This window comes from Paraburkholderia dinghuensis, assembly GCF_003837865.1.
Lineage (GTDB): Bacteria > Pseudomonadota > Gammaproteobacteria > Burkholderiales > Burkholderiaceae > Paraburkholderia > Paraburkholderia dinghuensis.
The window spans coordinates 1-115,343 of the sequence record NZ_RQIS01000008.1; the positions used below are offsets into that span (position 1 = coordinate 1).

The following is a 115,343-nucleotide window of genomic DNA, read 5'->3' on the forward strand; positions in this document are numbered from 1 at the left end:
GAGCAACTCTGCCTCCTGACCTCCATAAAGTCAGCTCAGAGTACGCAATCGCTCCCTAAAGCTCCACGGTTTCCTGCGATGAACCAAACAAAAGCCCTCTGTCCTGCGGACAGAGGGCTTTTTTATGCGCGACGAATCGCTGTCAGTCGTTCATTGCGTCGGCGCTCGGCTCGGCCGCACCCGATTCGTCGACGACGTGCGAAGAAAGATTCAGGAGCCCATTGCTCTGCGCATACTGGAACAGCTCGGAATCGCGATCGAGCCCCAACTTGCGCATCGCGGTGTTCTTCTGTGTGCTGATCGTCTTGATGCTGCGGTTCAGTTTCTCCGAAATCTCCTTGATGGTCAGACCGGAAACGAACAGCCGCACCACCTCCAGTTCGCGTTTGGAAAGAATCACCTCGTCGTTCTTGCCGCCGTTGTTCAGGCGCAATGAGTCAAGGGCGACTTTGACCTGCGGACTCAGGTATTCGAGCTTGCGGCTCACATGCTGAATCGCGAGGCCGATGTGACTCAGGTCGTCCGATTTGTGTACAACGCCAATTGCACCCAGTTCGCGCAACCGCTTGAGCAGCGCGGGATTTTCGAGCATCGTCAGGACGACGATCGGGATGCCAGGAAAATTCCGACGCAGATAGCCGACAAGCGGCAAACCGTCGCCGTACTGCCCGCCCGGCATGGCGAGGTCAGTGACGAGCACGTCGCACGGAGTCGTTTGCAGCACCTTGACCAGTTCGGTGGACTGGCGCGCACGCGCGACGACCTGAATACCCGGAAACTTGAGAAGCGCGCTCTCCGCGCCAAACAAAATAACCGGATGATCGTCGGCAACCACGACCCTGATTTGCTGCTGCATTACCCCTCCGTGAAAGCTATCCGTCTCTCTTCCGATACATGTCACCCTCGCACATTGAGCACGTGAAAGCCTGGCACAACAAGTTGTCCAGATTGGCAACCAGGGGAGCACGCGATGATAGCGGATTTCCATCGACGCGCCATGATCAGTGAAACGAAGCGTTATTTCTAAATACCGCTATATTGAATCAACTCCGATCAGGAACACAATTCGAAATGTCCCGTCAGATGATTGTGTGCAGTGTATAACGCCAATGCATGCAGGAGACCTGATCAATGGTCCATGTCCAAACCAGCCAGCCGCGTTCAAGCTGCCTTCAGCTCGTCTTGCGTTGTGCGGCACTGACACTCGTCGCTCATGCAAACGACATCACTTACGCAGGCGAGATGTTTTCCCTTTCTAGCACGACATTCCACGACGGCGGGCGTGTCAACACAGCACAGGTCTTCAACGAGGCAGGTTGTGACGGAGGCAACCGCTCGCCGCAACTGACGTGGCGAAACGCGCCGGCAGGCACGCGCAGTTTCGCCGTCACGATGTTCGATCCCGACGCGCCCGGCCGCGGCTGGTGGCACTGGGCGGTCGCCGACATTCCGGCAGGCGTGACGACACTTCCCGAGAACGCGAGTGCATCGGGTGCGGTGAAGTCGGTCGGCGCCGTCGAGGCGCGCAACGACTTCAGTACCGACGGCTACGGTGGTCCATGTCCACCCGCCGGCAAGCCCCATCGCTACGTGGTCACGGTGTACGCGCTCCGCGTCGACAGGCTCGGACTCCCACCAGGCCGCCCAGCGGCGATGTTCGACCACGAAATAACGGGGTCAGCACTCGGCACCGCGCAAATCACGGTCACGTATGGACGCTGAACGGCCTCTTGCCTGCGGGCGTTCGCGATTGCATCACAAGCAGTCAGTCAGCCGCTGGGTCCAATGCGGGCCGGAGCGCGCGAGGGCGCCGCGGAATTCGCCAGGATCGGCGACGCCGCGCGTTGCGTCGCCTGCCTGCACGCTCGAAACAGCGCGCACACCGGGCACGCGACTCGGCCCTTCCGTCCCGTCCGGGAAAATCCCAATTTTTTCCGGCACGGCCCGCACGTTCAGGCTTATCCAGTTCTAAAATACCGTTCCGGCGCCGGACGGGTCAGCCCCGTTGCGTCAGCATCCCGTAATCCCCGCGTTCAGAGAGATTGAGATGAGCACGAAAGTTTTTGTCGACGGACAGGAAGGCACGACCGGCCTGAAGATTTTCGAATACCTGTCAGCGCGCGCCGACGTCGAGATCCTGCGTATCGACGAAGCAAAGCGCAAGGACGTCGCGGAACGCCGTCGCCTCATCAACGCCTCGGATGTCACGTTCCTCTGCCTGCCCGATGTCGCTTCGCGCGAATCGGCGTCGCTGGTCGAGAATGAGCGCACGGTGCTGATCGATGCAAGCACTGCGTTTCGCACGAGCCCCGACTGGGCCTACGGCCTGCCCGAACTCACCCGCGCGCAGCGTGAGCGCGTGCGCACTGCGAAGCGCATCGCCGTGCCGGGCTGCCACGCTTCGGCGTTCGTCCTCGCCATGCGCCCGCTCGTCGAGGCCGGGCTCGTCGCACCCGATTTCGCCGCGCATGCTTATTCGCTGACGGGCTACAGCGGCGGCGGCAAGAAGATGATTGCGGAGTACGAAGCAGGCGACAACGCGAAGCTGATGAGCCCGCGCCCCTACGCGCTCGGACTCACGCACAAGCACCTGCCGGAGATGGCCGCGCACGGCGGTCTTTCGTCCGCGCCGGTGTTTACGCCGATCGTCGGTCCGTTCTACAAGGGCCTCGCGGTCACGACCTATTTCTCGCCGAAGCAGCTCGCGCGCCGTGCGAAGCCACAGGACCTGCAGGCGCTCTTCGCCGAATACTATGCGGGCGAGCAGTTCGTGCGCGTGGCACCATTCAACGCCGACGAAAATCTCGACAACGGTGCCTTCGACGTCCAGGCGAACAACGACACGAACCGCGTCGACCTGTTCGTGTTCGGCAACGATGAGCAATTCGTGACGCTCGCTCGCCTCGACAATCTGGGCAAGGGCGCCTCGGGTGCGGCGATCCAGTGCATGAACCTCGCCATCGGCGCGCCGGAAGAAACCGGCCTGAAACGCTGATCGGCATTGCGTTTGGGGGCTCGCTCCCGGCAGTGCAAAGCAAAACCGGCTCTTGGGGTGCAGTTCACTCGGAGCCGGTTTTTTATGCGCGCTTTCAGGGTCGAAACACACGCACCGCGTACACGAAACGTACGGACGAAAAAAAGCCCGCCAAGTTGGCGGGCTGAATCCATATCAGAGGAGACATGGAGGAGACAGGAACAAGTATATCGACAAACGTGGTGCAATGCAACATGTAAAGTAGTACGGACCCGGATGTCGCTTTCTTGCAACAAATGTCCCGACGACGTCCTACCGGCCGCTCATTGAGAGAATGAACGTAAGCTGATCGAGCCCCACGGGGCGGACCAGATGGACATCGAAGCCCGCCGCCAGCGCCTCGTCGCGGCGACGGATCTCGCCCCAGCCCGTCAGCGCAATGAGCAGCGGCATATGCGCGCCGCACGCGTCGCGCAGGCGGTGCACGATCGTTGCGGGGTCGTCCTCCAGCAACGACAGCGCGACGATCGCCACGTCCGGTACAAAGCGCGCGGCCGCCAGCGCCGCGTCGTCCAGCGTTCGCGCCACGGCGATGGCGTAATCGAGGTCGGTGAGCAGCGTGCCGAGCCCCGTCAGTGATTGTTCGTCGTTATCGGCGATCAGGATGCGCGTATCCACCCGCCCTCTCCCGCGATTGTGGTTGTCATTCGACCCATGCCCTGTTCCGTTCGCTCCGGCGAGCTGCAAGGCCAGATTCCTCCCGCCTCACGACGCCACCCGGCGAGATGTTTGCCATTGTGCCGCTCCACGACAGCCCACATAGTGCGACACCGAGCACTCATATGAGGATTGCGATGCGGCCGAAGCATGGATCCCCTGTACGTTCGGCCAGACGATTCCAATCGTCTCACGTCTATGCATCGCCCGCTGTCTGCCCGGCGCGCCGTGCCGCAACCCGCCCGAGCACCGCGAAATCGCGCTCCCCGTCGCCGTGTGCAACCGCCTCGATCAGGCTGTCGCGCACGACGCTCGCCACGGGCATCGGCGCTGACACCTCGTCCGCCGCCGCGAGCGCGAGTCGCACGTCCTTGAGCCCAAGTCGTGCCTTGAAAAGCGCCGGTTCGTAGCGCCGTTCCGCGATCATCGCGCCGTAGCCCGAGTACACCGGCCCCGGGAACGGCCCGCCCGTCACGACGTCGAGAAAGTCGCGCATCCCGACACCATGGCCCGCGAGCAGCGCCGCCGCCTCACCGAGCGTCTCCACCGCCGACGCCAGCATGAAATTCGCGGCCAGCTTCATCACGTTCGCCTGTTGCGGAAGCGCGCCGATGCGCCAGGTTTTCTGCCCGACAGCGTCGAGAAGCGGCTGCACACGGTCGATAGCAACCGAAGCGCCCGCCGCGACGATCGTGAGTTTCGCGGCCCGCGCGGCGTCCGGGCGGCCAAGCACCGGTGCCGCCACATAGTGCAGGCCGCGTTCGGCATGCTCGCGCGTGAGTTGCGCCGCGAGCGCGACCGAGATCGTCGCCATGTTCACGTGAACGATGTCGCGCGGCGCCGCTTCGAGCAGGGCCGCGTCGACGACGTCACGCACCGCCGCATCATCGGCCAGCATCGACAGGACAGCGTCGCCCGCGAACGCGTCGGCGGGTGTGGCGACCACCTGTGCACCAGCCGCGACGAGCGGCTGCGCGCGTTCTGGCGTCCGGTTCCAGACCCGCACCCGATGTCCCGCCTTCAGCAGATTCGCGGCAATCGCGCTGCCCATATCGCCGAGGCCGATAAATCCGATATCCATCGCATGCTCCTTCGTGCATCGTGTTTCGTGTTGAGAACCGGCAGTAAATCACACGCGACGGTGGACTGCAGCGATCCGGCGCACCGGCGTCCCGTCAGTGCGATACTGGCCGCATGGTTACCGCCACTTTCCGCTTCTACGAGGAGCTGAACGACTTCCTTGCGCGGCCGCTGCGCCGTCGCGAATTCAGTTGCGCGTGCGCACGCAACGCCACCGCGAAGCACATGATCGAAGCGCTCGGCGTGCCGCACACCGAAGTCGAGCTGATCCTCGTGAACGGTGAATCGGTGGGCTTCGAACATCCGCTGGCCGACGGAGACCGCGTCGCCGTCTACCCCAAATTCGAGGCGCTCGATATCCGGTCGCTGCTGCGCGTGCGCGCAGCGCCGCTGCGCGAGTTGCGCTTCGTCGCAGACGCCCATCTGGGCGGCCTCGCGCAGTTACTGCGTCTCGCGGGCTTCGACACGCTCTACGACAACAACTACCCCGACGACGAAATCGAAGCGCTCGCCGCCGCTGAACATCGCATCGTGCTCACGCGCGATCGCGAACTGCTCAAACGCCGCACCATTACGCATGGCTGCTACGTGCGCGCACTCAAGCCACGCGCGCAGTTGCACGAGATCTTCGAACGGCTCGACCTGGCCGCGAGCGCGCGGCCCTTCCGGCTCTGCCTTTCGTGCAACGCGCCGCTGCGATCAATCGAACGCGGCGAGGTGCGCGCACGCGTCCCGGAGGGCGTGTTCGAGCGTCAGACCCGCTTCGTCACCTGCGACGTCTGCCGTCGCGTGTTCTGGGAGGGCTCGCACTGGCAGCGCATGCGCGCGCTGATGGACGTCGTCACGCAGGCCGCGCCGGCCGCGGAAACATGAAACGAAACCCACAGCAAAGTGCGAGCGCGATGGACGCGCCCGGTCGAATGCGTACAATGCGCGCCAATGCCTAACACCGGAGCCGACAGCATGGCCATGAAGAAATTCGACCTTGAGAAGAACAAGGCGCTGAAACTGATGCAATCGACGAACCAGTCGGGGCCCGAGCGCTTCGGCAAAGGCTCGGCGGCAGCGTCCCCAACGCTGGACCGCCGCGAGCGCCGCAAGCTCGATCAGGCGCAGGGGCTCGTACCGTTCGCATGCAAGCTCAACGCCGATCTGGTCGCTCAGTTGAAGTCGCGTGCCGAGAGCCACCCCGGCGGCCTGAACGGCCTCGTGACCGAGTTGATCGAAGCAGGCCTCGCGCGCGACGCGTCGTAACGCTCACGACGATAAAAAAAAGCCAGAGCATCCGCTCTGGCTTTTTCCTGGATCCGCGGCGCCCGACGTTGTGGCCACGCGCGGCGCGATCTCGCGCGACTTAGTTCGGCTGCCCCTTGTCAGCCGTGCCCGCCGCCGACGCGGCTTCCTCGACGGCAGCGCGCTTGCCGTGGTGCTTGAGTTGCTTGTGCTCCTTCTTGGCCTTCGCCGGAGCCGCAGCAGCCGGCGAGGCCGGTGCGGCTTCCGTCGCTTGAGCGAAGGCCTGAACCGAAATCAGTGCCACCGAGGCGGTGACGAGCGAGGCAATCATCTTCTTCATTCAATAATCCCCAAAACTGACAGATTGAGTCGGCGCGTGGTGCATCAAGACCGCGCGAAACCGCCCGCTCGCCGACTCCGGCGGGCGCTCACGCGAGAACAGTAAGTATTGCGTAGCGATCGGACGTTTGTCATCCGTAAAAGGGGACGGTGTATTTACCGGAAGACAATCTGCTTTCAATTCGGATACGATCGAGATCCGTGCGCACCACGCCAGCGCCCACGCGCTGACACCGTTGCCCAGAAAATGGTGCCGCGTCAGTCCTCGAAGAAAGAGAAATCAGCTTGAAATCCGCCTCCCGCCAACACCTGCGCGCCAATCTGCTCATGCTGGCCGCCGCCATGATCTGGGGCTCGGCCTTTGTCGCTCAACGACTGAGCCTCGATGCCATCGGTCCGTTCCTGTTCACCGGCCTGCGCTTCCTGCTCGGCGCTGCGGTCGTCTCCACGCTCGTGTTCGTGCGACGCCAGTCCGCGCGACGCACCCAGGGCGTCCCGCAACCGCCGCTCTTCAATGCCGCGCTCGTGCGCTCCGGCGCCCTGCTCGGCCTGCTGCTCGCTGTGGCGATTTCGCTGCAGCAGATCGGCCTCGGCTATACGAAGATCGCCAACGCGGGCTTCATCAGCTCGCTCTACGTGATCCTCGTGCCGCTGATCGGCGTGCTGCTGCGCCACCGCACCGGTCCCGGCACGTGGCTAGGCGCCGTGCTGGCTGTGATCGGACTCTATCTGCTGAGCATCAACGAGCATTTCTCGATCCTGTACGGCGACTGGTATCAGCTCGGCTGCGCGCTCGTGATCTCGGTCCAGGTGATGCTCGTGGGGCACTACGCGCCGCGCCATGATCCGCTCGTGCTATCTGTCATGCAGTTCGTCACGTGCGGAGTCGTCTGCCTCGCCATTGGCCTTGCGTGCGAGCCCGTGCAGCTTGCGAGCCTCCTGCGCGCCGCGCCCACGATCCTCTATGGCGGCGCACTTTCAGTGGGTGTCGGCTACACGATCCAGGTCGTCGCCCAGCGGGATGCGGCGCCCGCGCATGCCGCCGTTATCTTCAGCATGGAAGGTGTGTTCGCTGCGCTCGCGGGCTGGGCCGTGCTCGGCGAGACGCTCACGCCGCGCGCGCTCGTCGGCTGTGCGCTGATGCTGGCCGGCCTCCTCGCGTGCCAGCTGCTTCCCGCAGGGCTATTTCGCGCCGAACGCGAAACACACCCGCAACCGGCCGAACCGGCCTGACGACATATTTTTCGGTGGCCCCCCTTAATGGAACTGGCCACGAGGATCGGCGACCGCCGTGCACAGCGTTGTCCACACGCGCTTCTGGACAAGCTGGGGACGACCTGGCGAACGCGCTGTGGACCGTTTCTTGATAACTGGCTCACTTGCGTCGACGCGTCAAAAGTTATCCTCGAAGTCCGCTGTGGATTCAGGGTTTTCCCGCACGGCTATCCGTTTCGCAATGACCTGAACCGACAGGCATTTTCGGCGTTGTCCACAGCGAACGGTCGCCCTTGTTAACTGCTACTACATATATATAGATTGAACTTTAAATAGAGATAAGGCGGGACCGTTCAGCGATCGTGAAATGCACGATAAGCCCGAAATCAAGACAATCCGTGGCGCCCGGCGCGTCGGCGAGCATCGACGCAATCCGCCCGGCCGTGCAGGTCTACACGCTCGCCAGCACGAGCGCGCGCGACTTCAGATAGCCGACGATCTGCTTCGCGATGTTCATGTCCGGCGCAGACTAGGCGCCCGACATCAACAGGTCGACGGTAGAGGCGAGATTGCGTAAGCCGGCCGTCGCCAGATTGGCCTCCACCACACCGAAGCACTCGATTCGGCGCGGCACCGGATCGACGATGAAATTGCGTTTGTACCGCCCGAAGCGTTCGCGCGGCAGCAGCCGCTCCGGCGGAATCACCTCGAACGCGGTGCCGATGGCGATGAACAAATCGTCCGGCATCATCGCCGACTGAATGCGCCACAGCGTCTCGTATTCGGGCGCCGCCTCGTTGAAAAACACCACGCCGGGCTTCACGCCGTCCGCGTGGCCGCACGAAGGACATACCGTCTGCGGATCGAGTTTCCCGCCGCTCATCGGAAAACGGTGTTCGCAATCGGTGCACAGGAGGGTGACCATGTCGCCGTGCAGGTGCGTAACCTGACGCGCGCCCGCCTGCTCCAGCAAGTCGTCGATATTCTGCGTGACGAGATGCACGCGTTCCGTACCCCACGTATCCTGCCATTCGGCCAGCAACCGGTGCGCGTCGTTGGGGCGCGCGTCCCCGTACTCGGCAAGACGCTCGTTGTAGAAGCGGAACACCGCCGGCCGGTTACGGCGCCAGGTCAGGTAGTTGCATACCTCGTCGATGCTGTCGCGTGACCAGATGCCGTCGCCCGTGCGGAACGTCGAAATTCCGCTTTCCGCCGAGAGGCCTGCCCCCGAAAATACGTACATGCGGGGCATACGCCGTTGTTGCAGTTCGGCCAATTTCGTCTCCTTGTTGGATCGGCGACATTATGACGCTGCATTGCGCTTCGGGCAGCGAGACGGACAGCACTTTTGTCCTTGCTCATCGTCCCAGGGGCAATATCTATTGGGGTGCGAATCGATTTGCGATTCCTGATGCGACCGTCTCTTGCTTAACGAGATGACATCCCTCGCTTCGATGAAAAACTTGTGCCTTGCATCGGCGATGCGTGGAGGTGAGGCACGTCCGGCAGATCCGAAAAAAAAAGCCGGAGGCGCAAACCTCCGGCTTTGCCTACTGTGTTCAGCAACGGCGCGTCACGCCAGATCGAAGCGATCGAGGTTCATCACCTTGACCCACGCGGCCACGAAGTCGCTGACGAAGCGCTCCTTGCCGTCTGCACTGGCGTATACCTCGGCCAGCGCGCGCAGGACCGAGTTCGAACCGAACACGAGGTCCGCACGGGTGCCGGTCCACCTGGCCTCGCCCGTCTTGCGGTCGTGACCTTCGTAGATATCGCCGGCCGGTCTCCACTCCGTGCTCATGTCGAGCAGATTGACGAAGAAGTCGTTGGTCAGTGCGCCCGGCGTTTTCGTGAACACGCCATGCTTGCTGCCATCGGCATTGATGTTGATGGCGCGCAGGCCGCCAGTCAGCACGGTCATCTCCGGAGCGGTCAGTGTCAGCTGTTGAGCCTTATCGATCAGAAGGGCTTCGGCTGGAACCGGTTGCTGGCCCTTCTCGAAGTTGCGGAAGCCATCGGCGACCGGCTCGAGTACGGCCATCGCAATGGGGTCGGTCTGCTCGGCGGTGGCATCGACGCGGCCCGCCGCAAACGGCACCGTGACGGTGACGCCCGCTGCCCTGGCGGCCATCTCGATGCCGACACTGCCCGCCAGCACGATCACATCGGCGAGCGAGGCCTTGCCCGAAGCCTTCTGGATGGCTTCCAGCTTCGCCAGCGTACTGCGGACCGGCTGGTTGACTGCCCAGTCGTTCTGCGGCGCGAGGCGGATGCGCGCGCCGTTGGCGCCGCCGCGCTTGTCGGAACCGCGGAACGTCGAGGCCGACGCCCACGCTACCGCAACCAGCTCCGAAGCCGACAGGCCCGACGCGGCGATCTTCGCCTTCAGATCGGCGATATCGGCGTCGCCCGGCTTGTGCGTCGCCGCCGGCAGCGGATCCTGCCACAACAGATCTTCACGCGGCACTTCAGGGCCCATGTAGCGTGCTTTCGGGCCCATGTCGCGGTGGGTCAGCTTGTACCAGGCGCGCGCAAAGGCTTCGGCGAACGCCTGCGGATTGTTCAGGAAGCGGCGCGAGATCTTCTCGTAGGCCGGGTCGATGCGCAGCGACAAGTCGGTCGTGAGCATGGTCGGCCTGCGTTTGGGCGCGTCGGCCGTCGGCCCCGGGACGACTGCATCGGCGTCCTTGGCCACCCACTGGATTGCGCCGGCGGGGCTCTTCTCCTGCACCCATTCGTACTTGAACAGGTTTTCGAAGAAGTAGTTGCTCCATTGCGCGGGCGTTTGCGTCCACGTGACTTCGATGCCGCTGGTGATTGCGTCGATCCCCCTGCCCGAGCCGAACGTGCTGGCCCAGCCGAGACCCTGCGCTTCGAGCGGCGCGGCTTCGACAGCCTCTCCCACATTGCTTGCCGGGCCGGCGCCGTGCGTCTTGCCGAACGTGTGACCGCCGGCGATCAGCGCGACCGTTTCTTCGTCGTCCATCGCCATGCGCGCGAAGGTCTCGCGGATGTCGACCGCCGCCGAGACCGGATCGCCATTGCCGTCCGGACCTTCCGGATTCACGTAGATCAGGCCCATCTGCACCGCGGCGAGCGGGTTGTCGAGATCGCGCTCGCCCGAGTAGCGGCTGTGGGGATTGTTGGTCGGCGCGAGCCAGGTCGTCTCGGCGCCCCAGTAGACGTCCTGGTCCGGTTCCCACGTATCCTCGCGGCCGGCGCCGAAACCGAAGGTGCGGAACCCCATCGTTTCGAGCGCGACGTTGCCGCTCAGGATCATCAGGTCACCCCACGAAATCTTCTGGCCGTACTTCTGCTTGATCGGCCACAACAGGCGGCGCGCCTTGTCGAGACTGACGTTGTCAGGCCACGAGTTCAGCGGCGCGAAACGCTGCTGGCCCCGGCCGGCGCCGCCACGGCCGTCGCCCGTGCGGTAGGTGCCGGCAGCGTGCCAGGCCATGCGGATGAATAGCGGGCCGTAGTGACCGAAGTCGGCAGGCCACCAGTCCTGCGAGTCGGTCATGAGTGTGCGCAGGTCGGCCTTGAGGGCTTCGTAGTCGAGCTTCCTGAATTCTTCGCGGTAGTTGAACTTGCGCCCCAGCGGGTCCGATTTTTCGGAGTGCTGGTTGAGCAGGTCGACGCGCAGTTGATTCGGCCACCAATGCTGGTTGGTCGTACCGCTACCGGCGGCCTGGCTGGCAGGCGAAGCGTGGCCGGTAAAAGGGCATTTGGATTCGGCTGACATCGTTTCCTCACTTCGTGGATGGTCACGGTGCCGCGCCAGCTACATGCATCGCTTGCGGGCACGGGCAGTCAACAAAGAATAGCGGAACGCCGTCGTACGTATATTTGAAATGCGCTATGGCACCGATTGCCCCCCGTGCCTGTCAGGCGCTGGCCCAGAGAACGATTGATCCGGCCGCCAGCAGCAAGTTCAGGCAGCACATTCCCGGTAGCCACCGCATATCGGATCGTGCTGCGCGATGGAGCGCCCGCAAGGTCCGGATGGAAATCAGAAAGTAAGAGCACACGACAGAAAGCCCCTCCCGCGCTGTGGCGAAAGGGGCTTTCCTGATTGTGCGAAACAGCGTGTTGTCGTGAGGAGCGAAGCCGTTAAGCAGCTTTACGGTGGTAGTGCCGCAGCTTCTCCTCAAAGCGGCGCGGCTGGCTAAAACTGGACACCCGCTTCAGATAGCCGATGATGCGTGTTGCAAAGTCGACATTGCGACTGCCGCAGTTCTCGCACTCGTGGCGAGTCTTCTTGTCGATATGACCGCAATCGTTACAGATCGTGGTCTTCACGTTGACACACCAGTAGTTGCAGCCCGTACGCGCGGCGACGCCGAACAGCTTCAAATACCCCGCTTCGGTCAGTCGCTCATCCAGATTCAGGTGCAGCGCCGAACCGCCATCGAGGTACTGGATGACCTCCTTGCCATGCAGCTGGAACTTGTCGAGTGCGTTGGTCTCGAGATCCTCGACCACATAGAAGTACGAGTTGTAGCAGTCGCGGGTCACCTTGTAGCCCGCCGCCCGATCCCATTTCGCGTTCTTCGGACCCAGATTTTCAGCCGGAACGAACTCGGTATTGAAGCGGTGGCCAAACTCGGCATGCGCTGCCCGGTTCAGGTCGTAAATCACCTTGAGCTGCTTTTGCACGAAGCCGATGTATGCCTCATTGGGGCCAATTTCCAGCCCGAGGGACTCGGCAGCTTCCACCATGCCGTTGATGCCGATGGTCAGATACTGCTTGTCCATCGAAATGAACCCGGCGTCGTAGACGGGCAGCATGCCAGCCGCCTGATACTTCTCCATCAGCTTGCGATGAGCCAACTGATAGCGCTGGATCTTGCGAATTTCAGTCGCGAGGTCGCGCTTGTCCTGCACCAGCCGGTTCATGTTCAGCGTGATGACGTTCAGCGACCCGGTAGAGACACCACCGGCACCCAGTGTGTAGCTGAATTCCGTATCCGTGAATTCGTTGCGCAGCCGGCAGCAACTGGCCAGGCTATCCGCCGATTCGCTCATGTAGACGAAGAAGCTATTGCCCTCGCTCATCGAACGCGCGCAGTCTCGTGCAAACGTTTGATCCACCGGTTGACCGTCTTTCACCAGCATGGCGGCCGTAACGACCGGGAACGTAAGCACAGCTTTCGTGCGTTCCTGATTGAACCAGTCCATGAAGAACCGTTGCAGACCGCTGATGCTTTCCCATTGCGGCGCGCTCATATCCGGGAAAACAAACGTGCCGAACATGCTTTCGAAGTACGGCTGGTCGTACAGCGAGATGTTCCAGAACACACTCTGGTAACCGCGAGCGGCGGCCGGCTGGTTCAGCGCGTACACGACGTGCTGCAAGTGGTTTTCGACCCGCGAGCGATGCGTGTTCAGGTAATCGTCGCCATAGTCCTTGCGGCAGAAGTAGTCGAAGTAAAGGAGAAATTCGACGGTTGCGACTGCACCCGCAAACTGCGCGCTCACAGCGAACACGAAATTGATGAAGGTGCCGCAGAACGATTCGATGTGTTTCGGCGCCTTCGACTCACCACCCAGCTTGGTCAGACCATCGAGCAGCAGCGGATACATGCTCACGGACACGCAATAGGGCCGCAGCGATGTCTCGTCATGCACATATATTTCGTGATCCGTAATTTGCCTGATGTACTCTTCGGCCAGTTCATCGCCAAACATCGCCGAGATCTCCTGGCTTATCAGGCGCCGGTTGATCTGGATATTGAAATCCTTGTGCAACTCGGCTTCCAGCGTCGCGATGTTCTTGTCCTGCACGTTGGCGTTGGCGTCCAGTGCTGCGCCATCGGCGGCCGTAGCCGCTTCCGCATAGTGCCGCAGGAAATCCAGTTTTTGGTCCACCTGGGTGCCGGTCAGTTGTGTAAACATCGAAGCTCCTTAATCCCAAAACAAGGGGGTGAGGTCCGTGCCCGTCGGCACGTGTGTTAGTCGTTGATTCGTGGTTTTCTGGTTCAGACCGCCAAGCCTGGCAACATAAGGACCGGTCTTCAGATAATCGAGCATCTGCTCGAGCGCGGGTGCCAGCCGCTCTTCGCCGGTGTACAACGCAACCTTGTAGCCGAGACGTCTGGCCAGACCGAGGTACTCCGGCAACGCCGCCTCCCATTCGCCTCCCATGAACAGCACGCACGAAGCCAGGCCCTTATAGCGCTGGAGCCATGCGTCGAAAGTTTCCAGGCTCAACGCATCTCCGGCCGCAGCGTCCTGCAATACCTTGGAGTGGCACCCCGCGCATGCGAGCGGGCAGCCAGTCATGAAAAATCCCAGGCAGATTTCGTTGGGTATCTCCTGAAACAGTACGTCGATAGCGACTTGCCGCATTGGTACGACCTTTATCGAGATGACGAATCGTATACTAGATATAGTTGCCAAAAAGACAGATGGCACAACATATTGTGCAAATATGACATAAGTCAAATCCACGGGAGAGGCCATAATTTTTCTCGTTAGCCACCTGAACTGCAGTCGAACACCATGCGTCACGAGTAGGGATGCAGCGATCCAATCCGGGGGCGACGGATGCTCGTGGACGTCGTGGGCCTCAGTCGCGAGGTGACGAAGGACGGGGCGTGTGGGCGAAGATTGGCGCTACTGAGGTATTCCCGCGACTACTGAGGGTCAAGAGAATAGCGAGCAAATTCTGCGGTCACGCGATGGCTGATCAGTTACTTCGCATTACTGATAGTCACGAAAGAGGCTCGGGACACAAAAATGCGACGCGGCACAGTTCGGCAGTGTCTGACAAACGCCAGTGGCCGGCACGCCGGACTTACCCGGCCAGGCTACGCAGCATGTTTACAGCAGCGACCACGTTAGTGAGAGTCGGCATCGCGCGTTACCGGCCCGCGCTCAGTTCCCGCTGTCGTCGCACTCGCGCGTCTTCCTCAAGACGTGTCGCTTCAAGTTCCTGCAGCACTCCATCGAGATCCACAGGTCGTGCGTCGACTTCAATGCGACCGGTCAGTTCGGTGTCGACATGCAGCAGCCCTGCTTCAAAGAGCGCCCAGATCTCCGCGCCATAACTCGCGGTGAGTATTTGCGGTGCAAACCGTCCGAAGTACGCAGCCAGGTTGTCGACGTCCCGCTTGAGCATCGAGGCGGCTTCGTTGTTGCCTGCTGCGTCGACAGCCTGTGGCAGATCAATGATCACCGGCCCGTCCGCTGCCAGCAGGATGTTGTATTCCGACAGGTCCCCGTGGATTACGCCCGCGCAGAGCATGCGGACAACCTGGTTCAGAAGCAGCGCATGCAGTTCGAGGGCGCGGGCTTCGGTCAGATCGACGTCGTTGAGCCGTGGTGCGACGTCACCCGCCTCGTCGACCACCAGTTCCATCAGCAACACGCCGTCGGTGCAAATATAGGGTTGCGGCACGCGCACACCTGCGTTGGCGAGCCGGAACAGCGCGTCCACTTCAGCGTTTTGCCATGACGCTTCCTGCATCTGACGGCCGTAGCGCGTACCTTTTTCCATCGCCCGCGCCTGCCTGCTGTTCTTGACCTTGCGACCGTCCCGATACGACGTGGCTTGCCGAAAACTGCGCTGCTTCGCGTCCTTGTAGACCTTGGCGCAACGCGTCGATTCACCGCTGCGTACGACGAAGACTGTTGCCTCCTTGCCGCTCATCAACTGGCCGATGACTTCGTCAATCAGTCCTTCTTCGAAAAGCGGTGCAAGTCGTTTGGATATTTTCATATGATCGTCGGCCGCAGCTCATGGAACGTGCATTCCGCGCGCGTGGATGGTGAGTGGCCCGATGAGGTATGCGCGACCAACAAACCGATGAATCGAGAAGTTGGTGCTGCCGGCCGCAAGCTTGCTGCGTTGGAGGGGGATGGAGTCATGCCGGAGTATAAGGGTGGCCGAGGACGAGCCGCCGCAAATCTCCCGGCGACTGCGTAGATGCATTGCCCCACAGATCCAGACCGCTCCCTGCCTGGCACGACGGGCAGTACGCCCCGATCCGGCCAGCGGACCCCGTGGCACCGTAACGGCCGCGTCCAGGTGCGAATTCAACCGGCCGTCGTTCCTGCCTGAGAGCCGGCATCGCCACTTGCAGTCGAATTCCAGTGTTGCGGATCAGGTCTGCAGCGCAGGCAACGTCGTTTCATAATCGCTTCGGCGTCGTCAGCGCCGACGTACGATCCTTTTCCCTCAGGCGGCCGTATTTGTGCGCGGCGTTTATGCCGAGGCGCCGATAGTGGTGAACTCATGATGGTAAACTTGAACAAAGAGGGCGGCTACGTTGATCAGGCCCTCGGTTTCGTCCTCCCTATCCGGCATCAGCTTCTTCGCCTTCCACTAGTCGGCGATAGCGCGCCGCCCAACGGCGGCTTGCGCGGGCGAGGCCGTTCGATGCATTGAGCGTCTGCCGATTCGCTCAATCCGCTCGCGGGCTTGTTTGACGACGACGCCGGGGCGCAAGAGTCTTGCCCAGGCGAGCCTCGCTTCATGTGCTGATCCTGAAGTAGCTTGAGTTGCCCGACCGGGTCAGTTGGCAGCCCCGCGTACAGCTTTTCCCAATAATGGAAGGTCCGCATCCAAGATGCCCACGGGGCGAACAACGTCGCCATCGGCGTGCCGCTCTCCGCCTGTTTCAACATCGCCACGATTGCGTGGTGACCGCATCCCAGTACTCATGTTACGTCTAAGCGAAGTCAAACTCCCCCTCGACCATGCCGAAAGTGATCTCGAAGCCGCGATCCGCGCGCGCCTCACGGATCTCGGCGTGGCGGAAGACGGGCTCCTCCGTTACACGGTGTTCCGCCGTGCGCACGATGCACGCAAGCGCTCGGACATCAAGCTGACGTATATCGTCGATGTCGAAGTCAAGGACGAAGCGGCCGCGCTCAAGCGGCTCGCTGGCCACCCGCATTGCGGGGTGACGCCGGACATGGCCTACCGCTTTGTCGCGAAGGCCGCCGGGCACACGACTTCCCTGCGCCCGGTCGTAATCGGCATGGGACCGTGCGGCCTGTTCGCAGGACTTATCCTGGCGCAGATGGGATTCCGCCCTATCATCCTCGAACGTGGCAAAGCCGTGCGTGAGCGCACCAAGGACACGTTTGGACTTTGGCGCAAGAGCGTACTCAACCCTGAATCCAACGTACAGTTCGGCGAAGGCGGGGCCGGAACGTTTTCCGACGGCAAGCTTTACAGCCAGATCAAGGATCCGAACCACTATGGCCGCAAGGTGCTGGACGAATTCGTCAAGGCTGGCGCACCGGAGGACATTCTCTACCTGAGCCGGCCGCACATCGGCACTTTCCGCCTCGTCAGCATGGTGGAAAAAATGCGCGCCAACATTGAGGAACTGGGGGGCGAAGTGCGCTTCGAAACCCGGGTCGACGACATTGAAATCGATCAGGGCAAGGTGCGGTCGCTCAAACTCTCGAACGGCGAAACGCTGCGGTGCGACCACGTGGTGCTGGCCGTGGGCCACAGTGCGCGCGACACCTTCCAGATGCTGCACGATCGCGGTGTGTACATCGAAGCCAAGCCGTTTTCACTGGGTTTTCGCATCGAACATCCGCAGAGGCTGATCGATCGCGCGCGCTTCGGCAAGTTTGCGGGCCACAAGGAACTCGGCGCGGCCGACTACAAGGTGGTCCATCACTGCAGCAATGGACGGGCGGTCTATAGCTTTTGCATGTGCCCAGGCGGCACGGTGGTCGCGGCGACCTCGGAGCCTGGCCGCGTGGTTACCAATGGCATGAGCCAGTATTCGCGAGCCGAGCGCAACGCGAATGCGGGCATCGTCGTCGGCATCACGCCGGAAGACTTTCCCGGCGGTCCCCTGGCGGGCATCGCGTTCCAGCGCAAATGGGAAGAGCGCGCATTCGAACTCGGCGGCGGCGATTACCATGCGCCGGGTCAACTGGTCGGTGACTTCATCGCTGGCCGCCCGTCGACGTCGCTTGGCTCCGTGGTGCCGTCGTACAAGCCTGGCGTGCGCCCGACCGATCTCAGCACGGCGCTCCCCGACTACGTGATTGAAGCAATCCGTGAAGCGCTACCCCAGATCGACAAGAAGATCGCCGGCTTCGCGATGCATGATGCCGTGCTCACCGGCGTGGAGACGCGCACTTCGTCACCAATCCGGGTTCGACGCAGAGACGATTACCAGAGCATGAACGTCGAAGGTCTGTATCCGGCCGGCGAAGGCGCGGGGTATGCGGGCGGTATCTACTCGGCGGCCATCGATGGCATCGAAGTAGCGCAAGCGTTGGCGCTCAATCTGACGTCAGCGCACGCGTCCTGATATGCCGGGCAGGATCGGCGCGCGAAGGTCCGATAGCTGAGTGAAGCCGACTTTAGAATGGCCGTTGGCGCTCAAGGTCGCACGACCGCAGCTGGCCGATATCCTGCATTGGGGCGCGCTTGTCTGCACCTTTGCTGAAGTCCTTGGCGAGCGTCCGCGCTTCGCCTCCCATGCAACGCCCGCCGCCCGCCTGAGGGAATCTCAGACGATGACCTTCTGCTATGCGGCAGCCTGCTCGCGCATGCGACGGGCTTCGTCGCGCAGGAACTGCTGGTAATCGTCCAGATCGCCGTCGAAGGGCTCGACGCCGCCCTTGGTGACCAGCCAGAACTCATCACATACGGCGCGCAACAGGGCCCGGTCGTGACTGACCAGCATCACCGTGCCTTCAAATTCGTTGAGCGCCATGCCTAGCGCTTCGCGTGTGGCCAGGTCGAGGTGGTTGGTAGGCTCGTCGAGCAGCAGCAGATTGGGGCGCTGCCACACGATCATGCACAACACGAGCCGCGCCTTTTCGCCGCCGCTCATCGTGTTGACCGCCTGATGGACCATGTCGCCACTGAAGTTAAAGGTGCCGAGGAAGGTGCGAAGCGATTGTTCGGTGCCACTCTGGCCGGGCGCGCGCATGTGCGGCGGCGTGTCCCTGGCAAGGCGGATCATGTGTTGCATCGGCGTGTCGAGCGGACGCAGCACGTCGAGTTCCTGCTGTGCGAAGTAGCCGATGTTCAGCCCTTTGCCTTCGCTGATTTCGCCAGCAATCGGCGCCAGTGAGTGCGCCACCGTCTTCACCAGCGTGGACTTGCCCTGGCCGTTGGCCCCGAGGATGCCGATGCGCTGCCCGGCCAGCACGGATCGGTTGATGCCCCGCACGATGACCGTGGGCGGCGTGCCCGGCAGTGCGTCGGTCGGCGCCGGGTAGCCGAAGCTCGCGTCCAGCATCGACACCAGCGGGTTCGGGACGTTGAGCGGCTCCTTGAACTCGAAGGTGAACTCTGCGTCGGCAAGCACGGGGGCGATCTTCTCCATGCGTTCGAGCGCCTTGACCCGGCTCTGTGCCTGCTTCGCCTTCGAGGCCTTGGCCTTGAAACGGTCGATGAATTTCTGCAGGTGGGCGATCTTGTCCGCCTGCCTGGCCATCGCGGCCTGCTGCAACACGAGTTGCTCAGCGCGCATCTCTTCGAACTTGCTGTAGTTGCCGCCATAACGCACGAGCCTCGCGTTGTCGACGTGCACCGTCACCTGCGTCACCGCGTCGAGGAATTCGCGATCGTGGCTGATCACGACCAGGGTTCCTTGATAGCGCTTGAGCCAGGCTTCCAGCCAGACCAGCGCGTCGAGGTCGAGGTGATTGGTCGGCTCGTCGAGCAGCAGCAGGTCGGACGGGCACATGAGCGCGCGCGCCAGCTGCAGTCGCATGCGCCAGCCGCCGGAGAAACTGTTGACCGGCTGGCTAAGCTGCGCATCACTGAAGCCAAGGCCCAGAATCAGCGCTTGGGCACGTGCGGGGGCATCGTGCGCACCGGCGTCGTGCAGGTCCATGTAGGCGTGCGCCATGCGCATACCATCGTCACTGGCCTCAGCGGCGGCTACTTCGGCCTGCGCGGCCAGCAGCGCGGTGTCCCCCTCGACTACGAAGTCGGTCGCGCTCTGCTCGGTCTCGGGCATCTCCTGCGCGACCTGGCCCATCTTCCACGCAGCGGGAATCGAGAACTCGCCGCTATCTTCGTGCAGCGTGCCGTTGAGAAGGCCGAAGAAGGACGACTTGCCGGCGCCATTGCGGCCGACAAGACCAATCTTTTCGCCGGGGGTAAAGGTGATGGACGCGTTGTCGAGTACGACATTAACACCGCGGCGCAGCGTGAGGTTACGGACGGAAATCATAAGGAGCTACTTCGGAGAGGATTCGCATGATAGCCGACCGGACGTGCAGGGCTGTTTCTTTTCTGAGCCGCTTGCGCTTCGCGGCGCCCACCGGCGTACCGGCTGCGGGGCCAGCGAACATAGCGGTGAATGACGGCTCTTGGCCGGCTGTACGCGACCCTCTCCGGACCTTGGGCCCGGTGTCATTTGGACGGCTGTTTTGAGGCTTTAGCGGCCAACCACGCGCCTGAGTCCAGCGGGCGAATCATTGCCCATAATTGTTATTCGCGGACCGCTATCGTAGGTCGATCGCACTGTCTGGCGCGGAGCCGACGTCCGTAGTTGGTATGCGCTGTGCAAAGGCGACCAATTTCAGAAACACGCGCATCATGGGACATGTTCCGGGTCGCGCGCGGCCATCGGGTCGGCAGGGTGTGGCTGGGCGGATAGGAGGACACCATGCCTTTCACTCCCATGTTCAAGCTGTTCGCCAGCCTGGCGTACACGATCGCCCTGCTCGGAGCGGGATCGGCTGGTGCAGCGCAGCACCCGGCCCCGGCATCTGCGGCAAAGCCTGCACCGGTGCGCCGGCTCAGCGTACCCACCGCGCCCTGGCAAGGTGACTTCAACGCGATGCTCGAGCGGCGCCAGCTTCGCGTGCTGGTGCCCTACAGCCGCACGCTTTATTTCATTGACAAGGGGCACGAGCGCGGCCTGACCGCGGAACTCACGCGTGATTTCGAACGCTATATCAACAAGACCTACGCGAAGCGCCTTGGCAAGCGTCCGTTCACGGTGCTCCTGATTCCGACGACTCGCGACCGGCTGTTGCCTAACCTGAACGCCGGTCTGGGCGACATCGCCGCGGGCAATCTCACGGTTACCGACGAGCGGTTGAAACTGGTCGACTTCTTTACGCCGCCCGACCGCAAACCGGTGCGCGAACTGGTCGTGACGGGACCGCAGTCGCCCGCGCTCTCAACACTGGACGACATGGCCGGCAAGACAGTGCATGTGCGACGCTCGTCGAGCTACTATGAGAGCCTCGCTGCGCTCGACAGCCAACTGCGCGGGCGCGGCAAGCCTCCCTTAAAGATCGTGCTTTTGCCTGACGCGCTTGAAGATGAAGACGCGCTCGAAATGCTCAACGCGGGTCTGCTGCAGATTCTGGTGGTTGACGACTGGAAGGTCAACCTGTGGGCTCAGGTATTGCCGAACATAACGGTGCACGACAATCTCAGCGTGCGAACCGAGGGCTATACAGGCTGGGCAATGCGCAAGAATAGTCCGCAACTGCGGGACGCGATTGCGGAGTTCTTTCTCAAGCATGTAAAGAAGCAGGGCATCGAAGAGTATCGCCTCGAGATGTACATGCGGCATTTCAGGCAGATTCGCAACAACGATGAGGTTGAAGAGCTACGGCGCTTCGAGCAGACGGTCGCGATCTTCCAGACGTATGGCCGGGAATATGGCTTTGATCCCTTGATGCTCGCCGCGCAAGGCTTTCAGGAATCGCAGCTTAAGCAGAGCGCCCGAAGCCGCGCCGGGGCAGTCGGCATCATGCAGATCACGCCAGCTACTGGCAGGCAGATGAATGTGGGCAACATCCACGTGACGGAGTCCAACATCCACGCTGGGGCCAAATACATGGATCAGCTGATGACCCGCTATTTTCCGGACGCGCACTTCAGTGGGGATGACCGGTCGCTTTTCGCCTTCGCGAGTTACAACGCGGGTCCGTCAAAAATCGCCAGAATGCGCGACGAGGCGTTGCAACTCCGGCTCGATCCGGACAAGTGGTTCAACAATGTGGAGATCGTCGTCGCCGAGAAGATCGGCATGGAGACCCCCACCTACGTGCGCAACATCTATAAAAACTACGTATCGTATCGACTGATTACAGAGGCCCAGGCCGCACGCGCAAAGGCAGTCGGGACTGTACGCAGGTGACGTGTATTGGAATTTTCCAAGGGATGCCGCCGCACTGGTCTGCGAATAACCAGCCACACCGTAGCCACGCCGAGCCGTTGGTCAGAAGTGCGTCCCACGCACGAGTTTCAGGCGAAGCGTTCGGTCGCGACACGAATGGCTCCCTGGCGATGCGGAACCGCCGCCTGATCGTCCGGATAATGGTGACGACGAATGACCCTTCATGGCTGCGGATTCAACCCGTCGATGCAACAGCAACTCATCAACTCCGCATCCACAGCCGGTCCGGTTACCAACAGAGCCCCCAGACTCGACTTGAGTCTCATCGGGATAAGGCACATGAGGGATTCGTTTCACGCCGATTCTCCACATGAGCCGCAGTGCGCCGGTATCGGGGGAGAAGAAGCGTTCCGTGGCAGGTCAACTCCCGCGATTGCTCGCTAAGCTGGAACTCGCAAGCCCGAATTTCTGCTGAATACGGGTAGCACGGAAAAAGCGTTCTGCGCCCGGTCCAGTAAGGCTTTGAGAGAATTCTTACTCCCTCCGCGGAACGCTTCTACGAGAGGTCGCGGAACGTTTTCAACTGGTGCGAACAAAGAGACATCGCCACGCACCCCACCCTCACTCCACCGTCACCGACTTCGCAAGATTACGGGGCTTATCCACATCCGTACCACGCGCACAAGCTGTGTGATACGCGAGCAATTGCAGCGGCACGACGTGCAGGATCGGCGAAAGCAGCCCGTAGTGCTCAGGCATCCGAATGACGTGAATGCCGTCTTCACTCGTGATGTGCGTATCGGCATCCGCGAAAACATACAGTTCCCCGCCGCGCGCGCGCACTTCCTGCATGTTCGACTTCAGCTTCTCGAGCAGCGCGTCGTTCGGCGCAACCGTCACGACAGGCATCGCCTCAGTCACGAGCGCGAGCGGACCGTGCTTGAGCTCACCGGCCGGATAGGCCTCGGCGTGGATGTACGAGATTTCCTTGAGCTTGAGCGCGCCTTCCAGCGCGATCGGGTAGTGCAGCCCGCGGCCGAGGAAGAGCGCATTTTCCTTGCGCGCGAACTCGTCCGCCCACGCGATGATCTGCGGCTCCAGCGCGAGCACGCCGTTGAGCGCGGCGGGCAAGTGGCGTAGCAGTTTCAGGTATTGCGCCTCCTGTTCCGCACTCACATGACCGCGCAGCTTCCCGAGCGTGACGGCGAGAATGAAGAGGCCGACGAGTTGCGTCGTGAACGCCTTCGTCGATGCCACGCCGATCTCGCGGCCCGCGTGCGTGAGGAAGTTGAGTTCGGTGAGCCGGACCATGTGGCTCGTTGCAACGTTGCAGACCGCCAGCGTGTGCTCCATGCCAAGCGACTGCGCGTGCTTGAGGGCCGCGAGCGTATCGGCAGTTTCGCCCGACTGCGAGATCGTGACGACGAGCGCGCGAGGATTCGGCACCGACTCGCGATAACGGTATTCGCTGGCAATCTCGACTTCGGTGCGGATCTTCGCCACCGATTCGAGCCAGTACTTCGCCGTGACACCCGCGTAGTAGCTCGTGCCGCACGCGAGGATCAGGATGCTGTCGATGCCCTTGAACACTTCGCGCGCATTCGCACCGAACAGTTCGGGCTCGAACGTGTCGGTGGCGGGGATCGTGTTGCCGATCGCGCCCGGCTGCTCGAAGATTTCCTTTTGCATGTAGTGACGATACGGACCGAGTTCGACCGTACCGCCGTACGCCAGGACTTCACGCGCTTCACGCTGGACTTCGCTGCCGCCGCGCTCGGCGATGCGCACGCCTTCGAGCGTCAGTTCGCAGACGTCGCCCTCTTCCAGATAGACCACGTGGCTCGCACTACCCGCGATGGCAAGCGCATCCGATGCGAGAAAATTCTCGCCGCTGCCAAGGCCGACCACGAGCGGCGAGCCCGCACGCGCGCCCACGACGGTGTGCGGCTGATCCTTGTGCACGACACCGATCGCATAAGCGCCCGCGAGCTGCTGCACGGCCTCGCGCACGGCCGAGAACAGATCGCCCTTATAGAGGCTGTGAATCAGGTGCGCGATGACTTCCGTGTCGGTCTGCGAAACGAACTCGTAGCCCTTCGCGCGCAGAGCCTCGCGCAACGCCTCGTAGTTTTCGATGATGCCGTTGTGGACGATCGCGAGCGCATTGCGCGAGAAGATCGGATGCGCGTTGTTCACCGTCGGTGCGCCATGCGTGGCCCAGCGCGTGTGCGCGATGCCGGTGACGCCTTCGAAGTGCGACTCGCGCGCCTGCTCGTCGAGTTCAGCCACGCGGGACACGCTGCGCACGCGCGCGGGGCCTTCGCTTGTGACGACGGCGACGCCGCACGAATCGTAGCCGCGATATTCGAGGCGCCGCAGTCCTTCGATCAGGACGGGCACGATGTTACGTTGAGCTACTGCGCCGACGATGCCGCACATGAGTTTCTATCCTCTTCAGCAGGAAAATGAATGGCCGCACGGGGGCGGCCGTTTGCTGCGTTATTTCTTCTTCTTGACCGGCCGCGCGTAGCCGGCCTTCGAGACCTGCGATTTTTCGTTGAGCACGAGCATGTCGTCGGCGACGTCCTTCCACACGGTCGTACCCGCCGCGATCGTCACGCCGCGGCCCACGCGCACCGGCGCGACCAGTTGCGTATCCGAGCCGACGAACACGTTGTCCTCGATCACCGTACGGTGCTTGTTCGCGCCGTCGTAGTTACACGTGATGGTGCCCGCGCCGATGTTCACACCCGCGCCAATATCGGCGTCGCCGACGTAGCTCAGGTGATTCGCCTTCGACCCGTGACCGATGTTCGCGTTCTTGACCTCGACGAAGTTGCCGACGTGCACTTCGTCCGCGAGCTTCGCGCCCGGGCGCAGACGCGCATACGGTCCAAGCACGGCCTGCGCGCCGACGCTCGCGTCTTCGATGTGCGTGTAGGCGTCGATGCGCGTGCCCGCGCCGATCGCCGCATTCCGGATCACGCAGTTCGGACCGATGGTGACGTTGTCCGCGAGCGTCACGTCGCCCTCGAACACGCAGTTCACGTCGATGAACACATCGCGTCCGCACGTGAGCGTGCCACGGACGTCGATGCGCGCCGGGTCCGCGAGCGTCACGCCTGCGACGAGGAGCGAGTCGGCAACGTTGCGCTGATAGACGCGCTCGAGTTCGGCGAGTTGCTGCTTGCTGTTGACGCCGAGCGTTTCCGCTTCGTCGTCGGGCTGCGCCGTCACGATGGGATGGCCCGCGGCTTTCGCCTGCTCGACGACATCGGTGAGATAGAACTCGCCCTGCGCGTTGTCGTTCTTCAGCGCGGCGAGCCAGCCCGCCAGCGGCGCGGTGGGTGTCACGACGATGCCGGTATTGATCTCGGCGATCTCGCGCTCGGCAGCGCTTGCGTCTTTCTGCTCGACGATACGCACGACCTTGCCCGCCGCGTCGCGCACGATGCGGCCGTAGCCGGTGGGATCGTCGAGCGTGACGGTCAGGATGCCGTAGCCATTGCGCCCGGCAGCGTCGGTGAGGCGCCGAAGCGTCGACGCGCGCGTGAGCGGCACGTCGCCGTAGAGCACGAGCGTCGGCACGTTCGGATCGATAAGCGGCAGCGCCTGCGCGAGCGCGTGGCCGGTGCCGAGCTGCTGCTCCTGCACCGCGAACTGCACGTCGGGTGCGGCAACCGCTGCGCGCACGGCGTCCGCGCCATGGCCGATCACCACGACGAGCCGCGTGGGATCGAGCGTGCGGGCGGTATCGAGAACGTGCGAGAGAAGCGGCCGACCGGCCAGCGGATGGAGCACTTTCGGCAGCGCGGAATGCATGCGCTTGCCCATGCCCGCGGCAAGAATCACGATGTTCATTGCATCGGTGAACTGGGGAATTTGAAGGTGCCGATTTTAGCATGCAGACCCACCCTCAACCGGCTTCCCCACGCCCTTTAAGCCCTGTCCTACAAGGTTCCGGGCCATCTTGCCAGCCGGCGCCGGAATTCCGGCACCGGCCTTCAGCGCCCCTCAAAGATCATCAAATTTCGCGAACGAAATCGGCGTGCCTTCGGCGGACGGCGACAGCGTATCGGTCGAGCACGGATCCTCGTCGAAGGCGATGTCGCCCTGCGGGTCCGGCTCGCCCGTTGCGCGCAGGCCCTTGAAGCCGAACAGCGACGCATCCATCAGGTGCGACGGCACGACATTGCCGAGCGCGTTGAACATGTTCTCCACGCGGCCCGGGAAGCGCTTGTCCCACTCGCGGATCATCGCCTTCATCTCGGCGCGCTTGAGGTTCGGCTGGCTGCCGCAGAGGTTGCACGGAATGATCGGGAATTCGCGCAGTTCAGCGTACTTCTCCAGATCCGTCTCCTTCACATACGCAAGGGGTCGGATGACGACATTCTTGCCGTCGTCGGACTGGAGCTTCGGCGGCATGCCTTTCAACTTGCCGCCGTAGAACAGGTTCAGGAGCAGTGTCTGGAGGATGTCGTCGCGATGGTGGCCGAGCGCGATCTTCGTCGCGCCGAGTTCGCCGGCCACGCGGTAAAGGATGCCGCGGCGCAGACGCGAGCACAGCGAGCACGTGGTCTTGCCCTCGGGCACAACGCGCTTGACGATGCTGTACGTGTCCTGATTCTCGATATGGAACGGCACGCCGATTTTCGTCAGGTACTCGGGCAGCACGTGCTCGGGAAAGCCCGGCTGCTTCTGATCGAGGTTCACCGCGACGATATCGAAGTGGATCGGCGCGCGCTCGCGCAGGCGCAAGAGAACGTCGAGCAGCGCGTAGCTGTCCTTGCCGCCGGACAGGCAGACCATCACCTTGTCGCCGTCCTCGATCATGTTGTAGTCGCCGATCGCCTGACCGACCTGGCGCGCAAGCCGCTTGAACAGCTTGTTGTTCTCGTACGCTTCCTTCTGCTCGCGGCGCGTGAGCGCGCGGCGCCCGGACGACCCGGCTTCGTCGGTCACGTCCTGCTCGACGGGGAGGTTTTCGGGGGCGTTCATGAATCAGTCCTCTTTGATGCGAAAGACTTCGACGCCCACCGCGTCGCAGTCCGGATAAACGTCGGGCTTCTCGGTCGAGAGACGCACCGCGCGCACGAGCGGGTGCGCGAGCAGGGCCGTCGCGAGGTCGTCGCAGAGCGTTTCCTGCAGATGGATATGGCCCTGGCTGACGCGCGCCGCCACGGTCGCGCGCATGAAGTCGTAATCGACCACTTCGCGCAGTTTGTCCTCGTGCGGCGTCGTCTTGTCGAGCGGCACGTAAAGGTCGACGTTGATCACAACGCGCTGTTCGCCGCGTTTTTCGAAGTCATGCACGCCGATGTTGATGTTGACTTCGTAGTTGCGCAAAAAAAGCCGGCGGCAATCGGCGAGCCGGGGGTGCAGCAAGACGGCGGACATAGTGGTTCCAGTCGATATAAAAGGTGCCTTCGCGGCACGCACGCGGGACGCCTTGCGTCCGCGGGTCATACGGTATTCCATGGCTCGCGCGCGCCGCGGCGCTCATTCTGGCGCTCATACGCACACGCGCGCACCCAGGCGTTCTGACGCGCTATTCCGGCGTCGCCGTTCAGCCGCCCGTCAAAAACATCACATCGCGCGGCAGCGGCACAAGGTGCTGGCCACCGTCGACGACAAGCGTCGTCCCGGTCACGCCCGACGCCCCCGCCAGATACAGCGCAGCCTCCACGAGATCGGCGGGCCGCGACGCGCGGCCAAGCGGCGTCATCTTGTGCGCAGCCGCGAAGCCTTCCGGCGTCTGGTCGCCCGATTGCATCGTGAGACCCGGCGCGAGTCCGACCACACGCACCTTCGGCGCGAGCGCCTGGGCGAGCGAGACGGTCGCGTTCGCGAGCGCGGCCTTCGTCAGCGTGTACGAGACGTAGTCCGGATTCATGTTGTACAGCTTCTGGTCCAGCACGTTGATGACGCAGGTGCGCAACGACTCGTCGGTCACGGCGGCTTCGGGCGTCGCTTCGTACAGCGTGCGCGCCAGCACGATCGGCGCGCCCACGTTGATCGCCGTGAGGCGCAGCAGCGTCTCGTAGCTGAAGTCGCGCGCCGTGTCTTCCTCGAAACGCGACGCGTTGTTCAGCACGCACGCGGGCCGACCGAGCGCCGCCGTGCATGCGCTCATGAGCCGCGCGACGTCGGCTTCGCTCGCGAGGTCGGCGTGCAACGCCACCGCGCGCCGGCCGAGCGCTTCGATTCCCGTGACGACTTCGTCGGCCTCTTCACGCGAATCGCCGTAATGCACGGCCACGTCCCAGCCCCGCGCCGCAAAACCGAGCGACAACTCGCGCCCGATCCGGCGCGCACCACCCGTGACCAGCACCACGCGCACCGAAGCCGCGGACACCGAATCGGGGCCGGATGCATCCGAGGCGCCAGCGGAACCGGTGAAACCGGGAACTGGGCGGGTGCCGGGATTTGCGCTCATTTACAATGCCGGGATGAATCCGAAAGCTCACGAACCCGATAGTTTACCTGTTCCCGAGCCGATCGCGCTCGCGCAGTCTGACGCGCTCGCGGCGATGATCCGCGCCGAGATCGTAGCGGCAGGCGGCTGGCTGCCGTTCGAGCGTTATATGGAACGCGCGCTCTACGCGCCCGGACTCGGCTACTACACCGGCGGTGCGCGCAAGTTCGGCCTTCTCGCCGACGACGGTAGCGACTTCGTCACCGCGCCCGAAATGTCGCCGCTCTTCGCTTCGACGCTCGCCCGCGCCATCGCCGAAGCGCTCGCGGCCAGCGGCACGCGCGCACTGATGGAGTTCGGCGCGGGCACGGGCAAACTCGCTGCAGGCATCCTTCTTGCGCTCGACGCGCTCGGCGTGGAGATCGATTCGTACTGGATCGTCGATTTGTCGGGTGAATTGCGTGTGCGCCAGCGCGTGACGATCGAAGCGCTCGCGCCGCATCTCGCGAGCCGCGTGACGTGGCTCGACGCGCTGCCCACGCAGTTCGAGGGCGTGGTGATCGGCAACGAAGTGCTCGACGCGATGCCTGTGAGTCTCTTCGCGCGCAAGGACGCGGTGTGGCACGAGCGCGGCGTCGCTGTGAACGCGGACGGCGCATTCGTCTTCTCGGACCGTCCGGCGATGAGCGGTCGCGATGCGCACTGGCCCGACGGCGTGCTCGCAGGCATAGAAGGCAGCGAGGACTACGTGGCCGAAACGCACGACGCGGCGCTCGCGTTCACGCGCACCGTCTGCGCGATGCTCGTGCGCGGCGCGGCGTTTTTCATCGACTACGGTTTTCCGCGTCGCGAGTTCTATCACCCGCAGCGCGTGCAGGGCACGCTGATGTGCCACTACCGCCATCGCGCGCACGATGACCCGTTCCTCTACCCCGGCCTGCAGGACATCACAGCGCACGTCGAATTCACGGGCGTGGCGCAGGCAGGCGTCGAGGCGGGAGCGGACCTGCTCGGCTACACCTCGCAGGCGCGCTTCCTGATGAACGCGGGTATCACCGACGTGCTTTCGGAACTCGATCCACGCGACGCCGCGCGCTTTCTGCCTGCCGCGAATGCGGTGCAGAAGCTCGTATCGGAATCGGAGATGGGCGAACTCTTCAAGGTGATCGCGTTTTCGCGCGGCATCGAAGGAACGCTGACCGCGTTCGCGCGCGGCGACCGCAGCCACACACTCTGAACGCCATGATCCGCTGGTTCCTCACCACGTTCATCGCCGTCGCGATCCTCTCGGGCGCGCAGCCGTGGCTGCGCAAGCTCGGCATCGGCAGGCTGCCCGGCGATGTCACGTTGCGCCTCTTCGGCCGCGAATATCCGCTGCCGTTCATGTCGACGCTCGTGCTTTCGATGGTGCTTTCGCTGATCGTGCGTTCGCTTTGAGCGAAGTGCACGGCGCCGGATGAGACCGCGTGGCGGCCTGTTCCGGCGCACGCGAATTGAGCGCTCAGCGTGCCGCCAGCGCGTCCTCCACCGCCGTCACCCGCGCGCGGTGCACCGCTTCCTTGATCTTCTCGGCACCGCCGTCGCAATCACGCGCAATCGCGCCCGCATCGACGGCGCGAGCGGCCACCAGCGCCACGCGCAGCCGCTCGGCCTGCGGATGCGGCGCCGCTTCCCAGCCGAGACGCCCACGCAGATCAGCTTCGCAGGCCTGCAGCGCCTCGGCGAAACGTGCGGGCTTGCGCAGCGCGTCGCAGCGTTCGAGCATGCGCACGACCGCTGCCGCGCCCATCTCGGTCACGCGATGCATGTTGCTGTGCTCGCGCGCGACCAGCACGGCCAGATCGCGGCAGTCGTTGGGCACGCGCAAGCGTTCGCACAGCGGTTTGAGCAGATCGACACTCCGCCCTTCGTGGCCGATGTGGCGCGGCAGAACGTCCTCAGGCGTGTTCCCCTTGCCGAGATCGTGCGTGAGCGCGGCGAAGCGTACCGGCAGCGCGTAGCCTTGCGCGGCCGCGTGGTCGATCACCATCATCACGTGCACGCCGGTGTCTACTTCGGGGTGATAGTCCGCGCGCTGCGGCACGCCGAAGAGGCCATCCACTTCCGGCAGCACGCGCGCGAGTGCGCCGCATTCGCGTAGCACTGCGAACATACGCGACGGCTTGTCCTCCATGAGCCCGCGCGCCACCTCCTGCCATACGCGTTCGGGCACGAGCGCATCGGCTTCGCCCGCTTCGACCATGCGCCGCATCAGCGCCATTGTTTCGGGCGCAACGGTGAAGTCGGAAAAGCGGGCGGCGAAACGCGCCACGCGCAGGATGCGCACGGGGTCTTCAAGAAACGCGTCGCCGACGTGGCGAAATACGCGCGCTTCGAGATCGGCCGCGCCATCGAACGGATCGACGACCGTTGTGCTCATCACGTCGCCCGGCAGCACTTCGCGCGCCATCGCGTTGATCGTGAGATCGCGGCGCGCCAGGTCCTCCTCGAGCGTCACGTCGGGCGCGTAGAAAAACTGGAAGCCGTGATAGCCGGCGGCCGTCTTGCGCTCGGTACGCGCAAGCGCGTACTCCTCCTGCGTCTGCGGATGCAGGAACACCGGAAAGTCCTTGCCCACCGGACGATACCCCTGTGCCGCCATCTGCTCGGGCGTGGCGCCGACCACGACATAGTCGCGGTCGCGCACGGGCAGCCCGAGCATCTCATCGCGGATCGCTCCGCCTACAACGTAGATTTTCATTCGTCGAGTTCGTCGTCGGCCACGATATGCGTTTCGCGGCGCCCGGCCTCGATCCACGCGGCAACTGCCGGAAGCGCCGTAACGCGCTGCGCGTACGCGGCGGCTTGCGGCGAGAGCTTCGGTTGATAGCTGTTAAAGCGCATCACGACCGGCGCATACATCGCGTCGGCAATGGTGAATTCGCCAAACAGGAATGGCCCGCCGCTTGCGGCAAGGCACTCGCACCAGATCGCGTCGATGCGCGCGATGTCGGCAAGCACGTCCGGCGTCGAGCCGACACCGGGACGCGTGAGGCGGATGTTCATCGGCATCGCACTGCGCATCGCGACGAAACCCGAATGCATTTCGGCGCTGACGCTGCGCGCGCGGGCGCGTGCGTTCGCGTCGCGCGGCCAGAGCGCGTGCTGCGGGAAGCGCTCGGCGAGCGTCTCCGCGATGGCGAGCGAATCCCAAACGGCAAAGCCGTCATCGGCCACGAGACATGGCACCTTGCCCGATGCCGAGTACTGCAGGATCGCGGACTTCGTGGCGGGCTCGTCCAGTTCGATCAGCGCTTCGTCGAACGCAATGCCGAAATGCGTGAGCAGCAGCCACGCGCGCATCGACCACGACGAGTAATTCTTGTCACCAATAGCGAGTTTCATCACGTCCCAGAAGTTAAGCGTTGAGAAAGCGGTCAGCGCCCCGCGCTCGCGCGGAACTGGTTAAGCCGCGAGCGTTGCGACGCGTCGCCCAGATAGAGCGGCGCGATCGTTTCGATGCTGGCCGGCTCGATGTCGAGTTCCGGCGCGAGCGGCCCGGAGAGCACACTGTCGACCTTCATCGAATCGAGGTTGTCGCGCGTGAGCATCGGCTCGCCGGGCGTCATTTCGAACGAGAGGGCCTGAAGCCGCCCGAACGTGCTGGGCAGCCGCACGATACGCGCATGGCGGCCCAACACTTCGCCGCTATACGCGAGCAGTTGTTCGAGCGTATAGACGGTCGGTCCGCCGAGTTCGTAAGTGTGCCCGGTTGCGGCGTCGAGATCGAGCACATTGACGATCGCCTTTGACACGTCGCCCACATAGACGGGCTGGAATTTCGCGTCGGGCATCGCGAGCGGAATCACGGGAAAGAGTTTCTCAAGGAGCGCGAAACGATTGAGGAACGTATCGCCAGGGCCGAACACCACCGATGGCCGGAAAATCGTCGACGCAAGCGACGTCGAAGCATGCACGGCCTTCTCGCCATCGCCTTTCGAGCGCAGATACATGCTCGGCGCGCGCGGATCGGCACCGATTGCGCTGATGTGGATGAGTCGGTGCACGCCCTTGCCCTCGCAGGCGGCGACGATCTTCGTCGGCAGTTCGACGTGCAGCTTCGCGAAGCCGGGGCCGTAGGGATCGCCGCGCCCACCGTTGAGGGTCCCGACGAGATTGATGACTGCATCGGCGCTTTCAACAAAGCTCGCGAGCGCGACAGGATCGAACACGTCGGCTTCGACGATGTCGACGGGGAGCATCGTGAGATGGCGCGCGTTGTAACGTCGTCGTGTGGCGACGCGCACGTCCTTGCCTGCTTCGACGAGCGCGTTGACGAGATGGCTGCCGATGAACCCCGAACCGCCGACAACTGCGATGGCTTGATGTCGCATCTCCGACCTCCCTGGGTGGACAGGCGGCGCTCGCAGCCGGGAACCGGATTCACCCGGCTGCGGTGCGCGAAGGCTGGGTGCCGCGCGCGCCGTCGTAGCCGCCGGCGCCTGGGCAGGCGCGGCGGCCAGGCGCTCAGGGCGCGATATAACCGAGACGCGCCTTCAGCGATTGCGGGCGACCCTCGAACAGCGCCGCATAGTAGACCGTGTTCGACAACACATTTTTCACGTAATCGCGGGTTTCCGCGAACGGAATGGTTTCCGCGAAGATGGCGCCCTCGACGGGCTGCTGCAACGTCTGCCGCCACGCGCGCGGGCGGCCCGGCCCGGCGTTGTAGCCCGCGGTGGCGAGCACGGCCGATCCATCGAATTGATTGTAGATCATCGACAGATAGTTGGTGCCGAGCAGGATATTCGTGTTGAGGTCATCGAGTTGGGCGCGTGAGAGCGGGCCGATACCGATCTTCTTCGCAACCATCTGCGCCGTGGCGGGCATGATCTGCATGAGGCCGCTCGCGCCTACACCCGAGCGTGCGTTCAGGATGAAGCGCGACTCCTGGCGGATGAGGCCGTAGGCCCATTCGACGTCGAGGCCGTTCGACTGCGCGTCGCGCTCCACAACATCGCGGAACGGCGCGATAAAGCGCAGCGAAAAGTCGTGGTCGGTCTGCGTGCGATCCGCCGTGTTGACGGTGCGGTCGAGCAACTGAATGCGCTTCGCGTACTCAGCGACGGCGAGCAACTGCCGGTCCGTCATGCCACGCAGCGGCCAGTTCCACTCGCGATTGCCTTCGAGTCGCAGATTCAGCGCGTAGAAACGCTGCGCAAGCGGGAAGCCCGGTGTCTGCCCGGCCTTGACGATCTCGGCCTCGGTGACGGTGGTCTTCGGCGGGAGCGTGATCTTCTGGCCGAGTTCTTCGAGCGCCAGTTGCCCGTAGAAGTTATAGCGCGGCGAGATCTGCGTGAACTCCTGGTTCGCCTGCGCGGTGTCACCGCCTTGCTTGAGCGCGCGCGCGTGCCAGTAGATCCACGCGGGCTGCGCGCGCAGCGCGGCGGGCATCTGCTCGATCGACCAGCGCACCATGTTCCAGTCGCCACCGAGGAGCGCGGCGCGCGTGCGCCATTCATAGGCGGGGTTCGAGAGCGGCGCATTCGCCGAAAGACGGTACCAGTCGAGCGCGGCCGGCATGCGCTTTTGCGCAGCCTGATAGCCGATCGTGCCCCAGCCGGTCGCGCGCTCGGGCGACGACAGCGACGGCGCGACGGCAGCGAAGGTCGCGGCGGCCGACGCCGGATCGTTGCGCGCCATCACCGTGATGGCGAGGAGCGCGAGCTGATGCGATTGCGGATCGGACGTCACGCCGCTCGCGAGCGTGCGCGGCGGCGTGCTCGTGGCCTGCGCGAAGGCGGCCGCGTCGGGCTGCTGCACGAGCGCGCCGAGCAGCCGGTAGCCCGTGGTGGTCTGGTTCTGCTCGTAGGCGAGACGGATCTGCTGCCACACGTCGTCGCCCGTGAACTGGCCTTTCATCGCGAGCGCCGTTACGAGGTCGACGCAACCATCGCCGTAATACCGCGGTTCGGTGAGCAGTGCGCGCGCGTCGTTCGCGACGTTCTCGCCGCGCGACGCGCGCGACTGGAGCGCGTAGCACTTCACCTGCGTGTCGTCGTCGAGCACGAAGCGCTGATATTGCTGATCGAAGTTCGTCCAGTCGTGGCGCGCGCCGAGCACGAGGAGCCAGTCGTTGCGCAGACGGTCGCCGATCGCCTCGCCGTCGTGGCGTTGCAGAAATGAAAGCACGGGCGCGTCAGGCGCGTCGACGCGCGCGTGACCCTGCGCGTCGAACAACTGCGGCTTGAGCTGGAAATACTCCAGATACGACGGCGCCGGGTAGTCCGGAATCATGGCAGCCAGTTGCGCGGCGCGCGCCGGATCGTTGTTGCGCGCGGCTTCGCGAAGCTGGATGAAAGTTTGATCGTCGGGGGAAAGCTGGGCACCTGGGGCGGGTGCGGCGGGCCGCACGGCGGACGCCGTGCTACACGCGACGAGTGCCGCGGCGGCCAGCGCGAAGCCGACCGCGCGATATACTCGAAAAAGGCGATTGCACATCATTATTTCTGGAACTCAAGGTGGAGCCAAGGATAGCACGCAACCCCCGCGCTCAATCCAAAAAGGACTGGCGTGCGGGACTGTTAGCAACACGTCTGGAAGCCGCGTCAGATGTGGTACGAAGCGGTGCGCTCGAAGCTCGGCTCGCGACGCTGGTCGAAGGGCTCGATCCGCGTTCGATCGGATTTTACTGGCCCTTGCGCGGTGAATTCGATGCGCGTGGCTGGATCGAGTCCTGGCTTGCCGCAGACACGTCGCGGCGCGCCGCGCTGCCTGTAATCGCCGAACGTCATGCGCCGCTCGCCTTCCACCTCTGGACACCCGATGCGCCGATGCGCGAAGGGCACCATGGCATCCCCGAACCGGCGTCGCAGGAACGCGCGACGCCCGATCTGCTGCTCGTGCCCTGTGTGGGTTTCGATGCCGACTGCTACCGGCTCGGCTATGGCGGTGGCTATTACGACCGCACGCTCGCCGCCTGGCCCGGCGACGCGCTGCCCGTCACGGTGGGAATCGCCTACGAGGCGTGCCGGATCGACGATGGCGTCCTCGAACGCGAGGCGCACGATCTGCCGCTCGACGCCGTCGTTACCGACACAGCCACGCACCTCACCGCGCGCTTCCCGGTTCGCCACGAGACGCGCTGACGTCGAGCGTCGGGATGACACGCCGCGTCGAGCAGACGCAGGCACTCAGCGCGACGCCGCCACACACGCGGCCGCGCCGTAGAGCCGGGACGCGCTGCGAATCCGTTGCCCGGTGCCGCCGATCTGCGCGTTCGTGAAACCGCTTTCCTCCCACGTCGCGCTTCGCCGCTTTTTCCTTCCTCATACGCTCCGGGAACGAGTTTGTCAGCGCGTCGGTCGCGACGCGGGCGTCCCCGATGTTGAGCACGAAGCGGAGATTATGAGATAAGGGATAAAGGCCTCCCCGAATCGCAGCGCTACACCGCTCGAGCCCCGATAGCGCCCGGCGTCGTGCCTTTGGCGGCGCCATTTGCGCCCCTTTTGCGCGCGGCAAGGCACAACCCCGGTACGAACCGCCCCTCCAATCGCAATGCCACACCCTACTCCCCGCATTTTTCCGCTTGGTGACGAAGCGCTCGTCTGCGAAGCGCCCCCGCCCGCGACGCTCGACGTCCAGCGTCGCGTCTGGGCCGTCGCTGCGCTCGCGCGCGAGTGGACTACCGTGTGCGAAGTCGTGCCCGGCATGAACAATCTCACGATCACTTTCGATCCGCTCGCCACCGACGCCGCATCACTGGCAGCCGCGCTCGAGGCCGCCTGGCACGACGCCGACGCCGCACCACACGCGGGCCGCGACGTCGAAATCCCGGTGACCTACGGCGGCGAAGACGGCCCGGACCTCGACGTCGTCGCGCACCACACGGGACTCGCCGCGGCCGACGTCGCCGCGCGCCATGCCGCGGCCGTCTATACCGTGTTCTTCCTCGGCTTCCAGCCGGGGTTCGCCTATCTCGGGGGACTCGACGCCGCGCTCCGCACGCCGCGCCGTCGCGAGCCGCGCATCGCAGTGCCGGCCGGATCGGTCGGCATCGGCGGCGAACAGACTGGCATCTACCCTTCGCGGTCTCCGGGCGGGTGGCAACTGATCGGCCGCACCGCCCTCACGCTCTTTGACCCCGCGCGCAATCCGCCTACGCTGCTTCTGCCGGGCGACCGCGTGCGCCTCACCGTCGCGGAGCTGTGCATATGATCGAAGTCGTCCGTGCAGGCCCGCTTAGCACCGTGCAGGATCGCGGCCGGCCCGGCTACAGGCATCTCGGCATCGCCACGTGCGGCGCGCTCGATTCCCTCGCGCTCGACGTCGGTAACCGGCTCGTGGGCAACCGGCCCGACGCCGCCGGTATCGAAGTGACACTCGGCCCCGTCGTGCTGAGCTTCGCGCGCGCGACGCGCATCGCCATCACCGGCACCGACTACGGCGCGACGCTGAGCGGCCGCCCTGTGTGGTCGTGGTGGAGCCTGCCCGTCGAGGCGGGCGAAGAACTCGTGCTGAATGGTCCGAAGCGCGGCATGCGCGCCTATGTGTGCGTGGCGGGCGGCATCGACGTCTTGCCGATGCTCGGCTCGCGCAGCACCGATCTCGCGGGAGGCTTCGGCGGACTCGCGGGCCGCGCGCTCAAGGACGGCGACCGGCTCGCCACTGGCGCGAGCGCAGCGCCCGGACGCGAGCGCGCATCGCTCGCCCCGGATGCGCCGCCGTTCGGCGTGAAATCGCCCTCGCTATGCGACTTCGCGAACGTAGGTGAACCGCATCGGCGCGGACGTCACCCAGACGCTCTCGCATGGGCAATGCCCGTACGCGTGCTCCGCGGCCCCGAATACGACAGCTTCGCGCCCGACGCGCAGCGAGCGTTCTGGTCCGACGAATGGATCGTCACGCCGAACAGCAATCGGATGGGCTATCGCCTCTCGGGCACGGCGCTCGAGCGCGACAGCGGCGTGGACCTGCTCTCGCACGCGGTGCTGCCGGGCACGATCCAGGTGCCGCCCAACGGTCAGCCGATCGTGCTGATGCGCGATGCGCAGACCACCGGCGGCTACCCGAAGATCGGCTCTGTGATCCGTGGCGATCTGTGGCGGCTCGCCCAGATGCGCCTCAATGGCGGCGTGCGCTTCGTGGAAACGACGCCCGCGATTGCGCGTAGGGTGCTCGAAGAGGAGCAGGCGTATCTGCGACAGATCGATACCGCGATCGCCATGCACGACGAAGGCTACGCGAGCCGCCGCCCGGCGCGCATCGCACGCAGTGGCGCGCAACCGACCACTTGCAGAGAAACATCATGATGACCATCGATCTGAACGCCGATCTCGGCGAAGGCTGCGGCTCCGACGAGGCGCTGCTCGACCTCGTCAGTTCCGCGAACATCGCGTGCGGCTGGCACGCGGGCGGTGCCAGCGCGATGCACGAGTGCGTGCGCTGGGCCGTTGAGAAAGGCGTGTCGATCGGCGCGCATCCCAGCTTCAACGACCCCGAAAACTTCGGCCGCAAGGAGATGGCCCTCCCCGCCGCCGAGATCTACGCGGGCGTGCTGTATCAACTGGGCGCACTTTCCGCGATCGCGCAGGCCGAAGGCGGGCGCATCGCGCACGTGAAACCGCACGGCGCGCTCTACAACCAGGCGGCGCGCGACGCGCAGATCGCGGACGCGATCGTCTCCGCCGTGCATGACTTCGATCCCTCGGTGGCCGTGTTCGCGCTCGCGGGCAGCGTTCTCGTGACGGCAGCGCGTGAGAGCGGGCTCGTTGCTGTAGAAGAAGTTTTCGCTGACCGTGGCTATCGCGCGGACGGCTCGCTCGTGCCGCGCAGCGAGCCGGGCGCACTGATCGACGATGAAGAGGCTGTGCTCGCGCGCACGCTCGCGATGATTCGTGAGCAACGCGTGCAGGCCGTCGACGGGGCGTGGGTGCCGCTCAGCGCGCAAACGATCTGCCTGCATGGCGACGGGCCGCACACACTAGCGTTCGCGCGGCGCATTCGGGCGGCGCTCGATGAGGCGGGGATCGGGGTGCGGGCAGCGACGGTGGACGAAGGGTGAGCGTCGGGTGCGTCGCGTGGTGGCGTTGTGGAAGCACGAGGCGCTCGTCTATCGCCGGTAGCTGAGAATCTTTGACGGTCCGGACGCCGTGCGGATGCTGTCGAACGACGTTGCGACGATGTCGAACGGGTACGCAAGTCGCTGTCTTGCGTTCTCTAAGGTGCACCAAAGGCCGTAGGGAATTGCGCACGCCGATATTCGCTGGGCTACACACCCCGGAAGCGCGCTACACGGCGGACACAATCCGCATTTCCTGCATTCGCCCAACCGCTGTTATACGTCGTCGAGGGAAGATGGCGAACGTGCACCTGCCAAACCGCAGCAAAGCGTTTGCTGTTCAATCAACCACACGATAAAGCCACCTCCCCAGCTGATTTGCATTCAGCCCTTCTGATTTTCAGTTGACGAAGTTCGGATAGATAGGGCGGATATCCACGGCGACCCCGCCAGCACCACCCATTTTGGGAACAATCCCATCGTCCCCTCGGAAAGAACCCGGTACCCTCGACGACTTCGCCCAACCGCGCGTCGTGCGTCCTCCGCCCGCCGCCAGCCCCACACGATCTCCATGGTCTCGACCCCCACCACCCCCGCGACGCCAGCCGAACAGTTCGCCGCCGCACTCGACGCCCACCGCGCAGGACGTCTCGACGAAGCGCAAGCCATCTATCGCGACATCCTCGCGCTCGATCCAGCCCACACGGACGCGCTGCACTATTACGGCGTCGCGCGCCATCAACTCGGCGACCACGAAGGCGCGCTCGCGCTGATGGACAGCGCCCTGCAGCTCGCCAGCGACAACGCGATCCTGTGGAGCAATCGCGGCCTCGCCGTACGCGCGCTTGGCCGCACCAGCTACGCGATCCGCTGCCTGCGCGAGGCGCTGCGCCTCGAACCCGGCTTTGCCGACGCACACAACAATCTCGGCATCACCCTGCAGGAGACGGGCGCCGACGAAGAGGCACTCGACCACTACCGCATGGCGCTCACACTCGATCCCGCGTTCGTGAATGCGCGCGTGAACGCGGGCATCGCGCTGGTAAAGCTCGGCCGTCCCGACGAAGCGCTCGCGCACTACCGCGAAGCGCTCGCGCAGGCCCCCCACGACACTGACGTCCACTTCAACCTCGGAAACGCGTACCTCGCGCGCGGTGACTACGACGCAGCCATCGAGCGCCTTCGCGTCGTAGTCGGGCAGCGCCCTGCGCATGCGGATGCGTGGGCGAATCTCGGCACCGCGCTCGGCCGGGCGGGCGACTACCGCGGCGCGGAGGCATGCTACCGCGAGGCGGTGGCGCTCAAGCCAAACGCGGCGAACCTCGTGTCGCTTGGCGCGTCGCTCGGTGCGCAGGGACGCAACGACGAGGAAGCGCCGTACTATCGCCGCGCACTCGAACTCGACCCCGAGCAAGCCGACGCCCGCCAGAACCTCGTCTGGCTCATGCTCAAGCGCGGCGAGTACCGCGAGGGCTGGGCGGAGTATGCGAAACGCTGGCGCGCGTGCGACTACTCGTCGTTCGACATCGAGGGCCTGCACGAGTGGCGCGGCGAACCGCTCGATGGCAAGCGCGTACTGCTCATACACGAGCAGGGTTTCGGCGACCAGATCCAGTTCGTCCGCTATGCAACGATGCTGCACGCGCGAGGCGCAACCGTGGATGTGTGCAGTACGCCTCCAGTGCTACGGCTGGCGCAGAGTGTGCGCGGCGTGCGACGCGCGTGGACGGGCGAGCCCGAAGGCGACTACGACTTCTGGGTCTACATGATGAGCATGCCGTCGTGCGTAGGCACCGAGCTCGACACGATTCCCGCCGAGGTGCCTTACCTCTTCGCACGCCCCGCGGACATCGAAGCCTGGCGGCCGCGCGTGCAGGCCGCGATGTTCGACGGGTTATCGCGTGCGGCAGCATCCGTATCGCGCCACGCGACGGAAGCAGCGCGGAGGACATCGCCGACGCGCGCAGGCACGAAGCCGCGCAAGCCGGCCGGCCACCGCAATGTGGGCCTCGTCTGGGCGGGCAACCCCGGCTTCTACAATGACCACAACCGCTCGGTGGCGCTCGCGGACTTGCGCCCGGTCCTCGAAAGCGAGCGGATCACATGGTTCTCCCTGCAGAAGGGCGACGCGGCGCGCGCGCAGATCGCGTCCCTCGGCGGCGAAATCGTCATCCACGACTTCAGCACCGATCTGCACGACTTCGCAGATACCGCCGCGCTCATCATGAATCTCGATCTCGTGATTGCGGTCGATACGGCTGTCGCGCATCTGGCGGGCGCGCTCGGCAAGCCGGTGTGGATCCTCGTGCCCGTGAATGGCGAATGGCGCTGGCTGGAAAAGCGCGCGGACTCGCCGTGGTATCCCACGGCGCGGCTCTTCCGTCAGCACGCGCTCGGCGACTGGCGCGGCGCGATCGAATCACTACGCGACGCGCTCGGCGAAAAGCCAAAGCGAACGCCGAAAACCGCCGATGCGAAGAAGACATCGCGGACCAAAACGAAAGAGGAAAACGGCGCGCCGGACACCGCCGCCTAACCAGCCAGATAACGGGCGGCGAAAGCCGCCACCTCGAAACCGCCGTTCACGCCGGATCGACAGTGAAGCCACGCTGGCGCAGCAGCGCCAGTACGCCTTTCGGCCCGCCCAGGTGCAGCGCGCCGATCGCGACAAACAACGGCTTGTTGGGTGCGGCGATCTGCAACATACGCGCGACGAAGCGGCGGTTGCGCTCGTAGACGATGCGGTTATCGACCGAATCCGATACCCGCTTATCCCGCGCGAGTTTTTCCGAACGCGCGGTGTCCCACGCGGCGATCGCATCGGCATCGCCCACGCGCCACAGATGCTGCAGCGCCTTCACGTCCGCAACGTTCTGGGCCTCAGGCTGCGCGAGATCCTGCGCCAGCATTTCGCGCTGCTGAGCAAGCGTAAGGCTCGTGAATGCGCGCATCTGTTCGCCGAGTGTCTCCAGCCCGACGATGCGCCGCCCCTTCAGCCGCAGAAACACGTTCTGCAATTGCGCCTCGGTGCCGTATTCGGTCTGCAGGCCCGCGCTCAGCGAATCGTAGGTCTCGACGAGCAGCGAAGCGAGCCACGGCCGCATCCGGCGGATTTCGGCGAGCGCATCGGGATTGCCGCGCATGCGCGCCGCGAGCTTCTGCCACAGGGAATCCGACAACAGTTGCGGCAAGCATGGCCGCTCACACACTCCGTACTTCGAAACGTCGTCCTGCGAGACGAGCAGATCGTCGGGCGAGAGTTCGAGGGCGAGCGTCGGCGACGCGTTGAGCGCCGCGAGTATCGACTGTCGAAACGGCTGGTTCGGCGGATAGTCGGCGGGGTCGCCCACGTGCAGCGTGCCGAGCAGGTAGATCGTGGTCGTGCCGTGCGTGGCGACGTAGAACGGCATGCGTGCCGGTTGCATGCGCACAGGACCGCCTGCGGTCGTGCCCGAGGCATAGCTCGGCACGGCGGGTGGCGCGTGGAAGCCGGGCAGGCCTGCACCGGTTGACGGACCGCCCGGCACCGGGACCGCCGGCCGGGCGCCCGGCGTATTGGCAGCGGCTCCCGCCGCGAACGCGGCGGGTACGAAGGTACGCGATTGCGGCGACACGCCGCGGATGAAACGAAACGTCGGGAACGTCGAAAAGGTCGAAGCGATGGGCGGCGAGGCGTTGCCATCGGACGCAGGGCGCGCGCTCAGCGCGAGCCGCAGCGGCCGGTCGAGCGATGGACCGAGGGCGACCGCCAGCGCGAGCAACGCGCCCGCGGCCCCCCGCCCCACAACACGCAATTTCGAAACGGCGCGACGGCCGCCTTCACTCAGGCGGCGCGTAAAACGACGCGCCGCCGTCGCTTCAGGCATCCTGTTCCCCTACCTCCTCTGCACGATGGCAGGATACCTGACGCCCATCCACAACGCGCAATACCGGGACCTCTTTGCGGCACCGCTCGATGGCATACGGGCAGCGCTGATGGAACGTGCAGCCCGACGGCGGATTGAGCGGCGAAGGCAGTTCGCCTTCGAGCTTGATCTTCACGCGGCGGTCCGACTCGAAGATCGCGGGCGTCGCCGACAGGAGCGACCGCGTGTACGGGTGGCGCGGGCGCTCGATCACCGTCTTCTTGTCACCGAGTTCAGCGACGCCGCCTAGGTACATGACCATCACGTCGTCGGCGACGTGCTCGACCACCGCGAGGTTGTGCGAGATGAACACGTAGCTCGTGCGGAACTCGTCCTGCAGGTCCATGAAGAGGTTCAGGATCTGCGCCTGGATCGACACGTCGAGCGCGGAAACCGGCTCGTCGGCGACGATGATCTGCGGATCGAGGATCATCGCGCGCGCAATCGCCACGCGCTGGCGCTGCCCGCCCGAGAACATGTGCGGATAGCGTTTCGCGTGCTCGGGCCGCAGGCCGACGATGCGCATCATGTGCGCGATGCGGTCCGCGCGCTCGGTGGCCGAGAGTTGCGTGTTGATCGCGAGCGGCTCGCCGAGCGTCTGCTCCACCGTCTTGCGCGGATTGAGCGACGCGAACGGGTTCTGGAACACCATCTGCACGCGGCGGCGCAGTGCGGCGATCTTCTCCTTGTTCGCGTGCGCGACATCCTCGCCGTCGATGACGAGACGGCCCGCGGTGGGCGGCTCGATCATCGTGAGCTGGCGCGCGAGCGTGGACTTGCCGCAGCCCGATTCACCGACCACCGCCAGCGTGCGCCCGCGCGTGAGCGAGAACGACACACCGTTGAGCGCCTTCACGGTGCCCGTGCCGAACATGCCGCGTTTGACGGTGTAGTGCTTCTTCAGATCCTCGGCGACGAGGACGCGATCTTCGTCGTGGCCTGCACTTTGAGGCGCGTGTTGCGGGACAGCGTTCATTGCGCGCCTCCATGTGTCGGGTTGGCCGCGCGATTGTGTGCATCGTGCGCATCATGCGGATCGCGCATGTCGTGCAGATTGAGCGGCTTGATGCAGCGGACCTGCGTAACGACGTCGAAGCCCGGCACCTTGTCGAGCGCAGGACGCGCCTTCATGCAATCGTCCACCACATACTTGCAGCGCGGCGCGAAGAGACAGCCGCGCGGACGGTCGTCGCGTCCCGGCACCATGCCCGGCAGCGCGGCGAGCCGCACGGCGCCCCGGTTGTGCTCGGGGATGGCGGCAAGCAGCGCCTCGGTGTACGGGTGATGCGGCTTCGCGAAGATATCGGGCACACGGTTCGTCTCGATGATTTCGCCCGCGTACATGACGGCCACGCGTTGCGCGACCTCGGACACCACAGCGAGATCGTGCGAGATCAGCACGAGCGCCATGCCGCGCTCCTTCTGCAAGCGCACGAGCAGTTCCATGATCTGCGCCTGGATCGTGACGTCGAGCGCCGTGGTGGGCTCGTCGGCGATCAGGAGCTTCGGGTTGCACGCCACGGCCATCGCGATCATCACGCGCTGGTTCATGCCGCCCGACATCTGGTGCGGGAAGTTGCCGATGCGATTCTTTGCGTCGGGGATGCCCACCTGATCGAGCAGTTCGAGCGCGCGCTTTTCGAGTGCCGCGCCACGCAGGCCCTCGTGCAGCTTCAGCACTTCCTTGATCTGATAACCGACGGTGTAGCTCGGATTCAGACTCGTAAGCGCGTCCTGGAACACCATCGCGATTTCGTTGCCCACGATCTTGCGGCGCTGCCTGCCGCTCGCGTTGAGCAGGTCGCGGCCATCGAACGTGATCGAATCGGCGGTGACTTTCCCGGGCGCATCGATGAGGCCCATCAGCGCCATCATCGTCACGCTCTTGCCTGAGCCCGATTCGCCGACGATGCCGAGCACCTCGCCCGGCGCCACCGAGAGATTCACGCGGTCCACGGCGGGCAGGCCGCCGAAGTTCACCGCCAGATTGCGGATGGTCAGCAAGTCTTTTGTCTGATTGTTCATGTCAGGCCATCCTCTTCAGCTTGGGATCGAGCGCGTCGCGCAGCCCGTCGCCGAGCAGGTTGATCGCGAGCACCGAAATGAGGATGGACAGGCCCGGCATCGTGACGATCCACCAGGCGCTGTCGATGTAATCGCGCGCCGAGGCGAGCATCGCGCCCCACTCGGCGGCGGGCGGCTGCACGCCGAGGCCGAGGAAGCCGAGCGCGGCGGCATCGAGAATCGCCGACGAGAAACCGAGCGTCGCCTGCACGATGAGCGGCGCCGTGCAGTTGGGCAGCACCTGCGAGAACATCAGACGCAGCGTGCCCGCACCGGCCACGCGCGACGCTGTTACGTACTCCTTGTGCAATTCGCCGATCGCCGAGCCGCGTGTGAGACGCACGTAGCCCGGAAGCGCGACGATGGCGATCGCGAGCATCGTGTTGGTGAGACCGGGGCCGATGATCGCGACCACGGCCACCGCGAGCAAGAGCGAAGGCAGCGCGAGCAGCACGTCCATGAGACGCATGATCGGCGTGTCGGCCCATTTGTCGAAGAACGCGGCGACGAGGCCGAGCACGACGCCCGGAATCAGCGCGAGCACGACCGAGACGCAGCCGATCCACAGCGACAGCCGCGCGCCGTACATCAGGCGGGAGAGGATGTCGCGGCCGGCTTCGTCGGTGCCGAGAATGAATTGCCAGTTGCCGCCGTCGAGCCAGGCGGGCGGGATTTTCACGTTATCGCGATACTGTTCGATGGGGCTATGCGGCGCGATCAAAGGCGCGAAGATCGCGACGACGATCAGCACGAGCACGATGACGCCAGCCGTAACAGCGCCTTTGTTGCGCGAGAAGTTCGCCCAGAATTCGCGCAGCACGAGAGCGCGACCCGAGGGCGGCGTAACCGCCTGGGGCGCGGTGTTCTGAATGTCAGCCATCACGCCTCCGAATGTCGTGGGTTGTGTTGTGAAAAGCGTTTCATGACGTGCTTACCTCGTGTGACGGATGCGCGGATTCAGCACGCCGTACAGCAGATCGACGACCAGATTCACGACGATCACGAGGGTCGCGATCATGAGAATGCCGCCCTGCACGACCGGATAATCGCGGCGGCTGATCGCATCGATTAGCCATTTGCCGACGCCGGGCCACGAGAACAGCGTTTCGGTGAGCACTGCGCCCGCGAGCAGCGTGCCGACCTGCAGGCCGATCACAGTGACGACGGGAATCAGCGCGTTGCGCAGCGCGTGCACGACGATCACACGCAGCGGAGAGAGGCCCTTCGCGCGCGCGGTGCGGATATAGTCCTCGCGCAGCACTTCGAGCATCGACGAGCGCGTCATGCGCGCAATCACCGCGAGCGGAATCGTGCCGAGCACGATGGCGGGCAGGATCAGGTGGCTCACAGCGGACCTGAACGAGCCTTCATCGGTGCCGGGCAGAAGCGAATCGATCAGCATGAAGCCGGTGACGCGCGGAATGTCGTACTCGACGGCAAGGCGCCCCGACACGGGCGTCCAGCCGAGCTTCGACGAGAACACCATGATGAGGATGAGGCCCCACCAGAAGATCGGCATCGAGTAGCCGGTGAGCGCGGTGCCCATCACGCCGTGATCGACGACAGTGCCGCGCCTGAGCGCCGCGAACACGCCGGCGGGCAGCCCGATCGCGAGCGCGAAGATCAACGCGCAGATCGAGAGTTCTACGGTGGCGGGAAAGCGCGCGAGAAACTCGCCCATCACGCTGGTGTTGGTGATGATCGAGGTGCCGAGATTGCCACGCACAGCGTGGGCAACGTAGTGGAAATACTGTAACGGCAGCGGTTCGTCGAGACCGAGGCGATGCATCGCTTCGGCGTGCATCTGCGGATCGACGCCGCGCTCGCCCATCATCACTTCGATGGGGTCGCCGGGAATCAGGTGAATGAGCGCGAACGCAAGGACGGTGATGCCGATGAACGTCGGTATCACCATGCCGATGCGGCGCAATACAAAGCGGAACATGGTTTGTTCCCCGAAAGCATGAGAATGAAATGCAACCGGCGACGGGGGCTCGTGACCCCGGTCGCCGGACCTGATTCGACCAGTCTTCTAGAATACCGTCAAACTGAGCGAATGAACCGTACAGGTTACCCGATCAACATTACTGCATGCCAACGCCATCGAAGCGCGCGTAGCCGAGCGGTTCGATACGCATGTCGGTCACCTTCTTGCTGACCGGCTGATAGACGGTCGAGTGAGCGATCGGCGAGAACGGCAGTTGCTGCGCGAAGATCTGCTGCGCTTGCACATAGAACTTCGTGCGCTGCGCCTGATCGGACGTCGTACGGCCCTTCTGGATCAGATCGTCGAACGGCTTGTAGCACCACTTGCCGAAGTTGTTGCCGTTGACGGCCTCGCAGCCGAGCAGCGTGCCGAGCCAGTTGTCGGGGTCGCCGTTGTCGCCGGTCCAGCCGATCAGCATCGCGTCGTCTTCGCCCGCGTGCGCGCGCTTGATGTACTCGCCCCACTCATACGTCGTGATCTTCGCCTTCACGCCGATCTTCGCCCAGTCGGCCTGGATCATCTCGGCCATCAGACGCGCGTTCGGGTTGTACGGACGCTGCACGGGCATCGCCCAGAGCGTGATCTCGAAGCCGTTGGCCTGACCCGCCTTCGCGAGCAGCGCCTTCGCCTTTTCCGGATCGTACGCGTTCCCCTTCAGCGTCTTGTCGAAGGACCATTGCGTCGGCGGCATCGGGTTCGTCGCGAGCTGGCCCGCGCCCTGGTACACCGAGTCGATGATCGCCTTCTTGTTGATCGCCATGTCGAGTGCGTGGCGCACATCGACGTTATCGAGCGGCTTGTGCGTGACGTTATACGACAGGTAGCCGAGGTTGAAGCCCGGCTGCGACGGCATCGCGATGTTCGGCTCGGCCTTCAGCGGGGCGATGTCCGCGGGACGCGGATAGCTCATCACCTGGCACTCGTCGCGCTTGATCTTCTGCACGCGCACGCTTGCGTCCGGCGTGATCGAGAAGATCAGCTTCGAGATCTTCACGACGCCCGGCTTCCAGTAGTCGGGGTTGCCGTCGAAGCGGATCGTCGCGTCCTTCGTGTAGCTCCTGAAGATGAACGGACCTGTGCCGGCCGGGAACTGGTTGATGTCGGCGGCCTTGCCGGCTTTCAGCAGTTGATCCGCGTATTCAGCCGAGAGGATCGACGCGAATTCCATCGCCATGTTCTGGATGAACGGCGCGTTCGGCTCGTTCAGAGTGAACTTGACCGTATACGGATCGACCTTCTCGACCTTGGCGATCAGCTTGTCGAGACCCATGTCGGTGAAATACGGGAACGACACCGGGTAGGCCTTGCGGAACGGCTGGTTCGGATCCAGCATGCGCTGGAACGAGAAAACGACGTCGTCGGCGTTGAATTCGCGCGTCGGCTTGAAGTACGCCGTGGTCTGGAACTTCACGCCATGACGCAGATGGAACGTGTAGGTCTTGCCGTCGGCGGAAACGTCCCACGACTGCGCGAGGCCCGGTTCCACCTTCGTGCCGCCGCGCTCGAATTCGACGAGGCGGTTGTAGACGGTGAACGTGTTGGCGGTGAAGTCGGTGCCGGTCGTGTACTGCGACGGGTCGAAACCGGCGGGGCTGCCTTCCGAGCAATAGACGAGCGTCTTGTTCGGGATGCTGCTGGCCGCGTTTGCGAGTGAGGCGCCAACGAGCGTTGTCGCGGCGATTGCGGCGAGCGAGGTCAGCCGTGCTGCACGCAACATTTTGTTTTCTTTCATGTTCTCTCCAGTTCGGTGCCGGCCGGAGCCAGCGTAGCGCGATCTTACAGAGCCGGGGGCGCCGTCACAAGCAAACGGCGGGCGGCTGTCGCTCGTGGAAAACGCCTGGTTGACAGGTCCCAGGCGAGCACCTTGGTCCGCCCGCGGCCGGGTTGCCACGGCCGCCTGATGCAATCCGGACCTACCTCCGAGTCCGGGCGCGGCACAAACTTAACGCGCCAAAACCTTTCGTGCAGCCCGGCGGGCCGGCCCGCGAGTCGATTTGGAACCGCCGCGGCTCAACGCCGCAGGCCCATCCGGAACGCACCGAGGCTCGCGATGTGGCCGTTGTGGATACAGGAGGACGACGCATCGGGCGCGATATTGCTCTGCCGATACGTTTGAAGATAGTCGAGGCGCGGCTGGAATCCAGCGAAACGCGCACGCGATGAGAGGTGAAAGCCGGGCGCGGTTGGCTGGATTCCAGCCGCGCCCGGAAAGCGTGCGTCAGAAGCCCAGACGCTCGCAGATCGCCTTGGTCGCCGCACCGCCGTTGAGCGTGTAGAAGTGCAGCCCGGGCACGCCCGCATCGACGAGGCGGCGGCACAGGTCCGTCACCACGTCGAGGCCGAACGCGCGGATCGCCTCGCGGTCGTCGCCGAAGCTCTCGAGGCGCTTCGCGATCCAGCGCGGCACTTCCGCACCGCACATGTCGGAAAAGCGCATCAGCTGCGAGTAGTTCGTGATCGGCATGATGCCGGGCACGATCGGCACGTCCACGCCGAGCTTGCGGACGTCGTCGACGAAGCGGAAGTACGCGTCCGCGTTGAAGAAGTACTGCGTGATGGCCGAGTTGGCGCCGGCCTTTACCTTCTGCGCGAACGCCTCAAGGTCGTGACGCGGCGAGCGCGCCTGCGGATGGTACTCGGGATAGGCCGCCACTTCGATGTGGAACGCATCGCCGGTTTCCTTGCGGATGAACGCGACCAGCTCCGACGCATAGCGCAGCTCGCCCACGGCGCCCATGCCGGACGGCAGGTCGCCGCGCAGCGCGACGATGTGGCGGATGCCGTGCGACCGGTACTGCCCGAGGATGTCGCGCAGGCTCTCTTTCGACGAGCCGATGCACGAGAGGTGCGGCGCCGCTTCGATGCCTTCCTTCGCGATGTCGACGACAGTATCGAGCGTGCCCTGCTGCGTCGAGCCGCCCGCGCCGAACGTGACCGAGACGAACTTCGGCTTGAGCGTCGCGAGCTGGGCGCGGGTGGCGCGCAGCTTGTCGACGCCGTCCTGCGTCTTCGGCGGGAAAAATTCGAATGAAAGTTCGATGGGTTTCATGTTGGGATGGTCCCGGCGTCGCGCATCAAACGATGTTGCGGTGGCCGAAGATCAAGGCAGACAGGAGCCACGACACAATGCTGTACAGGATCGAGCCGAAGAACGCCGACCAGAAACCCGACACCTCGAAGCCCTTCAGCAGCGACGCCGCGAGCCAGAAGCACAGCGCATTCACGACGAGGATGAAGAGGCCGAGCGTGACGATCGTGACGGGCAGCGTGAGCAGGATCAGCAGCGGACGCAGCACGGCGTTGATGAGCCCGAGCACGATGGCGACGATCAAGGCCGTGCCGAAGCTACGGATGTGAATCGACGGAACGAGCCAGGTGATGATCAGGAGGGCAAGCGCGTTGATCAGCCAGGTCAGCAGCACGGTCATGGTAGCTCCTTTTTCTTGATGGAATGCCGCGTCCGGGTGGTTCGAAAAGACCTCCGGACGCGGTGCACAGCTTGCTCAAACACGGGCCTGTGGCAAGCGCGGCGGCCCGGCGATATGCCCCGAATACCGCGCCGCGCGCCCAGTGCTTAGTAGCGGTAGTGATTCGGCTTGAACGGACCGTTCTTCTCGACGCCGATGTACGAAGCCTGCGCGTCGGACAGCACGGTCAGGTTCGCGCCGATGCGAGCCAGATGCAGGCGCGCAACCTTCTCGTCGAGATGCTTCGGCAGCACGTACACCTTGTTCTCGTACTTCGCGCCTTGTGTGAACAGTTCGATCTGCGCGAGCGTCTGGTTCGTGAACGAATTCGACATCACGAACGACGGGTGGCCCGTCGCGCAGCCGAGGTTCACGAGGCGGCCTTCCGCCAGCAGGATCACGCGCTTGCCGTCCGGGAAGATGATGTGATCGACCTGCGGCTTGATGTTGTCCCACTGGTACTGGCGGGTCGAAGCAACGTCGATTTCCGAATCGAAGTGACCGATGTTGCAGACGATCGCGTTGTGGCGCATCGCCTTCATGTGGTCGTGGCCGATCACGTGGTAGTTGCCGGTTGCCGTCACGAAGATGTCGGCCTTGTCGGCGGCGTATTCCATCGTCACGACGCGGTAGCCTTCCATCGCGGCCTGCAGTGCGCAGATCGGATCGATTTCGGTGACCCACACCGTAGCTCCAAGGCCGCGCAGCGACTGCGCGCAGCCCTTGCCCACATCGCCGTAACCGGCGACGACGGCGATCTTGCCCGCGATCATCACGTCGGTGGCGCGCTTGATGCCGTCGACGAGCGACTCGCGGCAGCCATACAGGTTGTCGAACTTCGACTTCGTGACCGAGTCGTTCACGTTGATCGCCGGGAACGGCAGACGGCCATCCTTCTCCATCTGGTACAGGCGGTGCACGCCGGTCGTCGTTTCTTCGGTCACGCCCTTGATGTGCGAGAGGCGCTTCGAGTACCACGTCGGGTCGATGTCGAGGTGAGCCGCGATCGACTTGTACAGCGCGACTTCTTCTTCGTTCGTCGGCTTGGCGATGACCGAGCGGTCCTTTTCAGCCTTCGAGCCGAGGATCAGCAGGAGCGTGGCGTCGCCGCCGTCGTCGAGGATCATGTTGGCGAACTCGCCGTTCGGCCATTCGAAGATACGGTGCGAGAACTCCCAGTATTCGTCGAGCGATTCGCCCTTGAACGCGAACACCGGCGTGCCGCCCTGCGCGATGGCGGCGGCGGCGTGGTCTTGCGTCGAGAAGATGTTGCAGGAGGCCCAGCGGACATCGGCGCCGAGCGCCTTCAGGGTCTCGATCAGCACGCCCGTCTGGATGGTCATGTGCAGCGAACCGGCAACGCGTGCGCCCTTGAGCGGCTGCTGCGCCTTGTACTCGTCGCGGATCTGCACGAGACCGGGCATTTCGGTTTCGGCGATGTCGAGTTCCTTGCGGCCCCAGCCGGCAAGCGCCATATCGGCGACGACGAAATCCTTGGCTTGATCTTGCGGAATTGCGGCGTTCATCACGCCCTCCTTTCTAAAAGTAGCTAGAAATTAAAGACGTGAGCGCCGTTTTCGATGCGGTTGAGTCCGTGTGGATCAACCGTATTGAGCGGCTCCGAGCCTGGCGGGCTGTGTTCGCATTGTGCGATGCCCGTCGCAACGCTCCTCGGAGACGAGGCGTGATTGTAGCAAATCGTGATGGCGGCGGCGGGAGAAGCACCGCGCGCCGTAACGCCCCGCACATCGATGAAGATCGAGCGGGTTTGATCGCGTTTGTTCAAGCGCGCGAGGCGTCAGGCGCTCATCAGGCAATCAGCCTGCGTCGTCGCTGATGGCCGGAATCACGATCTCCGTGACGGGCTCATACGCGGATTCACCCGCGGATTGGCGCCCGGCCTGGTCGAGAGCCTCGCCCACGTTGAGGCCGCGTAGTTGCTTCACGACGCCAATCGCCTGATCGAGAAACTGGCGCGAGAACTGGATGACCGCCGCGTTGTCGCCCGGATCGGGCGTGTCGAGCCCCGTCTGGATACGGAAAAAGCGTTCGGCGTGAATGCCGGTGTGATAGTGCATGCGCACACGCTTTGCATCGTCGAGCCGGTGCTGGCCGAACGTTTCGTGTAGCGCCCACGCGAGCGCGCCGTCCTCGCCGCCGTACTGGCGGAAGAAGTCGTCCATCGGAAATCCGCCCAGTGCGAGAAACGCGCAACGGCGGATCACAAGCGAGCTCGGCACCGTATTGCTGAGCGCACGGGCTTTCGTGGCGAAGTCGGGATGCGCGAGCACCGACTCGGGAAAGCCGTAGAAGTCGACGTCGAGCCGGACCACGGCATCGCGCGGCGACTTTTCGAGCCAGGCACTGGCGGCCGTGAGTGCGCCGGGGAGGTATTCGTCGTCGGCGTCGAGGAAGGCGAGCACCGGCGCGGTGGCATGCAGCGCGCCCCAGTTGCGCGCACTCGCCTGACCGCTGTTCGACGCCATCTGCAACAGATGCACGCGTGCGTCGAGGCGGGCGTAACGGAACACGATTTCGGCCGTTTTGTCGGTCGAGCCGTCATCGACGACGAGGATCTGCGCCGCCTCGCGTTGCGCGATCGCACTGTCGAGGGCACGCGAGAGCGTCGGCGCGCTGTTGTAACAGGGGATGATGATCGAAATGGGCAGCATGGGCAGCTCGTGATCAAGCCGCGACGCAGGCGGCAACGTTGTCCATCATAGCCCGGCAGGCACCGTGTGCATGCCAGAATTGACGCGGCACGCAGCCGCTGGCCGGACCGCCCCACCGGAGAATCCCAGCGACTGTCGGCGTGCGCCCCGCACGGCGTTCAGAAGACACCGCCTGGGCAAGCAGCGGCGCGTCGGAGTTACATCGGCAGGAAGCCCAGCGCCGGAGCGAGCAACACCATCACCACGCCCGCGATCATCATCGTGAGACTCGCAACGACGCCTTCCTCGCGGCCCAGTTCGCGCGCCTTCGCGGTGCCCACGCCGTGCGCCGCGGCGCCGAACAGCGCACCCCGCGCGAGCCGCGTGCGCAGCGGCACGAACGCGAGCACTAGCTCGCCGAAGAGCATCCCGCACACGCCAGTTGCGATCACGAAGAGTGCGGTGAGGTCGCGCGGCGCGTGGATCTTGTCGGAGACGGCGAGTGCGAACGGCGTCGAGACCGAGCGCGTCATCAGGCTGCGCTGCAGGTCCGGGGAGAGATGCAGAAGCTTCGCGAGCGCAAGCGACCCGCCCACCGCGACGACGATACCCACCGTCACGCCGACCGTCAGCGAGATCCAGTGACGCTTGAGCAGATCGCGATACTCGTAGATCGGAACCGCGAACGCGACGGTCGCCGGTCCGAGCAGCCACATGAGCCAGCGCGTGTCCTCGAAGTAGACCGGATACGGAATGTGCAGCAGCAGCACGATCGCGCCGAGCACGGCCGGAACGGCGACGAGCGGCGTGAGCCACGGCGAACGCAGGCGCGCGTAAAGCGCCTTCGATGCGAAATAGAGCGCGACGGTGAGGATGAAGCAGCCCGCGGCGATCAACCGGGAGGCATCGTCGGCGAACAGGTGTTCAACGATCGTGTTCATGACGGAATCATCCTGAAAGTGGGTCGATCAAACGGGGCTTGTGCGGCCAGTCAGGCACGCACGTGGTGGCGTGCGTACTGCACGCGGCGCAGGGCGAGGCGGCGTTCGAGGCGCGCGGCCTGCTCGACCGCGAACGCCACCGAGACCATCACCATCAGCGTGCCGCCGACCACGACTAGCGCGAGGCGCCAGCCATCGGCGCGAAAGAGGCCTCCGTACTGCACAGCCGCCACGGCGGCCGGGATGAAGAACAGCAGCATGTCCGAAAGCAGCCAGTCAGCGCCGGCCTTGACCCAGCGCGGCGCAACGCCGCCGCTAAACAGCAGCGCGAGCAGCGCCGCGAGCCCGACCACGCCGCCCGGCACAGGCAGATGCATCGCACGCGCGAGCGCATCGGCAACGAACCAGAGCCCGGCCAGCAGCGCCGCCTGCACCACGATCCGGCCGGTGCGCGTCACGTAGCCCGCCAGTTGCGAGGCCTTTGTCGTAAAGAGGTGGGCGATCATGGCAAACCCTAAGTGACATTTGAATGAAAGCCAGTATAAGTTGCGCCTCAGCATAAATATAATGACTTAAACTCATCCACTTCATTCCATTTTGGAATCTGGAGTCATAACCGTGGAACTGCGCGCGCTTCGCTATTTCATCGAGGTAGTGCGGCAGCAGAGCTTCACCGCCGCCGCCGACAAGATGCACGTCACGCAACCGACCATCAGCAAGATGGTGAAGTCGCTCGAAGACGAAGTCGGTACCCAGCTGATCGTGCGCGACGCTCGCCAGATGGTGCTCACCGACGCAGGCCGCGTGGTCTGGCAGCGCGGCCAGGACGTGCTCGCCGCGCAGGCGCAATTGCAGGCCGAACTCGACGACCTCGCGACGCTCGGCCGCGGCGAACTGACGATCGGCGTTCCGCCGATGGGCGGCTCGCTCTTCACGCCGGCCATCGCGACGTTCCGCCAGCGCTACCCGAAGATCGAGCTGAAGCTCTTCGAGCAGGGATCGCGCGCAATCGAGGCCGCGCTGATTTCGGGCGAGCTGGAGCTGGGCGGCGTGCTGCAGCCCGTCGATCCGGCGACGATCGACGTGTTGCCGATCTCGCACGAACTGCTGTGGCTCGTCGCGCCGAAGGGCTCACGGTGGGACGGCGAAACGAGCGTGCCGCTGGTCGACCTCGCCGCCGAGCCGTTCGTGTTTTACGGCGAGAGCCTGGCGCTGAACGACGTCGTCTCGTATGCGTGCCGCACTGCCGGCTTCGTGCCGCAGATCGTGGGACGCAGCGCGCATTGGGATGTGATGGCCGCGCTGGTGCTCGCGGGTGTCGGCATCGCGTTGCTGCCCGCGCCGTACTGCCGAAGGCTCGACGCCGCGCGCTTCACGTGCATGCCGGTCAGCGAACCGGCGATCAAGTGGGATATGGCGATCGGATGGAAGCGCAACGGCTACCTGTCGCACGCGGCGCGCGCGTGGCTCGAAGTGGCGAAGGAGGAATTCGGGAAGCCGTCGTCGTTTCTCGATGACTTCGTGCGGCCGCCGGGCCTGGCCGGGTGAGATCGCGCGATGCGGCATCCGCCCCGACTACCGGGGCGGATGCCGTCGCGCTTCAGACTGTGACTTCCGCGGCGGCCGGCTCGCCCAAGCGACGCGTTTGCGCGATGAAGTCGGCGGCACGCTCGCCGATCATCACCGTCGGCGCGTTCGTATTGCCGCCGATCAGCGTCGGCATCACCGAAGCATCGGCGATGCGCAATCCGCTCACGCCGCGCACGCGCAATTGCGTGTCGACCACCGATCGGGCGTCGCCGCCCATGCGGCAGGTCGAGACCGGGTGGTAGATCGTGTCGGCGTGCGCGGCGATCGTCGCGCGCAGTTCGGTCTCGGTTTGCCCCGCATGCGTGTAGAGTTCGCGCCCGCGTAATTCGGCGAGCGGCGACGCGTCGAGAATGCGACGCGCCAGACGCGCGCCCAGCGCGAGCAGATCCATATCGTGCGCATCCGAAAGAAAGCGAGGATCGATCAGGGGCGCGACGCGCGCGTCAGCGCTCGCGAGCATCACCGTGCCGCGGCTCGCCGGGCGCAACACGCAGACGTGAAGTGCGTAACCATGGCCCCAGTGCATGCGGCGGTTGTGATCGTCGACGAGGCCGGCGCAGAAGTGCAGTTGGAGGTCGGGCCGGTCCAGATCGGGACGGCTCTTGATGAAGCCGCCCGCCTCGGCCGCGTTGCTCGTGAACATCCCGGTCCGCGAGCCGAAGTAGCGCGCGAGACCCGGAATCATCTTCGCGAAACCGCGCAGCGAATAGCCGATGGCCTCGGTCGACTTCACACGCAAGTTGTACGTGAAGTCGATATGGTCGGTCAGATTGCGGCCCACCTCCGGCGCATCGTGAAGAACGGGCACGCCGTGCGCGCGCAGCTGATCGGCGGGACCGATGCCCGAGCACATCAACAGTTGGGGTGTATTGAACGCGCCCGCGGCGAGAATCACTTCGCCGCGCGCGACGAGCGTTTCCACTTTGCCGCCGCGCACCACCTGGACGCCGCTCGCGCGCGCGCCATCGAAGGTCACACGCAGCACCGTCGCGTCGGCGATCAAATGCAGATTCGGCCGCTCGTGGCCGTACAGATACGCACGCGCAACCGTCCAGCGCTCGCCGCCGCGCTGCGTCACCTGGTAGAAGCCGACGCCTTCCTGATCGGGTCCGTTGAAGTCGTCGTTGGCCCGGAAACCCGCTTCGACCGCCGCGCGCACGAAGCGCCCGGCCACGGGATTGGGGTCGCGCAGGTCCGAGACGGAAAGCGGCCCGCCCGCGCCGTGCCAGGCGTTCGCGCCGCGCGCGTTGTCCTCGGCGCGCAGGAAATACGGCAGCACGTCCTGCCACGCCCAGCCCGTGCAACCCAATTGCGCCCATTCGTCGTAATCGAGCGGATGGCCGCGCGTGTAAATCATCGCGTTCATGGCGCTCGATCCGCCGAAACCGCGTCCGCGCGGCTGGTAGCCGTACCGGCTCACCAGCCCCGGCTGCGGCTCGGTCTCGTACCCGTAGTTGTACTTCGTGCGCAGCGGCACGAGCGCGGCGATGCCGAGCGGCATGTTGACGAGCAGGCTGCGCTCCGTGTGCGGCCCGGCCTCGATGAGCGCGATCGTCGCGTCGGGACAGTTCGAAGCGAGCCGCCCGGCGAGCGAAGCGCCGCCCGACCCGCCACCGACGATGATGTAGTCGTATTCCATCCGTCTCCTCCGTCGTCATCGGCGTTCCACCTGGGTCGCGCCAGGCGCACGCTCGTTCGATAATGCGTTTTCGCGAATTGTAGGGAGCGAACGGAGCGGACAGCGACTCTTATCTCAGAGCGATCCCTCTAATCGGCAAATGCAGCACGCGCCTATGATGAAAAACGGTGCGGCCATCGACGTCAACCGGCTGCGACATGCACGTTGCTGTAGGGCATCCGGGGGCGACGAAAACCTGGTCCGGCGCAGGCGTACTCACGATGCCCGCTTGCGGCGACCCCGCACCCGCGAACGTCACACGAAGCCGCGCCGATGCGCGTCCAAGGTCCAAAGAGATCCAAAGGAGACAGGCAGATGGAAGCTGCGCATCGCCCCGGCACGACCCACGAGGTGACCAATCAGGCGCCGCCGCTTGCGGACTACAACCTGTTCACCACCGACACCGCGCTTTCTGAAGCGCTCGAACGCGCGCGCGCCGGCTGGCATCGCGACGCGCTCGAACGCGACGGCGCGCAGCTAGGCACGGCCGAGGCGATCGCGCTAGCCGAACTCGCCAACCGCCACGAACCGGAACTCTTCACGCACAACCCGCGCGGCGAGCGCATCGACGCGCTCGAATTCCATCCGGCGTGGCACGGTCTGCTCGCGCAGCTGCGCGCCGCGGGACTGCAAGCCCTGCCGTTCTCGAACCCACAGCCCGGCGCGATGGCCGCGCGCTGCGCGAGCTACTTCCTGCACGCGCAGCTCGAATCGGGGTCGCTGTGTCCGATCACGATGACCTTCGCGAGCATCCCCGTGCTGCGGCGCGAGCCCGCGCTCTTCGAAACGCTGCGCGAGCGGCTTTACGCTCGCGAGCACGATCCGCGCGACCTGCCGTTGCCGCAAAAGACGTCGATGATGATCGGCATGGGCATGACGGAGAAGCAAGGCGGCTCCGATGTGCGCAGCAACCTGACCGAAGCGTATCCCCTGGGCGCTGCGACCGGACGCGGCGCGCCGTACCGGCTGACCGGGCACAAGTGGTTCTTCTCCGCGCCGCAGTGCGACGCGCATCTGGTCCTCGCGCGCACCGACGGCCGCGACACCCTTTCGTGCTTCTTCGTGCCGCGCTTCGCACCCGACGGCACGAAGAACACCGTGAACGTGCAACGACTGAAGAGCAAAGTCGGCAACCGCTCGAACGCGAGCAGCGAAGTCGAATTTTTCGACGCCTACGGTGTGATGATCGGCGACGAAGGGCGCGGCGTGCCGACCATCATCGAAATGGCGAACTACACGCGGCTCGACTGCGTGATCGGCAGCGCGGCGCTCATGCGCGCGGCGCTAGTCCAGGCGATCCATCATGCGCGCCACCGCAGAGCGTTCGGGCGCCCGCTAGTCGAGCAACCGCTCATGCAGAACGTGCTCGCGGATCTCGCGCTCGAATCCGAAGCCGCGACGGTGCTGTTCATGCACCTCGCGCGCGCGTTCGAGGAAAGCGCCGATGCGTCCGGTGCGAATGCTCACGAAGCGCCCGAAGCGCGCGCGTGGCGCCGCATCGTCACGCCCGCCGCGAAATTCTGGATCTGCAAGCGCGCGCTCGCGTTCACGGGCGAAGCGATGGAGGTCTGGGGCGGCAACGGCTACGTCGAAGAAAGCCCGATGGCGCGTTCTTATCGCGAGGCCCCGGTCAACTCGATCTGGGAAGGTTCGGGCAATGTGATGTGCCTCGACGTGCTGCGCGCGCTGGAGCGCGAAGCCGATGCCGCGCAGGCCCTCTTTCTCGCGTGGCGGCGCGAAGCGCAGGACCATCCGGTGCTCACGGCGGCGCTCGATCGTCTATCGGCGCTGCTGAACGGCGCGCCCGGCACGCGCGAAGCGAACGCGCGCCGCATCGCCCAGCAGATCGTGCTGATCGCGCAGGCGATGCTGCTGCGCGCGGGCCCGCAGGAAGTCGCCGATGCGTTCATCGCCACGCGGCTCGACGAACACGACGCCGACTGCGGTCGCGTGTTCGGCACGCTGCCCGCGCGCTTTAACCACGCGGCGCTCATCGCGCGCGCGTTCCCGGCGATCTGAGGCACGGCGCTTGCGCGCCCGTCATGCCCGTCATAATCGAACAAAAACTCAACCCCGAGGACCCACCGACCATGAAGCAGGACCTGCCCGAAGCCGTCACGCGCGACTCACTCGACGCCCTGCTCGCTGCGCAGCGCGACGCTTTCCTGCGAGAGCCGTTCCCCACGTGGGAGACGCGTGCGCGTCATCTGAAGGCATTGCGCGCGATGCTGCTCGACAACCGCGACGCCTTAGCCGAAGCGATGAACGCCGACTTCGGCCAGCGCTCGAAAGCCGAGGTCATGCTCGCCGAATTCGTCGTACTGAAGCAGGAAATCGATGGCGCGCTCAAGCACGGTACGCGCTGGATGAAACCGCAGCGTCGCAGCGTCGGCAAATGGCTGATGCCGGGGCGCGCGAAAGTGGTGCCGCAGCCGCTCGGCGTGGCGGGCATCGTCGTGCCGTGGAACTATCCGCTGTATCTCGGCGCGGGGCCGCTCGTCTGCGCGCTCGCCGCCGGCAACCGCGCGATGATCAAGATGTCGGAGCTGACGCCGCGCACGTCGGCGCTCTTCGAAACGCTGATCAGCAAGGCCTTTGAGCGAGACCACGTCGCTGTGGTCAACGGCGACGCCTCGGTGGGCGCCGCGTTCACGGCGCTGCCGTTCGACCACCTGCTCTTCACGGGCTCGACGCGCATCGGCCACGAGGTCATGCGCGCGGCGGCGGCCAATCTCACGCCCGTAACGCTGGAACTGGGCGGCAAGTCACCGGCGCTGATCGGCGAAAACGCCCGCTTCGACTACGCCGTCGACAGCCTCCTGCTCGGCAAGACGCTCAACGCGGGGCAGACCTGTATCGCGCCCGATTACGTGCTGCTGCCGCGCGGTACGGAGGCGAAGTTCATCGAGCGCGCACGCACGCGTTTTTCGCAGCTCTATCCCGACTTCACGAGCAACGGCGACTACACGTCGATCATCACCGACCGCCATTTCGACCGGCTCGCGCGGCTCGCTGACGAAGCGCAGGAAGCGGGCGCGCAACTGCACCCGCTGGGCGTTCACGACGCGGCGACGCGGCGCTTCGCGCCCGTCATCGTGACGAATGCCCCGGCGGATGGCACGCTGATGCAGGAGGAAATCTTCGGGCCGCTGTTGCCGCTCGTACCCTACGACACGCTCGACGAAGCCCTGCGCTACGTAAATTCGCGTGCGCGCCCGCTCGCGCTCTACCTCTACGCCGACGACGCCCGCACGGTCGAACGCGTGACGCACGAGACGGTGGCGGGCGGCATGTCGGTGAACGAGACGCTGATGCACATCGCCGCCGAGGGCCTGCCGTTCGGCGGCGTCGGCGCAAGCGGCATGGGCGCGTATCACGGCCACGACGGCTTCGTGACCTTCTCGAAGATGAAGCCTGTTTTCACGCAGGCGCGATTCAACGGGCGTGGCTTGATCGCGCCGCCCTACGGCCGGTTGTTCGACTTCCTGATCAATCTGATGATGAAGTTCTGAACGGCGGCGGCGGGAGCGCCCTGACGGGCGACGCGAGGCGCTGAACGGCGGCGCCCGGGGAGACGTCAGCGCCCGGCTTGGCCTCCGCCGGTTGCGCGGCATCGGCAGTATCGGCGGCTTCGAGCCGATGCAGCCACGCGAGCAGTTCCGCCACGGCCTGATACAACTGCGGCGGAATCTTCGAATCGAGATCCACCTGCATCAGGAGCCTCACCATCTCCGGCGACTGGTGCACGTAGAGGCCCGCTTCCTTCGCGCGCTGGATGATCGTGTCCGCGACAATGCCGTAGCCCTTCGCGACAACGCGCGGCGCGCCGTCGGTGGCCGATGGCGTGTCGTAGGCGAGTGCGGCGGCGGTCTTGCGGTGCTGGCGGCTCATCGGGGGTCCCAGTCGAGATCGTCGGTGACCGGCGCGGTGGCGCTCGCGGGCGACTCTGTCTTGCTGGCTTGCGCCTCCTGTGCGGCGGCGCGTGCATAGGCGTTTGCGGCTTTCGCGGCGTCGGCTGGGCCGGCAGCACCACCGCCGACCTCGCGGATCGAGAGTCCCGTGAGGGCAAGGCCGAGCGCTTCGAGGCGGCTTCGCAGCGCCTCGCTGCCCGCGGTGAGCCGCGCCGCGCTATTCGTATTCGCCTGAACGCGCACGGCGAGCGCCGTGCCTGCGAGCGTCAGTTCGGCATCGACGGTGCCGAGCGACGGCAGCGCGAGCGTGAGTCGCGTGCGCCATGGCGCGTCGGCGGGATCGGCGCCGAACGCGCCGCGACGTGGATCGCGTGACTCGACGTGATCCTGCTGAATGCTCCAGTCGAGCCGCACGCCATGCCACGCCTCACCGGTCCAGCGGAATTCACCGGTGGCGAGCAAATCGAGTTGTTGCCGCACGAGCGGAATGACGGCGGCGTGCACGGCCGCGCCCGTCGCCTGCGGGTCCCGCGAGGCGGGCAGCAGTAGCGCCTCGGCGAGTTCGCCGTTCGTGTGCATGAGCGCCGCGTTCGACGCGAGCGTGCCCGCGCCGTTCGGCGTACTCGCGAGGCGTCCCGGCAGCGCGGTCGTGCCGCCCGCCTGCGGCTCGCGCGAACCCGGCGTGAGCGTTTCGGCCCAGAGCACGTCGTCCGCTTCGTCCGAGGTGCGGCTCCAGTCGAGCGGAAGTTGCGCGCTGTTCTGGACGAGCCGGTTCTGCGGCTCGTCCGCGAGCCCTGCAAGCGTGCGCTGGCCGACCAGCCACTGCGCCAGATGCGATTCGTAGAAAAGGCCGCTGTCCGACACGGTCTGCGCAAGCGCCGTCGCGAGCGCGGCAACCGGGCCGGATTGTGAGGCTTGTGTGGCTTGTGCAGCCTGTGTGGTCTGTGCGGCCTGGCCCGCGTTGGCGGTTTGCGCGGCTGAACTTGTGGATGCAGCGGCAGCGTCGCCCTGCGCGCCAGCTGCCGCGGTGTTTGCACCGCCTGCCGCGCCGGCACCTGTGAGATCGGCGGTGATGTCCGCCTGCGTCTGAGCCAGCGCGGCGGCGTCGCCGGCCAGCAGTGCTTCAACCACCGCAGCGGCGCCGGGCATGCCGGGCAGCGGCTGCGAGAACACGTCAGATTGCGTTGCGGCCGCCGGATCGCTCCAGACCGGCGCATTGCCGACCACGGCCGGCGTGGCGTCCCCGCCAGAACGAATGATTGCGTCGAGCGCGAGCGCCACGGCGGAGAGCACCGTTTCCGTCGACGCCTGCTGCGGTGTGACGGTGGTCAGCGCTTCGGGCAGCGCGTCCGTGCCCGTGACGAGCGCGGACACGCCCGCTTCAGCGGTGCCCGCACTGCCTCGCGAGCCAACCGGGTCCAGCGAGCTGAGGCGGTTCGCGAGCAGCGCAGCGGTTCCCGCGTCGATTCCGTTCATGCACCACTCCCCGAAGCCGGCGGGGCGTCGAGAGCCGCCCTCGTATCAATATCGATGGTGCGCGGCGCGCCTAGCGCGCGCCGTACAGCTCCTGCAAGACCCGCGCGGGCCGCGCCGTGCCGACAAACAGCGCCGAGAGCCGCGCCATGCACGGGCTCGCCAGATCGCGGATCGCCGCGTCGTCGGCGAGGATCTGGCGGATCAATTCGAATTTGCGTGCGCGTTCGTCGGCGGTGAGTCGCACGCCGATGTCCGCGGCCTTGAGCGCATCGACGAGGAGTCGGTATTCCCCCTCGAGATCGATCAGATCGTTCCAATGCGCATCACGCGCGGCCGAGAGCATGCGCTCCGACACGGCCGCGATCGCTTCATAGTGTGCAAAGTAGTCTGCTTTCGGACTCATCTCGTCATTGGGCCGCCCCCCGGCCCACCCTGAGCTCTGGTCAGCCGGTCCGCCTCCTCGGCGATCCCTGACCAGGCTTCTTCGAGCGTTGCAAGCAGACGGTCGACCTCGACCAGCTTGGCCTCGCTCTGTTCCATATTCGCTTCCAGCAGCCGGCGCGTGATGTAACCGTACAGCGCGTTCAGGCGTTGCGCGATTTCCCCGCCCACCTCGAGATTCAACGACAGCTGGAGCCCGCTTTCGACAATATTGATCGCCTTGCCGATCGCTTCACAGCGCGGCGCGACATTGCCCATCTGCAGGTGCATGCGAGCCTGCGCCACCGCCTTGCGCGCGCCTTCGTACAGCATCGCGATGAGCTTGTGCGGACTCGCGGCCATGACCCCCGTGGCGACTCCCACGCGGGCATACGCGTTGGCTCCGGATTGTGCTGGGGAAAACATGGGTGCTTCTCCTCGATACGTGCGGCTTCAAATACAGTCCATCCGGCACGCTGCGCACTGAGGGCGCCGCGCCGGCCATAGCCGGGTTATCGGAATGATGCGGGAGAAGCTTTAGGCGCAGGTGCTAACCGGGTATGTCGGCTGAGCCTGCAATCAAACCTGGATCTGCATGAGATCCTGGTACGCGGCAACCAGCTTGTTGCGCACCTGCAGGCCGAACTGGAAGCCGACGTTGGCCTTCTGCATGTCGACCATGACGTCGTTCAGCGACACATTGTTCGCGCCCAGTTCGAAGGCCTGCGATTCGCCCACGGCTTTCTGCTGGTCATCGCTGATCTTGTCGATCGATGCCTTCAGCGCCGACGCGAATCCGCCTGCCGTCGCTGCGCCCGAGGCGGTCTCGGCCGCGCTCGTGCCGCCGGCCGCCTGCGTCGCCATCAATTGCATCTGCGCGAGTGCGGACGTGAGCGGAGATACTGGCACAGTCATGATTGCTCCACGATAAAAAGGTGACGCGGAGGCCGGCGCGAAGCCTGTGTGCGCCGCCCCACCGCACGCGGCGCGCTGACAGAGCGCCGAGTCTGGTGGGAAGCATAGCAGCGGGGCATCGCCGGGAGCGCCGAAACTAGGGGGGAAACCCGGCTCTATTCGCGCAATAGGCTTGCGCGCCGCCACGCATAATCCTTAGACGTGAAAGTGTCTGCTGCCTCGCGCGCCGCGCCGGGCCGGAACCGTTCCGAAGGCGCATGGGCGCGAGGGCGGGGATGGCTACCCGCCGCGTGAGCGGCGCCGGCGCCAGGACACTTAAGGCTTCCCGGAGAAACCCGACGCATGGATTCGTCAGCCAACTCTTTGATCAACCCCGACGCCCGCGTGGGCCTCGCCACCGGCGGCGCCGCTGCAGGCGCCGCGGGCGCAGCCCAGCCGGGTGCCGCGGATGACCTCGGCGGCGGCGGCTTCGCGCAGCGCTTTAGCTCGCTGTCGTCACTGCGCAGCGTGCGCGGCAACCCGCGCGCGCCGCTGATCGTCGCGGTCGCCGTGCTGGTGGCCGTGGTGGCCGCGCTCGTGCTGTGGTCCCGCGCGCCCGACTATAAGGTGCTGTATAGCAACCTGTCGGACCGTGACGGCGGCGCGATCGTTACCGCCCTGCAGGCCGCAAACGTTCCCTACAAGCTCTCCGACAACGGCGGCGCGATTCTCGTGCCGTCCGACCAGGTCAACGAGATGCGCCTCCGGCTTGCCTCGCAGGGCCTGCCGAAGAACGGCTCGGTCGGCTTCGAGCTGATGGACAACCAGAAGTTCGGCATCAGCCAGTTCGCCGAGCAGGTGAACTATCAGCGCGCGCTGGAAGGCGAACTCGAGCAAACGATTGAATCGGTCGCGAGCGTCAAGTCGGCGCGCGTGCATCTGGCGATTCCGAAGCCCTCCGTTTTCGTGCGCGAACACGAGGCGCCCACTGCGTCGGTGCTCGTGAATCTCTACCCGGGCCGCATGCTCGACGAAGGCCAGGTTGTCGCGATTACGCACATGGTCGCCTCGGCCGTGCCCAATCTGCCCGCGCACAACGTCACCGTGGCCGACCAGGACGGCAACCTGCTCACGCAGAACGCGTCGAGCGCCGGTCTCGACGCCACCCAGCTCAAGTACGTGCGTCAGATCGAACACGACACGCAGTCGCGCATCGACGCGATCCTCGCGCCGCTCTTCGGTTCCGGCAACGCGCGATCGCAGGTGAGCGCCGACGTCGACTTCTCGAAGGTCGAACAGACCTCGGAAGCCTACGGTCCGAACGGCAATCCGTCGAACGCCGCCGTCCGCAGCCAGCAGCAGAGCATCGCGCAGGAATTGACGCAAGGCGGCGCCTCGGGCGTGCCGGGCGCGCTCTCGAACCAGCCGCCGCAGCCCGCCTCGGCACCGGTCAACGCACCCGTTGCCGCGAATGGCCAGAGCACGACGACGCCGATCTCCGATCACCGCGACACCACGACCAACTACGAAGTCGACAAGACCGTGCGCCACTACCAGCAGGCGCCGGGCGACATCAAGCGCCTGTCGGTGGCAGTGATCGTCAACTATCAGCCGAAGGTCGACGCGAAGGGCCACTCGACGATGCAGCCGATCGACGCGCAGAAACTCGCGCAGATCGAACAGCTCGTGAAGGACGCGATGGGCTACGACGTGAAGCGCGGCGACTCGGTGAACGTCGTGAACGCCGCCTTCCAGGGCGACATCGATCCGAACGCCAACCTGCCGTGGTGGCGCCAGCCCGACATCGTCGCGCTCGCCAAGCAGATCGCGATCTGGCTCGGCATCGCCGCGGTCGCCGCAGCTCTGTACTTCCTGATGGTGAAGCCGGCGCTACGCCGCGCCTTCCCGCCACCGGAGCCGGCCGCGCCCTTGCTGGCGGGCATCGACGACAGCGAGCCGCTCCTGCTGGACGGCATCCCTGCAGTCACCGAGCTGACCGAAGAGGAAGCCAACGAAGCCGCGCTGCAATCCTTCGAAGTCAATAAACACAAATTCGACCGGAACCTGGACTACGCGCGCACGATCGCACGCCAGGAGCCGAAGATTGTCGCAACAATCGTCAAGAGCTGGGTGAACGATGAGCGCTGAAGGGGCCGTCAAGAGTGCAATCCTGCTGATGTCGCTCGGTGAGGAGGAGGCCGCAGAGGTCTTCAAGTTCCTCGGACCGCGCGAAGTGCAGAAGATCGGCGCCGCCATGGCGTCGCTGAAGAACGTCAAACGCGAAGACATCGAAGAGGTGTTGCAGGAGTTCCTGAAGGAGGCCGAGCAGCATACGGCGCTTTCGCTCGACTCCAACGATTACATCCGCAACGTGCTGAACAAGGCGCTCGGCGAGGAAAAGGCCGGTGCGATCATCGACCGCATTCTCCAGGGCGGCGATACGAGCGGCATCGAAGGGCTCAAGTGGATGGACTCGAGCTCGGTGGCGGAGCTCATCAAGAACGAGCACCCGCAGATCATCGCGACGATCCTCGTGCACCTCGACCGCGATCAGGCTGCCGAAATCCTGGCGTGCTTCGTCGAGCGCCTTCGCAACGACGTGCTGCTGCGTATCGCGACGCTCGACGGCATCCAGCCCGCGGCGCTGCGCGAACTCGACGACGTGCTGTCGGCGTTGCTCTCGGGCAGCGACAACCTCAAGCGCAGCCCGATGGGCGGTGTCCGCACGGCGGCCGAAATTCTCAACTTCGTTCCGAGCCAGTTCGAGGAAGGCGTGCTCGAGAACGTGCGCCAGTACGACGCCGAACTCGCGCAGAAGATCATCGACCAGATGTTCGTGTTCGAGAACCTGCTCGACCTCGAAGATCGCGCGATCCAGCTGCTGCTCAAGGAAATCGAGTCGGAGTCGCTCATCATTTCGCTCAAGGGCGCACCGCCCGCGCTGCGCCAGAAGTTCCTCTCGAACATGTCGCAGCGCGCGGCCGAACTGCTCGCCGAAGACCTCGACGCGCGCGGTCCGGTGCGCGTCTCGGAAGTCGAGTCGCAGCAGCGGCGCATCCTGCAGGTCGTGCGTACGCTGGCCGAGAGCGGCCAGATCGTGATCGGCGGCAAGGCGGAAGACGCGTATGTCTAACCAGCAGTCGACCCGGCGCCCGACCTCAGCGTACCAACGCTGGGAGATGGCGTCGTTCGACCCGCCGCCTCCCGCGCCGCCGCCGCCGACACCCGACGAGCGGGCCGCGCTGGCTGCCGAACTGCAGCGGCTGCGCGAAGACGCGCACACGCAGGGTCACGCACAGGGACACGCGCTCGGCCACGTCGCGGGTCAGGCGCTCGGCTACCAGGCCGGCTACGAGCAAGGTCACAAGCAGGGTTTCGAACAGGGTCTCGTCGATGCGCACGCGCAGGCGAAGCAGCTCGCGGCCATCGCGCAGCGTTTCGGCGACGCGCTGACGACCGTGGAGGCCGGCGTGGCCGAGACGCTTGTCGAGCTCGCACTCGATATCGCGCATCAGGTCGTGCGCCAGCACGTCCAGCACGACCCGAACGCACTCATCGCCGCGGCGCGCGAAGTGCTGGCTGGCGAGCCCGCGCTCGTCGGCTCGCCGCAGCTCGTGGTGAGCCCGGCCGATCTGCCGGTGGTCGAAGCCTATCTCCAGGCTGAACTGGAAGCGCGCGGCTGGACCGTGCGCACCGATCCGGCAATCGAGCGCGGCGGTTGCCGCGCGCAGGCCGCGACGGGCGAGGTGGACGCGACCGTGGCCACGCGCTGGGAACGCGTGGCGGCGGCGCTCGGCAGGATACGGAAATGGTGAGTCCCGGCGCGCACTCCGCCGCCCAGGGCAGTTCTGGGCTCGTGTGGGATGACGAACCCGTGGAGGCGGTGGCTTCAGGCGTGCAGTCGCTGGAGCGTGAAGTTGTGGTCGCGTCGAGCGGGGATGCTTTCGACGATGAAGTGGTGATCGCTTCCATTGCGGGCGCTTCCGACGATGAAACGCAGGTTGCTTCGGCCGCAGAAGCTTCCGACGATGAAGCGGTGATCGCTTCAGTCGCGGACGCTTTCGACGATGAAGCCCGGGTCGCTTCGACCGCAGAAGCTTTCGACGATGAAGCGGTGATCGCTTCAACCGACGAAGCTTCCGACGATGAAGCGCTGATCGCTTCAACCGCGGACGCTTCCGACGATGAAGCCCAGGTCGCGTCGACCGACGAAACTTCCGACGATGAAGCGCTAATCGCTTCAACTACGGACGCTTCCGACGCTGAACCGCCGATCGCATCGACCGCGCAGTTACCCAAGCACGAAGCGCTAGCCACCCTGGCCGAGCAGTTCTCCGAATACGAAGCACAAGTCGCCTCGGCCGAACATGAAGCACCGCCCGCTTCTGCCGAACAGCCAGCCGCGCAAGACGACGCCGACACCACGTCCGCCAGCGCCAGCGAAGCCTCACCCTTCCCGCCCTACACCCCACCGTCACACTACGATCCGGCGAACCCCCACCTGCAAAGCTGGAACACGTTCCTGCAAGGCGTGCGCGAACAAAACGAACTCGCGCTGCCGCTGCGCAAGTGCGGCCGTCTCACGCGGGCGGCGGGTCTCGTGCTCGAAGCGGTGGGCCTGCGTCTTTCGGTGGGCGCCGAAGTGATGATCGAGTTGCCGCCGGGCAGCCACCTGCCGATGGCCGAAGCCGAGGTCGTGGGCTTCGGCGGCGACAAGATGTTCCTGATGCCGACGACCGAAGTCGCCGGCCTGTTGCCCGGCGCGCGCGTGTGGCCGCTCGAATCGGCGCCGATCGCCGATCCGATGGCCGGTGCGAAGCGCCTGCCCGTGGGCTGGGGCATGCTCGGCCGCGTGGTCGACGCCTCGGGCAAGCCGCTCGACGGTCGCGGCGCACTCGCGACCGATCTCGACGCGCCCCTCACCGCGGCCTCGGTCAACCCGCTGCATCGCGAGCCGATCAGCCATGTGCTCGACGTCGGCGTGCGCGCGATCAACTCGCTGCTCACGGTCGGACGCGGCCAGCGCATGGGCCTCTTCGCGGGCTCGGGCGTCGGCAAGTCGGTGCTGCTCGGCACGATGGCGCGCGCGACGAGCGCCGAAGTCATCGTGATCGGCCTGATCGGCGAGCGGGGCCGCGAAGTGAAGGAGTTCATCGAGCAGATCCTGGGCGTTGACGGCCTCGCACGCTCGGTCGTGGTGGCCGCGCCCGCCGACGTCTCGCCGGTGTTGCGCATGCAGGGCGCCGCCTACGCGACGACGCTCGCCGAATATTTCCGCGACCAGGGCAAGCACGTCCTCCTGCTGATGGACTCGCTCACGCGTTACGCGATGGCACAGCGCGAGATCGCGCTCGCGATCGGCGAACCGCCCGCGACGAAGGGTTATCCGCCGTCGGTGTTCGCGAAGCTGCCCGCACTCGTCGAGCGCACCGGCAACGGCCCCGAAGGCGGCGGCTCGATCACGGCGTTCTACACCGTGCTCACCGAAGGCGACGACCAGCAGGACCCGATCGCCGACTCGGCACGCGCGATTCTCGACGGTCACATCGTGCTGTCACGCGCGCTGGCCGAAGCGGGCCACTATCCGGCCATCGATATCGAAGCCTCGATCAGCCGCGCGATGACGGCGCTGATCGACGACCGTCACCTGAATCTCACGCGACAGCTCAAGCAAATGCTCTCGCGCTACCAGCGCAACCGCGACCTCATCAACGTCGGGGCCTATGTGAGCGGACGCGATGCGCTGCTCGACCGCGCGATCACGCTGTATCCGCGCATCGAGACGTTCCTGCAGCAAGGTTTTCGCGAGACCGCGAACTACAAGGCAAGCCTCGACGCACTCGGTGTTCTGATTGGCCAGCCTGCACAAGGTAATGGCCAAGGAGCCAGGAAATGACGCATCCCTCCCCGCTGCAAACCCTGATCGGACTCGCGCAGGACGACGTCGACGCCGCCGCACAGCGACTCGGGCGCGTGCAGCGCGAGCGCAACGACGTCGAAACGCAGCTGGACGCGCTCATCACGTATCGCGATGAGTACCACACGCGCTTCACCGACTCGGCACGCCAGGGCATGGCCGCCGGCAGCGTGCGTAACTTCCAGGCGTTCATCGACACGCTGGATTCGGCGATTGAACAGCAGCGGCGCCTGCTCGAACAGGCTACCGCGCGCGTCGAAGCCGCGAAGCCCGAGTGGCAGCGCTGCAAGCAGAAACTCGGCTCGTTTGAAGTGCTGCAATCGCGTCAGGACGAAGTGGCCGCTCGCAAAGAGGCGCGCCGCGAACAACGCGACGCCGACGAGCACGCCGCGCGCATCCTGCGCATGCGCGCACCGCAGCACCTATAAGACCAATAACCGCACCGTATTCGGGACTGACAGCATGTCGTTACTTTCCTCACTCAGTTCGTTGCTCGACGCCATCGGGGACACCTCGTCCGGCGCATCGACGCCAGCGACATCCACGAGCCAGGACAACACGTCCGGCGTGAGCTTTGCGCAGACGCTGCAGCAGAACATCAACGCGCAGTCGCCCTCGGCCCAGCCCGCGCAGACGAGCCAGCAAACGCAGACGTCGCAATCGGCTCAATCGTCTCAATCGTCTCAATCGGCGGCGTCCGCGCAGTCGAGCGCCTCGGCTCACACCAGCGCCAACGCAGCCGCAGGCACACACGCAAACGCGACCCAGCATACGGCCAGCACGTCGAGCGGAACGACGCAGTCGTCGGGATCGGCGTCCGGCTCGCAAGGCGCGCAGCACGCATCGAACGGCGTCCGCCATCAGAACAGCGCGTCGAACGCCGATCAGACCCAGACCGACGCCGCGGGCGTGCAGGCCGCTGCCGCGGCCCTTCAGGCACAGGTTCAGGCGCAGATGCAGGCCCAGAGCCAGGCCGCAACGACCACGACCGACGCGACCTCCAGCGCCCAGACAAGCGCCGACGCCGCGCTGGCGAGCCTCGCAGCGACTGCCTCCGCCGCAGCGACGAGTGCGACTGCGACGGCCGGTTCGTCCGGCCAGAACGCAACGGATGGCAGCACATCGAGCGACCCGAAGTCAGCAGCCGAGGCGCTGCAGGCGGCGCTTGCCGCGGCACGCGGGGGTGCGTCCGCGTTGCCCGCACAGGTGGCGTCCACGGGCCAGGTGGGGACCACGTCCAACGCCGCGACGGCACGTGCCGCTTCCGAGTCGGGCAAGGTGAGCAGCTTCGCCGCGCACTTCGCCACCCACACCACGGGCAAGGGCGCAGCCGACGCCAGCGACAAGACGGCGACGTCGAGCATCACCGCAAACAACGGCACAACCACGAACACGGGCGACAGCGCCGCGGCCGCAGCCGCCGCGCAACAGGCGTCGGCGCAGACGGCCGCGGGCACCGCAAGCCAGAACAACGTGGACGCACTCGCGGCGACGCAAGCCGCATCCGCGGCAGCCGCACAGGCTCAGGCGGTGGCGCAGGCGCCGGCCGCAGCAGCATCGGCGGGGGCAAACGCAACGGCGATTTCGCAGCAGATCGGCACGCCCGACTGGGAAGACGCGCTGAGCCAGAAGGTCGTGTTCCTCTCGAACGCGCATCAGTCGACGGCCGAACTCACGCTGAACCCGAAAGACCTCGGCCCGCTCCAGGTCGTGCTCCAGGTCGCCGAGAACCACGCGCACGCCCTCTTCGTCTCGCAGCACCAGCAGGTGCGTGAGGCCGTCGAGGCGGCGCTGCCGAAGCTGCGCGAAGCGATGGAGCAGAACGGCATCGGCCTCGGCAGCGCCAGCGTGAGCGACGGCTTCGCGCGGCAGATGAACCAGCAAACGCAGCAGGAAGCGCGCAACAGCGGTTCGCGCACGACGAGCGGCAACACGGATAGCGATGCGGCGGACGATACCGCCATCGTCGCCACCACCGCTGGCGCAACCCAACGCAGCGTCGGTCTGATCGACACGTTTGCCTGAGCGGCAAACCGCACGACACACGACGCAGACGACGCAAACGGCGCACAAATACGGCGCACGAAACACGATGCACGAAGCGGCCCGCCACGCGCCCCGCTTCGTGTATCGACGCCGCCGCGCAGCCTCGCGCACGCCCACGCGCCCCGGAACGAAAGGCCGGAGCGCTGCGCGCGCCAGCGAAGCCGCACGACGCCTTACCGAAAGCTTTCCCTTGCTGCGCAACAAAAGCACGAGATAGCCGGAAATCCCCCTTCTATTCCTCACATCGCTGCAAGGCAAAAGCCAGAACAATGCAAGCTACCGGCATTAACGGCCCCTATGCACGCACAGCAGGCTAACAACCGACATGGCGACCACGACTGCAAACCAGCAACCCAATAGCGACAAATCCGGCCAGACGAAGCGGCTCCTTGTAATCGTCGCGATCGCAATCCTGGCCGCGGGCGCTGCCGCCGGCGGCATGTGGTTCTTCATGCAAGGCCGCACGGCCAGCGCGCCGGCCGCCCCCGGTGCTGCCGCTGCGATGGCCGCGCCATCGCCCGTGCCCGTCTATTTCGCGCTCGAGCCGATGACGGTGAACCTGCAGGCCGACGACGGCGAAACGCACTACCTGCGTATCGGCCTCACGCTGAAGCTCCCGAACCAGGCAACGCAGGACATGCTGCAGGAACACACGCCAGAGATCCGCAGCCGCGTGCTGCTCGCGCTTTCGAACAAGCATCCGGCCGATCTGTCCACGCTCGACGGCAAGCGCGCGCTCGCCACGGAGCTCGAAGTGCTGATTGGCCAGCCAACCGAACCGCGCGGCGTGCCCTTGCGCGTCGACGACGTGCTGTTCACCGAATTCGTCGTGCAGTGAGCGTCAACCCGATGACCCAACGCGCCTGTAAGCCACGCACGCCGCGACACTCGCGCGTGTGCCGCGTCCACTTCGGGGAGAGCCACGCATCATGAGCATGGGCCACAGCGAGTTCATGTCCCAGGAGGAGGTCGATGCCCTCCTCAAGGGCGTGACCGGTGAAGTCGACAGCGACTCGAACCAGGCCGACAGCAAGGGCGTCAGGCCCTACAACATCGCGACGCAGGAACGTATCGTTCGCGGCCGGATGCCCGGCCTCGAAATCATCAACGAGCGTTTCGCGCGCCTGATGCGCGTCGGCATTTTCAATTTCATGCGCCGCACCGCCGAGATTTCGGTGGGTCCGGTGCGCGTGCAGAAGTACAGCGAGTTCACCCGCAACCTGCCGATCCCGACGAACCTGAACCTCGTTCAGGTCAAGCCGCTGCGCGGCACGTCGCTGTTCGTGTTCGACCCGAACCTCGTGTTCTTCGTGGTCGACAACCTGTTCGGCGGCGACGGGCGCTTCCATACGCGCGTCGAAGGGCGTGACTTCACGCAGACCGAGCAGCGCATCATCGGGAAGCTGCTCAATCTCGTGTTCGAGCACTACACGACCGCATGGAAAAGCGTGCGGCCGCTGAATTTCGAATACGTGCGCTCCGAAATGCACACGCAATTCGCAAACGTTGCCACGCCTAACGAGATTGTGATCGTCACGCAGTTCTCGATCGAGTTCGGTCCGACGGGCGGCACGCTGCATATCTGCATGCCGTACTCGATGATCGAGCCGATGCGCGACGTGCTCGCCTCGCCGATCCAGGGCGACGTGCTCGACGTGGACCGCCGCTGGGTGCGCGTGCTCTCGCAGCAGGTGCAGGCCGCCGAGGTCGAACTCGTCGCCGATCTCGCGCAGGTCCCGGTCACGTTCGAGAAGATCCTGGACATGAGAAAGGGCGACGTGCTGCCGCTCAACATTCCCGAGCACATCGTCGCCAAGGTGGACGGCGTGCCGGTGATGGAATGCGGCTACGGAATTTTCAATGGTCAATACGCGTTGCGGGTCCAGCAGATGATCAGCGCAGCCGACACGATGAAGGAAAGTGGAGATGAGTGACGTGAACGGTACGCCCGGCGACGAGCCGGTGCTGGAGCCAGGCGCCGAAGCCGCCGCGCAGGCCGCCGAGGCTGCACAGCCCGGTGAGGAAGAGTCGCTCGACGACTGGGCAGCTGCGCTCGCCGAGCAGAACGGCAACGAATTGACGGCGGAGCCGGCCGCGACTGCGGGCGTGTTCCAGCCGCTCTCGAAGGTGACGCCGACCACCACGCGCAACGACATCGACCTGATCCTGGACATTCCTGTCCAGATGACCGTCGAACTCGGCCGCACCAAGATCGCGATCCGCAACCTGCTGCAGCTCGCACAGGGCTCGGTGGTGGAACTCGACGGCATGGCGGGCGAGCCGATGGACGTGCTCGTGAACGGCTGCCTCATCGCCCAGGGCGAAGTCGTGGTGGTCAACGACAAGTTCGGTATCCGCCTCACCGACATCATTACGCCAGCCGAGCGGATCCGGAAGCTCAACCGATGAATGTGCAGGATGGTCGCGGCGCGGCTCGCAGGGTTGCGCCGGTGATGGAACCGGCGAAGGCATTCGCGTCGTCGGCTGCGATCGTTTCGCTTTTCGCGACCCTCGCGATCTTCGCCGCGACGCCGCTCGCCGCTCGCGCAGCCGATCTCAACGCGATCAATCAGGCCGCTCTCGCGGCTTCCGGCGCGTCCGCCCCGGGCGCGACTGCGCTTGGCGCGGGCAGTGCCGTTCCGGCGCTCGGTTTCGGCGCCGTCATGCAAACCGTGTTCGGTCTCGCGATCGTGATCGGGCTGGTGTTCGGCTGCGCGTGGCTCGCGCGCCGGCTCGGCCTGCAAGGCGGGCCGCGCAACGCGCTCGTGAAGACGATCGGCGGCGCGTCGCTCGGCGGCAAGGAGCGCGTGGCCGTGGTCGAGATCGGCGATACCTGGCTCGTGCTCGGCGCGGCGCCCGGCAACGTGCGGCTCTTGCACACCATGCCCGCCGGCACCGTCCCCGATACGGCCCAGACCAGCGGCACCCCCGGCCCCGCCCTGCAGGGCAGCTTCGGACGACGCTTCCGTGACGCGCTGAAAGACGAAGCCGGTAAACGTTTCAGGCGTCACGCCGGCGGAGCGCAGTAAATGCAGAGCAGTTCCCGCAGTTCCACCTCAGCAGGGCGCGCCCGAATCCCGTCACTGGCGAAATCGGCCCTGCCCCTCGCCCTGACCTTCGGCGCCGCCGCGTTCGCGCTCGCGGTGCCGCATCTGGCGCACGCGCAGTCCGCGGGCCTGCCCGCCTTCACAGCAAGCCCCGGCGCGGGTGGCAGCACGACCTACACGCTGAGCGTGCAGACGATGCTGCTGCTCACGATGCTGTCGTTCTTGCCGGCGATGGTGCTGATGATGACGAGCTTCACGCGCATCATCATCGTGTTGTCGCTGCTGCGCCAGGCGATCGGCGCGACGACTTCGCCGCCGAACCAGGTGCTCGTCGGTCTTGCGCTCTTTCTCACGCTGTTCGTGATGTCGCCCACGCTCGACAAGGCGTACAACGACGGCTACAAGCCCTTCGCCGCCGGCACGCTGCCGATGGAGGACGCGGTCTCGCGCGGCGTCGCGCCGTTCAAGACTTTCATGCTGCGCCAGACGCGCGAATCGGATCTCGCGCTCTTTGCGCGCATTTCGCACGCCGCGCCGATGCAAGGTCCCGAGGACGTGCCGCTCACGCTGCTCGTGCCGTCGTTCATCACGAGCGAGCTGAAAACCGGCTTCCAGATCGGCTTCACAATCTTCATTCCGTTCGTCATCATCGACATGGTCGTGGCGAGCGTGCTGATGTCGATGGGTATGATGATGGTGTCGCCCATGACGATCTCATTGCCGTTCAAGCTGATGCTGTTCGTGCTCGTCGACGGCTGGCAACTCTTGCTCGGCTCGCTCGCGCAGAGCTTTGTCTAAGGAGAGACGCCTGTGACGCCCGAATCGGTCATGACGCTCGCCCACGAGGCGATGGTCGTCGCGCTCTTGCTCGCGGCACCGCTTCTGCTCGTGTCGCTTACCGTCGGTCTCGCGGTCAGCCTCTTCCAGGCGGCCACGCAGATCAACGAATCCACGCTCTCGTTCATCCCGAAGCTCATTGCGATCGCCGTTACGCTCGTGATCGCGGGCCCGTGGATGCTCACGACGCTGCTCGACTACATGCACCGCATGTTCACGAGCATTCCGCAGATCGCGGGCTAGGCGGCGCGCGCCGCCGCCCGCGTCCGCGTTCCCCACTGCGATGTTCACGGTCACCTACGCCCAGCTGAACGGCTGGCTCACCGCATTTCTGTGGCCGTTCACGCGCATTCTCGCGCTCATCGCGGCCGCGCCCATCCTCGGCCACCGCTCGCTGCCGACGCGCGTGAAGATCGGCCTCGCTGGGTTCACCACGCTGATCGTCGCGCCCACGCTCGGCGCCATGCCGCAGGCCACGGTGTTTTCGGCCGAGGGCGTCTGGATCCTCGCGAACCAGTTTCTGATCGGCATTGCGCTCGGTTTCGTCATGCAGCTGGTGTTCGCGATCGTGAGCACCGCGGGCGAACTCATGGGGCTCGGCATGGGCCTCGGCTTCGCCACCTTCTTCGATACGATGGCCGCAAGCAACCAGTCGGCAATCTCGAGCGTGCTCAACATGTTCGCGATGCTCGCGTTCCTCGTCTTCGACGGGCATCTGCAGATGATTGCGGCGCTCGTCGCGACGTTCCAGTCGGTGCCCATTTCCGCCAATGTGCTCGCGGCGCCGGGCTGGCGCATGCTGGCCGAGTGGGGATCGGTGATCTTCTCCTCGGGCATGCTGCTCGCGCTGCCGGTGGTCGTCGCGCTGCTCATCACCAACCTCTCGCTCGGCATCCTGAATCGCGCGGCACCGCAGATCGGTATTTTCCAGGTCGGCTTCGCGGTCACGGTGCTCGCCGGTCTGCTGCTCTCGATGCTGATGGTGCCGAACATGATTCCGTTTTTCGCGCGGCTGTTCGATAGCGGGATCGAGGAAATGGGCCGCGTGGCGGAAGCGCTGCGGCCACCGGGCTAAGCCGGGTCGAGCGCGGGGAAGGGAAACAAGGCGGGAAGTGTGCGCGGGAATCTGAAACTGAAACGCCCGCGCACAGCAGACAGCGCAGCGCGCATGCCGCGCGCCGCGCCCCTGAAGAGATCAGGGATTGAAGTACTGGAACAGCGACAGCGACTGGGTCTGCGCAAACACCTTCTGCGAGGCCGAAAGCGAACTCTGAACCTGCGTGTACTGGCTGATCGCCTTCGTCAGGTCGACGCTCGTGAGGGTCTGGAGGTTCGTCGTCACCTGCAGCGCGTTCGTCGACGTCACGGTCTGCACCGCCTGCAGTTCCTGCTCGCGTCCACCCACCGACGCATGGATCGTGACCACGTTGTCCAGCGAGTTGCTCATCTGGGCGAGTCCCGTCGACAGCGCGTTCTGCATCGTCGCCGTGGCCGTGGCGTTGTCCTGCGCCGGGTTGTTCAGCGCCGCGATCATGCTGTCGAGCGTGGCGAACACGTCGGTGTTCCCCGAGTTCGTCGCCGGCGTCACCGTGAACGAATCGCCTGCTGCCGGCGCGTCCGAGATCGCCACGTTCATACCGGTGCCGAGCGAAATATTCGCGCCGTCGGTATAGACAGTGCTCACAGGCGCGACAGGCGGGTTCGCCGAAGTATCCGTGACGGTTGCGTACATGGAGCCGCCGGCCTGCGACGCGCTGAACGAATCACCGGCGTTGGGCGTGCCCGAGATCGACGTGCTCAAACCGGAACCGAGCGCAATCGCCGCGCCGCTGGTATAGGGGGCGGTCACCGCCGCCACGGACGGGTCCGAAGTGTCCGTGACCGTGTAGTTCAGGACGCCAGCGACATTCGAGAACGAAATCGTGTAGTTGTCGTTGTTCGTGGACGCCGTCGTGTTCGTCACCGATACCGCGCCCAGCGCGCCGCTACCGGTGTTCGCCGGACTGGCGGGACCCGCCGTGAACGAAATCGAGTAGCTGTCGTTGTTCGTGGCCGCCGACTGGTTCGTGATCGTGACGCCGCCGATCGTGCCATTGCCGGTGTTGGCCGGATTGCCGGCCGGCACGGGCTGCGAGCCGAGCGACTGCACGCTCATGAACACCGACGCGCCCGTGTCGCTGACCGGAATATTGCGCGTGCCCGTCACCTGGACCGTGCGCTGGCCCGCGTCGCCGTTGTACGTGACGCCGCCGCCGGGGTTGTTCGTGAACACCTGAGTGGTGTTCTGGAAGCCCGAGAAAATCGAATTGCCCTGGCCGTCGGTCGTGTTGGCGAGCGACATCAGTTCGTTGCGGTAGCCCGACAGCTCCTTGGAGAGGGCTGCGCGGTCGGTGTCGTTCAGCGTCCCGCCCATCGCTTGCTGAATCAGCGAGTTGATGCTCTGCATCGTCGTCGTGACGCTCGTGAGCGTGGTGTCCTCGGTCTGGAGCGACGAGAGCGCCGAGGTCTGGTTCGACGAGTACTGCGTGAGCGTCGCGCTCGTGGCCGACAGCGTGACGGCCTGCGCCGCCCCAAGAGGATCGTCGGCGGGGTTCGAGATCGCCACGCCCGACGAGACTTGCTGTTCGAGCTGGAGCATCTGGGACTGCTGGTTCTCCATCGTCGCGACGCTGGAGGAATAAAGCTCGGAAGTTGCGATACGCATGGGTCAGCGCCTCACTGAAAAATGCCGATCAGGGTCTGGAACAGCGAGGCCGCGGTCTGGATCACCTTGCTGTTGGCCTGATAAAGCTGCTGGTACTGCATCAGTTTCGCCGCTTCTTCGTCCAGGTTCACGCCCTGGACCGATTGCTGCTGCGACGTGAGCTGCGTGACGAGCGACTGCTGCGACGTGCTCGACGCCTGAAGCAGCGTCGCCGTGTTGCCGATCGAGTTCACGTAGTTCGCGTAGGCGCTGGTCAGCGTGGTCGTGCCGTTGAGCACCGTGCTCGACGTGAGGTTCGAGATCGCGAGCGCATTGCGGCCGTCCTGCGAGCCGCTGGTGTTCGCCGCGATCGTGAACGTGTCGTTGTTCGCCGGCGCGCCGCTCATCGTGAAGCTGACGTTGGTCAGGCCGGTGGTGGTCGGACCGGTAACGCTGATCGTCGCGCCGGTGCTCGAATCGTAGTTCACGCTGGTGACCGCCGGCGGACCGGCCGACATCGTCGTCTGGACCGGTAGCTGGCCCGGCACGGTGACCGTGACGATGGCGTTGGCCGGGAAGCCCGAGAGCGTGCCGACGGTGCCCGTAGCAGGCGCGGTATAGGTGAGCGTGAGCGGCGTGGCCGGGACCGCATAGCCGGACGTGACCGTGCCCTGCGTGACGGTGGCCGTGCCCGCGTTCGACGTGCTGGCCGACACGAGCACCGGCGACGCCGCTGCGATGTCCGCCGGGTTGGTCGTTGCGACGGAGAAGCCGTTGAGCGCGCCCATCGTCGGTTCGATCGAGTACGTGTCGCCGCTGTTCATCGCGCCCGACGTCGCCGTGATCGAGAGACCGCCCGCCACGAACGGCGTGCCCGCGCTCGGCGCAGTCGTCGTCGTGCCGACGACCGTGCTCGTCGTTACGTCGGTCAGCGTGTACGTGCCGCCGTTATACGAGAGCGCGTAGTTGTCCGTGGTCGGCGTCGTCGGGTTGGTCAGCGTCACCGACAACGCCGCGTTGCCGGTGTTGTTCGCGTAGCCCGTGACGAGCGCCGAATTCACGTTGAAGAGCGCGGTGCCGGCCGCGCCCGCGAGGTTGATGCCCAGTGCGTTCTGGCCGTTGACCTGTGCCGCGAAGCTCGTCGCGATCGCACCGAGCTGCGCTTCGGCCGGATCGAGCGTCTGCGTCAGGAACGAGGTGAGACCGCCCAGCGTACCGCCCTGAATCGCGCCCGAGCCGAGTTGCTGGGGCGCTGCCGTCGTGCCGGGGAGGCCGGCCCACTCGACGGTCAGGTCGGCCGGATTGGTGTTCGACGGCGCGGTCGTGAGGTTGTAGCTCTGGGTGCTGACCACGAGCGGCTGGCCGTTGCCGAGGAACAGGCTGTAGCCGCCACTGTTCTGCACGACCTGCACACCGACCAGTTTCGAGAGGTTCGCCACCGTCTGGTCGCGCTGGTCCTCCAGTTGGAGCGGCTGTTGGCCCGACGAACTTGCGGCCGTGATCTGCGCGTTCAGTTGCGCGATCTGCTTCGAGTAGCTGTTGATCTGCGTGACCGCTTCGGTGATCTGCGTGTTCACGCTCGTACGCATTGAATCGTACTGCTGGCCGGCGGAATTGAGCTGGTCGGCGAGCGTTTGTGCATCGGAGAGCGCGGTCTGGCGCGTGGCGGTGTCGGCCGGCGCATTCGCGACATTCTGCAGTCCCGAGAAGAACCCCGAGATCGACGTGGCGATACCCGACGTCGGGCTGCCGACGAGATTCGCGAGCTGCTGCGCGAGGGTTTGCGAAGCGGTCAGCGAGCTGTTCGTGGACGTCGCGTTATTGAGCTGCGTCGTCAGATACTGGCTGTAGGCACGCTGGATCGTCGTCGTGCTGACGCCGTTGCCCAGATAGCCCGAGCCCATGTTTTGCCCGTTCGTCTCGGCGTAAACGGGCGATTCGACGGTATAACCCGCAGTCGTCGAGTTGCTGATGTTCTCGCTCGACGTTGCGATGCCGAGATTGGCTGCCTGCAAACCGCTCAAACCGATCGAGAAAATATTCGTGGTCATGCGTGATCCTCGTAAACGTCCCTCCGCCCATGGCGGCCGCGTGGGTGCACTCCCCCGTATAACGGCAGAACGTCGCGAAAATTGAGTATCTGGTTAAGTGGAAAACGTTTGGCGGGGAGGGTGTCGCGCTGCGCCGCACGCGCGGGGCAGTGCGAAGCAGGATGAGGCAGGGCGCGACACATCGCCCCGCCCTGCTGCACGGCGCAGGCGCGCGCGAGCGCCTGGTGGTGTCAGGCGCGCGCCAGCGCTTGGCGGTGTTATGCGCGCGCCAGCGCGCGACGCTTCATTTCGACCTGCGTGATATAGCGCTGCAGGCTGTTTTCGGTCGAGCCGGGCAACGACACGAAACGCATGCCGAGGTGATAGCGGCGCTCGCCGTTGGGCAGATCGATGAAGCGCACCGCGGCCAGCGCGAGATCGACGCGCAGCTTGCCGTAAGTGCGCAGATCGACTTCGACGTCCTCCAGCACCGCACCTGCGGGGAGCGCGCCCGCACGCGGGTCGGTCGTGCGCAAGCCGAGGCCGCCGAGCGAAACGTCGTGCACGTCGAACGCGAACGGCGAGCCGTCGGGCAGCGTACCGCGGCAGCGGCACGGATCGACCACGGGCGTGTCGACGCGAAAATACTCGCGGCGCTGCACGTAATAGAGCACATCGGGGAACGACGCGACAAACGCGGGGCGCCCTTCGAAGTCGGTGCGACGCGGGGTGCTCGTGCTGAACTCCACGCGCACGCCGTCCGGCGACGCAAGGAAGTGGCACTCCGGGCTTTCGAGCACGCGCTCGTTCTGCTCGGGGAGCGCGCCCCAGTCGAACACGAACGTATGCTCGCGCGTATTCACGGCGAGGATGCGGGTGACGAGCTGTCCGCTGCGGTGCTGGAGCGTCAGGAAGTCGCCGCGGTTGACGAGGTTGCGCAATTGCACACCCACCTCGAGCGGATTGCGTCGAGCGAATTCGGGGGTATCTTCCCCGTCTTCCGCCTGCTCCTGTTGATTCGTCTGAACGGTATTCATCGGCCTGCCGGTATTTCGTGGACGTGCCGGCGCGCGTGAGACGGACATAACGCGCGCCGTCCGGGCGGCACACGCCGCCCCTAGTACTTATCCATCTCGTCTGCATTAGCGGCAGACCAGCGGGAAAGTTTAGGGGCGCGCCGTAAAAATATTCCGGGCGAGCACCGCCCGCCGCTGTTCTGCGGGCGATGACACGGATGTTGTGGATGTAGCGGATGTGGCGGTTCAGTCGCGAACGGCCGTGTTGCGCGTGCCGTTCTCAGGTCATGCGCTGCATGATCGTCATGAGCTTCTTCGCGTAGTGCGGATCGGTGGCATAGCCCGCCCGCTGCATGCCCTGCGCGAATCCTTCGGCGCTGTGCGAGCCGTTGATGACCATCGCGTAACGCGGGTTGCTCTTGAGCAGGTTCGCGTAGTCGGTCATCGCGTCCTCATACGAATCGTAGGCGCGGAACTTCTCCACGACGTGACGCGGCTCGCCGTTCACGTATTCGGTCGTGACCGTCGAGACGGTCTTGCCCTTCCAGTCCTTCGATGCCTTGATGCCGAAGACGTTGTGGCTGGACGAACCGTCCGCCTTGCGGATCTCGCGCTTGCCCCAACCCGATTCGAGCGCGGCCTGACCGATGATGAAGCGCGCCGGGATGCCCGTGCTCGCGCTCGTCTGTTGCGCGGAGTTCGCGAGTTTGTCGACGAACGCCTGTGCATCGGCGTCACCGTTGTCGCGCAGTGCAGGCATGAGCGCGCCGTTCGCGCCATAGCCCTTGCCGTTCGTCAGCGTGCCGTTCGCGGATGCATTGCCATAGGCGCGGCTGAGCGCGCTCAGCATCGCCTGGTTGCCGGCGTTGCCGCTCGCGCCCGAGCCCGCAAGGCCCGACAGCGCGTTGGCGATGCCGCCCGTGCCCTGGGCGCCCGGGGTACCATCGGCGCCTTGTGCTGCCTCGCCGCCCATGCTGCGCATGAGCTGCTTGAGCATCGCGTTCGCGAGGCCGATGCCCTTGTTCGACATCTGCTGCGAAAGCTGCTGGTCGAGCATCGACTGGAACTGGTCGCCGTCGTGCGAGTCGAGCGGGCCATCGTTGGGCGTCGCGTCGCGCATGCTCTTGAGCATCATCTGCGTGAACACCGCGTCGAACTGCTTGGCCGCCATCTTCACGCCCTGCTGCGGCGATGCATTTGCAGCAGCACGCATCGCGTCGAAGCCCTGGACGTCGAGCGCGAAGCGGTTTGTGATGTCGAGGCTGTTGCCGATCTTCGAGTTGTCCATCGGGTTGCTCATCGTACAGTCCTTAGATGATTTCGAGGTCGGCGCGCAATGCGCCCGCCGCCTTCATCGCCTGCAGGATCGACATGAGATCCGCCGGCGTCGCGCCGAGCGCGTTGAGCGCCTTCACGACTTCGGCGAGATTGGCGCCCGCCGTCACGAGTTTCAGCGATCCGTTGTCCTGCTTCATCTGGATCTGCGACTGGCGCGCCGCCACAGTGGTGCCGTTCGAGAACGCGCCAGGCTGGCTCACTACCGTCTGCGTGTTCACGACGACGGAGAGGTTGCCGTGCGCGACCGCGCAGCTCTGCAACGTCACCATCTGGTTCATCACGATCGAGCCCGTGCGCGCGTTGAGGATCACCTTCGCCGCCGCCTGGGCCGGGCGCACATCGAGGTTCTGGATCTGCGCGATGAAGCCGACCTGCGCCCCCGGATCGGCCGGCCCGTGGACCTGGATCGTGCGGCCGTCGAGCGGTGTGGCCGTGCCAGGACCGAACATGTTGTTGACCGCCGCCACGATGCGCTGCGTCGTGTCGTAGTCCATATCGTTGACTTCCATCTGCAGCATGCCGCTTTGCTGCGCGACCGTCGTCGGCACTGAGCGCTCGATGATCGCGCCGCCCGAGATGCGTCCCGCGGCGAGCTGGTTCACCTGCACGCGGCTGCCGTTGGCCGACGCGCCCGCGCCGCCCACCGCCACGTTGCCCTGCGCGAGCGCATACACCTGGCCGTCCGCGCCCTTGAGCGGCGTGAGCAGCAGCGTGCCGCCGCGAATGCTCTTGGCGTTCGCGAGCGACGACACGGTGATGTCGATCGCCTCGCCGGGACGTGCGAACGGCGGCAGCGTCGCCGTGACCATCACGGCGGCGACGTTCTTGAGCTGCATGTTCGTGAGCGGCGACGTGGTGCTGTTCGCGCTCGACGTGTTGTTGATCGAGATGCCGAGGTTCGCGAGCATGTTCGCGAGCGTCTGCGTCGTGAACGGCGCCTGGGTGGTCTGGTCGCCGGTGCCGTCGAGGCCCACGACGAGGCCGTAGCCGATGAGCGGGTTGTCGCGCACGCCCTGGAACGCGACGAGGTCCTTCACGCGTTCGGCGTGCGCCGGGTTGGCGAACGTGAGCAGCGCCGCGCCCGCGAACAGGCAGCCGAGCACCACACCGAGCGCGGCGAGCGCATCTTTCACGCGCGTGCGGCGCGCCTGTTTAAAGCGGATCTTCACCATGGCGCGATGTTCAGGAAAAAGCGTTGCAGCCAGCCCATGGTCTCGGCCTCGTTGATGACGCCCTTGGCCGAGTATTCGATACGCGCATCGGCGACATCGGTGGACAGCACGGAGTTGTCTCCGGCAACGGTGTTCGGATTGACGACGCCCGAGAAACGCACGTACTCGTTACCCTGGTTGATGAGCATCTGCTTCTCGCCCGACACGAGAAGATTGCCGTTGGGCAGCACGTTCGTCACGGTCACGGTGATCACGCCGTTGAACGTGTTCGAGGCGTTGGCGCCGCCCGTGGCGTCAAACTGGTTCGCGCCGTTCGCGGTCAGATTCATGCGCGAGAACAGGCCCGGCGCGAAACTCGCGACCGGCACGGCAAAACTTGTGCTGCCGCCGCGCTTGGTGTTCGCACCGGAGGACTTCTGCGCGTTGATGTTTTCCGCGATCACGATCGTCAGGATGTCGCCGGTATTGCGCGGACGCTGATCTTCGAAGAGAGGACGTCCCGCATAGCCGGGATTGAAGATCGAGCCAGGCGAGGAGTTGACGGGCGGTGGCGGCGGCACGGCCGTCATCGGCTGCTGCGTGATCGGCTTGTGTTCGGGGAAATACGCGCAGCCGCCAAGCGCGAGCAGGCCGGCGAGCGCCGTCGTGGCCACAAGGGCCGCCGCGCGCGTGCGATGTTTGATTCGTCCGGCCATGCTGGTCACCGCCTCAATTCCGTGCCTGATTTAAACCTGCATCTGCGTGAGCGTCTGCAACATCTGATCCGACGTATTGACGGCCTTGCTGTTGATTTCGTACGCGCGCTGGGTCTGGATCATGTTGACGAGCTCCTGCACCACGTTCACGTTCGACGCTTCGATGTAGCCCTGGTTGAGCGTGCCCGAGCCGTTCAGGCCCGGCGTCGTGATCGTGGGCGCACCCGACGAAGCCGTTTCCGACACCAGGTTCTCACCGTTCGACTGCAGGCCGGCCGGGTTGATGAACATCGCGAGCTGCAGCGAACCGATCGTCGTGGTGGCGCTCGATCCGGCCGTCGTGACCGTGACCACGCCGTCGCTGCCGACGGTCAGCGAGGTGGCGTTCGCGGGCACCGTGATCTGCGGGATCACCGGATAACCGCTCGCCGTCACAAGCTGGCCCTGCGCGTTGGTCTGGAACGAGCCGTCACGCGTGTACTGGGTCGTGCCGTCCGGCATCTGAACCTGGAAGAAGCCCGCGCCGTTGATGGCGAGGTCCTTCGAGTTGCCGGTCTGCTGCAGGTTGCCCTGCGTGTACAGGCGTTCGGTCGCGATCTGCTGCACGCCGGTGCCGATCTGGCTGCCCGAAGGCAGTTCGGTTTGCTGCGTGGAGTTCGCGCCCGGCTGACGCAGCGTCTGGTACATCAGGTCCTCGAACACGGCGCGCGAGCCCTTGAAGCCGGTGGTGCTCACGTTCGCGAGGTTGTTCGAGATCACGTCCATCTGCGCCTGCTGCGCGTTCATGCCGGTAGCGGCGATGTAGAGCGATCGGTTCATGCTGTTTCTCTCCCCGTTGGCCCGGCGCGTGGCGCGAGCCTTCTATGCTTAGGTGAACTGGAGCAGCTGGTTGGCTGTCTGGTCGTTCTGGTCGGCGGTCTGCAGGAGCTTCGTCTGCATCTGGAACTGGCGCGCGTTCGTGATCATCGAGACCATCGCCGCCACCGGATTCACGTTGCTGCCTTCGATCGCTTCCGTGGCGATCTGCACGGTCGGGTCCGCATCGGCGGGGTTGCCGTCGGCGGTGCGGAACAGGCCGTCGTCGCTGCGCGTCAGCGTGCCCGCGGGCGGATTGACGAACTTGATCTGGTCGATCATCGCGATCGCGACGGGCTGGCTGCCCGGCGCGATGGCCGACACCGTGCCGTCCGAGCCGATCGTCACCGCCGAGCCCGGCGGAACCGCGATCGGACCGCCGGTGCCGATCACCTGGAGGTTGTTCGCGGTGACGAGCTGACCGTTCTCGTCGACGTGCAGATTGCCCGCGCGCGTGTACGCCTCGTTGCCGTCGGCGCCCTGCACGGCGATGAAGCCCTGGCCCTGAATGGCGATGTCGAGCGGGTTACCGGTCTTCGAGATCGCGCCGGGCGTCATGTCCGAACCGGGCGTCGCCGACAGCACAAACGTGCGCGTCGTGTGATCGTCGACCGTCGAGCCGTCGCCAAACGCCATCGGGACGTCGCGGAAGTTGGCAAGCTGTGCGCGAAAGCCCGTGGTCGAAACGTTCGCGAGATTGTTCGCGACGACGGCCTGCTGTTCGAGCGACTGAGTCGCGCCCGACATTGCGGTGTAGATCAAACGGTCCATGATTCGCCCGGAGTCTCAAGTGCCTGTTAGTTGGCTTACATCTGGAGCAGCGACTGGTCGACGGTCTGCTGCGTCTTGATCGTCTGCGCGTTCGCCTGGTAGTTGCGCTGCGCGGTGATCAGATCGACGAGCTGGTTCGTGAGGTCGACGTTCGACTGCTCCAGCGCGCCGCCCTGCAGCGTGCCGTGGTTCGTGCTGCCCGGCGTCGAGACCTGCGCGACGCCCGACTGGATCGTCTGCTCGAACTGGTTGCCGCCGAGGTTCACGAGACCGTTCGGATTGTTGAACGTCGCGAGCACGATCTGGCCGAGCGCCATGGTCTGGCCGTTCGAGTAGTTGCCGGTGATCGTGCCGTCCGTGCCGATCGAGAAGTTCGAGAGCGTGCCGCTCGCGTAACCGTCCTGCGCGAGGTTGTTCACGCCGCTCGCGCCGCCGTACTGGGTCGTGCCCGTGAAGTTGATGTTGACGAATGTTGGGCCTGCGCCGTCGGTCGGGGTCAGCGCGAGATTGAAACTGCCGGTACCCGGCCCCGCCGCGGGGGCGCCATTGAGGACAGCCGCGGCTTGAGCCGCTGCGTTCGGGTTCGTGGCCGAAATCTGGCCTGACGAGTTGAACTGGATCTGTCCAAGGTCTGTCGTCGTGCCGTTCGCCGTGGCGTACGCTTCGGTCGTCCCGACGGCATTCTGCACGAAGTACATATTGACCTGCTCCGTCCCGCCGAGCGAGTCGTAGGCCGTGATCGAGGTCGAGTAGTTGTAGCTGGTCGGATCGGCCGGATTGAACACCGGGTTGGTCGGCGCCGTGGCCTGCGCATTCAGGTTCACCTGCGCAGTGATGCTCGACGTCTGCTGCGGCGCGATGTTGGTGGTCGGCACCTTCAGCGCCACCGTCTGCGCCGTGTTGACGATACCGTTCGCGCCCGCCGCGTAACCCATCAGCTCGTTGCCGGCGGCATCGACGATGTAGCCGTTCTTGTCGAGGTTGAACACGCCGTTGCGCGTGTACGTGATGGTGCCGTTGTTCGACATCTGGTAGAAGCCGTTGCCGTTGATCGCCACGTCGAGCGCCTGGCCCGTCGTGTTGATCGTCCCCTGCGAGAAGTTCTGCTGAACTTCCGACAACGACGCGCCCAGGCCGATCTGCATGTTGACCGCAGTCGCGACCGAGTTCGCGTAAACGTCCGCGAACTGCGCCGTGCTCGACTTGAAGCCCACGGTGTTCGCATTCGCGATGTTATTACCGACCACGTCGAGGTCGTTCGACGCTGCGGCGAGGCCGCTCAAACCTTGCTGGTAGCCCATGTCTATCTACTCCGCGAAATGTCTATGTCTTGATCAGAGGATGCCGGCCACGCTCGAAAGCGGGACGGTGCTGCCGTTCGCAAGCGAGAGGCCCGCGGTGCCGTTCGACTGCTGCATCACGGCCTGCACCTTGCTCGCGACGAGCGCCGTGCCCGTGCCGGCCGCGCCGTTGACCGTGGCCGAAACGCTGAGCGAATAGGTGCCGTCGGGAAGCGTATTGCCCGAAGAATCGACGGGGTTCCAGGTGACCGGCACGGTGCCCGCCGACTGCGGCCCGAGGTCGATCGAACCGACGATCTTGCCCGACGAGTTGGTGATCTGTACCTTCACGTCCGAGGCCGCCGTGGCCATCTGGACGCCGAGTTGCGGCGCCGAGCCGCTCGACACTGCCACGCTGTTGCCCGGGGCGAGCACGGTCGAGCCGATCAGGAGCGCGGCCTGCGCGTTCTGGCCTGCGGAGAGCTGCGTCGAAAGCGACGTCAGCGACGTGTTGAGCTGGCTGATGCCCGACACCGTGTTGATCTGCGCCAGCTGCGAGGTCATCTGCGAGCTGTCCATCGGATTGGTCGGATCCTGGTTCTGCAACTGCGCGACGAGCAGCTGCAGGAACGTGGTCTGCAGGTTGGCCGCGCTCGTGCTGCTCGTGCTGCTCGACGAACTGGACGAAGCGGAGTTCGTACCGTTCATCGTGTCGAGCAACTGCTGCGACATGGTGGCGGTGCTGCCGCCGATGGTGGTGTTCGTAGTCAACGCGTTCTCCTCGGATGCGTTTCTTGTGCCGCTGCGTCGTGTGGCCTGGCGTAACGTTTGCCTGGTCGCGCGGCCTTAAAGGCGTTCAGATACCCGCTCAGGTGCCGATCGTCAGTGTCTTGAGCATCAGCGTCTTGGCGGTGTTCAGCGTCTCGACGTTGGCCTGGTACGAGCGCGACGCCGAGATCATGTTCACCATCTCCTGCACCGGATCGACGTTGGGCATCGTCACGTAGCCATCGGAGTTCGCTGCCGGGTTAGTCGGGTCGTAGGTCATCTTCATCGGCGTCGGATCGTCGACGATGCCCGTCACCTTCACGCCGCCCACCTGCTGACCCGAGCGCGTGTGTGCGCCGCCGAGCGGGTCAACCGCGAACACGACCTGCTTGGCCTTGTACGGCTGGCCGTCCGGCCCCGTGGTCGAATCGGCGTTGGCGAGATTGGACGCCGTCACGTTCAGACGCTGCGACTCGGCCGTCATGGCGGAGCCGGCAACGCCGAAAATGTTCATCAGGTTTGGCATGGTTTCATTGACCTCACGGAATGCGAACTCGTCTTTCTGCCTGCTGCTTGCTGCTGCCTGCTAACTGCCCTGCTAGCTCGTATCGTGGCGCGGGCCTTAGCTCGAACCCGACGTGATCGCCGAGAGCATCGTCTTGATCTGTTGCGAAAGCACCGTCATGCCCGACTCGAAGTGCAGCGAGTTGTCGGCGAACTGCACGCGCTCGGTGTCGAGATCGACCGTGTTGCCGTCGAGCGCGGGCTGCGTCGGGTTGCGATACATCAGCGGGCTCTGGTACTGCTGGGTCGGGCCGCCCGTCGGCGTCAGCCTCGCGTTGCCCATCATGTGGCCGGATTCCGTGGCCGCCATCGTCATTCCGCTCGTCACGCCCGCCGGGGCCGACATCGCGAGCGGCACGCCGTTGCTGCCGCCCATCGACGCCGTTCCGCCCGTGCCTGAACTGCCACCCGTGCCGCCTGCGGCTGCCATGCCGATCGTCGCGGACGAGCCGGTCACGCCGGAGACGCCCGCTGCGGTCGTCGCTCCGGCATGCCGGAGCGCGCCAGCCAGCGACGACGCGAAGTCCACGTCGCGCGCCTGATAGCCGGGCGTATCGGCGTTCGCGATGTTCGCGGATATCAGCGCCTGGCGAGTGGCGCGCACGTCGAGCGCTTCGCGGCCGAACGCGAATTCGGCGTCGAGTTTGTCCAGCATCGTGCGTTCTCCGTTACACGAAATGAGGTGCCCAGGGTGCGCAAAACATGCGCAGACCTTTTCGCATGGAGGGGAATATTAGGGGCGGCTGACAAGTTCCAATCGAACGAATAGCCGGGAAAGCGCCCCTCTATTCGTCGTTACCGACCGGGGTTCGCCGCCTAGAATCCGATACGTGTCAATGCATTAGATGGAGAACGACGATGCCGCAGACTGCCTCTTCCCGCACGCCGGATAACGGCGCGGGCCGGCGCTCGCGCGGCGTTTTGTCCCGTCTCGCCGCCGCGCCCGTGAGCGGCAATGCGGTTGCCTCGCGCGGTACGCGCTTCGCGGTGTGGCTCGGCGGCCCCTTGCTCGCGTTGTGCTGCGGCCTTGCAGGCAGCGGCGCGCTCGCGCAGACGCCCGGCGGCCAGATCTATATTGCAGGCCCGAGCGGCCAGAACGGCGCCGAGGCGGCGCAGATGAGCTCGATGCTCGATGCCCGAGGTCACAGCGCAGCAACTGCGCCTGCCGTTGCGGGCGCGACGCCGCTTGCACCGACACCCGCGCCCAGCGACGATGCGCAAAGCGGCATGATCACCATTCCCGGCCCGGGCGAACGTACGGCCGGCTCATCGCAGGCCAGCGCGCCCAACATCGTCACGATTCCCGCACCCGGCACCCCGGCGACGCCCGCCGCCCTCGCACGCAACGGCGCGCCCGCGCTGCCGCGCGTGAGTGTGGGCACGGGCGCGAACCGCGTCGTGCCGGTTGTCGCTGGCTCGTCGCCTGCGGCCACGCCCAACACTGCCGCCGATAACGCCGCGCTCAGCGCCGCCAATGCGCGCGCAAATGTCATCCAGCGCTACGCCGCCGCAGCAGCAGCAAACGCGAAGGCAAACACAGCGCAGAACAGCGCTGGCGCGCAAGTGCCGCAGGGCCAGCAAGACGGCGAGTCGGTCCATGCGGCCGCGCTCGCGTTCCTGCAGCAGCAGTCGGCCGGCCTGCCTGGCCACGTCACGGTCACCGTCTCGCCGGCATTCCCGCGCGGCCTCGCCGCCTGCACCCAGCTCGAAACGTTCATGCCGCCCGGCGCGCAGACGTGGGGTCGCACGACCGTGGGCGTGCGCTGTGTCGGCGCGAAGCCGTGGACGCTCTACGTCGCCGCGCGCGTCGCCGTGGACATCACCTACTACACCGCCGCGCGCCAGATCGAACCCGGCCAGATGCTCTCCGCCGCCGATCTCGTGCCGCGCCAGGGCGATCTCGCGACCCTGCCGCGCACGGTCATCACCGATACGTCGCAAGCCGCCGGCGCGCTCGCGCTGCTGCGCATCTCGGCGGGCCTGCCGCTGCGCACCGACATGCTGCGCAGCGCGTCGTCCGTGGTTTCGGGACAGACCGTCAAGGTGATCGCCGAGGGCACCAACTTCACGATCTCCGCGGAAGGCAGCGCGCTCAACACCGCCGCACCGGGACAGCAAGTGCGCGTGCGCACGGAAGGGGGGCAGATCATCACGGGCGTCGTAAAGGATGCGGGGACGGTGCAGGTCCAGATATGAATGTGGGACTGTGCACGTAACGGCATGTAACGTTTGGACTTTCGCGCTAAAGTTCGGGCCGGCACTTGCCGATATCACGATCAAATCGATCAGGAAGCCCCATCGTGAAAGTTGACTCCACCAGCCGCAATGGCGCGCGCTCGCTTCAAGCCGACGTGACGCGCACACAGCAAGGCGATTCCGCCGGCGCCACGAGTGCCGGTGGCACGACTTCGGCCGCGACCACCGCTTCGAGCAGCACCGGCAGCGACGCCAACGTGAGCCTGTCTTCGCTCTCGTCGACGCTGCGCTCGCTCGCGGCCAGCGGCTCTGCCGACATCGACGTGGCCCACGTCGAGTCGATCAAGGACGCGATCCGCAACGGTACGCTGCAAATCGACACCGGCAAGATCGCGGACGGCGTGCTGGAAACCGCGCGCAACCTGCTCAAACCGTCGTCGGGGAACTGAAGGCGCACCCGCCACTGACTTTTTTCGTTGAACCATGAAAGACACCTTGCTAGCCACGCTGATCGATGAGCACGCTGCGGTTGAGGCGTTCGCCTCGCTGCTCGCCGTCGAACAGAAGGCGCTCACGAGCCTGGACGGCATGAACACCCTGCCGCAGATCGTCGAGCAGAAGACGGTGCTCACGCAGCGTCTCGCGGGGCTCGAAAAAGCACGCGATGCCCAGTTGGCCGGGCTTGGTCTGCCGGCTGGACGCAAGGGGATTGAGATGGCTTGCGAAAACGACCAGCGACTCGCGGGGCAGTGGGAACTGCTCAAGGGTTCGACTGAGCGTGCACGACGCGCGAATATTACGGTCGGGATGATGATTCGCACGCGCATGGACCATAACCGGCGGTCGCTGTCGATTTTGCGTGGCGATACTGGGAATAGCGGGCCGTCACTCTATGGGCCGGATGGGCGGTTGCCTGCGTTCGGGCTATAAAGCCGCGCTGTGCGAATAAAAAAAGCCGAAGCGTTTTGCGCTTCGGCTTTTTTTGTTTTTCGCGGATTTCCGGGGAGACCGTTTGCGGTCGGGCTGTAGTCGGCGAGAAGCAGTCATTTCCGGCCCAATGCGCCACGCTTGCGAGTTCGTCCTTTGGAGCGATCGTCCAGTCGGAAGGATTGCGCATGTATATTGGCGGAGCTCTATCACCTGCTCGGAATACTGTGATGCCTGACCCAGAATACGACGAAATAATGGTGCATTATTTAGCGGACATCGAAAAACAGTCCCGGAAACGGCTGGCCGAAGCATCTGATTTGATTGCGAAGTTCACGGCTCTGGCCGCATCCAAGGGCGTGAGCCTCAACGCCGAGTCATTTGAGTATGTCCAGACCACCGGCATCGTTGCCAAGGCGAAGGGCATCGCAAGAACGCTACTGGGACCAGTAAGGACGGAGCGTGACGGACTGCTGCCATTCGACGAGATCGCGCGCCGATTTCCTCCCAGCTCCCAATACGAAGGATGCTTTGCCGGACCCGACTTTATCTTGATGGCCGACCCCTGCTACCGGCGCGGAATGCACGCAGTCAACAACTGGGCCCCGAGGTTTATAGACCTGTTCTGGCAGTTCGACAGCCCTGGCATAGAGAAATACATTGCCCTCGACGAAGACCGGGTCCGGATCGACGTCGACGGGCTGGGCTACTTCGAGGCTGACACCTGGTACGGCGCTCCCTTTGACGAGGACATCCGAAATATCAAACCCGGAACCGTCAAGCTACGGCCACCCCTTGATCTCGAATCCCGGCATGTCTCTTTCTTCTTCGCCAACGCTTACTGTCTAGACATCAAGTGGAGTGAGTCGGATGGCATCAAGTCATTTCAGGCCCTGGAAATGAAGACGGAGGACATTCGGATCGAGATAGAGGGGCAGTACTACTTCCCCGCCCGCTACCTGCACGCCGAGTTCGATCTCGCTGCCAACTGTTTTAGGCACTTCGACGGCGCGATCCAGCTTTTCACGGAAGAAGAGTATTTCCATAGACGGGATTCCGACTTCAACATGACGATGAAGACCGCTGCGCACATCAAGGCTAGATCGCGCAAAGTCTTCAAGATCAACGGCCCACTGAAAACGGAAAACTGGGTTGAGTTCTGCTGTCACTTCTATACAGCCAATCCACTGACTTTCGAGTACTTCAGCGGTAAATATCCGAAGCACGTCACTGAGATCCTCGAAAGGATCAGGGGCCGCGCATCGTAACTCGCCGACAAGGCCTGATCTTTCTGCTGAGTGAGTTTGCGGCGAAGGCCCGTAACGGTTCGAACAGAGCCCTTCCCTGAAAATCTGCGAAGAACCGTTTTTCAGGCCTCGCTCAGCCGCGCAACAGTCTCAACGCGGAGCCATCACCGCACATCAACACCCACTCAATTCTGATTCTCCGCACCAGCCCAAGCCATCTCCCGCAACCGCGTCCTCAGCCTTGCAACAGCCTGGCTATGCAACTGACACACACGCGACTCACTCACCTCCATCACCGCACCAATCTCCCGCAAATTCATCCCGCGCTCGTAATAGAGCGACATCAGCAGCTTCTCGCGCTCGGGCAGACGGTCAATCGATTCAACCAGCGCACCGCGCAGACTATCGTCAAGCAGCGCCGAAAGCGGGTCCGTGTGATCGACGCAGTAACGGTCGAGAAACGGCTCGTCCTCTGCAGAACGATCGAAGTCTTCGTAGTAGATGAGCTGGCTGCCGTGCAGGTCCTGCAGCATCGACTGGTACTCATCGAGCGGCATGTTCAGGTGAACGGCGACCTCCGTTTCGCTAGCAGCGCGCCCGAGCCGCTGCTCGACCTGATGCACGGCCATCTCCACTTCGCGCGACGTGCGGCGCAGGCTGCGCGGCAGCCAGTCGTTGCTGCGCAGCTCGTCGAGCATCGCCCCGCGAATGCGCTGGCTCGCGTAGGTCTCGAATTGCGCGCCCTGGTCTTCCTTGTAGCGGTTGGCCGCGTCGAGCAGGCCGATCATGCCGGCCTGGATCAAATCGTCGAGGTCGACGCTGGCAGGCATCTTGGCGACGAGCTGCAGTCCCAGACGCCGCACTAGCGGCGCGTATCTCGCCAGCACGTCGGCCTGCGAGATTTTTCCTTGAGCGTTGTACATCATGCTCTCCTGCTTCTCGTGTCCCCTGTGACCCCGATGCGCCGCTTCACGCGTGCTGTGTCGAGGACCGCTGTACGGGTAAGTCAGCCCGCCAGCCCGTATGGGCGGGCGCGCTTGCGGATTGGTCGCCTGTAACGGAGGAAACAAATGCGTCAGCGCGGTCCGCGTCGGTGTCGCCGGACAGGCGTGACGCGCCCGGCAAACGCGACGACAGCGCCGGGCGCATCGGCCAGTGCGGCAGATCCGCGGCGAGGCGACGGAAGTCGCGTGCGGAGAGCGCCGACGGAAACGCATCGACGACGCAGCGCCCCAGCTTCTGCGCGCGCGCCATGTGCGTTTCGGCCGCGATGCAGCCGGCCGATTCCAGCGAAACGTTCAGATAGCGGCTCGCCACACCGACGAGGTTCTCGAGCGTAGTCTCGGCATCGGCGACGCTCGCCACGTGGTTCGCGAGCACACGGAACTGCCCGATCGCATGCGCGAAATGCAGACGCTTCAGGCACGCATACGTGTCGGTGATCGACTGCGCGGCGACGCGCATCACGACCAGCACGTCGTGTGCGTGCACGGCGAGCGATGACAGGGCGCCGTCGGCGTCGAGCTGAGTGTCGATCAACACGACGTCGGCGGGCCCCGCCAGCAGTTTCTGCAATTGCTCATCCGAGTACTGCGCGCGGGTTTCGGCGGAAACGACCAGCACGCCGAAACCGAGTGCGTGCTGCCCCGCCGCGTCGGCAAGCTCCATCTCCCCGCGCATGAGGGCCGCGAAGTTGGCGGCGCCGCGCACCGTCCCGAGCGTCGCGCACACCGACTGCGCGCCCGGACACTCGTCGATCACGAGCACGTCCTTGCCCTGTGCCGTGAGCGCGGCGGCGAGATTGACGACGGTGGTGGTGCGGCCTGGCGACCCTGGGCCACCCGTCACGGCGACCACGCGCGAGCCTTCCCGCGCGAGCAGCCGTCGCAATCCTTCGGCCTGGTCGATGACGAATTTATCCAAACCGGACCTCGGGGGCCTGCGACCCTGTGCGAGTCGACAGCGCCGAGAGCAGAGCCGGAATGTCGTCCTCGTGCGGCACGAACGGCGAGTCTTCGCGCGGCACGCAGAACGCGCTTCGAACCAGGAAGCGGCGCTGGGCCACGTAAAGGTTCTCGGGCACTTTCTGGCCCGTCGAGACGTAGTAGACCGGCAGCTTGTAGCGCAGCACGGTGTCGAGCGCGCCGCCAAGGTTCGTCGCCTCATCGAGCTTGGTGAGGACGCAACCGGCGAGCGGCGCCTTGTCGGGTGCGCTCTGGTAGGCCTGCACGACTTCGTTGAGCGTGTCGCCGTGGTTCGTCGCCGAGAGCACGAGCAGACGCTGCACGGGACGGCCCGCGCCGCACAGCATCGCAATCTGGTCGGTCACGGCGCGATCGCGCTGGCTCATGCCGATCGTGTCGATCAGCACGATGTGCTTGTTCTTGAGTTCGTTGAGCGCGAGTTGCAGGTCCGCGCCGTCGCGCACCGCGTGCACCGAAACGCCGAGGATCTTGCCGAAGATGCGCAGTTGCTCGTGGCCGCCGATACGGTAGCTGTCGGTGGTGAGGAGCGCCACGCGGCTCGCGCCGAAACGCATCACGCAGCGCGCGGCGAGCTTCGCGGTGGTGGTCGTCTTGCCGACGCCCGTCGGCCCCATCAGCGCGAACACGCCGCCGCGCTCCATGAGGGCCTCTTCGTCATCGAGGACCGGCAGGTTCGATTCGAGCACCGAATGGATCCACTCCATGCCGGCCTCTTCGGTTTCGACTGCGGGCAGGCGGTTGATCACCATCTTCACGAGCTGCGCCGAGAAACCGGCCGCGAACATCTGCTTCGTGAGCGAACCCTGGATCGGGCTGCGTCGCTGACGATCGCCCCACACGAGGCCCGCGAACTGCTCTTCCATCATCCCGCGTATCGACGCGAGTTCGCTCATCACCGTTTCGTTGACCACCTGCTCCACGCGAGCGCGGATCGCTTCGCTCATGGTCTGCGGCGTGTCACTCGATGCGGCCGCGTCGGCGGAAAGACCAAGACGCTGCGCGGCACGGCGGGCGGCCACATCAGCGGCTTCGCGCGCCCAGTCGGGTGTCATGGCTTCGACGTCGGGCGACAGCACGGGATCGGCGGGCTTGCCGAAACCCCTCGCCATGGCCGCCGACGGCGTGAGGCCCGCCACGCGCGCGGCTTCCTGCTCACCGACGATGCGGCGAGCGTGATCGATCAGCCAGGGATTCGATTCGGCCATCGTGCGCGGCTGCGCTGCGGCGGACGGTTCGGTGTACGACGACCGCGCCGCCTGTTCGAGCAGCGCAGCGGCTTCGTATGGCGACATCGGATTCGGCACGTCACGCGACGACAGCGGCGCAAGTGGTGCCAGCGGCGGCTTCATCATCGACGGCTGTGCTGCGCCGGTCATCGCGCCATTCGTGGCGTTGCCGGCCGAAGTCGACGCGCTGCGCGGCGCAGCCGGAGGGGTCGAAGCGAGGGAAACCGAGACATCGGCGTCATCGTTATCGCCGCTATCGTCGGTATGGCTGGCGATTCCCGGTGCATCCGCATAGGCGGACGGAGCGCCCGGCGTGCCGCCCACTTCCGGGCTCGCGCCGAACACCGACGAAAACAGATCCGGCATGCCGCTCGCGTAGGGGTTTGCTGCGGAGCCAGCACCGGCCGCCTTCGGGCGTGCGCGCGTCTTCGCGTCCGCGGGAAGACCTGCGGACGCGGCGGCGTCGGCGGGTGCGATCGCAGCGAGGTCGCGGTCAGCGAGCGCAACGATTTCGACGCTGCCGTCATCCAGCGTGCGATTCGACAGCACGACGGCGTCCGCGCCCAATGCTTCGCGTACAAGGCGCAGCGCGTCGCGGCTGTTGCCGCCGATGAATTTCCGAATGTTCAAGCTGACCCTCCCGATGAGGTAAGCGGCATGCGCGCCGCCGTCTTCGTGCTGCTGGCCGTGCGATCCGGGCGGTGCGCCAACGTTGTCGCGGCACCGCGCTGGGTTTTTCCGATGCTTGAATTATTTCGAACGCGAGGGTGTCACGATCGGTGGATCAGGGAGGGGAAATGCGGGCTATTCGCCCAATGGCGGACACATGCGGGTGCGGTCGGCAACCGGCCGCGCCGATAGTGCGCGACGGCGCTGACGGTGCGCGAAGCCTGGCAGTGTGCTCTGCCATGCCTCGATGTCGCGCGAGTCTCTCAGTCAACGGCAAAGCTCGCCGACAAGTGAGCAAGGAGGGTTGCGTCGCCATAAGGATGGCAGGGCGAGGCAACTCATCGATAACAAGAACTGCTCGGATAACTGGAGAACGGCGTTGGTCGGCAAAAGCAGATCTATTTTCCCGACTCAGTTCGACGTCCATTCTCCTTCGGCGCCAATACGAAATAGTTAATCGTAAATTGACGCGCCGTGAATGGCGTCACTGCCAGCTGATTGTAATCGGTCACTACGATCCGGCGTCCGCGCTGCACCGCATCCTCCAGGTCCTGGCTGAATATCAAATCCACTTTTCCAGCTTGCGTGAGGCTCCGGACATGATCAATGACGTCCCTGGCTGGAGGATGCAGATTTTCCAGTAGTTTTTTCGACGCCAGAACGCGTTCGTAAAACGCTTTTGATGAAGTCTTGATGTCCAGGTCAATCGTCCAGTAAATTGCCGCCTTGTCTTCAGTTTCCGGATTGCTCCCCAGTCGATCCACGAAAACTGCCTCCCGATCAGTCCAGATTGGCTCAATCGCGAAACTATCGTTTGGAAATATCTCCGAAAATCTCTGAACGAACCATTTTTCCTGCTCGAATCGAGCTTGCAGAATATCACCCCGCTCTTTTTCCCACTCGTCGCCGTTTTGAGTGGCTCTTATTTTTCTGAAAAACAACGGGAATGAAATTTTGAATTCGTGGTCATATCGCGTATCGGGAAGGCCTTTTATGAATATTTCCCCATCTTTTTCCCTGTCGATCATCAAGTCAACCTGTTTCGTGTCCAGACCTTCTGCCCACCTGGATTCGACCGGCAAGAAATGACTTTCCAGCTCTGGCGAAAGAGCGGCCATCGTGTTCTTGATTTCATTGCCATTGTTCACGACAGTCACACTGGGACGGTTTCCCTCACCAGGCAGCAATCCAGGCAGGTAATAGCGGGTAAAGAACCGATCCCTAATGTCGTTGATCTTGTCGGCACCATCCAGCACCTTCCAGGCCCCATTCGTATTCTGGTACAAGATATACCATCGCCCCGACTGGCTGAGATCAACGTCCGCGAGGAATGAGTTCTGCCCGGCTATTTCATCGACTGGTCCTTGTACGGCTTCATCTACGTTTTTTCTCGCAATGATGTGGAGGATGCCGTAGACGAGGGTAGCTCCCACAAGAAGCGCGAGAATAATCTTTATTACACGCATGACGTCATGATTAAAAACGGCCGGCGGTGATTATGGGAAATTTATCTGGAAATTGAATTCGCAGTGGCGTAGCCGCGGCGTGAGCGTAGTTTCGCATGCTCTGGCATCACGCTGCGGAATATAGGCAAATCCAGACTGATAGCTGATAAATGATGCGCACATCTCGAAAATCCTTGAAGACCATCATCGGTCTAATTAATGATGTATTCGACGGCGCAGTAGTCCTGCTCGACGATGTGTTCAGGTATTTGTCTTGCCGGTCAGTGATCGGTGTTAGCCGCCCGGCATTGAGCGCTCCGAGGATGGCCAGATTGGCTTCACTCTTGTGCACAAGTAGATACACCGCTGCAGCGCCGAAGCAGGATTTTGTCCGCCTCCCGGCGCCACAGCGCGAGTCATTGCCGCATCAGTTCGCGCCAACGACGTTCGAGACCTTCACGTTGCGCGTATCCGGCACCTCCGCGTACGAGAGCACCTTCAACTGCGGCAGGCTGCGGCGCAGGAAGCGCGAGAGCATCGGCCGCAGCGCGTGCTGCACGAGCAGCACCGGCGCGAGGCCAAAACTCTGCTGACGCGCCATCGCCTGTTCGGTCTGCGTGAGCAGCGTGTGCGCGAGTCCCGGCTCGAGCCCCGGATTCGGCCCGGAGGTGAGCGTCTGCGAGAGCACGCGCTCGAGGTTCGCGTCGAGCCCCATCACCTGCATGTCGCCGTTGCCCGGGAACCATTGCTGCGTGATCGCGCGGCCAAGCGAGATGCGGACCGCGGCCGTGAGGTCGTGCGCGTCGGTGTTGCGCGACGCGTGCTCCGCGAGCGACTCCATGATCGTGCGCATGTCGCGGATCGGCACGCCCTCGTCGAGCAGGTTCTGCAGCACCTTCTGCAGCGTGGTGACGGGCAGTACCTTCGGCACCAGATCCTCGACGAGCGACGGCGTGTCCTTCTGCACGCGTTCGATGAGCGCCTGCACCTCTTTGCGGCCGAGCAGTTCGGACGCATGCATCACGACCAGGTGGTTCAGGTGCGTCGCGACCACCGTGCTCGAATCGACGACCGTGTAGCCGAACACCTGCGCCTGCTCGCGCATGTTCGTGTCGATCCAGACCGCGGGCAGGCCGAACGCCGGATCGGTCGTCGGCGTACCGGGCAGCGCGGCGCTCACCTGGCCCGGGTTGATCGCGAGCCACTGGCCCGGGTAGGCCTCGCCCGCGCCCACCTCGACGCCCTTGAGCGTGATGCGATACGCGTTCGGGCGCAGCTCCAGGTTGTCGCGGATATGGATGACCGGCGGCAGGAAGCCGATTTCCTGCGCGAACTTCTTGCGGATGCTCTTGATGCGCTTGAGCAGATCGCCGTCGGTGTTCTTGTCGACGAGCGGAATCAGGCGATAGCCCACTTCGAGGCCCAGCGTGTCGATGAGCGCGACGTCGTCCCAGCTCGCCTCGGCCGCCTCGGCAGGCGCGAGCGTGGTGGGCGTGGAATCGACGAGCACGGCGCTCGCCTTCTTCGCCTCGGCGCTTTTCTTCAGCGTGCGGCCGAGCTGGATCGCGCCGCCGCCGAGCACCAGAAACGCGAAGTGCGGCATGCCCGGGATCAGGCCCATGATGCCGATGATCGAGCCGGTGATCATCAGCACGCGCGGGTTCGTGAAGAGCTGCCCCGTGAGCTGGGTGCCGATGTCTTCGTTGGTCGCGACGCGCGAGACGATCACGCCCGCTGCGGTCGAAATCACGAGCGACGGAATCTGAGCGACGAGGCCGTCACCGATGGTGAGCAGCGTGTAGGTCTCACCCGCCGACGCGAAGTCCATGCCGTGCTGCACGACACCGACGATCAGCCCGCCCACGATATTGATGACCATGATGAGCAGGCCCGCGATCGCGTCGCCGCGCACGAACTTGCTCGCACCGTCCATCGAACCGTAGAACTCGGCTTCCTGGGCGATCTCGCTGCGGCGCTTGCGCGCGGCTTCCTCGTTGATGAGGCCGGCGTTCAGGTCGGCGTCGATGGCCATCTGCTTGCCGGGCATCGCGTCGAGGGTGAAGCGCGCCGCCACTTCGGCGATACGGCCCGCGCCCTTCGTGATCACCATGAAGTTGATGACCATGAGGATCACGAACACGACGATACCGACCGCGAAGTTACCGCCGACGAGGAAGTGGCCGAACGACTCGATCACCCGGCCCGCCGCAGCCGGACCCGTGTGGCCTTCGAGCAGCACGATCCGCGTGGACGCGACGTTCAGCGAGAGCCGCAGCAGCGTCGAAAACAGCAGCACGCTCGGGAACGCGGCGAAGTCGAGCGGCTTCATCGTGTACATCGCGACGAGCAGCACCATCACGGACAGCGCGATGTTGAACGTGAACAGCAGATCGAGCAGGAACGCCGGCAACGGCAGGATCATCATGCCGAGGATCATGACGATCAGGATCGGTCCCGCGAGCGCGCGCAGGTTCGTGCCTTGCAGCACTTCCGGGCGGCGCGCGAAAAATCCGGTGCGGGCGTTCATTCAGATACTCCTTCGTTGTCGCGGCGCGGCGTGTCTCGCCTGTTGGCGTCGCCGCTCGTTGCGGGGCCGGCGGGGTCTGCCGCAGCGTTTGCCGCGGGGTCGGCCCTTCCACCAGCCTGTCTTGCATTTTGTCCGCCCGCCGCACTCGCTGCGGGCCTGTTCTTGCCGAGGGCGTCGTCGGCCTCTTCGTCGGCTTCGTCGTCCTGCACCGCGCCCTTGTCGAGTTCGGGCGGCACCTCGAGATCGGTCGGCTCCATCGGCACATCGCCGCCGTGCTCGCGGAAGCGCTTGAGCTGATACACCCACGCGAGCACCTGCGCGACCGCGTTATAGAGCGGGCCTGGAATTTCGCGGTTCAGATCGACGTTGTGATAAAGCGCACGGGCGAGTGGCGGCGCCTCGAGAAGCGGCACGTTGTTCTCGGCGGCGATTTCGCGGATCCGCGCCGCCACGAGATTCACGCCCTTCGCGATCACCTTCGGCGCGCGCATCTCGCCGTCCGTGTATTGCAGCGCGACGGCGAAGTGCGTCGGGTTGGTCACGACCACGTCGGCCTTCGGCACCTGCGACATCATCCGGCGACGCGCCATCGCGCGCTGCTGCTGGCGAATGCGGCCTTTGACCTGGGGATCGCCATCGTTTTCGCGGCTCTCGCGCTTGACCTCTTCCTTCGTCATGCGCAGCTTGCGGTAGAACGACCAGAGCTGATACGGCACGTCGAGCGCTGCGATCAGGAACATTCCCGCGACCGTCGTGCCGCAGCAGACGGCGACGAGATGAAACGCATCGGCGAACGCGCGCTGCGAGGGCTGCATGACGAGGCCCAGAATTTCATCGCGCCGGTGCCACACCGCCATACCGCCGATCAGGCCGACGAGGAGCGTCTTCGCGAGCGACATGCCGAGCTGAATCGGCCCGTTCCACGAAAAGATGCGCCCCAGACCCTCCATGGGATTGAGGCGGTTGAACTTCATTTCGAGCACATTCGTGCTGAAGAGCCAGCCGCCGAGCGCCATCGGCGCGAGCAGGGCTGCGACACCCGTCATCGCGAGCACGGGCAGGACCGCGTACAGACCCTCGCGCGCGGCGACACCGGCGCCGCTCAGCATGCGGTTGGTGTCGAAGACCACTGCGTGGTTGAACGTAAACGCGCCACGCAGCATGGTCTCCAGATGCTCGCCGATGGTGCCGGAAAGCATCCACACGCCGAAAAAGCCCGCCGACAGCAGAGCGAAGGTCGAAAGCTCCCGCGAACGCGCAACCTGCCCTTCCTCCCGCGCCTTTTGTATGCGCCGGGGGGTGGCAGATTCGGTTTTTTCGAGGTCGCTGTCCTCAGCCACGGATGCTCCGGTCAGTGGCGCGTGCGTTTTTGCGGCCGCACACGCCCTTTTTCAGTGACAGCAATTATTGCCGCGGCGCACCAGCCGCGATTGGCGGAGTAAGCCGGAGAAACGGGGGTATTTCGGGGAATGGGGCGGCTCGGCGGGGCGGCGGGCGTGGGGGGTGCTTGGGCGTACTGGGAGGGCACGTGATGCGTGAAGGTCGCCGGGGTCACCGGTCAGCGGCACTGCGACGGCAGCGGACCGCACCCGGCCGGACGACTGGCCAACACGAGCGGACGAACTGCCGAAGTGGCGCGGCGGCCGATTCACCGCCGCCGCGCCGTGCCCAGCAGTCTCAGAACGCGACGAAAGGCAGCTGGGTGCCGCCGGTCGCGGCCATGTCCTGGCCGACGTAAACATACCGGCCATAGAAGAACGGCAGACCCAGATCGAGCGTCGAGGTCGAGCCAAATTGCCCCGCAAGATCGTTGAAGGCGAAATTGCCTTTGTTGCCGTTGGCACCGAACAGTGCCGCGGCGCTGACCACGCTGAAGGTCGCGCTGCCGCTCGATCCGTCCGCGCCCGTCAGCGCCGCGTTAAACGTCTGCGGGGACAACGGGCAATAGAACGTGCCGAGCGAGCCGCCGCACTGGGGCAACGAGTTGTCAGTGAAAAAGAGCGCGTTCGACCCCGAATCGAGGAACGTGCCGACCAGGCGGTTATTGAACGTGGCGCTGAAGTCGCCCACCGAGTTGGTCTGGAAGCGCTGCGTAGCGGTATTCGTGTTGTTCGACTGCGTGTTGATGCCGAACACGAGCGTGCCCGTGGCCGACGACGCGCCGTTGTACGAAAGCGGCTGCATCTGCAGGATGATGCCGTTGTTATCGACGGGAAAATGCGGCACCGGATTGGCCACCTGCTGGCTCGTCGCGACGGTCGTCTTGTTGCAGTTCGTGCCGCCCGGGCACGAGTAGTAGTTGGTCGACGTGGCGCTGTTCACGCAGGTCGCGCCGCAGTCCCACGGCGCGACACCGATGCCGAGGATGCCGTTCGCCCCGAGGTCGCTAGCCGTGCTCTGCTGTGGGCCGTTGACCGAGCAGGTCCCCGGCACGGTCGAGGCGGGAAGGTCGCCAATCACCTGGATCGGAATGGCGCTTGCGGTCTCGCCGCCAATCTTCACGTCGACGTTGCGCACGGTGCCCCAGGTGAAGCCGTCGGCGAACGCAGCGCATTCGGCGAGCGCGCCGCCATTCGACGCGGCGTTCACGGGCAGCGTACTCAGGATCGAAGACAGCGCCGACGAAACGATGCGAATCCCGAACGATGCCGTATCGACCTGCATGTTATTGACCACCGTACAGGGACCGCCGTTGGGAACGCACACGGTCACGCTGACGGTCGGGATATTGGGCACATTTGCGACGCCCGTCCCGACCGAGACCGTCACGGTGTTCGCGGCGGCGGCCACGATCGGCTGCTGGCTCGGTGCGGGCGGCAGCGAGGACGTGTCGGTGCTGCTGCTGTTATTGCTGCCGCTGCCGCCGCCCCCGCCCCCACCGCAGGCCGCCACGCTAACGGCAAGCGCCGTCAGCAGCAGGAATGCGCCGTGACGCAGGCAGTGGAGGAAGCTCGTGTGGATTCGTTGTGTGAACACGCATGCCTCCGGTGCGGTTATTGGATATCCGCGGCGCTGACGCCCGCTGGCAGATCCTGCGGCAGCCACGCCTGGCCCGAGAAGGCGCCCATGTGGCCACCCGAGTGGACGATGAGCCCTGGCTGCTCGACGACGCCGGACCCACGCACGACACCCGCCGCATGGCTCGCCTTCACGCCGGCGACGTACTGCGGAAAGTAGCTGCCGAGCAGCGCAGAAAGATCGGGGGGCTGCGGGCCGGTCCAGCCGACGCCGAACACGGTGCCCGCCCGCGAGACGTATTCGCGTACGACGGTGCCGCCCTCGAGCGTGGTTTGGCGGACCGTGTAGGCCGCCGTGGTTGAGGAAGATGCCGCGGCGCTGGCCTGGGCGGCCTGTTGGGTGACCGAGCCCGCCGCCGCGACAGCGCGCATCTGGGCGGCGCTGAGCGTGCTGACGGTCGCGCCGTCGGGTGTCGCCATGGGCGCCCCGCCGAGCGCGGCGCGAGCCGGTTGCGCACAGACCATCGCGGCAGCCAGCGCGAGCGCCATCGGTGCGAAGTGCCCGGCAAGGCGCGCGGCGATGCCTGACGATGCACGCGACAAAGCCCGCACGACAAGTGCGGCCCGACAGTCGATGGATGGAATGTTCGGATGAAAGACGGCCATACCCCTCCCAAAAGGGTAGAGCGCTCCGCGAAAGCGGCTGCCGGATGTAGCGCGCGACGGCGGCGCACTGCGGCAACACAGGGAGCGGCTCATGCGCCGCAAGACCGCGGCGGGAGCCGCGGCCTTTTCAGCGACGCATTGGCACTAGTATGCCCGTGTCAGCGGACAGGGTGCATCCTGGCCGGGCGACATGTCGCCGGGCGTCCCGCGCGTGTGGGACTAGAAGCCGAGGCTCGCGAGCAGGTCGTCGACCTGCCCCTGGTCCTGCACGATGTCGGTCTTGCCGTCGGGATTGATCTGCGGGCCGTTCAGCAGGGATTCGGGGCTGCCCGTCGGTGAGATGACGAGTTGGGCCGCCGTCGCCGCGAACTGCTCGCGCCGCTCCGGCGCGATGTTCTCGACCAGCACGCCGAGCAGTTGCTGCTCGATCAGATACACCACGTCCATGATCTTCTTGATCACCTGGCCCGTGAGATCCTGGAAATCCTGCGCGAGCATGATCTCCAGCAGTTGCTGGTTCGTCGCGGTCGTGGTCTGCGGCACACCGTCGAGAAACGCGCGGGTCTCGTCCATCAGGGTGCGCACTTCTTCGCGGCCGATCGGTGCGCCATACCAGGCCGCCCAGCGCTCGGAGAGCGCACGCGCGTCGCGTTCGAGCTGCTCCTGCATCGGCTTGGTGTACTCGATGGCCGCAAGCACGCGCTCCGCGGCCTGCTCGGTCATGGTCGCGACGTAGCGCAACCGGTCGCGTGCGTCCGGCACGGCTTCGACCGCGCGCTCGACATGCTTGTCGAGACCAAGCTCGCGCATCGAGTCGCGCAGCGTGCGCGTCACGTGACCGATGCGCGCGAGAATGCGGTCGCTCGCGAACTCGGCCGGATCTGCCTGCGCGCCCGCGGCCTCGTCCTGCAGGCCGTCGGCCTGCGCGCTGCTGGGCTCGTTCACATCAGCTCCCGGTTTTTGCCATCTTCTCGAGAATCTTGTTCAGCTTCTCGTCGAGCGTCGCCGCCGTGAACGGCTTCACCACGTAACCGCTCGCACCGGCCTGCGCCGCCGCGATGATGTTTTCCTTCTTCGACTCAGCCGTCACCATCAACACCGGCAGATGCTTGAGGGCCGCGTCCGCGCGGATTTCCTTGAGCATCGCGAGGCCGTCGAGGTTCGGCATGTTCCAGTCGGAGATCACGAATTCGTAGGCGCCGCTGCGCAGCCGTGCGAGGCCGGCCGCGCCGTCTTCGGCTTCGTCGACGTTCGAGTAGCCGAGTTCCTTGAGCAGGTTGCGGACAATCCGGCGCATCGTCGGAAAATCGTCCACAACCAGAAATTTCATTCCCTTATCAATCACAGTTCCATTCCTCCGAGCTGAACCTGGGCAATTATCCAGATTCACGTGACACGAGGCCACTCAAATTAATCGTTCGTCGTTCCGCTAATACATTGCGCTAGCGCATCATACGCGCTGCACGCGGTCACCCATCAGCGCGAGACGTGCCATCACGCGGCGGCTCATGTCCGATAGCGGCGCGACATCGTCCGCGGCACCCATCGCAATCGCCTCGCGCGGCATGCCGAACACGATGCAGCTCGCCTCGTCCTGCGCGAACGTGTACGCACCCGCGCGGCGCATGTCGAGCAGTCCTGCTGCGCCGTCGCGGCCCATGCCCGTGAGAATCACGCCGATGGCGTTCTTGCCCGCGTGCTGCGCCGCCGAGCGGAACAGCACGTCGACCGACGGACGATGCCGGTTCACCGGCGGGTCGTCGGAAAGATTGGCAATGTAGTTCGCGCCGCTTCGCGCGAGCAAGAGGTGCGCGTGGCCCGGTGCGATGTACGCATGGCCGGGCAGCACACGCTCGCCGTGCTCCGCTTCCTTCACGGTGATGCGGCACAGGGTGTTCAGGCGCTGCGCGAAGGACTTCGTGAAACCGGGCGGCATGTGCTGCGCGATCATCACGGCAGGCGCGTCGGGCGGCAGCGGCGTGAGCACTTCGCGGATAGCTTCGGTGCCGCCCGTCGATGCGCCGACGATGATCAGCTTCTCGGTACTGAGCAGCGGGTTGTTGAGCATCGGCGCGGGCGCCGCGGCCGGATGCGCGCCGTGCGCGGCAGCCGGCGCACCGGCCGCGGCGGCCGGCGCGGCGTGGCGTGCCTGCACGCGAGCGCGCGCGGCGGCGCGAATCTTGTCGGCGAGCTTTTCCGCGTATTCGAGCATGCCGTCGCGGATGCCGACTTTCGGCTTCGTCACGAAATCGACGGCACCCAGTTCGAGCGCGCGCAGCGTGATTTCGTTGCCGCGCTCGGTCAGCGACGACACCATCACAACCGGCATCGGCCGCAGACGCATCAGCTTCTCGAGAAAGTCGAGGCCGTCCATGCGCGGCATTTCCACGTCGAGCGTCAGGACGTCCGGGTTGTGCTGCTTGATCAGCTCGCGCGCGACGAGCGGATCCGGCGCCGTGGCGACGACCGTCATGTCCGGCTGATCGTTGATGATCTCCGTCATCAGGCTGCGGATGAGCGCCGAATCATCGACGCAGAGAACCTTGATTTTTTGCACAGCGTTCACGCCTCCTCTACTGTCCTGGCGTTGTTGTCATGACTGGGAAGCCGCGGCGACGTGGATGCGCTCGCGCCGAACAATTCGACACGGGCACGCCCTGGCTGCGGCTGTAATGAAGCGGGCAACTGCACGGACGGACCGGCGCGCGATCCCGCGAGTCCGAACAGCTCGACGCGCTGACGCGCCCTTGCGAGCCGTTCGGCGCGTGCCTCCGGGGTTTGATGCGCGAGCGCCTCTTCGCGCGCGGCGACATCCGGGTCCTGCGCGATACGCAGCTTTTTCACCATCACCCGGCCCGAGCGCGGCTGGAACGCCACTTTGCGCGGATGCTTGCCCTGCAGATCTTCGGCTGCGATGCGAATGCCTTCGGTCGCGAGATAGCGGCGCACGAACTCCGCGTTGCGGTCGCCGATGTTCATCGTCGTCATGCCTGCGAGCACCGCCGCGCCGCCGAACACCTTCGCCTCGAACCGCTCGCGCCGTCCGCCCATCTTGATGAGTTCGTTGACGAGCACTTCCATCGCGTAGGCGCCGTAGCGCATCGAATCGGAGGCTGCCGTCTGCATGGTGTCTACGCCGTCGTCGGGCAGCATGAAATGGTTCATGCCGCCGATGCCCGCCGCGGCGTCGCGGATGCACGCGGCCACGCACGAGCCGAGCACCGTCACGAGCACCATGTCTTCGCCGGTCGTATAGAACTCGTTCGGCAGCAGTTTCACGCCGGGAAGGTGGAACTGGGTGTCGAAGTAGTGATTGGTCGCGATCGGTAACGAGGCACTCATGCGGTAGTTCCGATCGTATCAACGGGGCGGCGCGCGGCCGCCGCGCCTGTTGCAGTACTCGTAGCACTTGCAGCGCGGGCGGCCTCCGGGCGCGCGAGTTCGTACACCGTCTGGCCACGCAGCCGGAAGGCATGCGTGACGTAAGTGAAGTTCTCCGAATGACCCGCGAACAGGAGGCCATCCGTTTTCATCAGCGGTTCGAAGCGCGACAGCACCTGGGACTGCGTCGGCTTGTCGAAGTAGATCATCACGTTGCGGCAGAAGATTGCGTCGAAGGTCTGCCGCAAGCCGTAGTCCGCGTCGGTGAGATTGAGTTGCTCGAAGCGGATCATCTGGCGCAGTTCCGGGCGCACCTTCACCTGTCCCGCGTGCGCGCCGGTGCCCTTCAGAAAGAAGCGCTTAAGCCGCTCGGGGCTCAGGTGCTTGACCTGATCGTAGGCGTAGACGCCCGCATCGGCCTTCGCGAGTACCTGCGTGTCGAGGTCGGTGGCGAGCACTTTCGCTTCGCGTGCCGCGCGGTCGCCGAGCGCCTCGATCAGCGTCATGGCGATCGAATAGGGCTCTTCACCCGTCGATGCCGCCGAACACCACACCGACACGGGTTGTGTCCGCCGCTTCACGAACTCCGCGAGAATCGGAAAGTGATGCGCTTCGCGGAAGAACGCCGTGAGGTTCGTGGTGAGCGCGTTGGTGAACGCCTCCCACTCGACAGCGTCGTTGCCCGATTCGAGCCGGTCGAGATAGTCGCGGAAACTGTCCATGCCGAGCGCGCGCAGACGCCGCGCGAGACGGCTGTACGCCATGTCGCGCTTATGGTCCGAAAGCGAAATGCCCGCGCGGCGGTGGATCAGCGCACGGATGCGCTCGAAATCCGCCGAGGTGAAATCGAAATCGCGGTTGCTCTCGGCGACGGGCAAGCCGGTCAGGCCACCGGCGCCAGTCGTTGCACCCGAAGCGCCCGACGTGCGTCCGGCGCGATCTTCGCGCGAAAAACCCGGACCCTTCATCGCCGTACGCTCCCGTATCGTCCGGCCGCGCGCATGCCGGTCTGCAATGCGTGCAGGGCGTCGTGCGCGGCGGCCGTTTCGTGGACGGCGGCGCGGTACGACTCACTCTGGCCGTTGACGCTCATATGCATTGCGATGACTCGTTAGAACTAGAACGTTTCCCAGTCGCCGTCGCCCGATGCGGCCGGCGCGGCATGCGCGACCGGTTCGCTGCGAACGGCAGCCTTCGGAGCCGGTTTTGCGACGGCGGCCTCGGTGACCGAGGTGGCTGCGGCGACAGGCTTCGGCGACACTGCGTGTGCAACGGATGCCGACGCAGCGCGTTTCGCCGCCGGCGTTGCCGGCACACTCTGCGCCACTGACGACGCGGCGGCCCTCGCAGCAGGCGACGGCGTTGCAGCACGAGCAGGCGCGGAAGTCGTCCGCATGGCGGCACCGCCGACGCGCCAGCCGCCGAGCACCGATTGCAGTTGACGCGTCTGCTCTTCGAGCGACGCGGCAGCCGCAGCCGCCTGTTCTACGAGCGCCGCGTTCTGTTGCGTCACCGTATCCATCTGCGTGACGGCGCGGTTCACCTGCTCGATGCCGCTCGATTGTTCCTCGGATGCGGCGCTGATCTCGCCCATGATGTCGGTGACGCGACGCACGGCCTGGAGGATCTCTTCCATCGTCGTGCCCGCGCGGCCCACGAGCTGCGAGCCGCTTTGCACCTTCTCCGCCGAAGTGTTGATCAGCTCCTTGATTTCCTTCGCCGCGCTCGCGCTGCGCTGCGCGAGGCTGCGCACTTCGCCCGCCACCACCGCGAAGCCGCGGCCCTGCTCGCCCGCACGCGCGGCCTCGACCGCGGCGTTCAGCGCCAGGATGTTGGTCTGGAACGCGATGCCTTCGATCACGCTGATGATGTCGACGACCTTCGTCGAGCTAGCCGCGATGTCCTGCATCGTGTGAACCACTTCGCCGACCACTTCACCGCCGCGCGTCGCGATATCCGACGCGTTGACGGCGAGCTGGCTGGCCTGGCGTGCGTTCTCCGCGTTCTGCTTAACGGTGCCGGTGAGCTGCTCCATGCTCGACGCGGTTTCCTGCAGCGACGCAGCTTGCTGTTCGGTGCGCTGCGAAAGATCGGTGTTGCCCATCGCAATCTCGCGCGCGCCGACGTCGATCGAACCCGCGCCCTTGCTCATCGCGCTCACGAGCGTGACGAGACTATCCTGCATGCGCTTGACGGCGACGAAGAGGCGGCCGATTTCGTTATCGCTCGTGACATGGACCGGCTGCGAGAGATCGCCGTTCGACATGCGCTCGAAGCACTCGACGAGCGCGTTGAGCGGCGCGAAGATAAGCCCGCGCAACGAGAAACGGATCACCGCGACGACGACGAGCGCGCCAACGGTCGCCGCGATGATCAGCGTACGCATGAGCGAGATCGCATCGTGCGCGCTCGATGCACGCGCCTGCGCGCTGTCCTGCAGAGCCTGGCCGATCTGCCCCGTGGCGTTGTCGTAGTCGATGAACATCGGACCGATCTTCGTATCCGCCACCACGTGATACGCCGCTTGATCGTTTGCGCGCTGGGCCGCGAATTCGGCCTGCACGCCGTCCACCACCGTGCCGTGTTTTTGCGCCAGCGCATCGAGCATGGCGGCGTCGAGTCCATTCTTCGGCGCGGCCTGGAAGGCCTTCCACGCATCGTTGCTCTTGGCGAACATGGTGTCGGCGAAGTCGAGCGCCTTCTTCGACTCGTCGGCCTGGCCGCTCGACGAGAGGGCACTCGCGCGCTGGAGCACGATATGCGAGCGGATCAGGAATGCCGATGCCTCGTTGAGCGAGCGCATCGCGACGATGTCGCCGCGCGCAATCGTACTCAGCGAGTCACCCGCGTTTCCGAGCGCGACGAGCCCAAGCGCGCCGACGACGAACGTCAGCAAGATCTGAATGACCCCGACGCCCGTCAGCGTTGCGCGGATCGACCACTTTTGCAGCATCTCGTTTGCTCCTTTGCCCGGCAATTAGCCGGGTGATCGTTGTGCAACACGTTTTCGTCCGCGCGGGAATAACGGCGGTTTGCCGCTCTTGATGGCGGCTTCCGCTCTCCTCGCACCGGCCCACAACGTGGGCACCCCCCGATAACCGTGTGCGGCGCTTACTGGCTGAGCGCCTCGATCAGAGCCATTTCGCGGCTCGTCATCAGCTTTTCGATGTCCATCAGGATCAGCATGCGGCCGTCCACCGTGCCGAGACCCGTGAGGAACTCGGTGGTGAGCGTCGCGCCGAATTCCGGCGCGGGCATGATCTGGTCGGTCTGCAGCGTGAGCACGTCGGACACGCCGTCGACCACCATGCCCACCACGCGATGCGCGACGTTCAGGATGATCACGACCGTCTGGTGGTCATATTCGACGCGGCCCAGATGGAACTTGATGCGCATGTCCACGATCGGGACGATGATGCCGCGCAGGTTGATAACGCCCTTGATGAACTCGGGTGCGTTGGCGATGCGCGTCACGCTGTCGTAGCCGCGGATCTCTTGCACCTTGAGGATGTCGATACCGTACTCTTCCGCGCCGAGCGTGAAGACGAGGAATTCCTGACCGCCCGCTTCCGCCTGGACTGCATCGCGACGGTGCGCGAGGGCGCCGCCTGCGCCGTTGCCTTGATTGGTTTGGACTTCTGCCACGTTAGCCCCTGAGCGTTTTTAAATGATTGGGAAAGTGCCGTTCGCGTTTATACGTAAATGCGGCGTTCATGCGGCGTTCATGCGGTCATGCAAATTCGGCGAACGCACCGGCAGCCTGGCTCACGCCGTGGGTCGCCCGCGTTTCGCGGTTCAGTGCGGCCACATCGACGATCAGTGCGACGCTGCCGTCGCCGAGAATGGTTGCCGCCGAAATGCCGTGCACCTTGCGATAGTTCGTTTCGAGGTTCTTCACCACCACCTGCTGCTGGCCGACGAGTTCGTCGATCAGCATGGCGAAACGACGTCCTTCGGTTTCCATGATGGTGACGATGCCCTGCGTGGGTTCCGTGCGCGCGCCTTCGACGTTGAACACCGCGTGCAGCGCGACGAGCGGCAGATATTCGCCGCGCACGCGCACGACGCGATCACCGTTCGTCACCGTGTAGATGTCTTCGTCGCGCGGCTGCAGCGACTCCATCACGAAGTTCAGCGGCAGGATGAAGATCTCGCTGCCGACCTTCACCGACATGCCGTCGAGAATCGCCAGCGTGAGCGGCAGAACGATGCGCGTCGTGGTGCCCTTGCCCGCGTGCGAGCTGATTTCGACGTGGCCGCCCATCGACTGGATGTTGCGCTTGACCACGTCCATGCCCACGCCGCGGCCCGAGACATCGGTGACCTGCTCGGCGGTCGAGAAGCCCGGCGCGAAGATGAGATTCCAGACCTCTTCGTCCGGCATCGTTTCGCTGACCGACATGCCCTGCTTGATCGCCTTCGCGAGAATCTTGTCGCGGCGCAGGCCCGCGCCGTCGTCGCTCACTTCGATCACGATGTTGCCGCCGTGATGCGCGGCGGACAGCACGAGCTGGCCCGTGCCATCCTTGCCGGCGGCGCGACGCGCTTCTACCGTTTCGATGCCGTGGTCGAGCGAATTGCGCACGAGGTGCGTGAGCGGATCGATGATGCGCTCGATGAGGCTCTTGTCGAGTTCGGTCGCCTGACCGAACGTCACGAGTTCCACGTCCTTGCCGAGCTTGGCCGCGAGGTCGCGCACGAGACGCGGGAAGCGGCTGAACACGTAATCCATCGGCATCATGCGGATCGACATCACCGCTTCTTGCAGGTCGCGCGCGTTGCGCTCGAGCTGCGCCATGCCGTTGAAGAGGCGGTCGTGCAGTGCCGGGTCGAATGCGGTAGACGTTTCGGCGAGCATCGCCTGCGTGATGACCAGTTCGCCGACGAGGTTGATCAGCTGGTCCACCTTCTCCACGCCGACGCGAATCGAGCTGCCCTCGGCCCCCGCTGCCGCTGCAGCCGGGCGGTGCTTGCGTTCGGCGTCCGCGCCAGGCGCAGCGCCTTGCGGGCGTGCGGCTTCGTGTTCGGGCTGGGGCGTTGCGGCGGGTGCAGGTGCCGCAGCGGCTGCCGCGGGCGCGGCGGCGGGTGCAACAGCCGGTGCCGCGACCGGCACAGGCGTGGGCTCCTGCTCGACCTGAGCCGCAGCAGGTGCAGCGTCGCCTTGCGGGGCCGCGCCACGTCCGATCGAAATCTGGCTTTCGTCGATCACGAAGCAGCACACGGCGACGATGTCGTCCGAGGGCACTTCGGTTTCGAGCCACAGCGTGATGTCGTCGCCGGTCTTCACCTGGGCGACGACGCGGCCGAGGTTGCCGAGTTCTTCGGCGAGCAGTTCCTGGTCCTTCGCGTCGACCTTGCGCAAGGTGATGCGCAGATGCGGGCCTTCGGCAGCACCGCCAGCGGGCGCCGTCGCCGCCGTCGCTTCGTCGACGACGTGGTCGGGCGCGCCGTTCGCTGCACCTGCGCTTGCGCTTGCCTCGACCGGCGCAGCCACCGGTGCGGCAGCAGGCTGCGCAGCGGGCGCAGCCGCGGGTGCAGCGGCAGGCGCCGGAACGCCGCGGCTTTCCGCATAGAGGCGCTCAAGCTTCGCGCGCACGGCAGCCGCCGCCGCCGGGTCCGGCTCGGCGCTTGCACGGTAGTCCTGCAGTTGCCCTGAAAGCACGTCCTTCGTTTCGAGGAACGTGTCGATCATGTCCTTGCGCAGCACGAGTTCGTTATTGCGCGCGCGGTCGAGCAGCGATTCGAGAATGTGCGTCGTTTCGGTGAGCGCAGTGAAGCCGAACGTCGCCGCGCCGCCCTTGATCGAGTGCGCCGCGCGGAAGATCGCCGCGAGGTCCTCGGGATCGGGCTGGCCGATGTCCAGGTTCAGCAACAGCTGCTCCATCTGTGCAAGCAGCTCGTCGGCCTCGTCGAAGAACGTCTGGTAAAACTGAGTGATGTCGAGTGTCATGCCACTTTCACCGCAATAAGTGCCTGTGTGGGAGCCGGTGCTGCCATTTCGCGCGCGGCGTTCATCTGCACGTCTCGCCGAGCGCGCCCGCCAGATCGACGAGCACCTCCGGGTCCACCGGTTTTTCCATCCAGCCCGTCGCGCCAGCATCGCGCAGGGCCACCTTGAACGATTCGTCCGATTCCGTCGTCAGCACGAGAATCGGCGTTTCGAGATACGAAGGATTCGCGCGCAACTGGCGGATCAGTTCGAGTCCGCTCACGCGCGGCATGTGCAGATCCGTGAGCACGAGATCGAAGTGCTGCGCGAGCGCGTGCTCCAGCCCTTCGTCGCCGTCCGTCGCCAGCGTCACGTCGTAACCCGCCTGGCTCAGCGCCGACTGCAGGATCTCCCGCATGGACGCCGAATCGTCGATTGCCAGAATGTTTCTGATCATCGGTTCCTCGCTCGCGCTGCTTCGCTGTCCGTGTGCGTCACTGCGCCGCGCCTGCTGCGGGCGCGGGCGCATTCTCCGCGTTGCCCGCGCTCACCGCTGCGGGCGCGATCCGCACGGGCACCGGAGCAACGGCAGGCGCGACGGGCGCAGCCTTCGCGCGCGCCGCACCGGGCGTGAACAATGACAGGGGCGCCTTGCCGGTGCCGGCGGCATCGTCGGACAGCGTCGTCGTGGTCGCGTCGTCGCGCATCAGCGCGTCTTCCGACTTCTTGTTCAACACGATGATGCTGATGCGGCGGTTCTCCGGATCGAGCGGATCAGCCTTGTTCAGGTTCTGCGACGAAGCGAGGCCGATCACGCGCAGCACCTTCCCGTCGTCCATCCCGCCCGCGACCAGTTCGCGGCGCGATGCGTTTGCGCGGTCCGCCGAAAGCTCCCAGTTGCTGTAGCCCTTCTCGCCGCCCGCGTAGGGGACGGCGTCCGTATGGCCTTGCACGATGATGCGGTTCGGCACGTCGTTGAGCGTCTTGCCGATCGCCTGCAGGATGTCGCGCATGTACGGTTCGACCACGTCGCGAGCGGTCGCGAACATCGGCCGTTTCTGCGTATCGACGATCTCGATGCGCAGGCCCGTCAGCGTCGAGTCGATGCGAATCTGCTGTTTGTACTGACGCAGCGTCGGGTTCGCCTCGATCGCCGCCATCAGCTTGACCTGCAGGTCATGCAGGCGCGCCTGCTCGCGGCGCTCCAGCGAGCCTTGCTGCTGTTTCGTCGCGTCGTCGTCGTTGGCGTGGGACTGGCTGCGCTCGGCCTGCGCCATCGAGCCATCGCTGCGGCGCGTGACGCCCTGCCGGTCAGTCGAAACGTCCTTGCCGCCGCCCTTCAGGATGCTCGAATCCTCCGCGCTGCGGTCGCCGCCCCAGAGCGCGACCTTGAGCGGCTGCTGGAAGTATTCGGCGATACCGCGCAACTGCACCGTGGTCGCCGAACTCAGCAGCCACATCAGCAGGAAGAACGCCATCATCGCGGTCATGAAGTCCGCATAGGCGAGCTTCCAGGCGCCGCCGTGATGCGGGTTGTGCGCCTTCGCGACACGCTTCACGACGATCGTGTGGCCTTTGTCCTTGCTCATCGGGCGCTCCCTTGCTTCTCCATCGCGTCCGCCTTACTTTGCCTTCACGCGGCGCACGTGCTCTTCGAGCTCCGAGAACGACGGACGCTCGGTCGAGAACAACACCTTGCGGCCGAACTCCACGGCGATGGCGGGTGCGTAGCCGTTCAGGCTCGCGAGGATCGTCACCTTGATGCACTGGAACATCTTGGTCGATTCGGTCACGCGCTGCTCAGCGAGGCCCGCAAGCGGCCCGATCAAGCCATACGAAAGCAGAATGCCGAGGAAGGTGCCGACGAGCGCCTGCGCGATCATCTCGCCGAGCACGGCGGGCGGCCGGTCGGCCGACGCCATCGTGTGCACGACGCCCATCACCGCGGCGACGATACCGAACGCGGGCATCGCGTCGCCGACCTTGGCGAGCGCGTTAGCGGGCGCTGCGCCTTCGGCGTGGTGCGTTTCGATTTCCTCGTCCATGAGGCTTTCGATCTCGAAAGCATTCATGTTGCCGCCCACCATCAGGCGCA

The 115,343-nt window shown here is 65.0% G+C and carries 101 protein-coding genes, 2 pseudogenes and 1 riboswitch (1 of these 104 running past the window's edge); of the genes and pseudogenes, 34 read left to right on the forward strand and 69 right to left on the reverse strand.

The window, feature by feature from the left end:
- Positions 1-142 precede the first annotated feature (142 nt).
- A complete protein-coding gene (locus tag D1Y85_RS12275) occupies positions 143-856 on the reverse strand; it encodes a response regulator (RefSeq protein WP_124151340.1) in 714 nt (237 codons plus the stop codon).
- Positions 857-1,131: 275 nt separating this feature from the next.
- Here D1Y85_RS12275 and D1Y85_RS12280 point away from each other — a divergent pair, with 275 nt between their 5' ends.
- Positions 1,132-1,722 (forward strand): YbhB/YbcL family Raf kinase inhibitor-like protein, encoded by a 591-nt coding sequence (locus D1Y85_RS12280; RefSeq protein ID WP_124151341.1) that lies wholly within the window; start codon positions 1,132-1,134, stop codon positions 1,720-1,722.
- Between the two features lie 325 nt (positions 1,723-2,047).
- Positions 2,048-2,995 carry an N-acetyl-gamma-glutamyl-phosphate reductase gene (gene argC, locus D1Y85_RS12285; protein WP_124151342.1) on the forward strand — a complete coding sequence of 316 codons (948 nt, stop codon included), beginning with the start codon at positions 2,048-2,050 and terminating at the stop codon, positions 2,993-2,995.
- 291 nt (positions 2,996-3,286) lie between these two features.
- On the opposite strand, the gene D1Y85_RS12290 is transcribed toward argC, so the two are convergent.
- Positions 3,287-3,652 (reverse strand): response regulator, encoded by a 366-nt coding sequence (locus tag D1Y85_RS12290; RefSeq protein WP_185218968.1) that lies wholly within the window; start codon positions 3,650-3,652, stop codon positions 3,287-3,289.
- Between the two features lie 235 nt (positions 3,653-3,887).
- Positions 3,888-4,793: pseudogene (locus tag D1Y85_RS12295) on the reverse strand (NAD(P)-dependent oxidoreductase); the annotation flags it as partial.
- Positions 4,794-4,885: 92 nt separating this feature from the next.
- On the opposite strand from D1Y85_RS12295, the gene D1Y85_RS12300 reads away from it, so the two are divergent.
- Positions 4,886-5,644, forward strand: coding sequence for a Mut7-C RNAse domain-containing protein (locus D1Y85_RS12300; RefSeq protein ID WP_124151345.1), 759 nt, complete (start codon positions 4,886-4,888; stop codon positions 5,642-5,644).
- 90 nt (positions 5,645-5,734) lie between these two features.
- Positions 5,735-6,025 (forward strand): hypothetical protein, encoded by a 291-nt coding sequence (locus D1Y85_RS12305; protein WP_124151346.1) that lies wholly within the window; start codon positions 5,735-5,737, stop codon positions 6,023-6,025.
- Positions 6,026-6,125: 100 nt separating this feature from the next.
- Here D1Y85_RS12305 and D1Y85_RS12310 read toward each other — a convergent pair whose 3' ends face one another.
- Complete coding sequence (locus D1Y85_RS12310) at positions 6,126-6,344, reverse strand: hypothetical protein (RefSeq protein ID WP_124151347.1); 219 nt, start codon at positions 6,342-6,344, stop codon at positions 6,126-6,128.
- A 284-nt stretch (positions 6,345-6,628) separates the two neighbouring features.
- Between D1Y85_RS12310 and D1Y85_RS12315 the strand changes: the two genes are divergently transcribed.
- The gene (locus D1Y85_RS12315) at positions 6,629-7,576 is read left to right on the forward strand and encodes a DMT family transporter (RefSeq protein WP_124151348.1); all 948 of its coding nucleotides are present in this window, start codon (positions 6,629-6,631) and stop codon (positions 7,574-7,576) included.
- 511 nt (positions 7,577-8,087) lie between these two features.
- Here the strand turns inward: D1Y85_RS12315 and D1Y85_RS12320 are convergent.
- The 5 genes from D1Y85_RS12320 to D1Y85_RS12340 form a co-directional block, all read right to left on the reverse strand.
- Positions 8,088-8,834 (reverse strand): SIR2 family NAD-dependent protein deacylase, encoded by a 747-nt coding sequence (locus tag D1Y85_RS12320; RefSeq protein ID WP_246024894.1) that lies wholly within the window; start codon positions 8,832-8,834, stop codon positions 8,088-8,090.
- A gap of 297 nt (positions 8,835-9,131) precedes the next feature.
- The gene (gene katG, locus D1Y85_RS12325) at positions 9,132-11,303 is read right to left on the reverse strand and encodes a catalase/peroxidase HPI (protein ID WP_124151349.1); all 2,172 of its coding nucleotides are present in this window, start codon (positions 11,301-11,303) and stop codon (positions 9,132-9,134) included.
- A gap of 368 nt (positions 11,304-11,671) precedes the next feature.
- Positions 11,672-13,456 (reverse strand): anaerobic ribonucleoside-triphosphate reductase, encoded by a 1,785-nt coding sequence (gene nrdD / locus D1Y85_RS12330; protein ID WP_124151350.1) that lies wholly within the window; start codon positions 13,454-13,456, stop codon positions 11,672-11,674.
- A 9-nt stretch (positions 13,457-13,465) separates the two neighbouring features.
- On the reverse strand, positions 13,466-14,023 hold the full coding sequence (locus D1Y85_RS12335) for a 4Fe-4S cluster-binding domain-containing protein (RefSeq protein WP_342773469.1): 558 nt from the start codon (positions 14,021-14,023) through the stop codon (positions 13,466-13,468).
- 400 nt (positions 14,024-14,423) lie between these two features.
- On the reverse strand, positions 14,424-15,281 hold the full coding sequence (locus D1Y85_RS12340; protein ID WP_124151352.1) for a PA4780 family RIO1-like protein kinase: 858 nt from the start codon (positions 15,279-15,281) through the stop codon (positions 14,424-14,426).
- A 943-nt stretch (positions 15,282-16,224) separates the two neighbouring features.
- Here D1Y85_RS12340 and D1Y85_RS12345 point away from each other — a divergent pair.
- A complete protein-coding gene (locus D1Y85_RS12345) occupies positions 16,225-17,847 on the forward strand; it encodes an NAD(P)/FAD-dependent oxidoreductase (RefSeq protein ID WP_124151353.1) in 1,623 nt (540 codons plus the stop codon).
- Between the two features lie 219 nt (positions 17,848-18,066).
- Here D1Y85_RS12345 and D1Y85_RS12350 read toward each other — a convergent pair whose 3' ends face one another.
- Entirely contained in the window at positions 18,067-19,728 is a 1,662-nt protein-coding gene (locus D1Y85_RS12350) for an ABC-F family ATP-binding cassette domain-containing protein (protein WP_124151354.1), read from the reverse strand.
- A 453-nt stretch (positions 19,729-20,181) separates the two neighbouring features.
- Here D1Y85_RS12350 and D1Y85_RS12355 point away from each other — a divergent pair, with 453 nt between their 5' ends.
- Positions 20,182-21,657, forward strand: a complete 1,476-nt coding sequence (locus tag D1Y85_RS12355) for an MltF family protein (protein WP_124151546.1) — start codon at positions 20,182-20,184, stop codon at positions 21,655-21,657.
- A gap of 600 nt (positions 21,658-22,257) precedes the next feature.
- Here the strand turns inward: D1Y85_RS12355 and glmS are convergent.
- The 5 genes from glmS to D1Y85_RS12380 all read right to left on the reverse strand — a co-directional run bounded on the left by glmS (position 22,258) and on the right by D1Y85_RS12380 (position 28,072).
- The gene (glmS, locus tag D1Y85_RS12360; RefSeq protein WP_124151355.1) at positions 22,258-24,075 is read right to left on the reverse strand and encodes a glutamine--fructose-6-phosphate transaminase (isomerizing); all 1,818 of its coding nucleotides are present in this window, start codon (positions 24,073-24,075) and stop codon (positions 22,258-22,260) included.
- A 60-nt stretch (positions 24,076-24,135) separates the two neighbouring features.
- Positions 24,136-25,497 (reverse strand): bifunctional UDP-N-acetylglucosamine diphosphorylase/glucosamine-1-phosphate N-acetyltransferase GlmU, encoded by a 1,362-nt coding sequence (gene glmU / locus D1Y85_RS12365; RefSeq protein WP_124151356.1) that lies wholly within the window; start codon positions 25,495-25,497, stop codon positions 24,136-24,138.
- Positions 25,498-25,650: 153 nt separating this feature from the next.
- A complete protein-coding gene (gene ttcA / locus D1Y85_RS12370; RefSeq protein ID WP_124151357.1) occupies positions 25,651-26,634 on the reverse strand; it encodes a tRNA 2-thiocytidine(32) synthetase TtcA in 984 nt (327 codons plus the stop codon).
- 3 nt (positions 26,635-26,637) lie between these two features.
- Positions 26,638-27,033, reverse strand: coding sequence for a dihydroneopterin aldolase (locus D1Y85_RS12375; protein ID WP_124151358.1), 396 nt, complete (start codon positions 27,031-27,033; stop codon positions 26,638-26,640).
- Between the two features lie 169 nt (positions 27,034-27,202).
- Entirely contained in the window at positions 27,203-28,072 is an 870-nt protein-coding gene (locus D1Y85_RS12380; protein ID WP_124151359.1) for an SDR family oxidoreductase, read from the reverse strand.
- A gap of 13 nt (positions 28,073-28,085) precedes the next feature.
- On the opposite strand from D1Y85_RS12380, the gene D1Y85_RS12385 reads away from it, so the two are divergent.
- Positions 28,086-29,288 (forward strand): class I SAM-dependent methyltransferase, encoded by a 1,203-nt coding sequence (locus D1Y85_RS12385; protein WP_124151360.1) that lies wholly within the window; start codon positions 28,086-28,088, stop codon positions 29,286-29,288.
- A 5-nt stretch (positions 29,289-29,293) separates the two neighbouring features.
- Positions 29,294-29,488, forward strand: coding sequence for a DUF2905 domain-containing protein (locus tag D1Y85_RS12390; protein ID WP_124151361.1), 195 nt, complete (start codon positions 29,294-29,296; stop codon positions 29,486-29,488).
- Between the two features lie 64 nt (positions 29,489-29,552).
- On the opposite strand, the gene D1Y85_RS12395 is transcribed toward D1Y85_RS12390, so the two are convergent.
- The 4 genes from D1Y85_RS12395 to D1Y85_RS12410 all read right to left on the reverse strand — a co-directional run bounded on the left by D1Y85_RS12395 (position 29,553) and on the right by D1Y85_RS12410 (position 34,531).
- The gene (locus D1Y85_RS12395; protein ID WP_124151362.1) at positions 29,553-30,791 is read right to left on the reverse strand and encodes a multifunctional CCA addition/repair protein; all 1,239 of its coding nucleotides are present in this window, start codon (positions 30,789-30,791) and stop codon (positions 29,553-29,555) included.
- Positions 30,788-31,435: a glutathione S-transferase family protein gene (locus D1Y85_RS12400; RefSeq protein WP_124151363.1), complete on the reverse strand. Its 648-nt coding sequence runs from the start codon at positions 31,433-31,435 to the stop codon at positions 30,788-30,790. The genes D1Y85_RS12395 and D1Y85_RS12400 overlap by 4 nt, the downstream gene beginning before the upstream one ends.
- 32 nt (positions 31,436-31,467) lie before the next feature.
- The gene (locus D1Y85_RS12405; protein ID WP_124151364.1) at positions 31,468-32,424 is read right to left on the reverse strand and encodes a complex I NDUFA9 subunit family protein; all 957 of its coding nucleotides are present in this window, start codon (positions 32,422-32,424) and stop codon (positions 31,468-31,470) included.
- Positions 32,425-32,557: 133 nt separating this feature from the next.
- Positions 32,558-34,531, reverse strand: a complete 1,974-nt coding sequence (locus tag D1Y85_RS12410) for a lytic transglycosylase domain-containing protein (RefSeq protein WP_124151365.1) — start codon at positions 34,529-34,531, stop codon at positions 32,558-32,560.
- A gap of 8 nt (positions 34,532-34,539) precedes the next feature.
- Here D1Y85_RS12410 and D1Y85_RS12415 point away from each other — a divergent pair, with 8 nt between their 5' ends.
- The 5 genes from D1Y85_RS12415 (at position 34,540) to D1Y85_RS12435 (ending at position 40,626) form a co-directional block, all read left to right on the forward strand.
- On the forward strand, positions 34,540-35,178 hold the full coding sequence (locus tag D1Y85_RS12415) for a 5-formyltetrahydrofolate cyclo-ligase (RefSeq protein ID WP_425466931.1): 639 nt from the start codon (positions 34,540-34,542) through the stop codon (positions 35,176-35,178).
- A gap of 409 nt (positions 35,179-35,587) precedes the next feature.
- The gene (pxpB, locus tag D1Y85_RS12420) at positions 35,588-36,247 is read left to right on the forward strand and encodes a 5-oxoprolinase subunit PxpB (protein ID WP_124151367.1); all 660 of its coding nucleotides are present in this window, start codon (positions 35,588-35,590) and stop codon (positions 36,245-36,247) included.
- Complete coding sequence (locus D1Y85_RS12425) at positions 36,244-37,341, forward strand: 5-oxoprolinase subunit C family protein (RefSeq protein ID WP_124151368.1); 1,098 nt, start codon at positions 36,244-36,246, stop codon at positions 37,339-37,341. The genes pxpB and D1Y85_RS12425 overlap by 4 nt, the downstream gene beginning before the upstream one ends.
- On the forward strand, positions 37,341-38,093 hold the full coding sequence (pxpA, locus tag D1Y85_RS12430; protein ID WP_124151547.1) for a 5-oxoprolinase subunit PxpA: 753 nt from the start codon (positions 37,341-37,343) through the stop codon (positions 38,091-38,093). The genes D1Y85_RS12425 and pxpA overlap by 1 nt, the downstream gene beginning before the upstream one ends.
- 568 nt (positions 38,094-38,661) lie before the next feature.
- Positions 38,662-40,626 carry a tetratricopeptide repeat protein gene (locus D1Y85_RS12435; RefSeq protein ID WP_124151369.1) on the forward strand — a complete coding sequence of 655 codons (1,965 nt, stop codon included), beginning with the start codon at positions 38,662-38,664 and terminating at the stop codon, positions 40,624-40,626.
- A gap of 46 nt (positions 40,627-40,672) precedes the next feature.
- Here D1Y85_RS12435 and D1Y85_RS12440 read toward each other — a convergent pair whose 3' ends face one another.
- From D1Y85_RS12440 to D1Y85_RS12495, 12 genes and pseudogenes are all read right to left on the reverse strand, one after another.
- A complete protein-coding gene (locus D1Y85_RS12440; RefSeq protein ID WP_246024895.1) occupies positions 40,673-41,956 on the reverse strand; it encodes a TraB/GumN family protein in 1,284 nt (427 codons plus the stop codon).
- Positions 41,949-42,971, reverse strand: a complete 1,023-nt coding sequence (locus D1Y85_RS12445; protein WP_124151370.1) for a peptide ABC transporter ATP-binding protein — start codon at positions 42,969-42,971, stop codon at positions 41,949-41,951. Before D1Y85_RS12445 ends, D1Y85_RS12440 begins: the two co-directional genes overlap by 8 nt.
- On the reverse strand, positions 42,968-44,020 hold the full coding sequence (locus D1Y85_RS12450) for an ABC transporter ATP-binding protein (protein WP_246024896.1): 1,053 nt from the start codon (positions 44,018-44,020) through the stop codon (positions 42,968-42,970). Before D1Y85_RS12450 ends, D1Y85_RS12445 begins: the two co-directional genes overlap by 4 nt.
- 1 nt (position 44,021) lies before the next feature.
- Positions 44,022-44,939, reverse strand: coding sequence for an ABC transporter permease subunit (locus D1Y85_RS12455; protein ID WP_124151371.1), 918 nt, complete (start codon positions 44,937-44,939; stop codon positions 44,022-44,024).
- A gap of 51 nt (positions 44,940-44,990) precedes the next feature.
- A complete protein-coding gene (locus D1Y85_RS12460; protein WP_124151372.1) occupies positions 44,991-46,004 on the reverse strand; it encodes an ABC transporter permease subunit in 1,014 nt (337 codons plus the stop codon).
- Positions 46,005-46,143: 139 nt separating this feature from the next.
- Complete coding sequence (locus D1Y85_RS12465; RefSeq protein WP_124151373.1) at positions 46,144-47,778, reverse strand: ABC transporter substrate-binding protein; 1,635 nt, start codon at positions 47,776-47,778, stop codon at positions 46,144-46,146.
- Positions 47,779-48,264: 486 nt separating this feature from the next.
- Positions 48,265-49,098: pseudogene (gene metF / locus D1Y85_RS12470) on the reverse strand (methylenetetrahydrofolate reductase [NAD(P)H]); the annotation flags it as partial.
- A 22-nt stretch (positions 49,099-49,120) separates the two neighbouring features.
- Positions 49,121-49,474 carry a phage holin family protein gene (locus tag D1Y85_RS12475; RefSeq protein ID WP_124151375.1) on the reverse strand — a complete coding sequence of 118 codons (354 nt, stop codon included), beginning with the start codon at positions 49,472-49,474 and terminating at the stop codon, positions 49,121-49,123.
- Between the two features lie 146 nt (positions 49,475-49,620).
- Positions 49,621-51,039: an adenosylhomocysteinase gene (gene ahcY / locus D1Y85_RS12480; protein ID WP_124151376.1), complete on the reverse strand. Its 1,419-nt coding sequence runs from the start codon at positions 51,037-51,039 to the stop codon at positions 49,621-49,623.
- A gap of 33 nt (positions 51,040-51,072) precedes the next feature.
- A riboswitch (S-adenosyl-L-homocysteine riboswitch) is annotated at positions 51,073-51,192 on the reverse strand.
- 138 nt (positions 51,193-51,330) lie between these two features.
- On the reverse strand, positions 51,331-52,185 hold the full coding sequence (locus D1Y85_RS12485; protein WP_124151377.1) for a glycosyltransferase family 2 protein: 855 nt from the start codon (positions 52,183-52,185) through the stop codon (positions 51,331-51,333).
- Positions 52,186-52,382: 197 nt separating this feature from the next.
- The gene (locus tag D1Y85_RS12490; protein WP_124151378.1) at positions 52,383-53,105 is read right to left on the reverse strand and encodes an LrgB family protein; all 723 of its coding nucleotides are present in this window, start codon (positions 53,103-53,105) and stop codon (positions 52,383-52,385) included.
- A gap of 50 nt (positions 53,106-53,155) precedes the next feature.
- Positions 53,156-53,611, reverse strand: coding sequence for a CidA/LrgA family protein (locus tag D1Y85_RS12495; protein WP_124151379.1), 456 nt, complete (start codon positions 53,609-53,611; stop codon positions 53,156-53,158).
- Positions 53,612-53,723: 112 nt separating this feature from the next.
- Here D1Y85_RS12495 and D1Y85_RS12500 point away from each other — a divergent pair, with 112 nt between their 5' ends.
- The gene (locus D1Y85_RS12500; RefSeq protein WP_124151380.1) at positions 53,724-54,653 is read left to right on the forward strand and encodes a LysR family transcriptional regulator; all 930 of its coding nucleotides are present in this window, start codon (positions 53,724-53,726) and stop codon (positions 54,651-54,653) included.
- 52 nt (positions 54,654-54,705) lie between these two features.
- Here the strand turns inward: D1Y85_RS12500 and D1Y85_RS12505 are convergent, their stop codons facing one another.
- Complete coding sequence (locus D1Y85_RS12505) at positions 54,706-56,334, reverse strand: GMC family oxidoreductase (RefSeq protein WP_124151381.1); 1,629 nt, start codon at positions 56,332-56,334, stop codon at positions 54,706-54,708.
- 354 nt (positions 56,335-56,688) lie between these two features.
- Here D1Y85_RS12505 and D1Y85_RS12510 point away from each other — a divergent pair, with 354 nt between their 5' ends.
- Both D1Y85_RS12510 and D1Y85_RS12515 read left to right on the forward strand, forming a co-directional pair.
- Positions 56,689-58,392: an isovaleryl-CoA dehydrogenase gene (locus D1Y85_RS12510; RefSeq protein WP_124151382.1), complete on the forward strand. Its 1,704-nt coding sequence runs from the start codon at positions 56,689-56,691 to the stop codon at positions 58,390-58,392.
- A gap of 71 nt (positions 58,393-58,463) precedes the next feature.
- On the forward strand, positions 58,464-59,885 hold the full coding sequence (locus D1Y85_RS12515) for a coniferyl aldehyde dehydrogenase (protein ID WP_124151383.1): 1,422 nt from the start codon (positions 58,464-58,466) through the stop codon (positions 59,883-59,885).
- On the opposite strand, the gene D1Y85_RS12520 is transcribed toward D1Y85_RS12515, so the two are convergent.
- The 5 genes from D1Y85_RS12520 to fliE form a co-directional block, all read right to left on the reverse strand.
- A complete protein-coding gene (locus D1Y85_RS12520; protein ID WP_124151384.1) occupies positions 59,863-60,264 on the reverse strand; it encodes an EscU/YscU/HrcU family type III secretion system export apparatus switch protein in 402 nt (133 codons plus the stop codon). The genes D1Y85_RS12515 and D1Y85_RS12520 overlap by 23 nt on opposite strands.
- Positions 60,261-61,760, reverse strand: a complete 1,500-nt coding sequence (gene fliK, locus D1Y85_RS12525; protein ID WP_124151385.1) for a flagellar hook-length control protein FliK — start codon at positions 61,758-61,760, stop codon at positions 60,261-60,263. Before fliK ends, D1Y85_RS12520 begins: the two co-directional genes overlap by 4 nt.
- A gap of 70 nt (positions 61,761-61,830) precedes the next feature.
- On the reverse strand, positions 61,831-62,163 hold the full coding sequence (locus D1Y85_RS12530) for a flagellar protein FliT (protein WP_124151386.1): 333 nt from the start codon (positions 62,161-62,163) through the stop codon (positions 61,831-61,833).
- Complete coding sequence (gene fliS, locus D1Y85_RS12535; RefSeq protein WP_124151387.1) at positions 62,160-62,606, reverse strand: flagellar export chaperone FliS; 447 nt, start codon at positions 62,604-62,606, stop codon at positions 62,160-62,162. The genes D1Y85_RS12530 and fliS overlap by 4 nt, the downstream gene beginning before the upstream one ends.
- A 153-nt stretch (positions 62,607-62,759) precedes the next feature.
- Positions 62,760-63,095, reverse strand: a complete 336-nt coding sequence (fliE, locus tag D1Y85_RS12540; RefSeq protein ID WP_124151388.1) for a flagellar hook-basal body complex protein FliE — start codon at positions 63,093-63,095, stop codon at positions 62,760-62,762.
- Between the two features lie 342 nt (positions 63,096-63,437).
- Here fliE and fliF point away from each other — a divergent pair, with 342 nt between their 5' ends.
- The 13 genes from fliF to fliR all read left to right on the forward strand — a co-directional run bounded on the left by fliF (position 63,438) and on the right by fliR (position 75,996).
- Positions 63,438-65,222, forward strand: a complete 1,785-nt coding sequence (fliF, locus tag D1Y85_RS12545; protein ID WP_124151389.1) for a flagellar basal-body MS-ring/collar protein FliF — start codon at positions 63,438-63,440, stop codon at positions 65,220-65,222.
- Positions 65,212-66,207: a flagellar motor switch protein FliG gene (fliG, locus tag D1Y85_RS12550; protein ID WP_124151390.1), complete on the forward strand. Its 996-nt coding sequence runs from the start codon at positions 65,212-65,214 to the stop codon at positions 66,205-66,207. Before fliF ends, fliG begins: the two co-directional genes overlap by 11 nt.
- Complete coding sequence (gene fliH / locus D1Y85_RS12555) at positions 66,200-66,889, forward strand: flagellar assembly protein FliH (RefSeq protein WP_124151391.1); 690 nt, start codon at positions 66,200-66,202, stop codon at positions 66,887-66,889. Before fliG ends, fliH begins: the two co-directional genes overlap by 8 nt.
- Positions 66,883-68,970 carry a flagellar protein export ATPase FliI gene (gene fliI / locus D1Y85_RS12560; protein WP_342773470.1) on the forward strand — a complete coding sequence of 696 codons (2,088 nt, stop codon included), beginning with the start codon at positions 66,883-66,885 and terminating at the stop codon, positions 68,968-68,970. The genes fliH and fliI overlap by 7 nt, the downstream gene beginning before the upstream one ends.
- Positions 68,967-69,419 carry a flagellar export protein FliJ gene (gene fliJ / locus D1Y85_RS12565; RefSeq protein ID WP_124151392.1) on the forward strand — a complete coding sequence of 151 codons (453 nt, stop codon included), beginning with the start codon at positions 68,967-68,969 and terminating at the stop codon, positions 69,417-69,419. Before fliI ends, fliJ begins: the two co-directional genes overlap by 4 nt.
- 34 nt (positions 69,420-69,453) lie before the next feature.
- Positions 69,454-71,016: a flagellar hook-length control protein FliK gene (locus tag D1Y85_RS12570; protein ID WP_124151393.1), complete on the forward strand. Its 1,563-nt coding sequence runs from the start codon at positions 69,454-69,456 to the stop codon at positions 71,014-71,016.
- 346 nt (positions 71,017-71,362) lie between these two features.
- Positions 71,363-71,875 (forward strand): flagellar basal body-associated protein FliL, encoded by a 513-nt coding sequence (fliL, locus tag D1Y85_RS12575; RefSeq protein ID WP_124151394.1) that lies wholly within the window; start codon positions 71,363-71,365, stop codon positions 71,873-71,875.
- A gap of 97 nt (positions 71,876-71,972) precedes the next feature.
- On the forward strand, positions 71,973-72,971 hold the full coding sequence (fliM, locus tag D1Y85_RS12580; RefSeq protein WP_124151550.1) for a flagellar motor switch protein FliM: 999 nt from the start codon (positions 71,973-71,975) through the stop codon (positions 72,969-72,971).
- Positions 72,964-73,446, forward strand: coding sequence for a flagellar motor switch protein FliN (gene fliN, locus D1Y85_RS12585; RefSeq protein WP_124151395.1), 483 nt, complete (start codon positions 72,964-72,966; stop codon positions 73,444-73,446). Before fliM ends, fliN begins: the two co-directional genes overlap by 8 nt.
- A complete protein-coding gene (gene fliO / locus D1Y85_RS12590; protein WP_425466927.1) occupies positions 73,443-74,066 on the forward strand; it encodes a flagellar biosynthetic protein FliO in 624 nt (207 codons plus the stop codon). Before fliN ends, fliO begins: the two co-directional genes overlap by 4 nt.
- On the forward strand, positions 74,067-74,882 hold the full coding sequence (fliP, locus tag D1Y85_RS12595) for a flagellar type III secretion system pore protein FliP (protein ID WP_124151396.1): 816 nt from the start codon (positions 74,067-74,069) through the stop codon (positions 74,880-74,882).
- A gap of 12 nt (positions 74,883-74,894) precedes the next feature.
- Entirely contained in the window at positions 74,895-75,164 is a 270-nt protein-coding gene (gene fliQ, locus D1Y85_RS12600; RefSeq protein WP_124151397.1) for a flagellar biosynthesis protein FliQ, read from the forward strand.
- 40 nt (positions 75,165-75,204) lie between these two features.
- Positions 75,205-75,996, forward strand: a complete 792-nt coding sequence (fliR, locus tag D1Y85_RS12605) for a flagellar biosynthetic protein FliR (RefSeq protein WP_124151398.1) — start codon at positions 75,205-75,207, stop codon at positions 75,994-75,996.
- A gap of 120 nt (positions 75,997-76,116) precedes the next feature.
- On the opposite strand, the gene flgL is transcribed toward fliR, so the two are convergent.
- The 12 genes from flgL to D1Y85_RS12665 form a co-directional block, all read right to left on the reverse strand.
- Positions 76,117-77,625 (reverse strand): flagellar hook-associated protein FlgL, encoded by a 1,509-nt coding sequence (flgL, locus tag D1Y85_RS12610; protein WP_124151399.1) that lies wholly within the window; start codon positions 77,623-77,625, stop codon positions 76,117-76,119.
- An 11-nt stretch (positions 77,626-77,636) separates the two neighbouring features.
- Positions 77,637-79,655 carry a flagellar hook-associated protein FlgK gene (gene flgK / locus D1Y85_RS12615; protein ID WP_124151400.1) on the reverse strand — a complete coding sequence of 673 codons (2,019 nt, stop codon included), beginning with the start codon at positions 79,653-79,655 and terminating at the stop codon, positions 77,637-77,639.
- 257 nt (positions 79,656-79,912) lie between these two features.
- Positions 79,913-80,671 carry a flagellar brake protein gene (locus D1Y85_RS12620; protein ID WP_124151401.1) on the reverse strand — a complete coding sequence of 253 codons (759 nt, stop codon included), beginning with the start codon at positions 80,669-80,671 and terminating at the stop codon, positions 79,913-79,915.
- Between the two features lie 259 nt (positions 80,672-80,930).
- Complete coding sequence (gene flgJ / locus D1Y85_RS12625) at positions 80,931-81,950, reverse strand: flagellar assembly peptidoglycan hydrolase FlgJ (protein ID WP_124151402.1); 1,020 nt, start codon at positions 81,948-81,950, stop codon at positions 80,931-80,933.
- 10 nt (positions 81,951-81,960) lie between these two features.
- Positions 81,961-83,160 carry a flagellar basal body P-ring protein FlgI gene (locus tag D1Y85_RS12630; protein WP_124151403.1) on the reverse strand — a complete coding sequence of 400 codons (1,200 nt, stop codon included), beginning with the start codon at positions 83,158-83,160 and terminating at the stop codon, positions 81,961-81,963.
- Complete coding sequence (locus D1Y85_RS12635) at positions 83,154-83,855, reverse strand: flagellar basal body L-ring protein FlgH (protein ID WP_124151404.1); 702 nt, start codon at positions 83,853-83,855, stop codon at positions 83,154-83,156. The genes D1Y85_RS12630 and D1Y85_RS12635 overlap by 7 nt, the downstream gene beginning before the upstream one ends.
- 30 nt (positions 83,856-83,885) lie before the next feature.
- Positions 83,886-84,674, reverse strand: a complete 789-nt coding sequence (flgG, locus tag D1Y85_RS12640) for a flagellar basal-body rod protein FlgG (RefSeq protein ID WP_124151405.1) — start codon at positions 84,672-84,674, stop codon at positions 83,886-83,888.
- 48 nt (positions 84,675-84,722) lie between these two features.
- Entirely contained in the window at positions 84,723-85,481 is a 759-nt protein-coding gene (gene flgF / locus D1Y85_RS12645) for a flagellar basal-body rod protein FlgF (RefSeq protein WP_124151406.1), read from the reverse strand.
- A gap of 35 nt (positions 85,482-85,516) precedes the next feature.
- Positions 85,517-86,782, reverse strand: coding sequence for a flagellar hook protein FlgE (gene flgE, locus D1Y85_RS12650; RefSeq protein ID WP_124151407.1), 1,266 nt, complete (start codon positions 86,780-86,782; stop codon positions 85,517-85,519).
- 33 nt (positions 86,783-86,815) lie between these two features.
- Entirely contained in the window at positions 86,816-87,532 is a 717-nt protein-coding gene (locus D1Y85_RS12655) for a flagellar hook assembly protein FlgD (protein ID WP_124151408.1), read from the reverse strand.
- A 97-nt stretch (positions 87,533-87,629) separates the two neighbouring features.
- A complete protein-coding gene (gene flgC / locus D1Y85_RS12660; RefSeq protein ID WP_124151409.1) occupies positions 87,630-88,055 on the reverse strand; it encodes a flagellar basal body rod protein FlgC in 426 nt (141 codons plus the stop codon).
- A gap of 96 nt (positions 88,056-88,151) precedes the next feature.
- Positions 88,152-88,748 (reverse strand): flagellar basal body protein, encoded by a 597-nt coding sequence (locus D1Y85_RS12665; RefSeq protein WP_124151410.1) that lies wholly within the window; start codon positions 88,746-88,748, stop codon positions 88,152-88,154.
- Between the two features lie 203 nt (positions 88,749-88,951).
- On the opposite strand from D1Y85_RS12665, the gene flgA reads away from it, so the two are divergent.
- The 4 genes from flgA to D1Y85_RS12685 all read left to right on the forward strand — a co-directional run bounded on the left by flgA (position 88,952) and on the right by D1Y85_RS12685 (position 92,484).
- Complete coding sequence (gene flgA, locus D1Y85_RS12670; protein ID WP_124151411.1) at positions 88,952-90,289, forward strand: flagellar basal body P-ring formation chaperone FlgA; 1,338 nt, start codon at positions 88,952-88,954, stop codon at positions 90,287-90,289.
- A gap of 104 nt (positions 90,290-90,393) precedes the next feature.
- A complete protein-coding gene (flgM, locus tag D1Y85_RS12675) occupies positions 90,394-90,738 on the forward strand; it encodes a flagellar biosynthesis anti-sigma factor FlgM (RefSeq protein ID WP_124151412.1) in 345 nt (114 codons plus the stop codon).
- Positions 90,739-90,772: 34 nt separating this feature from the next.
- A complete protein-coding gene (locus D1Y85_RS12680; protein WP_124151413.1) occupies positions 90,773-91,219 on the forward strand; it encodes a flagella synthesis protein FlgN in 447 nt (148 codons plus the stop codon).
- A 227-nt stretch (positions 91,220-91,446) separates the two neighbouring features.
- Complete coding sequence (locus tag D1Y85_RS12685) at positions 91,447-92,484, forward strand: hypothetical protein (protein WP_124151414.1); 1,038 nt, start codon at positions 91,447-91,449, stop codon at positions 92,482-92,484.
- Between the two features lie 164 nt (positions 92,485-92,648).
- On the opposite strand, the gene D1Y85_RS12690 is transcribed toward D1Y85_RS12685, so the two are convergent.
- The 20 genes from D1Y85_RS12690 to motA all read right to left on the reverse strand — a co-directional run.
- Positions 92,649-93,386, reverse strand: a complete 738-nt coding sequence (locus tag D1Y85_RS12690; RefSeq protein WP_124151415.1) for an RNA polymerase sigma factor FliA — start codon at positions 93,384-93,386, stop codon at positions 92,649-92,651.
- A gap of 46 nt (positions 93,387-93,432) precedes the next feature.
- Complete coding sequence (locus D1Y85_RS12695; protein ID WP_124151416.1) at positions 93,433-94,386, reverse strand: MinD/ParA family ATP-binding protein; 954 nt, start codon at positions 94,384-94,386, stop codon at positions 93,433-93,435.
- The gene (flhF, locus tag D1Y85_RS12700) at positions 94,379-96,304 is read right to left on the reverse strand and encodes a flagellar biosynthesis GTPase FlhF (protein ID WP_124151417.1); all 1,926 of its coding nucleotides are present in this window, start codon (positions 96,302-96,304) and stop codon (positions 94,379-94,381) included. The genes D1Y85_RS12695 and flhF overlap by 8 nt, the downstream gene beginning before the upstream one ends.
- A gap of 437 nt (positions 96,305-96,741) precedes the next feature.
- On the reverse strand, positions 96,742-97,809 hold the full coding sequence (locus D1Y85_RS12705) for a hypothetical protein (RefSeq protein WP_185218970.1): 1,068 nt from the start codon (positions 97,807-97,809) through the stop codon (positions 96,742-96,744).
- 406 nt (positions 97,810-98,215) lie between these two features.
- Positions 98,216-100,315, reverse strand: a complete 2,100-nt coding sequence (gene flhA / locus D1Y85_RS12710) for a flagellar biosynthesis protein FlhA (RefSeq protein ID WP_124151419.1) — start codon at positions 100,313-100,315, stop codon at positions 98,216-98,218.
- Entirely contained in the window at positions 100,312-101,655 is a 1,344-nt protein-coding gene (flhB, locus tag D1Y85_RS12715) for a flagellar biosynthesis protein FlhB (RefSeq protein WP_124151420.1), read from the reverse strand. Before flhB ends, flhA begins: the two co-directional genes overlap by 4 nt.
- Positions 101,656-101,992: 337 nt before the next feature.
- On the reverse strand, positions 101,993-103,291 hold the full coding sequence (locus D1Y85_RS12720; protein WP_246024897.1) for a DUF3443 domain-containing protein: 1,299 nt from the start codon (positions 103,289-103,291) through the stop codon (positions 101,993-101,995).
- A 17-nt stretch (positions 103,292-103,308) separates the two neighbouring features.
- Positions 103,309-103,821: a DUF2844 domain-containing protein gene (locus D1Y85_RS12725; protein WP_124151553.1), complete on the reverse strand. Its 513-nt coding sequence runs from the start codon at positions 103,819-103,821 to the stop codon at positions 103,309-103,311.
- Between the two features lie 336 nt (positions 103,822-104,157).
- Positions 104,158-104,883: a protein phosphatase CheZ gene (gene cheZ, locus D1Y85_RS12730; RefSeq protein WP_425466928.1), complete on the reverse strand. Its 726-nt coding sequence runs from the start codon at positions 104,881-104,883 to the stop codon at positions 104,158-104,160.
- Between the two features lies 1 nt (position 104,884).
- A complete protein-coding gene (cheY, locus tag D1Y85_RS12735; protein WP_124151555.1) occupies positions 104,885-105,280 on the reverse strand; it encodes a chemotaxis response regulator CheY in 396 nt (131 codons plus the stop codon).
- Positions 105,281-105,388: 108 nt separating this feature from the next.
- Positions 105,389-106,495 (reverse strand): protein-glutamate methylesterase/protein-glutamine glutaminase, encoded by a 1,107-nt coding sequence (locus tag D1Y85_RS12740; protein ID WP_185218971.1) that lies wholly within the window; start codon positions 106,493-106,495, stop codon positions 105,389-105,391.
- Between the two features lie 5 nt (positions 106,496-106,500).
- Positions 106,501-107,280, reverse strand: a complete 780-nt coding sequence (gene cheD / locus D1Y85_RS12745; RefSeq protein ID WP_124151422.1) for a chemoreceptor glutamine deamidase CheD — start codon at positions 107,278-107,280, stop codon at positions 106,501-106,503.
- The gene (locus D1Y85_RS12750) at positions 107,277-108,287 is read right to left on the reverse strand and encodes a CheR family methyltransferase (protein ID WP_124151423.1); all 1,011 of its coding nucleotides are present in this window, start codon (positions 108,285-108,287) and stop codon (positions 107,277-107,279) included. Before D1Y85_RS12750 ends, cheD begins: the two co-directional genes overlap by 4 nt.
- Entirely contained in the window at positions 108,284-108,418 is a 135-nt protein-coding gene (locus D1Y85_RS27915) for a hypothetical protein (protein WP_281278279.1), read from the reverse strand. Before D1Y85_RS27915 ends, D1Y85_RS12750 begins: the two co-directional genes overlap by 4 nt.
- Positions 108,419-108,436: 18 nt before the next feature.
- Entirely contained in the window at positions 108,437-110,272 is a 1,836-nt protein-coding gene (locus D1Y85_RS12755) for a methyl-accepting chemotaxis protein (protein ID WP_124151424.1), read from the reverse strand.
- Between the two features lie 158 nt (positions 110,273-110,430).
- Positions 110,431-110,964, reverse strand: a complete 534-nt coding sequence (locus D1Y85_RS12760) for a chemotaxis protein CheW (protein WP_124151425.1) — start codon at positions 110,962-110,964, stop codon at positions 110,431-110,433.
- Positions 110,965-111,049: 85 nt separating this feature from the next.
- Positions 111,050-113,269 (reverse strand): chemotaxis protein CheA, encoded by a 2,220-nt coding sequence (gene cheA, locus D1Y85_RS12765; protein ID WP_124151426.1) that lies wholly within the window; start codon positions 113,267-113,269, stop codon positions 111,050-111,052.
- A 61-nt stretch (positions 113,270-113,330) separates the two neighbouring features.
- Positions 113,331-113,705 (reverse strand): response regulator, encoded by a 375-nt coding sequence (locus D1Y85_RS12770; RefSeq protein ID WP_124151427.1) that lies wholly within the window; start codon positions 113,703-113,705, stop codon positions 113,331-113,333.
- 37 nt (positions 113,706-113,742) lie between these two features.
- Positions 113,743-114,837 (reverse strand): flagellar motor protein MotB, encoded by a 1,095-nt coding sequence (gene motB / locus D1Y85_RS12775; RefSeq protein ID WP_124151428.1) that lies wholly within the window; start codon positions 114,835-114,837, stop codon positions 113,743-113,745.
- Positions 114,838-114,870: 33 nt separating this feature from the next.
- Positions 114,871-115,343, reverse strand: the 3' portion of a protein-coding gene (gene motA, locus D1Y85_RS12780; RefSeq protein ID WP_124151429.1) for a flagellar motor stator protein MotA. Its footprint extends 388 nt past the window's final position; the window shows 473 of its 861 coding nt (coding positions 389-861); the start codon falls outside the window, past its right edge — the gene reads right to left on this strand; its stop codon occupies positions 114,871-114,873.

Excerpts from the sequence above, each read along its gene's own strand:
- D1Y85_RS12275 (WP_124151340.1), bottom strand. The coding sequence starts at position 856 with ATGCAGCAGCAAATCAGGGTCGTGGTTGCCGACGATCATCCGGTTATT.
- D1Y85_RS12280 (WP_124151341.1), top strand. The coding sequence starts at position 1,132 with ATGGTCCATGTCCAAACCAGCCAGCCGCGTTCAAGCTGCCTTCAGCTC.
- argC (WP_124151342.1), top strand. The coding sequence starts at position 2,048 with ATGAGCACGAAAGTTTTTGTCGACGGACAGGAAGGCACGACCGGCCTG.
- D1Y85_RS12300 (WP_124151345.1), top strand. The coding sequence starts at position 4,886 with ATGGTTACCGCCACTTTCCGCTTCTACGAGGAGCTGAACGACTTCCTT.
- D1Y85_RS12305 (WP_124151346.1), top strand. The coding sequence starts at position 5,735 with ATGGCCATGAAGAAATTCGACCTTGAGAAGAACAAGGCGCTGAAACTG.
- D1Y85_RS12310 (WP_124151347.1), bottom strand. The coding sequence starts at position 6,344 with ATGAAGAAGATGATTGCCTCGCTCGTCACCGCCTCGGTGGCACTGATT.
- katG (WP_124151349.1), bottom strand. The coding sequence starts at position 11,303 with ATGTCAGCCGAATCCAAATGCCCTTTTACCGGCCACGCTTCGCCTGCC.
- nrdD (WP_124151350.1), bottom strand. The coding sequence starts at position 13,456 with ATGTTTACACAACTGACCGGCACCCAGGTGGACCAAAAACTGGATTTC.
- D1Y85_RS12335 (WP_342773469.1), bottom strand. The coding sequence starts at position 14,023 with ATGGCCTCTCCCGTGGATTTGACTTATGTCATATTTGCACAATATGTT.
- D1Y85_RS12340 (WP_124151352.1), bottom strand. The coding sequence starts at position 15,281 with ATGAAAATATCCAAACGACTTGCACCGCTTTTCGAAGAAGGACTGATT.
- D1Y85_RS12345 (WP_124151353.1), top strand. The coding sequence starts at position 16,225 with ATGTTACGTCTAAGCGAAGTCAAACTCCCCCTCGACCATGCCGAAAGT.
- D1Y85_RS12350 (WP_124151354.1), bottom strand. The coding sequence starts at position 19,728 with ATGATTTCCGTCCGTAACCTCACGCTGCGCCGCGGTGTTAATGTCGTA.
- D1Y85_RS12355 (WP_124151546.1), top strand. The coding sequence starts at position 20,182 with ATGTTCAAGCTGTTCGCCAGCCTGGCGTACACGATCGCCCTGCTCGGA.
- glmS (WP_124151355.1), bottom strand. The coding sequence starts at position 24,075 with ATGTGCGGCATCGTCGGCGCAGTAGCTCAACGTAACATCGTGCCCGTC.
- glmU (WP_124151356.1), bottom strand. The coding sequence starts at position 25,497 with ATGAACATCGTGATTCTTGCCGCGGGCATGGGCAAGCGCATGCATTCC.
- ttcA (WP_124151357.1), bottom strand. The coding sequence starts at position 26,634 with ATGAACGCCCCCGAAAACCTCCCCGTCGAGCAGGACGTGACCGACGAA.
- D1Y85_RS12375 (WP_124151358.1), bottom strand. The coding sequence starts at position 27,033 with ATGTCCGCCGTCTTGCTGCACCCCCGGCTCGCCGATTGCCGCCGGCTT.
- D1Y85_RS12380 (WP_124151359.1), bottom strand. The coding sequence starts at position 28,072 with ATGAGCGCAAATCCCGGCACCCGCCCAGTTCCCGGTTTCACCGGTTCC.
- D1Y85_RS12385 (WP_124151360.1), top strand. The coding sequence starts at position 28,086 with ATGAATCCGAAAGCTCACGAACCCGATAGTTTACCTGTTCCCGAGCCG.
- D1Y85_RS12390 (WP_124151361.1), top strand. The coding sequence starts at position 29,294 with ATGATCCGCTGGTTCCTCACCACGTTCATCGCCGTCGCGATCCTCTCG.
- D1Y85_RS12395 (WP_124151362.1), bottom strand. The coding sequence starts at position 30,791 with ATGAAAATCTACGTTGTAGGCGGAGCGATCCGCGATGAGATGCTCGGG.
- D1Y85_RS12400 (WP_124151363.1), bottom strand. The coding sequence starts at position 31,435 with ATGAAACTCGCTATTGGTGACAAGAATTACTCGTCGTGGTCGATGCGC.
- D1Y85_RS12405 (WP_124151364.1), bottom strand. The coding sequence starts at position 32,424 with ATGCGACATCAAGCCATCGCAGTTGTCGGCGGTTCGGGGTTCATCGGC.
- D1Y85_RS12410 (WP_124151365.1), bottom strand. The coding sequence starts at position 34,531 with ATGTGCAATCGCCTTTTTCGAGTATATCGCGCGGTCGGCTTCGCGCTG.
- pxpB (WP_124151367.1), top strand. The coding sequence starts at position 35,588 with ATGCCACACCCTACTCCCCGCATTTTTCCGCTTGGTGACGAAGCGCTC.
- D1Y85_RS12425 (WP_124151368.1), top strand. The coding sequence starts at position 36,244 with ATGATCGAAGTCGTCCGTGCAGGCCCGCTTAGCACCGTGCAGGATCGC.
- pxpA (WP_124151547.1), top strand. The coding sequence starts at position 37,341 with ATGACCATCGATCTGAACGCCGATCTCGGCGAAGGCTGCGGCTCCGAC.
- D1Y85_RS12435 (WP_124151369.1), top strand. The coding sequence starts at position 38,662 with ATGGTCTCGACCCCCACCACCCCCGCGACGCCAGCCGAACAGTTCGCC.
- D1Y85_RS12440 (WP_246024895.1), bottom strand. The coding sequence starts at position 41,956 with ATGCCTGAAGCGACGGCGGCGCGTCGTTTTACGCGCCGCCTGAGTGAA.
- D1Y85_RS12445 (WP_124151370.1), bottom strand. The coding sequence starts at position 42,971 with ATGAACGCTGTCCCGCAACACGCGCCTCAAAGTGCAGGCCACGACGAA.
- D1Y85_RS12450 (WP_246024896.1), bottom strand. The coding sequence starts at position 44,020 with ATGAACAATCAGACAAAAGACTTGCTGACCATCCGCAATCTGGCGGTG.
- D1Y85_RS12455 (WP_124151371.1), bottom strand. The coding sequence starts at position 44,939 with ATGGCTGACATTCAGAACACCGCGCCCCAGGCGGTTACGCCGCCCTCG.
- D1Y85_RS12460 (WP_124151372.1), bottom strand. The coding sequence starts at position 46,004 with ATGTTCCGCTTTGTATTGCGCCGCATCGGCATGGTGATACCGACGTTC.
- D1Y85_RS12465 (WP_124151373.1), bottom strand. The coding sequence starts at position 47,778 with ATGAAAGAAAACAAAATGTTGCGTGCAGCACGGCTGACCTCGCTCGCC.
- D1Y85_RS12475 (WP_124151375.1), bottom strand. The coding sequence starts at position 49,474 with ATGACCGTGCTGCTGACCTGGCTGATCAACGCGCTTGCCCTCCTGATC.
- ahcY (WP_124151376.1), bottom strand. The coding sequence starts at position 51,039 with ATGAACGCCGCAATTCCGCAAGATCAAGCCAAGGATTTCGTCGTCGCC.
- D1Y85_RS12485 (WP_124151377.1), bottom strand. The coding sequence starts at position 52,185 with ATGCTGCCCATTTCGATCATCATCCCCTGTTACAACAGCGCGCCGACG.
- D1Y85_RS12490 (WP_124151378.1), bottom strand. The coding sequence starts at position 53,105 with ATGAACACGATCGTTGAACACCTGTTCGCCGACGATGCCTCCCGGTTG.
- D1Y85_RS12495 (WP_124151379.1), bottom strand. The coding sequence starts at position 53,611 with ATGATCGCCCACCTCTTTACGACAAAGGCCTCGCAACTGGCGGGCTAC.
- D1Y85_RS12505 (WP_124151381.1), bottom strand. The coding sequence starts at position 56,334 with ATGGAATACGACTACATCATCGTCGGTGGCGGGTCGGGCGGCGCTTCG.
- D1Y85_RS12510 (WP_124151382.1), top strand. The coding sequence starts at position 56,689 with ATGGAAGCTGCGCATCGCCCCGGCACGACCCACGAGGTGACCAATCAG.
- D1Y85_RS12515 (WP_124151383.1), top strand. The coding sequence starts at position 58,464 with ATGAAGCAGGACCTGCCCGAAGCCGTCACGCGCGACTCACTCGACGCC.
- D1Y85_RS12520 (WP_124151384.1), bottom strand. The coding sequence starts at position 60,264 with ATGAGCCGCCAGCACCGCAAGACCGCCGCCGCACTCGCCTACGACACG.
- fliK (WP_124151385.1), bottom strand. The coding sequence starts at position 61,760 with ATGAACGGAATCGACGCGGGAACCGCTGCGCTGCTCGCGAACCGCCTC.
- D1Y85_RS12530 (WP_124151386.1), bottom strand. The coding sequence starts at position 62,163 with ATGAGTCCGAAAGCAGACTACTTTGCACACTATGAAGCGATCGCGGCC.
- fliS (WP_124151387.1), bottom strand. The coding sequence starts at position 62,606 with ATGTTTTCCCCAGCACAATCCGGAGCCAACGCGTATGCCCGCGTGGGA.
- fliE (WP_124151388.1), bottom strand. The coding sequence starts at position 63,095 with ATGACTGTGCCAGTATCTCCGCTCACGTCCGCACTCGCGCAGATGCAA.
- fliF (WP_124151389.1), top strand. The coding sequence starts at position 63,438 with ATGGATTCGTCAGCCAACTCTTTGATCAACCCCGACGCCCGCGTGGGC.
- fliG (WP_124151390.1), top strand. The coding sequence starts at position 65,212 with ATGAGCGCTGAAGGGGCCGTCAAGAGTGCAATCCTGCTGATGTCGCTC.
- fliH (WP_124151391.1), top strand. The coding sequence starts at position 66,200 with ATGTCTAACCAGCAGTCGACCCGGCGCCCGACCTCAGCGTACCAACGC.
- fliI (WP_342773470.1), top strand. The coding sequence starts at position 66,883 with ATGGTGAGTCCCGGCGCGCACTCCGCCGCCCAGGGCAGTTCTGGGCTC.
- fliJ (WP_124151392.1), top strand. The coding sequence starts at position 68,967 with ATGACGCATCCCTCCCCGCTGCAAACCCTGATCGGACTCGCGCAGGAC.
- D1Y85_RS12570 (WP_124151393.1), top strand. The coding sequence starts at position 69,454 with ATGTCGTTACTTTCCTCACTCAGTTCGTTGCTCGACGCCATCGGGGAC.
- fliL (WP_124151394.1), top strand. The coding sequence starts at position 71,363 with ATGGCGACCACGACTGCAAACCAGCAACCCAATAGCGACAAATCCGGC.
- fliM (WP_124151550.1), top strand. The coding sequence starts at position 71,973 with ATGGGCCACAGCGAGTTCATGTCCCAGGAGGAGGTCGATGCCCTCCTC.
- fliN (WP_124151395.1), top strand. The coding sequence starts at position 72,964 with ATGAGTGACGTGAACGGTACGCCCGGCGACGAGCCGGTGCTGGAGCCA.
- fliO (WP_425466927.1), top strand. The coding sequence starts at position 73,443 with ATGAATGTGCAGGATGGTCGCGGCGCGGCTCGCAGGGTTGCGCCGGTG.
- fliP (WP_124151396.1), top strand. The coding sequence starts at position 74,067 with ATGCAGAGCAGTTCCCGCAGTTCCACCTCAGCAGGGCGCGCCCGAATC.
- fliR (WP_124151398.1), top strand. The coding sequence starts at position 75,205 with ATGTTCACGGTCACCTACGCCCAGCTGAACGGCTGGCTCACCGCATTT.
- flgL (WP_124151399.1), bottom strand. The coding sequence starts at position 77,625 with ATGCGTATCGCAACTTCCGAGCTTTATTCCTCCAGCGTCGCGACGATG.
- flgK (WP_124151400.1), bottom strand. The coding sequence starts at position 79,655 with ATGACCACGAATATTTTCTCGATCGGTTTGAGCGGTTTGCAGGCAGCC.
- D1Y85_RS12620 (WP_124151401.1), bottom strand. The coding sequence starts at position 80,671 with ATGAATACCGTTCAGACGAATCAACAGGAGCAGGCGGAAGACGGGGAA.
- flgJ (WP_124151402.1), bottom strand. The coding sequence starts at position 81,950 with ATGAGCAACCCGATGGACAACTCGAAGATCGGCAACAGCCTCGACATC.
- D1Y85_RS12630 (WP_124151403.1), bottom strand. The coding sequence starts at position 83,160 with ATGGTGAAGATCCGCTTTAAACAGGCGCGCCGCACGCGCGTGAAAGAT.
- D1Y85_RS12635 (WP_124151404.1), bottom strand. The coding sequence starts at position 83,855 with ATGGCCGGACGAATCAAACATCGCACGCGCGCGGCGGCCCTTGTGGCC.
- flgG (WP_124151405.1), bottom strand. The coding sequence starts at position 84,674 with ATGAACCGATCGCTCTACATCGCCGCTACCGGCATGAACGCGCAGCAG.
- flgF (WP_124151406.1), bottom strand. The coding sequence starts at position 85,481 with ATGGACCGTTTGATCTACACCGCAATGTCGGGCGCGACTCAGTCGCTC.
- flgE (WP_124151407.1), bottom strand. The coding sequence starts at position 86,782 with ATGGGCTACCAGCAAGGTTTGAGCGGCCTCGCCGCAGCGTCGAACGAC.
- flgC (WP_124151409.1), bottom strand. The coding sequence starts at position 88,055 with ATGCCAAACCTGATGAACATTTTCGGCGTTGCCGGCTCCGCCATGACG.
- D1Y85_RS12665 (WP_124151410.1), bottom strand. The coding sequence starts at position 88,748 with ATGCTGGACAAACTCGACGCCGAATTCGCGTTCGGCCGCGAAGCGCTC.
- flgA (WP_124151411.1), top strand. The coding sequence starts at position 88,952 with ATGCCGCAGACTGCCTCTTCCCGCACGCCGGATAACGGCGCGGGCCGG.
- D1Y85_RS12680 (WP_124151413.1), top strand. The coding sequence starts at position 90,773 with ATGAAAGACACCTTGCTAGCCACGCTGATCGATGAGCACGCTGCGGTT.
- D1Y85_RS12685 (WP_124151414.1), top strand. The coding sequence starts at position 91,447 with ATGCCTGACCCAGAATACGACGAAATAATGGTGCATTATTTAGCGGAC.
- D1Y85_RS12690 (WP_124151415.1), bottom strand. The coding sequence starts at position 93,386 with ATGTACAACGCTCAAGGAAAAATCTCGCAGGCCGACGTGCTGGCGAGA.
- D1Y85_RS12705 (WP_185218970.1), bottom strand. The coding sequence starts at position 97,809 with ATGCGTGTAATAAAGATTATTCTCGCGCTTCTTGTGGGAGCTACCCTC.
- flhA (WP_124151419.1), bottom strand. The coding sequence starts at position 100,315 with ATGAACGCCCGCACCGGATTTTTCGCGCGCCGCCCGGAAGTGCTGCAA.
- D1Y85_RS12725 (WP_124151553.1), bottom strand. The coding sequence starts at position 103,821 with ATGGCGCTCGCGCTGGCTGCCGCGATGGTCTGTGCGCAACCGGCTCGC.
- cheD (WP_124151422.1), bottom strand. The coding sequence starts at position 107,280 with ATGAGTGCCTCGTTACCGATCGCGACCAATCACTACTTCGACACCCAG.
- D1Y85_RS12750 (WP_124151423.1), bottom strand. The coding sequence starts at position 108,287 with ATGAAGGGTCCGGGTTTTTCGCGCGAAGATCGCGCCGGACGCACGTCG.
- D1Y85_RS27915 (WP_281278279.1), bottom strand. The coding sequence starts at position 108,418 with ATGCATATGAGCGTCAACGGCCAGAGTGAGTCGTACCGCGCCGCCGTC.
- D1Y85_RS12755 (WP_124151424.1), bottom strand. The coding sequence starts at position 110,272 with ATGCTGCAAAAGTGGTCGATCCGCGCAACGCTGACGGGCGTCGGGGTC.
- cheA (WP_124151426.1), bottom strand. The coding sequence starts at position 113,269 with ATGACACTCGACATCACTCAGTTTTACCAGACGTTCTTCGACGAGGCC.
- D1Y85_RS12770 (WP_124151427.1), bottom strand. The coding sequence starts at position 113,705 with ATGATCAGAAACATTCTGGCAATCGACGATTCGGCGTCCATGCGGGAG.
- motB (WP_124151428.1), bottom strand. The coding sequence starts at position 114,837 with ATGAGCAAGGACAAAGGCCACACGATCGTCGTGAAGCGTGTCGCGAAG.